Source organism: Streptomyces sp. NPDC004327 (assembly GCF_042873935.1).
In the GTDB taxonomy this organism is placed as follows: Bacteria; Actinomycetota; Actinomycetes; order Streptomycetales; family Streptomycetaceae; genus Streptomyces.
Map to the genome: position 1 here is coordinate 110,575 of NZ_JBIAME010000004.1, position 112,305 is coordinate 222,879.

104 protein-coding genes (2 of these 104 cut by a window edge) are annotated in these 112,305 nt (G+C 73.3%); 53 read left to right on the top strand and 51 right to left on the bottom strand.

Annotation, left to right across the window (positions count from 1 at the left end):
* The 3 genes from ureG to ACFYU9_RS14805 all read left to right on the top strand — a co-directional run.
* A protein-coding gene (ureG, locus tag ACFYU9_RS14795) for an urease accessory protein UreG (protein ID WP_389344858.1) crosses the window boundary here: on the top strand, positions 1–132 show its 3' end. 546 nt of this gene lie to the left of the window's left edge; 132 of the gene's 678 nt are visible here — the last part of the coding sequence; its start codon lies off the left edge, out of view; the stop codon is at positions 130–132.
* Between the two features lie 20 nt (positions 133–152).
* On the top strand, positions 153–896 hold the full coding sequence (locus ACFYU9_RS14800) for an urease accessory protein UreD (RefSeq protein ID WP_389345305.1): 744 nt from the start codon (positions 153–155) through the stop codon (positions 894–896).
* A 225-nt stretch (positions 897–1,121) separates the two neighbouring features.
* Complete coding sequence (locus tag ACFYU9_RS14805; RefSeq protein WP_389217737.1) at positions 1,122–2,645, top strand: alpha/beta hydrolase; 1,524 nt, start codon at positions 1,122–1,124, stop codon at positions 2,643–2,645.
* 61 nt (positions 2,646–2,706) lie between these two features.
* On the opposite strand, the gene ACFYU9_RS14810 is transcribed toward ACFYU9_RS14805, so the two are convergent.
* Both ACFYU9_RS14810 and ACFYU9_RS14815 read right to left on the bottom strand, forming a co-directional pair.
* A complete protein-coding gene (locus ACFYU9_RS14810; protein WP_389217314.1) occupies positions 2,707–3,744 on the bottom strand; it encodes an NAD-dependent epimerase/dehydratase family protein in 1,038 nt (345 codons plus the stop codon).
* 64 nt (positions 3,745–3,808) lie between these two features.
* The gene (locus ACFYU9_RS14815; protein ID WP_389344860.1) at positions 3,809–4,522 is read right to left on the bottom strand and encodes a lysophospholipid acyltransferase family protein; all 714 of its coding nucleotides are present in this window, start codon (positions 4,520–4,522) and stop codon (positions 3,809–3,811) included.
* Positions 4,523–4,610: 88 nt separating this feature from the next.
* Here ACFYU9_RS14815 and ACFYU9_RS14820 point away from each other — a divergent pair, with 88 nt between their 5' ends.
* The gene (locus ACFYU9_RS14820; RefSeq protein WP_389344862.1) at positions 4,611–5,609 is read left to right on the top strand and encodes a DUF3048 domain-containing protein; all 999 of its coding nucleotides are present in this window, start codon (positions 4,611–4,613) and stop codon (positions 5,607–5,609) included.
* A 12-nt stretch (positions 5,610–5,621) separates the two neighbouring features.
* On the opposite strand, the gene ACFYU9_RS14825 is transcribed toward ACFYU9_RS14820, so the two are convergent.
* The 5 genes from ACFYU9_RS14825 to ACFYU9_RS14845 all read right to left on the bottom strand — a co-directional run bounded on the left by ACFYU9_RS14825 (position 5,622) and on the right by ACFYU9_RS14845 (position 10,274).
* Positions 5,622–5,828, bottom strand: a complete 207-nt coding sequence (locus ACFYU9_RS14825; RefSeq protein ID WP_389217758.1) for a hypothetical protein — start codon at positions 5,826–5,828, stop codon at positions 5,622–5,624.
* Between the two features lie 128 nt (positions 5,829–5,956).
* Complete coding sequence (locus ACFYU9_RS14830; protein ID WP_389217320.1) at positions 5,957–6,919, bottom strand: cytochrome c oxidase assembly protein; 963 nt, start codon at positions 6,917–6,919, stop codon at positions 5,957–5,959.
* A 127-nt stretch (positions 6,920–7,046) separates the two neighbouring features.
* Entirely contained in the window at positions 7,047–8,075 is a 1,029-nt protein-coding gene (locus ACFYU9_RS14835) for a 6-phosphofructokinase (protein WP_389217322.1), read from the bottom strand.
* 189 nt (positions 8,076–8,264) lie between these two features.
* A complete protein-coding gene (locus ACFYU9_RS14840; RefSeq protein WP_389217325.1) occupies positions 8,265–8,993 on the bottom strand; it encodes a type 1 glutamine amidotransferase in 729 nt (242 codons plus the stop codon).
* 33 nt (positions 8,994–9,026) lie between these two features.
* Positions 9,027–10,274, bottom strand: a complete 1,248-nt coding sequence (locus tag ACFYU9_RS14845) for a MurT ligase domain-containing protein (protein WP_389217328.1) — start codon at positions 10,272–10,274, stop codon at positions 9,027–9,029.
* Positions 10,275–10,388: 114 nt separating this feature from the next.
* Here ACFYU9_RS14845 and def point away from each other — a divergent pair, with 114 nt between their 5' ends.
* Complete coding sequence (def, locus tag ACFYU9_RS14850; protein ID WP_389217331.1) at positions 10,389–10,949, top strand: peptide deformylase; 561 nt, start codon at positions 10,389–10,391, stop codon at positions 10,947–10,949.
* A gap of 57 nt (positions 10,950–11,006) precedes the next feature.
* Here def and ACFYU9_RS14855 read toward each other — a convergent pair whose 3' ends face one another.
* Complete coding sequence (locus tag ACFYU9_RS14855; protein ID WP_389217334.1) at positions 11,007–11,657, bottom strand: TetR family transcriptional regulator; 651 nt, start codon at positions 11,655–11,657, stop codon at positions 11,007–11,009.
* A 185-nt stretch (positions 11,658–11,842) separates the two neighbouring features.
* Here ACFYU9_RS14855 and ACFYU9_RS14860 point away from each other — a divergent pair, with 185 nt between their 5' ends.
* The 3 genes from ACFYU9_RS14860 (at position 11,843) to ACFYU9_RS14870 (ending at position 15,226) form a co-directional block, all read left to right on the top strand.
* Entirely contained in the window at positions 11,843–13,075 is a 1,233-nt protein-coding gene (locus tag ACFYU9_RS14860; RefSeq protein ID WP_389344864.1) for an acyl-CoA dehydrogenase family protein, read from the top strand.
* Between the two features lie 195 nt (positions 13,076–13,270).
* On the top strand, positions 13,271–13,693 hold the full coding sequence (locus ACFYU9_RS14865) for a hypothetical protein (protein ID WP_389217340.1): 423 nt from the start codon (positions 13,271–13,273) through the stop codon (positions 13,691–13,693).
* A 147-nt stretch (positions 13,694–13,840) separates the two neighbouring features.
* Positions 13,841–15,226: a cytochrome P450 gene (locus ACFYU9_RS14870; RefSeq protein WP_389217343.1), complete on the top strand. Its 1,386-nt coding sequence runs from the start codon at positions 13,841–13,843 to the stop codon at positions 15,224–15,226.
* Here the strand turns inward: ACFYU9_RS14870 and ACFYU9_RS14875 are convergent.
* Positions 15,223–15,981: a putative protein N(5)-glutamine methyltransferase gene (locus ACFYU9_RS14875; RefSeq protein ID WP_389344866.1), complete on the bottom strand. Its 759-nt coding sequence runs from the start codon at positions 15,979–15,981 to the stop codon at positions 15,223–15,225. The genes ACFYU9_RS14870 and ACFYU9_RS14875 overlap by 4 nt on opposite strands.
* A gap of 4 nt (positions 15,982–15,985) precedes the next feature.
* The gene (locus ACFYU9_RS14880; RefSeq protein WP_389217348.1) at positions 15,986–16,468 is read right to left on the bottom strand and encodes a glutathione peroxidase; all 483 of its coding nucleotides are present in this window, start codon (positions 16,466–16,468) and stop codon (positions 15,986–15,988) included.
* A 37-nt stretch (positions 16,469–16,505) separates the two neighbouring features.
* On the opposite strand from ACFYU9_RS14880, the gene ACFYU9_RS14885 reads away from it, so the two are divergent.
* The gene (locus ACFYU9_RS14885) at positions 16,506–16,721 is read left to right on the top strand and encodes a DUF6011 domain-containing protein (RefSeq protein ID WP_389217351.1); all 216 of its coding nucleotides are present in this window, start codon (positions 16,506–16,508) and stop codon (positions 16,719–16,721) included.
* Here the strand turns inward: ACFYU9_RS14885 and ACFYU9_RS14890 are convergent.
* Both ACFYU9_RS14890 and ACFYU9_RS14895 read right to left on the bottom strand, forming a co-directional pair.
* Positions 16,718–17,557: an SDR family NAD(P)-dependent oxidoreductase gene (locus ACFYU9_RS14890; protein WP_389344868.1), complete on the bottom strand. Its 840-nt coding sequence runs from the start codon at positions 17,555–17,557 to the stop codon at positions 16,718–16,720. The two genes, ACFYU9_RS14885 and ACFYU9_RS14890, sit on opposite strands and share 4 nt — an antisense overlap.
* 101 nt (positions 17,558–17,658) lie before the next feature.
* Complete coding sequence (locus tag ACFYU9_RS14895) at positions 17,659–18,195, bottom strand: YceI family protein (protein ID WP_389344870.1); 537 nt, start codon at positions 18,193–18,195, stop codon at positions 17,659–17,661.
* Positions 18,196–18,335: 140 nt separating this feature from the next.
* On the opposite strand from ACFYU9_RS14895, the gene sigJ reads away from it, so the two are divergent.
* Positions 18,336–19,274 carry an RNA polymerase sigma factor SigJ gene (sigJ, locus tag ACFYU9_RS14900; RefSeq protein ID WP_389217740.1) on the top strand — a complete coding sequence of 313 codons (939 nt, stop codon included), beginning with the start codon at positions 18,336–18,338 and terminating at the stop codon, positions 19,272–19,274.
* 117 nt (positions 19,275–19,391) lie between these two features.
* Here the strand turns inward: sigJ and ACFYU9_RS14905 are convergent, their stop codons facing one another.
* Positions 19,392–20,255 (bottom strand): acyl-CoA thioesterase, encoded by an 864-nt coding sequence (locus ACFYU9_RS14905; RefSeq protein ID WP_389217360.1) that lies wholly within the window; start codon positions 20,253–20,255, stop codon positions 19,392–19,394.
* Positions 20,256–20,319: 64 nt separating this feature from the next.
* The gene (locus tag ACFYU9_RS14910; RefSeq protein ID WP_389344871.1) at positions 20,320–22,893 is read right to left on the bottom strand and encodes a DEAD/DEAH box helicase; all 2,574 of its coding nucleotides are present in this window, start codon (positions 22,891–22,893) and stop codon (positions 20,320–20,322) included.
* A 127-nt stretch (positions 22,894–23,020) separates the two neighbouring features.
* Here ACFYU9_RS14910 and ACFYU9_RS14915 point away from each other — a divergent pair, with 127 nt between their 5' ends.
* Positions 23,021–23,812 (top strand): metal-dependent hydrolase, encoded by a 792-nt coding sequence (locus ACFYU9_RS14915; protein ID WP_389217365.1) that lies wholly within the window; start codon positions 23,021–23,023, stop codon positions 23,810–23,812.
* A gap of 146 nt (positions 23,813–23,958) precedes the next feature.
* On the opposite strand, the gene ACFYU9_RS14920 is transcribed toward ACFYU9_RS14915, so the two are convergent.
* On the bottom strand, positions 23,959–25,740 hold the full coding sequence (locus ACFYU9_RS14920) for an ABC transporter ATP-binding protein (RefSeq protein ID WP_389344873.1): 1,782 nt from the start codon (positions 25,738–25,740) through the stop codon (positions 23,959–23,961).
* Positions 25,737–27,539, bottom strand: a complete 1,803-nt coding sequence (locus tag ACFYU9_RS14925; RefSeq protein WP_389344875.1) for an ABC transporter transmembrane domain-containing protein — start codon at positions 27,537–27,539, stop codon at positions 25,737–25,739. Before ACFYU9_RS14925 ends, ACFYU9_RS14920 begins: the two co-directional genes overlap by 4 nt.
* Before the next feature lie 194 nt (positions 27,540–27,733).
* Here ACFYU9_RS14925 and ACFYU9_RS14930 point away from each other — a divergent pair, with 194 nt between their 5' ends.
* Positions 27,734–29,347, top strand: coding sequence for a peptide-N4-asparagine amidase (locus tag ACFYU9_RS14930; protein WP_389344877.1), 1,614 nt, complete (start codon positions 27,734–27,736; stop codon positions 29,345–29,347).
* A gap of 63 nt (positions 29,348–29,410) precedes the next feature.
* Here ACFYU9_RS14930 and ACFYU9_RS14935 read toward each other — a convergent pair whose 3' ends face one another.
* The gene (locus ACFYU9_RS14935; RefSeq protein ID WP_389344879.1) at positions 29,411–32,335 is read right to left on the bottom strand and encodes an FAD-binding and (Fe-S)-binding domain-containing protein; all 2,925 of its coding nucleotides are present in this window, start codon (positions 32,333–32,335) and stop codon (positions 29,411–29,413) included.
* Positions 32,336–32,423: 88 nt separating this feature from the next.
* Positions 32,424–32,885, bottom strand: coding sequence for a MarR family winged helix-turn-helix transcriptional regulator (locus ACFYU9_RS14940; RefSeq protein WP_389217377.1), 462 nt, complete (start codon positions 32,883–32,885; stop codon positions 32,424–32,426).
* Between the two features lie 165 nt (positions 32,886–33,050).
* On the opposite strand from ACFYU9_RS14940, the gene ACFYU9_RS14945 reads away from it, so the two are divergent.
* A complete protein-coding gene (locus ACFYU9_RS14945) occupies positions 33,051–34,886 on the top strand; it encodes an ABC transporter ATP-binding protein (protein ID WP_389344881.1) in 1,836 nt (611 codons plus the stop codon).
* A 429-nt stretch (positions 34,887–35,315) separates the two neighbouring features.
* A complete protein-coding gene (mltG, locus tag ACFYU9_RS14950) occupies positions 35,316–36,203 on the top strand; it encodes an endolytic transglycosylase MltG (RefSeq protein ID WP_389344883.1) in 888 nt (295 codons plus the stop codon).
* Here the strand turns inward: mltG and ACFYU9_RS14955 are convergent.
* Both ACFYU9_RS14955 and ACFYU9_RS14960 read right to left on the bottom strand, forming a co-directional pair.
* Complete coding sequence (locus tag ACFYU9_RS14955) at positions 36,151–37,269, bottom strand: NAD(P)-binding domain-containing protein (RefSeq protein WP_389344885.1); 1,119 nt, start codon at positions 37,267–37,269, stop codon at positions 36,151–36,153. The two genes, mltG and ACFYU9_RS14955, sit on opposite strands and share 53 nt — an antisense overlap.
* 7 nt (positions 37,270–37,276) lie before the next feature.
* Positions 37,277–38,440 carry an LLM class flavin-dependent oxidoreductase gene (locus tag ACFYU9_RS14960; RefSeq protein WP_389344887.1) on the bottom strand — a complete coding sequence of 388 codons (1,164 nt, stop codon included), beginning with the start codon at positions 38,438–38,440 and terminating at the stop codon, positions 37,277–37,279.
* Between the two features lie 269 nt (positions 38,441–38,709).
* Between ACFYU9_RS14960 and ACFYU9_RS14965 the strand changes: the two genes are divergently transcribed.
* Positions 38,710–39,126, top strand: coding sequence for a secondary thiamine-phosphate synthase enzyme YjbQ (locus tag ACFYU9_RS14965; protein ID WP_389217391.1), 417 nt, complete (start codon positions 38,710–38,712; stop codon positions 39,124–39,126).
* Between the two features lie 169 nt (positions 39,127–39,295).
* Here ACFYU9_RS14965 and ACFYU9_RS14970 read toward each other — a convergent pair whose 3' ends face one another.
* Entirely contained in the window at positions 39,296–39,694 is a 399-nt protein-coding gene (locus ACFYU9_RS14970) for a MarR family winged helix-turn-helix transcriptional regulator (RefSeq protein WP_389217743.1), read from the bottom strand.
* Between the two features lie 170 nt (positions 39,695–39,864).
* Between ACFYU9_RS14970 and ACFYU9_RS14975 the strand changes: the two genes are divergently transcribed.
* Positions 39,865–40,992, top strand: a complete 1,128-nt coding sequence (locus ACFYU9_RS14975) for an NADH:flavin oxidoreductase (RefSeq protein ID WP_389217394.1) — start codon at positions 39,865–39,867, stop codon at positions 40,990–40,992.
* Positions 40,993–41,462: 470 nt separating this feature from the next.
* On the opposite strand, the gene ACFYU9_RS14980 is transcribed toward ACFYU9_RS14975, so the two are convergent.
* Positions 41,463–42,068, bottom strand: coding sequence for a TetR/AcrR family transcriptional regulator (locus ACFYU9_RS14980; RefSeq protein WP_389344889.1), 606 nt, complete (start codon positions 42,066–42,068; stop codon positions 41,463–41,465).
* 100 nt (positions 42,069–42,168) lie between these two features.
* On the opposite strand from ACFYU9_RS14980, the gene ACFYU9_RS14985 reads away from it, so the two are divergent.
* The 3 genes from ACFYU9_RS14985 (at position 42,169) to ACFYU9_RS14995 (ending at position 44,234) form a co-directional block, all read left to right on the top strand.
* Positions 42,169–42,504: a hypothetical protein gene (locus ACFYU9_RS14985; RefSeq protein ID WP_389344891.1), complete on the top strand. Its 336-nt coding sequence runs from the start codon at positions 42,169–42,171 to the stop codon at positions 42,502–42,504.
* Positions 42,505–42,808: 304 nt separating this feature from the next.
* Positions 42,809–43,303: a DUF3237 domain-containing protein gene (locus tag ACFYU9_RS14990; protein ID WP_389344893.1), complete on the top strand. Its 495-nt coding sequence runs from the start codon at positions 42,809–42,811 to the stop codon at positions 43,301–43,303.
* Positions 43,304–43,388: 85 nt separating this feature from the next.
* Positions 43,389–44,234, top strand: a complete 846-nt coding sequence (locus ACFYU9_RS14995; RefSeq protein WP_389344895.1) for a hypothetical protein — start codon at positions 43,389–43,391, stop codon at positions 44,232–44,234.
* Positions 44,235–44,765: 531 nt separating this feature from the next.
* Here the strand turns inward: ACFYU9_RS14995 and ACFYU9_RS15000 are convergent.
* Positions 44,766–45,527 carry a maleylpyruvate isomerase family mycothiol-dependent enzyme gene (locus tag ACFYU9_RS15000; protein WP_389344897.1) on the bottom strand — a complete coding sequence of 254 codons (762 nt, stop codon included), beginning with the start codon at positions 45,525–45,527 and terminating at the stop codon, positions 44,766–44,768.
* Between the two features lie 396 nt (positions 45,528–45,923).
* On the opposite strand from ACFYU9_RS15000, the gene ACFYU9_RS15005 reads away from it, so the two are divergent.
* Positions 45,924–48,596 (top strand): glycosyl hydrolase, encoded by a 2,673-nt coding sequence (locus tag ACFYU9_RS15005; RefSeq protein WP_389344899.1) that lies wholly within the window; start codon positions 45,924–45,926, stop codon positions 48,594–48,596.
* 112 nt (positions 48,597–48,708) lie between these two features.
* On the opposite strand, the gene ACFYU9_RS15010 is transcribed toward ACFYU9_RS15005, so the two are convergent.
* The 8 genes from ACFYU9_RS15010 to ACFYU9_RS15045 form a co-directional block, all read right to left on the bottom strand.
* Positions 48,709–49,380 carry a response regulator gene (locus ACFYU9_RS15010; protein WP_389217414.1) on the bottom strand — a complete coding sequence of 224 codons (672 nt, stop codon included), beginning with the start codon at positions 49,378–49,380 and terminating at the stop codon, positions 48,709–48,711.
* Positions 49,377–50,513, bottom strand: coding sequence for a sensor histidine kinase (locus tag ACFYU9_RS15015; protein ID WP_389217417.1), 1,137 nt, complete (start codon positions 50,511–50,513; stop codon positions 49,377–49,379). Before ACFYU9_RS15015 ends, ACFYU9_RS15010 begins: the two co-directional genes overlap by 4 nt.
* Before the next feature lie 90 nt (positions 50,514–50,603).
* A complete protein-coding gene (locus tag ACFYU9_RS15020; RefSeq protein ID WP_389217420.1) occupies positions 50,604–51,278 on the bottom strand; it encodes a 4'-phosphopantetheinyl transferase family protein in 675 nt (224 codons plus the stop codon).
* Between the two features lie 80 nt (positions 51,279–51,358).
* Positions 51,359–52,939, bottom strand: coding sequence for an MFS transporter (locus ACFYU9_RS15025; RefSeq protein ID WP_389217422.1), 1,581 nt, complete (start codon positions 52,937–52,939; stop codon positions 51,359–51,361).
* A gap of 14 nt (positions 52,940–52,953) precedes the next feature.
* Complete coding sequence (locus ACFYU9_RS15030) at positions 52,954–54,585, bottom strand: FAD-dependent monooxygenase (RefSeq protein ID WP_389344901.1); 1,632 nt, start codon at positions 54,583–54,585, stop codon at positions 52,954–52,956.
* Positions 54,582–55,784 (bottom strand): beta-ketoacyl synthase N-terminal-like domain-containing protein, encoded by a 1,203-nt coding sequence (locus ACFYU9_RS15035; protein WP_389344903.1) that lies wholly within the window; start codon positions 55,782–55,784, stop codon positions 54,582–54,584. Before ACFYU9_RS15035 ends, ACFYU9_RS15030 begins: the two co-directional genes overlap by 4 nt.
* Positions 55,781–57,004, bottom strand: coding sequence for a beta-ketoacyl-[acyl-carrier-protein] synthase family protein (locus tag ACFYU9_RS15040; protein WP_389217429.1), 1,224 nt, complete (start codon positions 57,002–57,004; stop codon positions 55,781–55,783). Before ACFYU9_RS15040 ends, ACFYU9_RS15035 begins: the two co-directional genes overlap by 4 nt.
* Positions 56,997–57,281 carry an acyl carrier protein gene (locus ACFYU9_RS15045; protein WP_389217432.1) on the bottom strand — a complete coding sequence of 95 codons (285 nt, stop codon included), beginning with the start codon at positions 57,279–57,281 and terminating at the stop codon, positions 56,997–56,999. The genes ACFYU9_RS15040 and ACFYU9_RS15045 overlap by 8 nt, the downstream gene beginning before the upstream one ends.
* A gap of 305 nt (positions 57,282–57,586) precedes the next feature.
* On the opposite strand from ACFYU9_RS15045, the gene ACFYU9_RS15050 reads away from it, so the two are divergent.
* The 11 genes from ACFYU9_RS15050 (at position 57,587) to ACFYU9_RS15100 (ending at position 67,502) form a co-directional block, all read left to right on the top strand.
* Positions 57,587–58,591: a hypothetical protein gene (locus ACFYU9_RS15050; protein ID WP_389217435.1), complete on the top strand. Its 1,005-nt coding sequence runs from the start codon at positions 57,587–57,589 to the stop codon at positions 58,589–58,591.
* A gap of 85 nt (positions 58,592–58,676) precedes the next feature.
* A complete protein-coding gene (locus ACFYU9_RS15055; RefSeq protein ID WP_389217438.1) occupies positions 58,677–59,711 on the top strand; it encodes a ScbA/BarX family gamma-butyrolactone biosynthesis protein in 1,035 nt (344 codons plus the stop codon).
* Entirely contained in the window at positions 59,708–60,391 is a 684-nt protein-coding gene (locus tag ACFYU9_RS15060) for an HAD family hydrolase (protein ID WP_389217441.1), read from the top strand. The genes ACFYU9_RS15055 and ACFYU9_RS15060 overlap by 4 nt, the downstream gene beginning before the upstream one ends.
* Positions 60,388–61,092, top strand: coding sequence for a 3-oxoacyl-ACP reductase FabG (fabG, locus tag ACFYU9_RS15065; RefSeq protein ID WP_389344905.1), 705 nt, complete (start codon positions 60,388–60,390; stop codon positions 61,090–61,092). Before ACFYU9_RS15060 ends, fabG begins: the two co-directional genes overlap by 4 nt.
* Positions 61,093–61,110: 18 nt before the next feature.
* On the top strand, positions 61,111–61,521 hold the full coding sequence (locus ACFYU9_RS15070; RefSeq protein WP_389217446.1) for a hypothetical protein: 411 nt from the start codon (positions 61,111–61,113) through the stop codon (positions 61,519–61,521).
* 51 nt (positions 61,522–61,572) lie between these two features.
* Complete coding sequence (locus ACFYU9_RS15075) at positions 61,573–62,553, top strand: zinc-binding alcohol dehydrogenase family protein (RefSeq protein ID WP_389344907.1); 981 nt, start codon at positions 61,573–61,575, stop codon at positions 62,551–62,553.
* Positions 62,554–62,686: 133 nt separating this feature from the next.
* Positions 62,687–63,481: a thioesterase II family protein gene (locus tag ACFYU9_RS15080; protein ID WP_389217452.1), complete on the top strand. Its 795-nt coding sequence runs from the start codon at positions 62,687–62,689 to the stop codon at positions 63,479–63,481.
* 169 nt (positions 63,482–63,650) lie between these two features.
* On the top strand, positions 63,651–64,859 hold the full coding sequence (locus tag ACFYU9_RS15085) for a S8 family peptidase (protein ID WP_389344909.1): 1,209 nt from the start codon (positions 63,651–63,653) through the stop codon (positions 64,857–64,859).
* A 421-nt stretch (positions 64,860–65,280) separates the two neighbouring features.
* Positions 65,281–65,730, top strand: coding sequence for a DUF6325 family protein (locus ACFYU9_RS15090; protein WP_389217457.1), 450 nt, complete (start codon positions 65,281–65,283; stop codon positions 65,728–65,730).
* Positions 65,731–65,773: 43 nt separating this feature from the next.
* On the top strand, positions 65,774–66,064 hold the full coding sequence (locus ACFYU9_RS15095; protein WP_389217460.1) for an SHOCT domain-containing protein: 291 nt from the start codon (positions 65,774–65,776) through the stop codon (positions 66,062–66,064).
* A gap of 184 nt (positions 66,065–66,248) precedes the next feature.
* Positions 66,249–67,502, top strand: a complete 1,254-nt coding sequence (locus ACFYU9_RS15100) for a hypothetical protein (protein WP_389344911.1) — start codon at positions 66,249–66,251, stop codon at positions 67,500–67,502.
* A 64-nt stretch (positions 67,503–67,566) separates the two neighbouring features.
* Here the strand turns inward: ACFYU9_RS15100 and ACFYU9_RS15105 are convergent, their stop codons facing one another.
* Positions 67,567–68,220, bottom strand: coding sequence for a GAP family protein (locus ACFYU9_RS15105; RefSeq protein WP_389344913.1), 654 nt, complete (start codon positions 68,218–68,220; stop codon positions 67,567–67,569).
* Between the two features lie 230 nt (positions 68,221–68,450).
* On the opposite strand from ACFYU9_RS15105, the gene ACFYU9_RS15110 reads away from it, so the two are divergent.
* From ACFYU9_RS15110 to ACFYU9_RS15155, 10 genes are all read left to right on the top strand, one after another.
* Positions 68,451–69,434 carry a YhjD/YihY/BrkB family envelope integrity protein gene (locus tag ACFYU9_RS15110; RefSeq protein WP_389217468.1) on the top strand — a complete coding sequence of 328 codons (984 nt, stop codon included), beginning with the start codon at positions 68,451–68,453 and terminating at the stop codon, positions 69,432–69,434.
* A gap of 188 nt (positions 69,435–69,622) precedes the next feature.
* Complete coding sequence (locus ACFYU9_RS15115) at positions 69,623–71,146, top strand: methyltransferase (protein WP_389344915.1); 1,524 nt, start codon at positions 69,623–69,625, stop codon at positions 71,144–71,146.
* 299 nt (positions 71,147–71,445) lie between these two features.
* Positions 71,446–71,730, top strand: a complete 285-nt coding sequence (locus ACFYU9_RS15120; protein WP_389217474.1) for a hypothetical protein — start codon at positions 71,446–71,448, stop codon at positions 71,728–71,730.
* 2 nt (positions 71,731–71,732) lie between these two features.
* Positions 71,733–73,883 (top strand): B12-binding domain-containing radical SAM protein, encoded by a 2,151-nt coding sequence (locus tag ACFYU9_RS15125; RefSeq protein WP_389344917.1) that lies wholly within the window; start codon positions 71,733–71,735, stop codon positions 73,881–73,883.
* Positions 73,880–75,646, top strand: coding sequence for a B12-binding domain-containing radical SAM protein (locus ACFYU9_RS15130; protein ID WP_389344918.1), 1,767 nt, complete (start codon positions 73,880–73,882; stop codon positions 75,644–75,646). The genes ACFYU9_RS15125 and ACFYU9_RS15130 overlap by 4 nt, the downstream gene beginning before the upstream one ends.
* Positions 75,639–76,517, top strand: a complete 879-nt coding sequence (locus ACFYU9_RS15135; protein ID WP_389344920.1) for an arginase family protein — start codon at positions 75,639–75,641, stop codon at positions 76,515–76,517. Before ACFYU9_RS15130 ends, ACFYU9_RS15135 begins: the two co-directional genes overlap by 8 nt.
* Positions 76,514–77,074 (top strand): GNAT family N-acetyltransferase, encoded by a 561-nt coding sequence (locus tag ACFYU9_RS15140; RefSeq protein ID WP_389217484.1) that lies wholly within the window; start codon positions 76,514–76,516, stop codon positions 77,072–77,074. The genes ACFYU9_RS15135 and ACFYU9_RS15140 overlap by 4 nt, the downstream gene beginning before the upstream one ends.
* Entirely contained in the window at positions 77,071–77,946 is an 876-nt protein-coding gene (locus ACFYU9_RS15145; protein ID WP_389344922.1) for a DUF692 family multinuclear iron-containing protein, read from the top strand. The genes ACFYU9_RS15140 and ACFYU9_RS15145 overlap by 4 nt, the downstream gene beginning before the upstream one ends.
* Positions 77,943–78,584: a hypothetical protein gene (locus ACFYU9_RS15150; protein ID WP_389344924.1), complete on the top strand. Its 642-nt coding sequence runs from the start codon at positions 77,943–77,945 to the stop codon at positions 78,582–78,584. The genes ACFYU9_RS15145 and ACFYU9_RS15150 overlap by 4 nt, the downstream gene beginning before the upstream one ends.
* Positions 78,581–79,408, top strand: a complete 828-nt coding sequence (locus ACFYU9_RS15155) for a DUF692 family multinuclear iron-containing protein (protein WP_389344926.1) — start codon at positions 78,581–78,583, stop codon at positions 79,406–79,408. Before ACFYU9_RS15150 ends, ACFYU9_RS15155 begins: the two co-directional genes overlap by 4 nt.
* Positions 79,409–79,442: 34 nt before the next feature.
* On the opposite strand, the gene ACFYU9_RS15160 is transcribed toward ACFYU9_RS15155, so the two are convergent.
* Positions 79,443–81,194 carry a DEAD/DEAH box helicase gene (locus tag ACFYU9_RS15160; protein WP_389217496.1) on the bottom strand — a complete coding sequence of 584 codons (1,752 nt, stop codon included), beginning with the start codon at positions 81,192–81,194 and terminating at the stop codon, positions 79,443–79,445.
* Between the two features lie 87 nt (positions 81,195–81,281).
* Positions 81,282–81,485, bottom strand: a complete 204-nt coding sequence (locus ACFYU9_RS15165) for a cold-shock protein (RefSeq protein WP_389217499.1) — start codon at positions 81,483–81,485, stop codon at positions 81,282–81,284.
* Positions 81,486–81,654: 169 nt separating this feature from the next.
* Here ACFYU9_RS15165 and ACFYU9_RS15170 point away from each other — a divergent pair, with 169 nt between their 5' ends.
* Positions 81,655–82,224, top strand: coding sequence for a HutD family protein (locus ACFYU9_RS15170; protein ID WP_389344928.1), 570 nt, complete (start codon positions 81,655–81,657; stop codon positions 82,222–82,224).
* Between the two features lie 14 nt (positions 82,225–82,238).
* Here the strand turns inward: ACFYU9_RS15170 and ACFYU9_RS15175 are convergent, their stop codons facing one another.
* The 8 genes from ACFYU9_RS15175 to ACFYU9_RS15210 are packed head-to-tail and all read right to left on the bottom strand — an operon-like array spanning position 82,239 to position 89,923.
* Positions 82,239–83,360 carry an NADase-type glycan-binding domain-containing protein gene (locus ACFYU9_RS15175; RefSeq protein WP_389344930.1) on the bottom strand — a complete coding sequence of 374 codons (1,122 nt, stop codon included), beginning with the start codon at positions 83,358–83,360 and terminating at the stop codon, positions 82,239–82,241.
* Positions 83,353–83,949: a phage tail protein gene (locus ACFYU9_RS15180; protein ID WP_389344931.1), complete on the bottom strand. Its 597-nt coding sequence runs from the start codon at positions 83,947–83,949 to the stop codon at positions 83,353–83,355. The genes ACFYU9_RS15175 and ACFYU9_RS15180 overlap by 8 nt, the downstream gene beginning before the upstream one ends.
* On the bottom strand, positions 83,946–85,940 hold the full coding sequence (locus tag ACFYU9_RS15185; protein WP_389217512.1) for a putative baseplate assembly protein: 1,995 nt from the start codon (positions 85,938–85,940) through the stop codon (positions 83,946–83,948). The genes ACFYU9_RS15180 and ACFYU9_RS15185 overlap by 4 nt, the downstream gene beginning before the upstream one ends.
* A 10-nt stretch (positions 85,941–85,950) precedes the next feature.
* Positions 85,951–86,349: a GPW/gp25 family protein gene (locus ACFYU9_RS15190; RefSeq protein WP_389217515.1), complete on the bottom strand. Its 399-nt coding sequence runs from the start codon at positions 86,347–86,349 to the stop codon at positions 85,951–85,953.
* Between the two features lie 31 nt (positions 86,350–86,380).
* Complete coding sequence (locus ACFYU9_RS15195) at positions 86,381–88,195, bottom strand: VgrG-related protein (RefSeq protein ID WP_389217518.1); 1,815 nt, start codon at positions 88,193–88,195, stop codon at positions 86,381–86,383.
* Positions 88,192–88,947 (bottom strand): LysM peptidoglycan-binding domain-containing protein, encoded by a 756-nt coding sequence (locus ACFYU9_RS15200; RefSeq protein ID WP_389217521.1) that lies wholly within the window; start codon positions 88,945–88,947, stop codon positions 88,192–88,194. Before ACFYU9_RS15200 ends, ACFYU9_RS15195 begins: the two co-directional genes overlap by 4 nt.
* 1 nt (position 88,948) lies before the next feature.
* Positions 88,949–89,386, bottom strand: coding sequence for a phage tail protein (locus ACFYU9_RS15205; protein WP_389217524.1), 438 nt, complete (start codon positions 89,384–89,386; stop codon positions 88,949–88,951).
* 30 nt (positions 89,387–89,416) lie between these two features.
* On the bottom strand, positions 89,417–89,923 hold the full coding sequence (locus tag ACFYU9_RS15210) for an extensin (RefSeq protein ID WP_389344933.1): 507 nt from the start codon (positions 89,921–89,923) through the stop codon (positions 89,417–89,419).
* A gap of 610 nt (positions 89,924–90,533) precedes the next feature.
* On the opposite strand from ACFYU9_RS15210, the gene ACFYU9_RS15215 reads away from it, so the two are divergent.
* On the top strand, positions 90,534–91,412 hold the full coding sequence (locus ACFYU9_RS15215) for a hypothetical protein (protein ID WP_389344935.1): 879 nt from the start codon (positions 90,534–90,536) through the stop codon (positions 91,410–91,412).
* A gap of 952 nt (positions 91,413–92,364) precedes the next feature.
* Here the strand turns inward: ACFYU9_RS15215 and ACFYU9_RS15220 are convergent.
* The 4 genes from ACFYU9_RS15220 to ACFYU9_RS15235 all read right to left on the bottom strand — a co-directional run bounded on the left by ACFYU9_RS15220 (position 92,365) and on the right by ACFYU9_RS15235 (position 95,076).
* Positions 92,365–92,520, bottom strand: a complete 156-nt coding sequence (locus ACFYU9_RS15220; RefSeq protein ID WP_389344937.1) for a hypothetical protein — start codon at positions 92,518–92,520, stop codon at positions 92,365–92,367.
* On the bottom strand, positions 92,517–92,960 hold the full coding sequence (locus tag ACFYU9_RS15225; protein WP_389217532.1) for a hypothetical protein: 444 nt from the start codon (positions 92,958–92,960) through the stop codon (positions 92,517–92,519). The genes ACFYU9_RS15220 and ACFYU9_RS15225 overlap by 4 nt, the downstream gene beginning before the upstream one ends.
* Positions 92,960–93,403 carry a phage tail protein gene (locus ACFYU9_RS15230; RefSeq protein WP_389217535.1) on the bottom strand — a complete coding sequence of 148 codons (444 nt, stop codon included), beginning with the start codon at positions 93,401–93,403 and terminating at the stop codon, positions 92,960–92,962. Before ACFYU9_RS15230 ends, ACFYU9_RS15225 begins: the two co-directional genes overlap by 1 nt.
* Positions 93,404–93,474: 71 nt before the next feature.
* On the bottom strand, positions 93,475–95,076 hold the full coding sequence (locus ACFYU9_RS15235) for a phage tail sheath family protein (RefSeq protein WP_389217538.1): 1,602 nt from the start codon (positions 95,074–95,076) through the stop codon (positions 93,475–93,477).
* A gap of 332 nt (positions 95,077–95,408) precedes the next feature.
* On the opposite strand from ACFYU9_RS15235, the gene ACFYU9_RS15240 reads away from it, so the two are divergent.
* Positions 95,409–96,980 (top strand): hydrolase, encoded by a 1,572-nt coding sequence (locus ACFYU9_RS15240; protein WP_389344939.1) that lies wholly within the window; start codon positions 95,409–95,411, stop codon positions 96,978–96,980.
* 77 nt (positions 96,981–97,057) lie between these two features.
* Here the strand turns inward: ACFYU9_RS15240 and ACFYU9_RS15245 are convergent, their stop codons facing one another.
* The 5 genes from ACFYU9_RS15245 to ACFYU9_RS15265 all read right to left on the bottom strand — a co-directional run bounded on the left by ACFYU9_RS15245 (position 97,058) and on the right by ACFYU9_RS15265 (position 102,853).
* On the bottom strand, positions 97,058–99,064 hold the full coding sequence (locus ACFYU9_RS15245) for an AAA family ATPase (RefSeq protein ID WP_389217544.1): 2,007 nt from the start codon (positions 99,062–99,064) through the stop codon (positions 97,058–97,060).
* A complete protein-coding gene (locus tag ACFYU9_RS15250) occupies positions 99,061–99,708 on the bottom strand; it encodes a DUF4255 domain-containing protein (protein ID WP_389344941.1) in 648 nt (215 codons plus the stop codon). The genes ACFYU9_RS15245 and ACFYU9_RS15250 overlap by 4 nt, the downstream gene beginning before the upstream one ends.
* A complete protein-coding gene (locus tag ACFYU9_RS15255) occupies positions 99,708–100,358 on the bottom strand; it encodes a response regulator transcription factor (protein WP_389217746.1) in 651 nt (216 codons plus the stop codon). Before ACFYU9_RS15255 ends, ACFYU9_RS15250 begins: the two co-directional genes overlap by 1 nt.
* 171 nt (positions 100,359–100,529) lie before the next feature.
* Positions 100,530–101,576 carry a TolB-like translocation protein gene (locus ACFYU9_RS15260; protein WP_389217551.1) on the bottom strand — a complete coding sequence of 349 codons (1,047 nt, stop codon included), beginning with the start codon at positions 101,574–101,576 and terminating at the stop codon, positions 100,530–100,532.
* Positions 101,573–102,853, bottom strand: a complete 1,281-nt coding sequence (locus ACFYU9_RS15265) for an MFS transporter (RefSeq protein ID WP_389217554.1) — start codon at positions 102,851–102,853, stop codon at positions 101,573–101,575. The genes ACFYU9_RS15260 and ACFYU9_RS15265 overlap by 4 nt, the downstream gene beginning before the upstream one ends.
* A 523-nt stretch (positions 102,854–103,376) precedes the next feature.
* Between ACFYU9_RS15265 and ACFYU9_RS15270 the strand changes: the two genes are divergently transcribed.
* The 9 genes from ACFYU9_RS15270 to ACFYU9_RS15310 form a co-directional block, all read left to right on the top strand.
* The gene (locus ACFYU9_RS15270; RefSeq protein ID WP_389344943.1) at positions 103,377–104,552 is read left to right on the top strand and encodes a hypothetical protein; all 1,176 of its coding nucleotides are present in this window, start codon (positions 103,377–103,379) and stop codon (positions 104,550–104,552) included.
* Positions 104,549–105,328 carry a WecB/TagA/CpsF family glycosyltransferase gene (locus ACFYU9_RS15275; RefSeq protein WP_389344945.1) on the top strand — a complete coding sequence of 260 codons (780 nt, stop codon included), beginning with the start codon at positions 104,549–104,551 and terminating at the stop codon, positions 105,326–105,328. Before ACFYU9_RS15270 ends, ACFYU9_RS15275 begins: the two co-directional genes overlap by 4 nt.
* Positions 105,328–106,590: a nucleotide sugar dehydrogenase gene (locus tag ACFYU9_RS15280; RefSeq protein WP_389344946.1), complete on the top strand. Its 1,263-nt coding sequence runs from the start codon at positions 105,328–105,330 to the stop codon at positions 106,588–106,590. The genes ACFYU9_RS15275 and ACFYU9_RS15280 overlap by 1 nt, the downstream gene beginning before the upstream one ends.
* Before the next feature lie 5 nt (positions 106,591–106,595).
* A complete protein-coding gene (gene wecB, locus ACFYU9_RS15285) occupies positions 106,596–107,699 on the top strand; it encodes a non-hydrolyzing UDP-N-acetylglucosamine 2-epimerase (protein WP_389344948.1) in 1,104 nt (367 codons plus the stop codon).
* Positions 107,700–107,885: 186 nt separating this feature from the next.
* Positions 107,886–108,725, top strand: coding sequence for a chain length determinant protein (locus ACFYU9_RS15290; protein WP_389344950.1), 840 nt, complete (start codon positions 107,886–107,888; stop codon positions 108,723–108,725).
* A 15-nt stretch (positions 108,726–108,740) separates the two neighbouring features.
* Positions 108,741–110,258, top strand: a complete 1,518-nt coding sequence (locus ACFYU9_RS15295) for an oligosaccharide flippase family protein (protein ID WP_389344952.1) — start codon at positions 108,741–108,743, stop codon at positions 110,256–110,258.
* Position 110,259: 1 nt separating this feature from the next.
* Entirely contained in the window at positions 110,260–111,342 is a 1,083-nt protein-coding gene (locus ACFYU9_RS15300; protein WP_389344954.1) for a hypothetical protein, read from the top strand.
* 110 nt (positions 111,343–111,452) lie between these two features.
* Entirely contained in the window at positions 111,453–112,115 is a 663-nt protein-coding gene (locus tag ACFYU9_RS15305) for a class I SAM-dependent methyltransferase (RefSeq protein WP_389344956.1), read from the top strand.
* Positions 112,115–112,305, top strand: partial view of a glycosyltransferase family 2 protein gene (locus ACFYU9_RS15310; protein ID WP_389217580.1) — the beginning only. Its footprint extends 601 nt past the window's final position; 191 of the gene's 792 nt are visible here — the first part of the coding sequence; its start codon is at positions 112,115–112,117; its stop codon lies off the right edge, out of view. Before ACFYU9_RS15305 ends, ACFYU9_RS15310 begins: the two co-directional genes overlap by 1 nt.

The following is a 112,305-nucleotide window of genomic DNA, read 5'->3' on the forward strand; positions in this document are numbered from 1 at the left end:
GACCGGATGGCCCGCGACGCCAAGGAGCAGCGCGGCGAGCTGCCCGTCGCCTTCACCTCGCTCCGCTCCACGGAGGGCGTCACCCCCGTCGCCGCCTGGGTCCGGGAGCAGCTCGCCGCGTGGACCGCATGACCGACCGCACCACCGACCGCATGAGCCTCGCCGCCACGGCGCGCATCGTCGCCGCGGCCGACGGATCGCTGCCCGTCCTCCAGGGCGAAGGCCCGCTGGCGCTGCGCCGCACCCGCGCCCCGGGCCCGTACACCCGGGTCACCGTCGTCGGCGCGATGAGCGCCCCGCTCGGCGGCGACCGGCTCCGCCTGGAGGCCGAGGTGCGGGACGGGGCGCGGCTCCTGGTCGACTCGGCCGCCGCGACCGTCGCCCTGCCGGGCCGGAGCGGCGCGCCGGCCGCCTACGACATCGCGCTCACCGTCGGTGCCGGCGCCGAACTGCGCTGGCTGCCCGAACAGCTGGTCTCCGCGGCCGGGTCGGCGCTGCGGATGCGCACGATGGTGGAGCTGGCCGGCGGAGCGCGTCTCGTCCTTCGGGAAGAGCAGGTCCTCGGCCGGCACGCCGAGGGGCCCGGCACCCTCCTCAGCCGGCTCACCGTGCGCCACGCCGGCCGGCTCCTGCTCGACCAGGAGCTCGGCTACGGCCCGGGCGCCCCGGCGGGCTGGGACGGCCCCGCGGTGCTCGACGGCCGGCGCGCGACCGGTCAACTCCTCGTCGTCGATCCGGCGTTCACTGACAAACCGGCCGAAACCCGGCTCTTCGGTGAGCATGGCGTCCTCGCCCCGCTCGCCGGTCCCGCCGCCCTCGTCACCGCGGTCGCGCCCGACGCCCTCGCCCTGCGCCGGGTGCTGAATGAGGCTTTGGCCCTGCTCTCACCCCTTTGAGGACGGGAACAAAACGTTCACCGCTCAGCGGTACACCGGTCACCGGTTATTGGTTCGGCAAAGAAACACGTGTTCGCTCTTTTACCCGAGGCCCCATTGACGAAAGGATCCCCCGGACAGCCCACCACGGCGCTGCCACGGGGGCGGCGCCTTTCGAGGGGGAGGGACCACTTGAGAAAAGCAGCAGTGCTCGGCTCTGCCGGCACTCTGATAGCGGGCACGCTCATGGCGACCGCGCTCGCGGCACCGACGGCCGGCGCCGTCACCGGCCACGACCGTGACGACGAGGCGCGCGGCGCGACCATCGCCGCCGCCGAGGCCGCCAAGGCCGGCATCGACTGGCAGGACTGCCCCGCCGACTGGGGCTTCGCACAGCCCATCCAGTGCGGCTGGGTCACCGTCCCGGTCGACTACGCCAAGCCCCACGGCAAGAAGATCAAGATTGCCGTCGACCGCGCCAAGGCCACCGGCACCGCCGGTGAGTACCAGGGCGCGCTGCTCTACAACCCGGGCGGCCCCGGCGGTTCCGGCCTGCGCTTCCCGAAGCGGGTCACCACCAAGAACCCGCTCTGGGTGAACACCGCGAAGGCGTACGACTTCGTGGGCTTCGACCCGCGCGGTGTCGGCCACTCGGCGCCCATCTCCTGCGTCGACCCGACCGAGTTCGTCAAGGGCCCGAAGCTCGACCCGGTCCCGGACAGCGAGGCGGACAAGGCCGTCCAGCGCAAGCTGGCCGCCGACTACGCCAAGGGCTGCGCCGAGAAGAGCGGCGACATGCTGCCCTACATGACGACGCGCAACACCGCCCGTGACCTCGACGTCATCCGGGCCGCGCTCGGCCAGAAGAAGCTCAACTTCATCGGCGTCTCGTACGGCACCTACCTCGGGGCCGTCTACGGCACGCTGTACCCGAGCCACGTGCGCCGCATGATCGTCGACAGCGTCGTCAACCCGGCGAAGAGCAACATCTGGTACAAGGCCAACCTCGAGCAGGACATCGCCTTCGAGGGCCGCCTCAAGGACTGGATGACCTGGGTCGCCCAGCACGACGACAAGTTCCACCTCGGCAAGACCCTCGCCGACGTGCAGCAGCAGTGGGTGACCCTGCGCGCCGCCGCCAAGAAGAGCCCCCTCGGCGGCAAGGTCGGCCCGGCCGAGCTCATCGGCTTCTTCCAGAGCGCCCCGTACTACGACTCCTCGTGGGTGCCGGTCGCCCAGGCGTGGAGCGCGTACGCCGCGGGTGACCCGCAGCCGCTGATCGACGGCGCCTCGGCCGACCTCACGGACACCGCCGGCAACATCGCGTCGGAGAACGGCAACGCCGTCTACACCGCCGTCGAGTGCGCCGACGCCGCCTGGCCGACCAACTGGAACAAGTGGAACCGGGACAACTCGGCCCTCCACAAGCAGTACCCGTTCATGACCTGGTCGAACGCCTGGATGAACCTGCCGTGCGCCACCTGGTCCGCGCCGCAGCAGAAGCCGACCCAGGTCAAGACCGGCAAGGGCCTGCCGCCGGTGCTCATCGTCCAGTCCGAGCGTGACGCGGCGACGCCGTACGCCGGTGCGGTCGAGCTGCACAAGCGCTTCCAGGGCTCGCGTCTCATCACCGAGAAGAACGCGGGTTCGCACGGTGTCACCGGCCTGGTGAACTCCTGCATCAACCCGAAGGTCGAGACGTACCTGCTCACCGGCAAGGTGGACAGCCAGGACGTGACGTGCGAGCCGCACGCCACGCCCGCGCCGTAACACCTGAAACACAGTGAGGGGCGGTCGCCGTACGGCGGCCGCCCCTCCGCCGTGCGCGGACTCAGCCGCGCGAGGCCAGCCAGGCGTCCTCCGCCGCGTAGTCGAACCAGTCCTGCTGGTACTTGGCCAGGTTCGGGAAGGCGTCCAGCCAGTCCCGGCCCGCCAGCCGCCGCGACAGGTACTCCACCGTCCCCGGCAGCGACTCCACGTACGACACCACCGGCCGGTACCCCAACTCCCGTTCCGCCGCGCCCATGTCGAAGACGACCGGCCGGTCCACGCCCCACGGCGTCTCCCCGACCCCGTCCACCGGCGGCGGCCCGTCGACGATCACCGTCTCGCTCTCCACGCCGACCACGGCGTCGACCGCCGCGCCGATCTCGGCCACCGTCGGCGCCTCGGGGTCACCGCCGTTGAGCACCCGGCTGCCGGGCCGCGCCGCCGCGAGCCGCACCAGCTCGCCGAGGTTGTCCACGTGCACCGGGTGGAAGCGCGAGGAGCCGCCGTACGCGAGCACCCGCACCGGCCGCCCGTCGAGCGCCCGCTTGACGAACCACAGCTCGCGCGGCGCCTTGCAGTACGGGCCGTGCACCGCGCCCGCGCGCAGCAGCGTCGTCGGCAACCGCTCCCCGAGCGCCAGCAGCTCGCGCTCCAGGGCCACCTTGCGGGTGCCGTACGTGCCCTCGCCCGGCGCGACCGTCGGCTGCGACTCCGGGATCGGCAGCGGGTAGAGCGGGAAGCCGTCCGGCTCGTCCTGGGTGTCGAAGCTGCGGCCCTTGTCGTCCTCGTACACCGCGCCGCTGGAGATCACCACCGCCGAGCCGATCCGGTCCGCGAGCCCCGCCAGCTGCCGCCCGTGCCCCGCGTCGAAGGCGACCACGTCCACCAGGACGTCCGTGCCCGCGCCGAGCGCCCCGGCCAGCGCGCCGTCCTCGTCGCGGTCCACCACCACCGACCGGACCTCCGCCGGCCACCGCTCGTCCCGTCCCCCGCCCCGCGAGGCGGCGGTCACCTCCCAGCCGTCCGCGACGAGCGCCCGTACGGCCGCCCGCCCGATCTGTCCCGTCGCTCCCAGCACGAATGCGTTGCCCTTGGTCATGGCAGGGACGCTACGGGCCGGCGGCCGGGCGGCCCAGCGGCTTTCGCCGTGCGCGGATTCGCCCTCAGCGTCCCGACTCCGGGAACTTCTCGGGCCCCGACGGGTTCTCGGCCGCCTTCACCTTCGCCGCGTACTCGTCCACGTACTCCTGCCCGGACAGCTCCAGGATCCGGTACATGATCTCGTCGGTGACCGCCCGCACCACCGCCTTCTCGCCCGCCATCCCCGCGTACCGCGAGAAGTCCAGCGGCTCGCCGAAGCGGATCGTGACCCGCCGGATCCTCGGCACCACCCGGCCCGGCGGCTGGATCTCGAAGGTCCCGACCATCGCGCACGGCACCACCTTCACCCCGGCCGTCAGCGCCATCACCGCGACGCCCACCTTGCCCTTGTAGAGCCGCCCGTCGTGCGAGCGCGTCCCCTCCGGATAGATGCCGAGCAGCTCGCCCTTCGCGAGCACCCCGAGCCCCTCGCGGATCGCCGCCCGCCCGGCCTCCCTGCCGGAGCGGTCCACCGGGATCTGGCCCGCGCTGCGGAAGAACGCGGCGGTCAGCCGGCCGCGCAGCCCCGGACCCGTGAAGTACTCCTGCTTGGCCAGGAAGGTGATCCGGCGGCTCAGCACCACCGGCATCAGGAAGTGGTCGGAGAAGGACAGATGGTTGCCCGCGACGATCGCCGCGCCCTCCTCCGGCACATGCTCCAGGCCCTCCACCCGGGGCCGGAACAGCAGCTTCAGCAGCGGCCCCAGAAACACGTACTTCAAGACGTAATAGAACACCGACAACCCCCGTCCGACGTCCGGCAAGCGTCCCGCAAGCCCTTTGTAACCAAGGCCGCCCCCGTGGTCCACTGGTGGGGAGGGACCGATGACAGGCGCGCGCGGGCACAGGCGTCCCGGCGCAGCCGCCACCGTCGCCGTACTGGGCGCCGTGGCGGCCGCCGGTCTGTACGGCTGCTCCGGCCCGGGCCCGTCGGAGCCGATGCCGCACCCGACGCCCACGCCCGCGCCCGCCACCTCGTCCCCCGCCGGGCTCTCCCCGTTCACCGGACTGCCCGCCGCGCCCGGCCGGGTCCTCGCGGTCAAGATCGACAACGTGCCGCCGGCCCGTCCGCACACCGGACTCACCGCAGCCGACCTCGTCTACGTCGAGCAGGTCGAATCCGGCCAGACCCGGCTCATGGCCGTCTACTCCTCGCACCTGCCCGACCGCGTCGGCCCGGTCCGCAGCGCCCGCGAGTCCGACCTCGCGCTGCTGCGCCAGTTCGGCCGGCCCGTCCTCGCCTACTCCGGCGCCCAGTCGGCGCTCACCCCGCTGCTGCGCGCCGCCCCGCTGCACCTGGTCAGCGAGGGAAGCAACCCCGGCGCCTTCCTGCGCGACCCCGCCCGCAGCGCCCCGCACAACCTCTATCTGCGGCCCGCCCGGGCCCTCGCCACCGCCCCGGACGCGAGCAGGGCCAAGGACATCGGCTTCCGCTTCGGGCCGGCCACGGGCGGCGGCACCCCGGTCAACAGCCGCACCGTGCGCTTCCCCGCCGCCCGCTACACCTTCACCTGGGCACCCGCCGAGCACGCCTGGAACGTCGCCATGGACGGCCGCTCCGACGGACCGCTGAAGCCGGCCACCGTCGTGGTGCAGCACGTCACCGTGCGGTCCTCGCGCTTCCACGACTTCCTCGGCGCCGTCTCCCCGTACACCGTGACCACCGGCTCGGGTACGGCACAGGTGCTGCGCGACGGGCGGGTGTACGAGGCCCGCTGGAGCCGGCCGACCGCCGACGCGGGCACGTCGTTCACGACGCCGTCGGGCGCGCCGCTCGCCTTCGCGCCCGGTCAGGTGTGGGTCCTGTTCACCGGAACGCGGTAGGCGCCACGGCCGTCACGGCTGGGGCTTCGGGCGGCCGCGCCGGGGCGGCCGGACGTGCGTCTCGCCGCTGTCCGCCGCCGCCATGCCGATGGTGACCACGCCGAGCAGCACCCAGCCGAACCACAGCCAGCCGCTGCTGCCGAGCGCCACCGTGTACGTGGTGATCACGATCAGGGCGCCGAACGTGATCCCACCCATCGCCTTCGTCGCACCGGACATATGGCACCGCCCTCCTCCACCAAGGCCATCGTGACCCTGCGGAGGGAGGTGCGCCAGCCCTGGGACGCTCCGGCGTACGCCCCCGTGGCCGGAATCCGCCCTGCCGTACGCCCCTCTGTCGTACGTCCCTACTGCCCGCTGCGCGTCCGCAGCGAGGCGAGGTACGCGTTGTACGCCGCCAGCTCCTTGTCCCCGTCGCGGTCCGCGGCCCGGTCCTTGCGGACCGCCTGCCGCTGCTCGGAGTGGTACCACTGGTAGACCAGCGCGATCAGCACCAGCACCGACGGGATCTCGCTGAACGCCCAGGCGATGCCGCCCGCCGCGTTCTGGTCGGCCAGCGCGTCGATGCCGAGCGAGGCCGGCGGGTTCTCGTACGCCTTGACCATCGGCGACGTCGCCATCATCAGCGCGATGCCGAAGAAGGCGTGGAACGGCATGCCCGCGAACAGCTCCAGCATCCGCATCACGTAGCCCGGCCGGTGCGGGCCCGGGTCCACGCCCATGATCGGCCAGAAGAAGACCAGGCCCACCATCAGGAAGTGCACCATCATCCCGATGTGGCCCACCTGGGAGCGCATCAGGAAGTCGAACAGCGGCGAGAAGTACAGCGCGTACAGGCTCGCGATGAACATCGGGATCGTGAACGCCGGGTGCGTGATGATCCGCATGTACCGGCTGTGCAGCAGCTTCAGGAGCAGCTCGCGCGGGCCGGTCGAGCCCCGGCCCGCCACCGGCAGCGCCCGCAGCGCGAGCGTCACCGGCGCGCCGAGCAGCAGCAGGATCGGCGACAGCATGGAGATCACCATGTGCTGCACCATGTGCACGCTGAACATGACCATGCCGTAGTCGTTGAGCTTGGTGCACATCACGAACGCGATGGTCAGCACGCCGACGGCGAAGAAGACCGTCCGGCTCACCGGCCACGTGTCGCCGCGCCCGCGCAGCCGCGCCACGCCCCAGCCGTAGAGCGCCAGCCCCACGGCACAGCCGATGAGGAAGAAAAGGTCGGGGGAGAACTCCACGGCCCGCCCCAGCGTGAACGGCGGCAGATCCATCGGCATGCCGTGTCCGCCGTGCCCGCTGTGATCCATGTGTCTACTCCTGGAGCCCGATTCGCGCTTGTTGTCCGCACCAGAGTAGAACCGCCCCCGGTCGCGATCACGACCGGGGGCGGCTGTCAGGACGGGTGTCCCGCGGGGCGGTGCGCGCGGGAACGGCTCAGAGCACGCACTCCGCCTCGGCGTAGCGGTCCGCCGGGACCGTCTTCAGCGTCTCCACGGCCTTGGCCAGCGGCACCAGCTCGATCTCCGTGCCGCGCAGCGCCGTCAGCATGCCGAACTCGCCGCGGTGCGCCGCCTCCACCGCGTGCCAGCCGAAGCGGGTGGCGAGGACGCGGTCGTACGCGGTCGGGGTGCCGCCGCGCTGGACGTGACCGAGGATCACCGGGCGGGCCTCCTTGCCGAGGCGCCGCTCCAGCTCGACGGAGAGCTGGTTGGCCACGCCGGTGAAGCGCTCGTGGCCGTAGATGTCGGTGCCGGCCGTGCGGAACTCCATCGAGCCGTCCTCGCGCGGCTTCGCGCCCTCGGCGACCACGACGATCGCGAAGCGCTTGCCGTCCTCGAAGCGGGCGCCGACCCGGGCGGTCAGCTCGTCGATGTCGAAGGGCCGCTCGGGCACGACGATGGCGTGGGCGCCGGCCGCCATGCCGGAGTGCAGCGCGATCCAGCCGGTGTGCCGGCCCATGACCTCGACGATCAGCACGCGCTGGTGGGACTCGGCGGTGGTCTTCAGCCGGTCAAGGGCCTCGGTGGCCACGGTGACGGCGGTGTCGAAGCCGAAGGTGACGTCGGTCGACGCGATGTCGTTGTCGATGGTCTTCGGGACGCCGACGATCGGCAGCCCGGCCTCGGAGAGGAGGTTCGCCGCCTTCAGGGTGCCCTCGCCGCCGATCGGGATGATCGCGTCGAGGCCGAGCTCGGCGACATGGCCGCGGGCCCGCTCGACGCCGTCGACGAGATGGGCGGGCTGGACCCGGGAGGAGCCGAGGATGGTGCCGCCGCGGGCCAGGATGCCGTTCACGGCGTCGAGGTCCAGCTTGCGGTAGTCGCACTCCAGGAGGCCCTTCCAGCCGTCGTGGAAGCCGATGACCTCGTCGCCGTGGTCGACGACGGCGCGGTGCACGACGGACCGGATGACGGCGTTCAGACCGGGGCAGTCTCCGCCGGAGGTGAGCACACCAATGCGCATAGCCCAAAAACCTTTGCAACGTGGGCCGACTCCCGGACCACGTCGTCCGGCTGGATCCCCGCCACCCTATCGGTGGAGAGTGGCGGGGCCGAACCGGATGTCCGCAGATTGGACACCGTATTTACTTACGAATCCAATGTGCGTAGGGGCGCTCAGACGTGCAGTCCCCGGAAGGGGACTGCCGGTCCGTCAGGACGTCTGCGAGGCCGACGCGATGCGCTCGGAACGCAGCGCGTCGTACCAGCGGTCGTCCGTCGGCGGCAGCGCGTTCACGTCCAGGGCCAGCTTCAGGAGCAGGTCCGCGATCTGCGGGTTGCGCGCCATGACGGGGCCGTGCATGTACGTGCCGAACACGGTGTCGTTGTACGCGCCCTCGGTGCCGTCGCCGGTGCCGTTGCCGTTGCCGAACACGGTCCGGGCGAACGGGCGGGCGGTCGGGCCCAGGTGGGTGACGCCCTGGTGGTTCTCGAACCCGGTGAGCTGGGGCAGGCCCAGGTGCGGGTCGATGTCGGCGAGCACGTCACCGACGCAGCGCTCGCCCTCACCGCGGACCGTCGTCACGTCGAGCAGGCCGAGGCCCGGCTCGCGCTCGCCGAGGTCGTTGATGAACTCGTGGCCCAGGATCTGGTAGCCGGCGCACACCGAGAAGATGATCGCGCCGTTGGCGGCGGCCCGGTTCAGGCCGCCGTCGCGGCGCAGCCGCTCGGCCGCGAGCCGCTGCGGCCGGTCCTCGCCGCCACCGATCAGATAGATGTCGCCGGAGGTCGGGATCGGCTGGTCGCTGCGCACGTCGACGCGCTCGACGCTGAGTCCGCGCTGCTGGGCGCGGCGCTCCACGACCAGGACGTTGCCCTGGTCGCCGTAGGTGCTGAGCAGGTCGGGGTAGACCCAGACCAGACGCAGGCTGCTGTCACTCATGCTGCAAGTCCTTTAGCGAGGTCGGTGCCGGGGTCAGTTGCCGACGCGGCGGCGGACGTCCTGGAAGGCGGTGTAGTTGGCGATCAGCTCGATCTGGCCGGGCGGGGCCACCGTGACGGCCTCGTCGAGCGTGTCGCACACGCGGAAGTCCACGCCCGCGACCTCCAGGCGGACCGCGAGGTCCAGCTTGCGGTCGCCGATCACCATGATCGGGTGGCCGGCCAGCCGGCCGTAGTCCACGTCCCACAGCCACGAGGTGTCGGTGCCGTCGGCGCCGCGGGCGTTGACGGACAGGATCACCGGGGCCGGCGGCTGGTCGATCAGGGAAAACGTTTCGAGCCAGCCGGCCGGGTTCTTCGCGAGCAGCAGCCGGATGTCCCGGCCCTGGAAGTTGATCACGTCGTAGCGGCCGGCGACGGCCTGCACCTGGTACATCCGCTCCAGGGCGACCTGCGGCGGCACCCCGAAGACCGCGGCGACCGCGGCGGAGGTGGCGGCGTTGGCCTTGTTGGCGCGGCCGGGCAGCTGGAGGTGGATCGGCCAGGCCGAGCCGTGCGGGTCGAGCACGTGGTCGCCGTTGAGCGCCCAGCTCGGCGCGGGACGGCGGAAGCCGCACTCGCCGCAGAACCAGTCCTCGCCCGGGCGCTGGAGCACACCGCCGCAGGAGGGGCACGACCAGGCGTCGTCCTTCCACTCCTGGCCGACGGCCACCCACACCACGTTCGGGGAGGAGGAGGCGGCCCACACGATCAGCGGGTCGTCGGCGTTGGCGATGACCACGGCCTTGGTGCCGTTGAGGCCCTCGCGCCACTTCTCGGCGAGCATCCGGGTCTCGGCGGCGCGGTCGAGCTGGTCGCGCGAGAGGTTGAGCAGCGCGATCGCCTTGGGCGTGGTGTCGCGGGCGACGCCGGCCAGGTACTTCTCGTCGACCTCGATCACGCCGTACTTGGCGTCGCCGCCGCCGGCCAGGGCGGAGGTGATGCCCGCGGGCATGTTCGCGCCGAGCGCGTTCGAGACGACCGGGCCGCTGGCCCGCAGGGCCTCGGCGATCAGTCGCGTCGTCGTCGTCTTGCCGTTGGTCGCCGACACGAGGACGACGTCCAGGTGCTGCGCGAGCGCTCCCAGCAGATCGGGGTCGAGCTTGAGCGCGACCCGCCCGCCGATCACCGATCCGCTGCCGCGTCCCGCCGCGCGCGACACGGCGGCGGCCGCCTTGCCGGCCGTCACGGCCAGCTTGGAGCGCGCCGACAGCGGCTCCGGATTACCGGCGTGTCCTGACATCGTCCCTGTTCCTCCTTGCGTCGGTCCGGGCTCAGCCTATCGAGATCCGGCCAGGAGCCCGAACCGCGGCACCGCCGGGCGGGGCCGAGGCCCCCTGAACGTACGCTTGCGTCCATGCGAAACCGGTTGATCCCCGGCAGTTCCGGCCGCGTCCGAGCGATGACCCTGCTCGGCGCTCCCGTGCTGCACACCCCCTGCGAGCCCGTCACCGACTTCGGCCCCGAACTGGCCCGGCTGGTGGAGGACATGTTCGCGACGATGTACGCGGCGAACGGCGTCGGCCTGGCCGCGAACCAGGTGGGCGTCGGGCTGCGGGTCTTCGTGTACGACTGCCCGGACGACGAGGACGTGCGGCACCTGGGCCATGTGGTGAACCCGCGGCTCGTCGAGGCCGACGGCGACGTGTTCCGCGGCCCCGAGGGCTGTCTCTCCCTCCCGGGCCTGGAGGCCCCCACCCCGCGCTTCGACCGCGCGGTCGTCGAGGGCGTCCGCCTGGACGGCACCCCGGTCCGCGTCGAGGGCACCGGCTTCTTCGCGCGCTGCCTCCAGCACGAGGCGGACCACCTGGACGGCGGGGTGTACGCGGACCACGTGACGGGGTGGGGCAGGCGGAAGCTGCTGAAGTCGATCAGGAAGGAGCCGTGGGGGAGCGGCGTGGCGGTACTGGAGGACTGAGCCTCCCTTTTTCGGCGCCCCGGCTCGCTCGGGGGGACGGCGCCGGAGGGCCGGTTCCTAGAACCCGGGGCCGTCCGCGCGGTCGCCCGCCGCCGCGAGCCGGCCCCACAGCAGGTCCGCCAGGCTGCGTACCAACTCCGCGCGCGAGCACGGGCGTTCGCCCAGCCACCAGTCGCCCGCCGCGTGCATCATGCCGACGATGCCGTGGCCCCAGATGCGGGCCTGGGCCTCGCTGTCCGGGCCGAGGTCGACGCGCTCGGCGATGACCTGGCCGAGTTCCTCGCCCATGCGGCGCAGCAGCGGGGCGGAGTGACGGCCGACGTCGAAGCCCTGCTCGGCCTGGTGGGACTCCTCGGCCGGGTGCATGAGGAAGCGGTAGACCTGCGGCATGGCCTCGATGGACGCGAGGTACGTGTCGAGGGTGGACTCGACGCGCTGTCGCCGGTCGGCGGGCGCGTCGAGCGCGGCGCGCAGGGCGGAGAGCAGGGCGTCGGTGTGGCGGGTGGCGAGCGCCCGGTAGAGGCCGCCCTTGTCGCCGAAGTGCCGGTAGAGGATCGGCTTGGTGATCCCGGCCTCGGCGGCGATCGCGTTCATCGACGCCTTCGGCCCGTCGCGGAGCACCACGCGGTCCGCCGCCTCCAGCAGTTCCCGCCGTCGCTGCTCGGCCGGCTTCTGCTGGTCGGTGGTGGTCCGGTGTGTGGTGTCCATAAGCGTCTCTCCCCGCCCGTGCGAATTCCTGAGGCTGTCCGCAACGTAACACTCCGGCGGCACCCGGTGCCGTCCGGCCGTCGCCGGGCCGTCGTCCGCAGGAACCGCGTCGCTGCTGGTTGACAGGGGCTACCCGTCGGTAACACACTGCTGTTACCGCAAGTAACACGCTGCCGGGAGGGATCATGGCCGAGTTCACGCTCGAACTCAACGACGACCAGAAGCAGGTGCGCGACTGGCTCCACGGCTTCGCCGCCGATGTGATGCGCCCCGCGGCCGCCGAGTGGGACGAGCGCGAGGAGACTCCCTGGCCGATCATCCAGGAAGCCGCCAAGCTCGGAATCTACTCCCTCGACTTCTACGCGCAGCAGTTCTTCGACCCGACCGGCCTCGGCATCCCGATGGCCATGGAGGAACTGTTCTGGGGCGACGCCGGCATCGCGCTGTCCATCGTCGGCACCGGCCTCGCCGCCGTCGGCGTGCTCGCCAACGGCACCGAGGAGCAGATCGGCACCTGGGTCCCGCAGATGTACGGCGACGCCTCCGACGTCAAGGTCGCCGCCTTCTGCTCCTCCGAGCCCGACGCCGGCTCCGACGTGACCTCCATGCGCACCCGCGCCGTCTACGACGAGGCCAAGGACGAGTGGGTGCTCAACGGCACCAAGACCTGGGCGACCAACGGCGGAATCGCCAACGTCCACGTGGTCGTCGCCGTCGTCGACCCCGGGCTCGGCTCCAAGGGCCACGCCTCCTTCATCGTGCCGCCGAACACCCCCGGCCTCTCCCAGGGCCAGAAGTTCCAGAAGCACGGCATCCGCGCCTCGCACACCGCCGAGGTCGTCCTGGAGAACGTCCGCGTCCCCGGCCACTGCCTCCTCGGCGGCAAGGAGAAGCTCGACGAGCGCCTCGCCCGGGCCCGTGAGCGGGCCAGGCAGGCCGGCAACGGCGAGCGGGTCAAGAACGCCGCCATGGCCACCTTCGAGGCGTCGCGCCCGGCCGTCGGCGCCATGGCCGTCGGCACGGCCCGCGCCGCGTACGAGGTCGCCCTCGACTACGCGAAGACCCGCGAGCAGTTCGGCCGCCCGATCATCGACAACCAGGGCGTCGCCTTCCAGCTCGCCGACATGCGCACCCAGATCGACGCGGCCCGCCTCCTCGTCTGGCGCGCCTCCTGGATGGCCACCGCCGGCAAGCCCTTCACCTCCGCCGAGGGCTCCATGTCCAAGCTGTACGCGAGCGAGGTCGCCAAGAAGGTCACCGCGCAGGCCATTCAGATCCTCGGCGGCAACGGCTACACCCGGGAGTACCCGGTCGAGCGCATGCACCGCGACGCCGCGATCTACACGATCTTCGAGGGCACGAGCGAGATCCAGCGCCTCGTCATCGCCCGCACCCTCTCCGGCATGCCGATCCGCTGACCCGGGGTCCGGGCCGGCCCGGCTGCGGACCGGGGCCCGGGGCGGCGCCGGGGACCCCGGTCACCCGGACGGCCCGGCCCGGTCGCCGCGCCGGCGGCCCGGCGCGACGGTGAGACCGTGGCGGGATCGCCACCGGTCTCCGCTGCCGCTCCGCGCGACCCGCGGTGACCGCACCCCGGACGAGAGGTGGCGGCCATGGCGGCCATGCCCAGTGGCGCACGACAGGACGCGGGCGGCTACGGAGGAGGCGCGGTACAGCCGAGCAAGCCGGCGGTGTTCGCCGGTGTGGCGCTGTTCATCAGCGGGGTGCTGAGTTTCCTCCTCGGCGTCGCCGGCATCGCCCAGGACAGGCTCTTCGTCGTGTCGGGGAACTACGCGTACCGCTTCGACATCACCGCCTGGGGCTGGATCCACCTGGTGATCGGGGTCGTGCTGATGGTCGTGGGCGTCGCGGTGCTGGCCGCCAAGGGCTGGGCCCGCGGGGCGGGCATCGCTCTCGCCGCGATCAGCCTCGTCACCCAGTTCATGTTCATCCCGTACTACCCGGCGTGGGCGATCTCCGTGATGGTCCTGGACCTCGTCATCATCTGGTCGCTGGCCCGGCTTCTCGGCGAGTGAGCGGCGGGGCGCAGAGGCCGGGTGCGTTCAACTCGGGTATGTCCATGGGGACAACGGAGTGCAGCACTCGCGAGGGCCGCCTGCCAGGGGGCACCGCCGTGCGGCAGAATCGAAGACGGCAGCGACGCTCACGAGGGGGACGGCACGATGGCGATCACCGGCCAGGAGACGCAGAACACACCGGAGATTCCCGAACTCGCGGGAATCCCGCTGCTCGGCTCCATGCTCGACCTGAAGAACGACTCGCTCGGCACCTTCCTCAAGGCCCGCCGCGACCACGGCGACGTCGTCCGCATCACCGCCGGACCCCCCGGAATGCGGGCCACCATCCACCTCGTGCTCTCCGCCGAGGGCGCCCAGCAGGTCCTGGCCACCGAGGCCGCCAACTTCCGCAAGGAGAACAACTTCTACGAGGAGCTCCGGGTCTCCTTCGGCAACGGACTGCTCACCAGCCAGGACGAGGACTACCTGCGCCAACGACGGCTCGTCCAGCCCCTGTTCACGCGCCGCAGCGTCGACACCTACGCCTTCGCCGTCGCCGAGGAGGTCGACCGGCTCACCGGCACCTGGCGCGACGCCGGGCACGAGAGCGTCGACGTCATGCACGAGATGACCACGCTCGCGCTGCGCGCCGTCGCCCGCATCCTCTTCGGCACCGACGTCGACGCCGCAGTCGACATCGTCGAGCGCTGCTTCCCGGCGGTCGGCGCCTACGTCTCCCGCCGCGGCTACTCGCCCCGCAACATCCCGCGCCAGTGGCCCACCCCGGGCAACCGCAAGGCCGCCGCCGTGCACGAGGAGCTGTACGCCGTCTGTGACCGCATCATCGCCGAACGGCGCGCGGCCGGCACCAGCCACGAGGGACGGGACCTGCTGACCCTGCTGATGGCCGCCGAGAGCGACGAGGACGGCGGCTTCGACGCCACCGAACTGCGCGAGCAGGTCCTGGTGTTCCTGCTCGCCGGGCACGAGACCACCGCCACCTCGCTCGCCTTCGCGCTGCACCTGCTCGCCAAGCACCCCGAGGAGCAGAAGCGGGCCCACGAGGAGGTCGACCGGGTCCTGGCCGGCCGCACGCCCGGCGCCGCCGACCTCGACGCGCTGCCGTACGTCACCCGGGTGCTCAAGGAGGCCATGCGCCTCTTCCCGGCCGCCGCGGCCATCGGCCGCCGGGCCGTCGCCGCCACCGAGATCGGCGGGTACACCATCCCGGCCGGCGCCGACGTCATCATCGCGCCCTGGGTCACCCACCGGCACCCCCGCTACTGGGACGAGCCGGAGCGCTTCGACCCCGACCGCTTCACCCCCGAGGCCGAGGCCGCCCGCCCCCGCTACGCCTGGTTCCCCTTCGGCGGCGGCCCGCGCGCCTGCATCGGCCAGCACTTCTCCATGCTGGAGTCGGTGATCGCGCTCTCGATGATCCTCCAGTCCTACGAGCTGGAGGCCATCGACACCGAGATCCCGCTGTCCGCCGCGATCACCCTCCAGGCCATGGGCCCGGCCCGCTGCCGCCTGAAGCCGCGTACGGCCTAGGGAGCAGCGGTACGGGTCGCCACGACGATCGTGGCGTAGAGGTCCTCGTCCTCCAGGACCCGGGCCGCAAGGCCGTGCGCGGCGACCGCCGCCACGGCCGCGTCCGTCTGGCGCTCGCTGGTCTCGAACAGCAGATGCCCGCCCGGCGCCAGCCACTCCGCCGCGCCCCGCGCGACCCGGCGCAGCACGTCCAGGCCGTCCGCGCCGCCGTCGAGCGCCACCAGGGGCTCGTGGTCACGGGCCTCGGGCGGCAGCAGCGGGACGTCGCCGCTCGGCACGTACGGGACGTTGGCGACGAGCACCTCGATCCGGCCCCGCAGTTCGGCCGGCAGCGGGTCGAAGAGGTCGCCCTCGTACACCCGCCCGCCGCGCGGCTCCACGTTGCGGCGGGCGCAGCGCACGGCGGCCGGCTCGATGTCGGCCGCGTGCACCTCGGCGCCCTCGACCGAGGCGAGCAGCACCGCGGCCGCCGCGCCCGTGCCGCAGCACAGATCGACGCAGAGCGCGCCCGGCCGGGCGAGCGCCACCGCCCGGCCGGCCAGGAACTCGGTGCGCCGGCGCGGCACGAACACCCCGCCGTCCACCTCGATCCGCAGCCCGGCGAACGCCGCCCAGCCCACGACGTGCTCCAGCGGCAGGCCCGCGGCCCGCCGCTCCACCATCGCGTCCAGCTCGGCCGGCCCGGCCGCGGCCGAGCGCAGCAGGTCCGCCTCCTCCTCGGCGAACACGCAGCCCGCGGCCCGCAGCCGCGTCACGACGTCAGGCAAGCTGGGCCTCGATCGCGGCGAGCAGCTCCGGGGCCTCCGGCTCGGTGCGCGGCCGGAAGCGGGTCACGGCGCCGTCCCGGCCGACGAGGAACTTCTCGAAGTTCCACTGCACGTCACCGGCCTCGCCCGCGGCGTCGGCGACCTTCGTCAGCTCCGCGTACAGCGGGTGCCGGCCGGCCCCGTTGACCTCGGCCTTCGCGAGCAGCGGGAAGGTCACGCCGTACGTCGTCGAGCAGAACGTGCCGATCTCGTCCGCGCTGCCCGGCTCCTGGCCCGCGAACTGGTTGCACGGCACGCCGAGCACGGTGAAGCCGCGCTCGCCGTACTCCTTCTGCAGCCGCTCCAGACCGGCGTACTGCGGGGTGAGACCGCACTGGGACGCCACGTTCACGACCAGGACGGCCCGGTCGCGGTAGTCGGCGAGGGAGAGCGGGTCGCCGGCGAGGGTCGTCAGCGGAATCTCGTACAAGCTCATGGGACTGCTCCTCGTCACAATGGGGTTTGATCTGACCATGGAAGACGAATCGCTGGCAATCGACATCGGTGCCACGCCCGGCGCCGACGCCGCCGGCCGGGTGTGGTGCCGGCTGTGCGGGCGCGCGCTGACCGGCGCCGCGTCCCGCCGCAGCGGCCTCGGCCCGGCCTGCGACGCCAAGCTGCACCCGCCGGGCCCGGACATCCGGACCCGGCGGCACGACGTCGAGCAGGACGCGCTGCCCGGTCTCTAGCGCCCGTCCGGGCCGCCCGGCACGTGCCCGTGGGCCTCCACCGCGAGGTCCTGCCAGGCCTCCCAGGTGCGCAGCCGGTCCGCGTAGACCTGCGTGAGCAACTCGTGGCCCTGCCCGCCGAAGAAGACCCGCAGCGGCGGGTTCTCCGCGTCGACGATCTTCAACAGCGCCCGGCCCGCGGCGGCCGGATCGCCCGCGTCGAGGTCCTTCGCGAACGCGGCGAACTGCTCGCGCAGCCCCTGGTAGAGCGGATCGGCCCCGGCGTGGACGACGCTCGTCATCGCATCCGTCGCGAAGGAACCGGGCTCGACCAGGGTCACCCTGATCCCGAACGGGGCGACCTCCTGGGCGAGGGACTCGCTCAGGGCCTCCAGCGCCCACTTGGAGGCGTGGTAGCCGCCGCCCAGCGCCATCGCCGTGACGCCGCCGACCGAGGAGATCTGCACGATGTGCCCGCCGCCCTGCGCCCGCAGCCGCGGCAGCGCGGCCTGTACGACCCACAGCGGGCCGTACAGATTGGTCTCCAGCTGGTCACGCAGCTCCCGCTCGCCGAGTTCCTCGACGGCGCCGAAGAGCCCGTAGCCCGCGTTGTTCACGACCACGTCGAGCCGGCCGAAGTGCTCCGCGGCCCGCCGCACGGCCTCGTGCACGGCGGCCCGGTCGGTGACGTCCAGCGCGAGCGGCAACACCACCCCGCCGTGCGCGGCGACCAGGCCGTCGAGGCGCGAGGTGTCCCGGGCGGTCGCGGCCACCCGGTCGCCCCGCGACAGCGCGGCCTCGACGAAGGCGCGGCCGAGGCCGCGGGAGGAACCGGTGACGAACCAGACCTTGCTCATGAGGGATGTCCGTTTCTGTTGTCGCTGAGGAGCGCGATGACGCTCGTCGCGCATGAGACGCCGCACCGGGCCGTCCTGTGACACCCCGGCCGGCACACGCGTCAGCCCAGCCGCAGCACCGCCACCTCCAGTTCGAGGCGCACCTTCGGGCTCACCATGAAGCGGGTCGCCGCGTTCTGGTTCACCCCCCACGCGAAGCGGTCGATCACGGCGCCGCCGCGCAGCGCGACCCGGTGGCCGTCGCCGCCGCCGGTCAGCTCCAGATCGAGGGTGACCGGCCGGGTCACCGACCGAAGGGTGAGGTCGCCGGTCACCGCGAACCGGGTGTCGCCGGTGCGCCGCACCTCGGTCGAGGCGAACTCCACGGCCGGGAACCCGGCCGTGCCCAGGAAGGCGGCGCACAGGTGCTCGTCGCGCCGCGCGTTGCCGGTGCGGATGCTGTCCGCGCGGAGGGTGAGCCGCACGTGGGACCGGGCCGGGACGGCGCCGTCCAGGTGCGCCCGGCCCTCGAAGTCGTCGAAGTGGCCCCGTACCCGGGTGGACAGGGCGTGGCGGGCCACGAAGCCGATGCGGGTGCGGCCCGTGTCGAGAACGTAGTCGCCGGTCAGTGCGGCGAGAGCGGTGGTCGTGGTGGACATGGTGGTCGCTCCTCGTACGTGGTGGGGTTCGCCCGTACGACGAGACGGCGCCCCGGAATGTCAGGCCGGCCGTCTCACATTTCGCGGGGCTGTCTCGTCGTAGGGGTGTGAGTACGCGCGAGGAGAAGGCCGGTGGCACCATGAACAGCCCGTCCGAACCCGACCAGGAGCTCGGGGCGGTCATGAGCGAGCGGCGGCAGCTGATCGGGGTCGCCTACCGGCTGCTCGGTTCGCTGGCCGACGCCGAGGACGTCGTCCAGGACACGTACGCCCGCTGGTACGCGATGGCGCCGGAGCAGCGCGCGGACATCGCCAACCCGGCGGCCTGGCTGACCCGGGTCGCCAGTCGCATCTGTCTCGACGTGCTCGGCTCGGCGCGGGTCCGGCGCGAGAGCTACGTGGGCGAGTGGATCCCCGAGCCGGTGCCCGGGCGCCCGGAGTGGATCGGCGAGCGGCCCGGCGACGCCACGGCCGACCCGGCCGACCGGGTCACGCTGGACGAGTCGGTCAACATGGCCTTCCTCGTCGTCCTCGACGCGATGACGCCGGCCGAGCGCGTCGCCTTCGTGCTGCACGACGTCTTCGGTTACGCCTTCCCCGAGGTCGCCGAGATCGTCGGCCGCACCCCGGCCGCCTGCCGTCAGCTCGCCTCCTCGGCCCGCCGCCGCGTCCACACGGCCCGCCCGGCCGCCGGGGCTGCCGCGGCCGCGCCCGACGCCCGGCGCGCCGGACTGGTCCGGGACTTCAAGCGGGCCTGGGAGGCCAAGGACATCAAGGCCCTGGTCGGCCTGCTCGCCCCGGACGCCACGGTCGTCGCCGACGGCGGCGGTCTCGTCGCCGCCGCGCTGCACCCGGTCGAGGGCCACGAGCGGATCGCCCACTACCTGGTCGACCTGATCGCCCTCGCCCCCGGAATGACCTTCCAGGAGCGCACGGTCAACGCCCAGCCGGGACTGACGGTCCATCACGAGGGCGCCGTCGTCGCCGTGTTCGCCTTCGACATCGCCGACGACCGGATCGCCGGCATCTGGGCCGTACGCAACCCGGAGAAGCTCCGCCCCTGGACGACGCAGGAGTAGACGCGCTCCCGAGCCGTGGACCGGAGGGGGTGGGCCACGGCTCGTGGATCAGAGCGGGTGGGCCACGGCTCGTGGACCGGAGCGGGGGGCCTCGGCTCGTGGATCAGATCTCGGGGGCTAGAGCTTGCGGAAGAGGCCCTCCTGGACCACCGATACGAGCAGCCTGCCCTCGCGGTCGTAGATCCGGCCGCGGGCCAGGCCGCGCCCGCCGGTCGCGATCGGCGACTCCTGGTCGTACAGGAACCACTCGTCGGCCCGGAACGGCCGGTGGAACCACATCGCGTGGTCCAGCGACGCCATGTCGAAGCCGCGCGGACCCCACAGCGGCTCGATGGGGATCCGCACCGCGTCGAGCAGCGTCATGTCGGAGGCGTAGGTGAGCGCGCAGGTGTGCACCAGCGGGTCGTCGCCCAGCGGCCCGACCGCCCGCATCCACACCGCGCTGCGCGGATCCGCGCCGTGCACCTCTTCCTTCGACCAGCGCAGCCGGTCCACGTAGCGGATGTCGAAGGGCTGCCGGCGGGCCATCCGCTCCAGGGCCTCCGGCAGCGTGCCCAGGTGGTCGCGGATCTCGTCCGCGAGGTTCGGCAGGCTGTCCGGGTCGGTGAGGTGCCGCGGCGGCAGCTGGTGCTCGAAGGCGCCCTCCTCCGGGAGGTGGAAGGAGGCCGTCAGATTGAAGATCGTCCGGCCCTCCTGGACCGCCGTGACCCGCCGGGTGGTGAAGGAGCGCCCGTCGCGCACCCGCTCCACCTGGTAGACGATCGGCACGCCCGGCCGGCCCGGCCGCAGGAAGTAGGCGTGCAGCGAGTGCACCGGGCGCTCGTCGTCCACCGTGCGCCCGGCCGCCACCAGGGCCTGGCCGGCGACCTGCCCGCCGAAGACGCGCTGCAACGACTCCTGCGGGCTGCGGCCGCGGAAGATGTTCACCTCGATCCGCTCCAGATCGAGCAGATCCACGAGTCTCTCGGCGGGGTTCGTCACCTCGTGCTCCTCTTCCAGTCTTCCGGGAGTGCCTGTATGCGTGAGTGCCGGTACGGGGGAGTGCCTACAGCTGTCCGACCGACGTCACGCGGACGATCGCCCGGCCCTCCTCGTCCGAGGCCGCCAGGTCCACCTCCGCGCTGATGCCCCAGTCATGGTCGCCGTTCGGGTCGGCGAAGGTCTGCCGGACGCGCCAGACGCCGTGCGCCGGGTCCTCCTCGATCGCCAGCAGCTTCGGGCCGCGCGCGTCCGGACCCGTACCGAGGTCGTCGTACTCGTCCCAGTACGCGTCCATCGCCTCGCCCCAGGCGTCCGCGTCCCAGCCGGACTCCGCGTCCATCTCGCCGAGCTCGTCGACGTGGTCGAGGGCCGCCAGCTCCACCCGGCGGAACATCGCGTTGCGCACCAGGACCCGGAACGCGCGGGCGTTCGCCGTGACCGGCTTGACCTGGTCGGCCTTCTCCTGGGCCTCCTCCGCGGACTCCACCTCCGGGTTGGCCAGCTGCTCCCACTCGTCGAGCAGCGAGGAGTCGACCTGCCGCACCATCTCGCCCAGCCAGGCGATCAGGTCCTCCAGGTCCTCCGTCTTCAGGTCGTCCGGGATGGTGTGGTCGAGCGCCTTGTACGCGCTCGCGAGATAGCGGAGCACGATGCCCTCGGTGCGCGCCAGCTCGTAGAAGGAGGTGAACTCCGTGAAGGTCATCGCCCGTTCGTACATGTCACGGATGACCGACTTCGGCGACACCGGGTGGTCGCCGACCCACGGGTGCGACTTGCGGTAGACGTTGTACGCGTGCCACAGCAGCTCTTCGAGCGGCTTCGGGTACGAGATGTCCTGGAGCCGCTCCATCCGCTCCTCGTACTCGACGCCGTCGGCCTTCATCTGCCCGACCGCCTCGCCGCGCGCCTTGTTCTGCATGGCGTGCAGGATCTGGCGCGGGTCGTCGAGCGTCGACTCGACGACCGACACCATGTCGAGCGCGTACGACGGCGACTGCGGGTCCAGCAGGTCGAAGGCGGCGAGCGCGAACGTCGACAGCGGCTGGTTGAGCGCGAAGTCCTGCTGGAGGTCGACGGTCAGCCGGATCGTGCGGCCCTCGGCGTCCGGCGTGTCCAGCTGCTCCACGACACCGCCGTCGAGCAGCGAACGGTAGATCGCGATGGCCCGGCGGATGTGCTTCAGCTGGTTGCGGCGCGGCTCGTGGTTGTCCTCCAGGAGCTTGCGCATCGCCTCGAACGCGTTGCCGGGGCGGGCGATCACCGAGAGCAGCATGGTGTGGGTGACCCGGAAGCGGGAGGTCAGCGGCTCCGGCTCGGCCGCGATCAGCTTCTCGAAGCTGGACTCGGTCCAGCCGACGAAGCCCTCCGGGGCCTTCTTGCGGACCACCTTGCGGCGCTTCTTCGGGTCGTCGCCGGCCTTCGCCAGCGCCTTCTCGTTCTCGATGACGTGCTCGGGCGCCTGCGCCACGACGAAACCGGCGGTGTCGAAGCCGGCCCGGCCGGCCCGGCCCGCGATCTGGTGGAACTCACGCGCGCGCAGCGTGCGCACCCGGTTGCCGTCGTACTTCGTCAGGGCCGTGAACAGCACGGTGCGGATCGGCACGTTGACGCCGACGCCGAGGGTGTCCGTACCGCAGATGACCTTCAGCAGACCCGCCTGCGCCAGCTTCTCCACCAGGCGCCGGTACTTCGGCAGCATGCCCGCGTGGTGCACGCCGATGCCGTGCCGTACGTAGCGGGAGAGGTTCTGGCCGAACTTGGTGGTGAACCGGAAGTTGCCGATCATCTCGGCGATCCGGTCCTTCTCCTCGCGCGAGCACATGTTGATGCTCATCAGCGACTGCGCCCGCTCCACCGCCTGCGCCTGGGTGAAGTGCACGATGTACACCGGCGCCTGCTTGGTCTCCAGGAGCTCGGTGAGCGTGTCCGTGATCGGCGTCAGCCGGTACTCGTACGACAGGGGCACCGGCCGGGTCGCCGAGCGCACCACCGAGGTCGGCCGCCCGGTGCGCCGGGTCAGGTCCTTCTCGAACATCGACACGTCGCCGAGCGTCGCCGACATGAGGACGAACTGCGCCTGGGGGAGTTCGAGCAGCGGGATCTGCCAGGCCCAGCCGCGGTCCTGCTCCGCGTAGAAGTGGAACTCGTCCATCACGACCTGGCCGATGTCCGCGTCCTTGCCGTCGCGCAGCGCGATCGACGCGAGCACCTCGGCGGTGCAGCAGATCACCGGCGCGTCCGCGTTCACGGAGGCGTCGCCGGTCAGCATGCCGACGTTCTCCGTGCCGAAGATCTTGCACAGGTCGAAGAACTTCTCCGACACCAGCGCCTTGATCGGCGCCGTGTAGAAGGTGACCTGGTCGTTGGCCAGCGCCGTGAAGTGCGCACCCGCCGCGACCAGCGACTTTCCCGAGCCGGTGGGCGTGGAGAGGATCACGTTGGCCCCGGAGACCACCTCGATCAGCGCCTCCTCCTGGGCCGGGTAGAGCGTGATGCCCCGGTCCTCCGCCCAGGTGGAGAACGCCTCGAAGAGGGCGTCGGGGTCGGCGGTCGGCGGCAGCTGATCGATAAGGGTCACGCCCCCATCTTGCCTGGATTCCGTTCGGATGAGGGAACCGGCCATCGGATCGAAGATCACGGACGATAGGCTGACCCGTCGGCCGGCCGCGCGGCCGGCCTGCCGACCGGCCGTCAACTGCGCGCCGGGGCACGAGGAAACGGCGACGCACGCCGTGCGGCGGCGGAGAGACGGGGCGGGAACGATCATGATGGGACCGGCGCACTCGCTGTCCGGAGCGGCGGCCTGGCTGGGCGTCGGAGCGGCGGCCGCGGCCTTCGACCACCCGATGCCCTGGCCGGTTCTCGTCGTCGGCGCGCTCATCTGCGCGGGCGCCGCCCTCGCCCCCGACCTCGACCACAAGTCGGCGACCATCTCGCGCGCCTTCGGCCCGGTCAGCCGCGGCCTGTGCGAGGTCGTCGACAAGCTGTCCTACGCCGTCTACAAGGCCACCCGCTCCTCCCACGACCCGCGCCGCTCCGGCGGCCACCGCACCCTCACCCACACCTGGCTGTGGGCGGTCCTGGTCGGCGGCGGCTGCTCGGTCGCGGCGGTCACCGGCGGCCGCTGGGCGGTCCTCGCGATCCTCTTCGTGCACCTCGTGCTCGCGGTCGAAGGCCTGCTGTGGCGGGCCGCGCGGATGTCCAGCGACGTCCTGGTGTGGCTGCTCGGCGCCACCAGCGCCTGGATCCTCGCCGGCGTCCTCGACCAGCCGGGCAACGGCGCCGACTGGCTCTTCACCGAGCCCGGCCAGCAGTACCTGTGGCTGGGCCTGCCGATCGTCCTCGGTGCCCTCGTCCACGACATCGGCGACGCCCTGACCGTCTCCGGCTGCCCGATCCTGTGGCCCATCCCGATCGGCCGCAAGCGCTGGTACCCGCTCGGCCCGCCGAAGGGCATGCGCTTCCGCGCGGGCAGCTGGGTCGAGCTGAAGGTCCTGATGCCGGTGTTCATGGTGCTGGGCGGAGTGGGCGGGGCGTCGGCGCTCGGCTATCTGTAGCGCTCGCCGTCTGTGGGAGGGCCGCACCGGAGGGATCCGGGGCGGCCCTTTTCGTATCCGGGATGACGGATGCGGGATGCGGGATGCGGGATGGCGGATCCCGGATCCCGGATCCCATATCCGGGATCCCGGATGACGGATCCGGTCTAGCCGTGCCAGGACCGCCACAGCGCCGCATACGCCCCGTCCGCCGCCACCAGCTCCTCGTGACTTCCCAGCTCGCTGATCCGGCCCTCCTCGACGACCGCGATCAGATCGGCGTCGTGCGCGGTGTGCAGCCGGTGCGCGATGGCAACGACCGTGCGGCCGTCCAGGACCTTGGCGAGGGAGCGCTCCAGGTGGCGGGCCGCGCGCGGGTCCAGCAGCGACGTGGCCTCGTCCAGGACCAGGGTGTGCGGGTCGGCCAGGACGAGCCGGGCCAGCGCCACCTGCTGGGCCTGGGCCGGGGTGAGGGCCAGGCCGCCCGAGCCGACCTCGGTGCCCAGGCCGCCGTCGAGGGCACCGGCCCAGCCGTCGGCGGCCACCGCCGCGAGCGCCGCCCACAGCTCCTCGTCCGCGGCGCCCGCCCGGGCGAGCAGCAGGTTGTCGCGGAGCGAGCCGACGAAGACGTGGTGCTCCTGGTTGACCAGGGCCACGTGCTCGCGCACCCGCTCGGCCGGCATCCGGGCCAGCTCGGCCGCGCCGAGCGTGACCGATCCCGTCCGCGGGGCGTAGATGCCCGCGAGCAGCCGGCCCAGGGTGGACTTCCCGGCGCCCGACGGGCCGACCAGGGCGAGCCGGGTGCCCGGGGCGACGTCCAGCGACACCCGGTGCAGCACGTCCACGCCGTCGCGGTAGCCGAAGCGCACCTCGTCGGCCCGGACGGCCCGCCCCTCGGGCCGTACCCGCTGGTCGCCGGAGGCGGGCTCGATCTCCCGGACGCCCACCAGGCGGGCGAGCGACACCTGGGCGACCTGGAGCTCGTCGTACCAGCGCAGCACGATCCCGATCGGGTCGACCAGCATCTGCGCGAGCAGCGCGCCCGTGGTCAGCTGGCCGACGTCGAGCCGGCCCTGGAAGACGAGGACGCCGCCGACGAGCAGCACGGAGGTGATGACGAGGGTGTGGGTGAGGTCGACGACCGGGAACAGCACCGTGCGGAGCCAGAGCGTGTACCGCTCCCATCGGGTCCACTCGGAGATCCGCCGGTCCGACAGCGCGATCCGGCGCGCGCCGAGGCGGTGCGCCTCGACCGTACGGCCCGCGTCCACGGTCTCCGCGAGGGCGGCGGCCACCGCCGCGTAACCGGCCGCCTCCGAGCGGTACGCGGCCGGCGCCCGCCGGAAGTACCAGCGGCAGCCCACGATCAGCAGCGGCGCGGCGACCAGCAGCGCGAGGGCGAGCGGCGGCGCCGTGACCGCGATGCCGCCGACGAGCAGCGCCGCCCACACCACGCCGACGACCAGCTGCGGCACGGCCTCGCGCATCGCGTTGGCCAGCCGGTCGATGTCGGTGGTGATCCGCGACAGCAGATCGCCCGTGCCGGCCCGCTCCAGGACACCCGGCGGCAGCGCGACCGAGCGCACCAGGAAGTCCTCGCGCAGATCGGCCAGCATCCGCTCGCCGAGCATCGCCCCGCGCAGCCGGACCAGCCGTGTGAACACGGTCTGGACCAGCAGGGCGACCGCGAACAGGGCGGCCGTGCGCCCCGGATGGAGCTCCCGGATCCCGGCGGACAGGTCCTCGACGACCGTGCCGAGGAGCCAGGGCCCCGCCATCGAGGCGATGACCGCGACCACATTGACCGTGACCAGGGCGGCGAACGCGCCCCGGTGACGGCGCAGCAGATCCCGTACGTACGCCCGGACCGTCGCCGCCGAGCCCACGGGCAGGGTGGTCGCGGACCGGGGAGCCGCCGGGTCGTATTCCGGCGGCGCGACGCCGATCATGCCGTTTCTCCTTCCAGCTCGCCGAGGCGGCCCAGTTCCTTGTCGAGGGTCAGCTCGTCGTCGGTCTCGCGGGTGACGACGGCCCGGTAACGGGGCTCGGCCGCGAGGAGTCCGCGGTGGGTGCCCATGGCGACCGCCGTGCCTCCGTCGACCAGGACGACCCGGTCGGCGACGTCGAGCAGCAGCGGCGACGAGGCGAGCACCACCGTCGTCCGCCCGGCCCGCAGCCGGCGGATCCCGGCCGCGACCCGGGCCTCGGTGTGCGAGTCGACCGCCGAGGTCGGTTCGTCGAGGACGAGCACCTCGGGGTCGGTGACCAGGGACCGGGCCAGGGCGAGCCGCTGGCGCTGGCCGCCGGAGAGCGACCGGCCGCGCTCGGTGATCCGGGTCCGCATCGGGTCGCCGTCCGTGTCCACGGACGCCTGTGCGAGGGCGTCGAGGACGTCCCCGCACTGCGCCGCCGCCAGCGCCCCGGCCACCGCGACCCGGCCCGACGCCGGCACGTCGAACAGCTCGCGCAGCGTGCCCGACAGCAGCACCGGGTCCTTGTCCTGGACGAGGACGGCGGCACGGGCGGCGGCGAGCGAGAGCCCGTCCAGGGCCGTGCCGCCGAGCAGCACCGAGGAGTGGTCCTCGGCCGGCTCCGCGGGATGGCCGCCGAGCCGGTCCGCGAGCCGCCCGGCCTCGTCCGGGTCGCCGCACACCACGGCCGTGAACAGCCCGGCCGGCGCGCGCACCCCCGTCACCGGGTCGTACAGCTCGCCGCCCGGGCGGAGCTCGCCGGCGCCGCCCGTCGCGGTGGTCGTCCGGCTCAGGGCCAGCACCCGGGCCGCGCGCTTCGCGGACGGCCGTGAGAAGGAGTACGCCATGGCGATCTCCTCGAAGTTGCGCAGCGGGTGGTGGGTGAGCGCCACCGCGCCGTACACGGTGACCAGTTCGCCGACCGTGATCCGCCCGTCGAGCGCGAGCCGCGCCCCGTACACGACGACGGCCGCGAGCAGCAGACCCGGCAGCAGCACCTGGATCGCCGCGATCAGCGCCCACATCCGGGCGCTGCGCACGGCGGCCCGGCGCACTTCCTGGGAGGCGGTCCGGTAGCGGCCGAGGAACAGCTCCTCGCCGCCGATGCCGCGCAGCACCCGCAGTCCGGCGACGGTGTCGGAGGCCAGTTCGGTGGCCCGGCCCGCCTTCTCGCGCTGTTCGTCGGCCCGGCGGGTGGCGCTCGGGAGCAGCGGCAGCGCGGCGAGCGCGAGCACGGGCACGCCGAGGGCGACGACCAGTCCCAGGTCCGGCTGGTAGAGCAGCAGCCCGGCGCAGACCAGGACCAGGGTGAGGGCGGCGGAAGCGAAGCGGGACACCGCCTCGACGAACCAGCCGATCTTCTCGACGTCGGCGGTGGACACCGCCACGACCTCGCCCGCCGCGACCCGCCGGGTCAGGACCGCGCCGAGTTCGGCCGTCTTGCGGGAGAGCAGCTGCTGGACGCGGGCGGCGGCGGTGATCCAGTTGGTCACGCTCACCCGGTGGACCATGGCGTCGCCGGTCGCGATGGCCACGCCGAGCACGACGAGCAGCCCGGTGCCGAGCGCGAGCCGGCCGCCGTCACGGTCCACGACCGCCTGCACGGCGAGGCCGACGCCCAGTGGCAGCCCGGCGATGCCGAGCTGCAGGAGCATCCCCCACAGCAGGCACTTCAACTGCCCGCCGAGCTGGCTGCGTCCGAGCCAGAGCAGGAACCGCGGTCCCGAGCGGACGTCCGGCACTCCTGGGTCGGCGTAGGGAAGGTCTTTGATCTGCATGACGCCCCAAGCGTTTCGACGGGGGCCTCGAGGGCCTGTCCGGCGGATCAGGCCCAAGCACCCCGGACCCTGCAAGGTTTCCTCCGCGAGCCACCCTCCGGCAATCGATTTTCTGGCAACTGCGAACAGATCAGGCCAAGCCGGGCCCACGCCCTCTGGACCGCGTCACCCGGCCCGCGCTTCACTCACGACCCATGAGACAACGGAAGATCATGAGCATGATCGGCGGCCTCACCCTGGCCGCCGGACTGCTGCTCGCCGCCCCCGCCACCGCCGGTGCGGACGAGGCCCCCGCGACCCCGCCGGCCGAGTTCACCACCGACTGGCACGACCCGGTCACCGCGGCGCCGCCGATCGACACCCCGGGCACCCGCAGCTGCGAAGTGACGCTGGCCGAGAACCAGTTCCGCGACTTCACGCCGTACAAGGGGAGTTACACCCCGCCCAAGGAGTGCGGCACGCGCTGGAACAAGGTCGTGCTCCGGCTCGACGGGAAGGTGAAGGGCCGGCAGTACGACCGGCTCGGCTACCTCACCGTCGGCGGCGTCGAGATCCTCCGTACCTCCACCCCCGAGCCCTCGCCCGAGGGCATCGCCTGGTCGGTGGAGAAGGACGTCACCCGCTACCGCGACACCCTCAGCCGTCCGCAGTCCGTCGAGATGCTCATCGGCAACGTCGTCAACGACACCTACACCGGCGTCCTGGACGTCCGGGTCACCCTCACCTTCTACACCGCCCAGGGCAAGGTGAAGCCGGCCGCCACCCCCGACCGGGTGCTGCCGCTCACCGGCGACGGCCTCACCACCCCGCGCAACACCGAGCGGATCCTCGCCGAGGTGTACGCCACCGGCTCCGGCGGCGGCTGCGAGGAGTTCTGGTACCTCACCGTGCCCGACGCCGCCCCGTACTCCTGCAAGGCGAGCGACGGCCCGTACCGCGAGGTGCAGATCAGCGTCGACGGACAGCTCGCCGGCATCGCCGCCCCGTTCCCGCACGTGTGGACCGGCGGCTGGTCCAACCCCTTCCTCTGGTACGTGACCCCCGCGCCGCGCGCCTTCGACGTCCAGCCCGTCGTCTACGACCTCACGCCCTTCGCCGCCGTCCTCAACGACGGCCGCGCGCACCGCGTCGAGGTCTCCGTGGCCGGCGTCCCGGCCGGACAGAGCGGCTGGAGCGTCCCCGCCAACGTGCTGCTGTGGCAGGACAAGGGCAGTGCGGTCGTCACCGGCGGCCTGGACCGCCACGAGGCCGGCACCCTGCGCAACGCGCCCGTGTACACGGCCGGTTCGGCCGGCACGCCCGACGTCCTGCAGACCACGGGAGGGCACACGCTCACCGTCGCCGGCCATCTGAACACCTCGCACGGCCGCGTCGACACCACCGTCACCCGCACCGTCGACCACCGCTCCACCCACCGCTGGGGCGCCGACGAGAACCCGGACGCGCTCGCCGCCCGCTGGAGCGACGACGAGACCGTGACCGTCGGCCGGACCGCGACCCGCACCCACCGCACGTTCACCATGGACGGCGAGATCAGCGTGGACGCCGCCAACCGGCTGCGGACCGTCCTCACCGTCGGCGACCGCGCCGACGTCGCCGTCGTGCGCGGCGGCAAGCGGCTGTCCTGGTCGCGGCTCGACGACACCTACACCGGCGACGCCGCCTTCAACCTCGGCGTCCCGCGCGAGCAGCGCCACGCCGTCGGCACCAGCGAGGAGCGCTACCGCCTGTACGGCTCAGAGGGCTGCTACGACCGGACCCTGAAGACCGCCCAGGGCACCCTGATCGAGGACGCGCGCCGCTGCTGAGCACCGGTGTCCGGGCCCGGGAGCGCCCCGGGCCCGGACACCGCGCCCCTGCCGGCCGGCGGCTCACGGGCGGGTGGCGCGCTCCAGTTCCTGGAGCACCGAGTGGTACGTACGGCCGGTGGCCCGTTCCATGCCGATCTCGCACATCCGGTTGGCCGACAGATGCGCGTCGAAGGGCCGGGCCGTGACCTCGGCCGCCTCGCGCGCGGTGGCCGAGGCCGTCAGCTCCGGATGCAGCATGCCCCGGTCGCCCGCGAAGGCGCAGCAGCCGGCGTCGACCGGCACCACGACCTCCTGGGCGCACGCCTCGGCGAGCCGGCGCAGCTGCTCCTCGTCGCCCAGGTGCCGCATGGAGCAGGTGGGATGGAGCACGGCGGAGCGGACCCGTTGGCGCACGTCGAGCCGCGGCAGCAGTTCGTCCGCCGCCCACACCAGCGAGTCGACGACCGTCAGCTCGGCGTGCAGCTCCCGGTTGTCGTCGCTGAGATACGGCACCACCTCGCGCGCGAGGCCGAGCGCGCACGAGGACGCGTCGACGACCAGCGGCAGCCGGCCCCCGGCCGTCCAGCCCCAGGCGGCCTCCACGACCCGGTTCGCCATCACCTCGTCGCCGCGCTCGTAGCCCTTGGAGTGCCAGATCGTCGCGCAGCAGGTGCCGGCCACGTCGTCCGGGATCCACACCGGCCGCCCGGCGCGGGCCGACAGCGCCACCACCGCCTCCGGCAGCGACGGGCCCACGTGTCCCTCCGGATCGCCGAAGATCCGGTTGACGCAGGCCGGGTAGTAGACGGCGACGGCGGCCGGCCGATGGGTGCGGGGGAGCCGGCGGGCGGCCGGGCCGGGGAGCTCGGGCAGCCATTCCGGTACGAGATCGGGCCGCACGGCCTTGCGCGCGAGGCCCGTCGCCGACTCCGGGAACCGGTCGCCGGCCTTCTTCCCGGCCGCCACCGCGAGCCGCGCGGCGGCCTCCACGGCCCGGAAGTGCCGGGCGGCGAGCGCGGCGGTCCGCTCCTCGCGCGGCGAGTGCCGCTCGTGCCGGAACCGCCTCATCAGCGCACCGGTGTCGATGCCGACCGGGCAGGCCAGCCGGCACGTGGAGTCTCCGGCGCAGGTGTCGACGGCGTCGTAGCCGTACGCCTCCAACAGGCTGGTCTCGACCGGCGATCCGTCGGCCTGCCGCATCATCTCCCGGCGCAGCACGATCCGCTGGCGCGGGGTCGTCGTCAGATCGCCGCTGGGGCAGGTGGGTTCGCAGAAGCCGCACTCGATGCACGGATCGGCGACCGGCTCCACGGTGGGGATGGTCTTCAGGCCGCGCAGATGCGCCTGCGGGTCGCGGTCGAGCACGACCCGGGGCGCGAGCACGCCGTCCGGGTCGATGACCTCCTTCGTCCGCCACATCAGCTCGGTCGCCTTGGGCCCCCACTCCAGCTCCAGGAACGGCGCGATGTTGCGGCCGGTGGCGTGCTCGGCCTTCAGGGAGCCGTCGAAGCGCTCCACCGTCAGCTTGCAGAACTCGTCCATGAAGGCCGCGTACCGCTCCACGTCCGCCGGGTCACCGGCGTCGAAGGCGAGCAGGAAGTGCAGGTTGCCGTGGGCGGCGTGACCGGCGACGGCGGCGTCGAAACCGTGCCGGGCCTGGAGTCCGAGCAGCTCCGCGCAGGCCTCGGCGAGCCGGGCCGGCGGCACCGCGAAGTCCTCGGTGATCAGCGTCGTACCGCTCGGGCGGGAGCCGCCGACGGCCGTCACGAACGCCCTGCGGGCCGTCCAGTACCCGGCGATCGTGCCCGCGTCGCGCGTGAAGGCGTTGGCGACGGAGGCGACCGGCGCCACCAGCTGCAGGTCCGCCATGACCCGCGCGGCGGCCTCCTCGTACGCCGCGAGCGCGGTCTCGTCCGGCGCCCGGAACTCCACGAGCAGCGCCGCCGTCTCCTTCGGCAGCTCCGCCCAGTCGGCGGGCACCCCGGGCACCCGCACCGAGGCCCGCAGGGTGTTGCCGTCCATCAGCTCGACGGCGAGCGCGCCCGCGTCGTTGAAGCGGGGCACGGCGGCCGCCGCGGCGGGCAGCGACGGGAAGAAGAGCAGCGCCGTGGCGGCCTTCCGGTCCAGCGGGAGGGTGTCGAAGACGAGCTCGGAGAGGAAGCCGAAGGTGCCCTGCGAGCCCACCATCAGACCGCGCAGGATCTCGACGGGGGTGGCGCCGTCGAGGAAGGCGTCGAGCCGGTAGCCGTTGGTGTTCTTGATGGCGTACTTGGCGCGGATCCGGGCCGTGAGCTCCGGGTCCGCCTCGATCTCCGCCTTGATGCCCAGGAGCCCCGCGCACAGCCGGGGATCCGCCCGCGCCAGCTCCTCGTCGGCGGCCGGGTCGGCGGTGTCGACGACCGTCCCGCTCGGCAGCACGAAGGTGAGCGAGGCGAGGGTCCGGTAGGAGTTGCGGGTGGTCCCGGCCGTCATGCCCGAGGCGTTGTTGGCGACCACGCCGCCGAGCGTGCAGGCGATGGCGCTCGCCGGGTCGGGGCCGAGCACCCGGCCGTGCGGGGCGAGCGCCGCGTTCGCCCGGACCACGGTCGTACCGGGCCGGATCCGGGCCCGCGCGCCGCCGTCCAGGACCTCCACGCCCGCCCAGTGGCGCCGCACGTCGACCAGGATGTCCTCGCCCTGCGCCTGCCCGTTGAGGCTCGTCCCGGCGGCCCGGAACACGACCTCGCGGCCCTTGCCGTGCGCGTACGAGAGGACCGCCGACACGTCGTCGACGTCCTCGGCGACCACCACCACCTGCGGCACGAAGCGGTACGGGCTGGCGTCCGAGGCGTACCGGACCAGGTCGGAGATCCGCCCCAGCACCTTCTTGGGACCGAGGAGCGCCACCAGCTCCTCCCGCAGGTGCTTCGGCGTGCCCCGGGCCTGCAGATCGGGCACCCGGTCGGGCGCCGCCCGCCGCTTCGTACCGGCACGCAGGGACTGCGGGTTCGGTTCCAGTACGGGCATGGCCACGGCTCCCCTCCGGCGCGAGCCGCGCCCGGGAGCCTGCCCGCCGGTCCCGCGCGCCCGGCGGTCCCGCGCACCCGGCCGGGTCTCAGCAGGCGCGCTCCGGGCCCTGGTCGACCAGGGTGGACAGCAGACCTCCGAGCACCTCGCGCTGTTCGACGGTCAGTGGGGCCAGGATGTCCTCTGCGGCGGCGCGGCGCGCGCTGCGCAGCTCCCTCAGCGTGTCGCGGCCGGCGTCGGTGAGCTCGATCCGCACCACCCGGCGGTTCACCGGATCGGGCACCCGCCGCACCCGGCCGCTCGCCTCCAGGGCGTCGACCAGGCTGGTCACCGCGCGCGGGACCACCTCCAGCCGGGCCGCGAGATCGGCCATCCGGGGCGGCTCCTCGTAGTGCACGACCGCCCGCAGCAGCCGGAACTGCGCGGGCGTGATGCCGGCCGGCTCCAGATACCGCTTGTGGAAGCGGTGCAGCCGACGGGTCAGGCGGAGCAGCTGCTCGGCGAGGACACCGTCGGGGTCGGGGGAGTCGGGGCGGGCCGGGGTGCTCATACGGGAACAATATCAGGACCTCGTGCATTGTGAGCATAGGTAACAATGAACTATGCTCCGTAAGCCTCGAAATACTGAGGACGCCTCTCCGCCGTCGCCCTGACGGCGGCGGCGCGGCCACCCCACCCCACCCCACCCCACCCGACCGCACCCACGTAGGAGCCCATGCGCCCGCACGACGAGTCCACCTGGACACCTCCCGACCGTGACCCCACCCGCCCCGAGGAGCCCGCCCAGCTGCGGCGCATCCTGCGGCTGTTCCGTCCCTACCGGGGCCGGCTCGCCGTCGTCGGCCTGCTCGTGGCCGCCTCGTCGCTGGTCTCGATCGCCTCCCCGTTCCTGCTCCGCGAGATCCTGGACACCGCGATCCCGCAGGGCCGCACGGGGCTGCTCAGCCTGCTCGCGCTCGGCATGATCGTCACCGCCGTGGTCTCCGGCGTCTTCGGCGTGCTCCAGACCCTCATCTCCACCACCGTCGGCCAGCGCGTCATGCACGACCTGCGCACCGGGGTCTACGCCCAGCTCCAGCGGATGCCGCTGGCCTTCTTCACGCGCACCCGCACGGGCGAGGTCCAGTCCCGGATCGCCAACGACATCGGCGGCATGCAGGCGACGGTCACCTCGACCGCCACCTCCCTGGTCTCCAACCTCACCTCCGTCGTCGCCACCGTCGTCGCCATGCTCGCCCTCGACTGGCGGCTCACCCTCGTCTCGCTGCTCCTGCTGCCGGTCTTCGCGTGGATCAGCCGCCGGGTCGGCCGCGAGCGCAAGCGGATCACCACCCGGCGGCAGAAGCAGATGGCCGCCATGGCGGCGACCGTCACCGAGTCCCTGTCCGTCAGCGGCATCCTGCTCGGCCGCACCATGGGCCGTGCCGACTCCCTGACGGCCTCCTTCGCCGAGGAGTCCGAGCGCCTCGTCGACCTCGAAGTGCGCTCCTCCATGGCCGGGCGCTGGCGGATGTCCGTGATCGGCATCGTCATGGCCGCCATGCCCGCGCTGCTCTACTGGGCGGCCGGCCTCTCCCACGCCATCGGCGGCCCCGCGATCTCGCTCGGCACGCTCGTCGCCTTCGTCTCGCTCCAGCAGGGCCTCTTCCGGCCCACCGTCAGCCTGCTGTCGACCGGCGTGCAGATCCAGAGCTCGCTCGCCCTCTTCCAGCGCATCTTCGAATACCTCGACCTGCCCGTCGACATCACCGAGCCCGCCGAGCCGGTGCGCCTGCCGAAGGTCGCCGGCGAGGTCGCCTTCGAGAAGGTCGGCTTCCGGTACGACCCCGAGAAGGCGGGCCGCCCCACCCTCGACGGCATCGACCTCACGGTCCCGGCCGGCGGCAGCCTCGCCGTCGTCGGCCCCACCGGCTCCGGCAAGTCCACCCTCAGCTATCTGGTGCCCCGGCTCTACGACGTCACCGAGGGCCGCGTCACCGTCGACGGGGTCGACGTGCGCGACCTGGACTTCGACAGCCTCGCCCGCGCCGTCGGCGTGGTCTCCCAGGAGACCTATCTCTTCCACGCCTCCGTCGCCGACAACCTGCGCTTCGCCAAGCCCGACGCCAGCGACGCCGAGATCGAGGCGGCCGCCCGGGCCGCACAGATCCACGACCACATCGCCTCGCTGCCCGACGGCTACGACACCCTCGTCGGCGAGCGCGGCTACCGCTTCTCGGGCGGCGAGAAGCAGCGCCTGGCGATAGCGCGGACCATCCTGCGCGACCCGCCCGTGCTGATCCTCGACGAGGCGACCAGCGCGCTCGACACCCGTACCGAACACGCCGTGCAGCAGGCCATCGACGCGCTCTCCGCCGGCCGCACCACCATCACCATCGCCCACCGGCTCTCCACCGTCCGCGACGCCGACCAGATCGTCGTCCTGGAGGCCGGCCGCATCGCCGAGCGCGGCACGCACGAGGAACTGCTCGCGCTCGACGGCCGGTACGCCGCCCTGGTACGCCGTGACGAACACACGAACGTGGGAGCGGTTGTTCCCCAGAACGTGTGATCGTCCCGGATTTCGTTGCCCGACTCCCGTGTGGCGGCTGATGATTACGGTGCGCAAGCGACGGGCTGCAGACCGCGACTGCGCAGTCCCACAGAAAGCTCTGCACGAGGAGAAGCACCACCATGAACGTCATCACCAACCTGCTCGCCGGCGTCTTCCACTTCCTGGGCTGGCTGATCTGACGCCTGCCTGACGCCTGCCGGACGCCTTCGTCACAGCAGGAGAGCGACGCCGTCGGCCCCCCCGTCCCCGGGGGCCGGCGGCGTCGCCGCAAGTGCGGGATCCCGCGAGCGATCCCAGCCCGCGATCCCGGCGTGGAATCGAGGCGTCGAATCCAGGCTCCAGGCGTGCGATCCCGGCGTGCGATCCCGGCCCGTGCTCCGTGCGGGCTCCCCGGAATCGGTCCGCGGCCGGGTTAGCGTGCAAACCATGACGTACCGGACCTGGCAGCCCGCACCCCGCCGCCGCCGTTCCCGGCTCACCCGGCGCGGCAGGCTCGTCCTCCTCGTGGGGGCCGTCCTCGGTCTCGCCGCCGCGGTCACCGTGCCCCTGCTGCTGCTGCTCGGCGGCCCGTCGGACCGGCCCGCGCCCGAGCAGCAGCGCACGCTGCTGATTCCCGAGGGCTGGCGGGGCGGCGAGGTGTACGCGGCCGTCGACCGCGGCCTCGGGCTGCCGGCCGGCACCGCCCGCAAGGCCGCCCAGGCACCGGCCACCGGACTCGCGCTTCCGGCCGCCGCGGCCGGCAACCCCGAGGGCTATCTCTTCCCCGCCACCTATCCGGTCGGCAAGGCCACCACCGCCGAGGGCCTGCTGCGCTACATGGTCGAGACGGCGGGGAAACGCTTCGGCACCGCCCGCATCGCGGAAGGCGCCCGGCAGCACGGGATCAGCGTCCACGAGGCGGTGATCGTGGCCAGCATCGTCCAGGCCGAGGCCGACACCGCCGAGGACATGGGCAAGGTGGCGCGCGTCGTCTACAACCGGCTCGCCCAGGGCATGCCGCTGCAGATGGACTCCACCATCAACTACGCCCTCGGCCGCGACACCGTCGACACGAGCCACCAGGACACCCGCGTCGACAGCCCGTACAACACCTACGAACGCCGGGGCCTGCCGCCGTCACCCATCGGGAACCCGGGCGACCAGGCCATGGCGGCGGCGGTCGCCCCGGCGAAGGGCGACTGGCTCTACTTCGTGACGGTCCGGCCCGGCGACACCCGCTTCACCGCGAGCTACGCCGAACACCAGGCGAACGTGGCCGAGTTCAACGAGCAGCGGCGGGCTGCGGGTGCGGCGCGGTCGGCGGGGAGCTCCTGAGCAGGTCCCGGATCTCGGCGACCGCAGCGCGCCCGGCCCGGTTGGCGCCGATGGTCGAGGCGGACGGCCCGTAGCCGACGAGGTGGACACGAGGGTCCCGTGCCGCCCTGGTCCCCTCCACCCGGATCCCGCCGCCCGGCTCGCGCAGCCGCAGCGGCGCCAGATGGCCGATCGCCGCCCGGAAGCCGGTCGCCCAAAGGATCACGTCCGCGTCCACGGTCCGCCCGTCGTCCCAGGCCACCCCGGTCGGCGTGATCCGGTCGAACATCGGCTGCCGGTCGAGGATGCCGCGCTCCCGGGCGGCGCGGATCGCGTCGTTGAGCGGCAGCCCGGTGACCGACACCACGCTCTGCGGCGCCAGCCCCCGCCGTACCCGCTCCTCCACCAGCGCCACCGCGGCCCGCCCCTGGACCTCGCCGAACGGGCCCTCGCGCCACACCGGCTCGCGCCGGGTGACCCAGGTCGTCGCGGCGGCGTGGTCCGCGATCTCCATCAGGTGCTGCGTCCCGGACGCCCCGCCGCCGACCACGATCACCCGCTGCCCGGCGAAGGCCTCGGGCCCGGGGTACTGCGCGGTGTGCAGCTGCCGGCCGCGGAAGGTCTCCTGCCCGGGGTAGCGCGGCCAGAACGGCCGGTCCCAGGTGCCGGTCGCGTTGACCAGCGCCCGGGTGGCGTACGTCCCCTCCGACGTCTCGACGAGCAGTCGCCCGGCCTCGCCCTCCCGCACGGCCGTGACGTCCACCGGCCGGTGCACCCGCAGGCCGAAGGTCTCCTCGTAGTCGGCGAAGTAGTCGCCGATCACCTCGGACGACGGCCGCACGGGGTCGGCGCCGGTCAGTTCCTTGCCGGGCAGCGCGTGCATCCCGTGCACCTTGCCGTAGGTGAGCGAGGGCCAGCGGAACTGCCACGCGCCGCCGGGCCGGGGCGCGTGGTCGAGCACCACGAAGTCGCGGTCGGGCTCCAGCCCGGTGCGCCGCAGGTGGTAGGCGGCGGAGAGACCGGCCTGGCCGGCGCCGATGACGACGACGTCGATGTCCCGTGCGTCCTGTACCCCGAAATCGTTCACGGTTCCACTAACTGTGGAGGGGGCGGAGATCTTCCCGGGCCGGGCCCACGGAGGGCACGGGCAGCAGCCCGCGGGCGGCGAGCTCCGGCCGTACGCCCTCCCCGAACCAGTACGCCTCCTCCAGATGCGGATAGCCGGAGAGCACGAAGTGCTCGACGCCCAGGTCGTGGTACTCCTCGATGCGGTCGGCGACATCCCGGTGGCTGCCCACCAGCGCGGTGCCGGCCCCGCCCCGTACCAGACCCACCCCCGCCCACAGGTTCGGCGCGATCTCCAGCCGGTCCCGGTCCAGCGTGCCGCCGCCGTGCAGCGCCAGCATCCGCTGCTGACCCACGGACTCGGTGCGGCCGAGCGCGGCCTGCGCCGCCGCCACCGCCTCCGGTTCCAGCGCGTCGAGCAGCCGCTCCGCCGTCGCCCACGCCTCGCGCGCCGAGTCCCGCGAGATGGTGTGCAGCCGGATGCCGAAGCGGACGGTGCGGCCCCGCTCCGCCGCGAGCCGCCGGATCCAGTCGATCTTCTCCTTCACCTGCCACGGCGGCTCGCCCCAGGTCAGATACACGTCCGCGTGCGCGGCCGCGACCGGCCCGGCCGCCGCCGACGACCCGCCGAAGAAGATCTGCGGCACCGGATCGGGCGGCAGCGCCGTCAGCCCGCCCGCCACGCGCACGTACTCGCCCTCGAAGTCGTACGGCCGCCCGCCCCACACCCCGCGCACCACCCGCAGGAACTCGTCGGTCCGCGCGTACCGCCGGTCGTGGTCCAGGAAGTCCCCGTACCGCCGCTGCTCGGCCGCGTCCCCGCCCGTCACCACGTTCAGCAGCAGCCGGCCACCGGTGATCCGCTGGTACGTCGCCGCCATCTGCGCCGCGAGCACGGGCGAGACCACCCCCGGCCGGAACGCCACCAGGAACTTCAGCCGCTCGGTGTGCTGCGCGAGCGCCACCGTCGTCAGCCACGCGTCCTCGCACCACGTCCCGGTCGGGGTGAGCACCGCCTCGAACCCCAACTGCTCGGCCGCCTTGGCGATCTGGGTCAGATATCCGATGTCGGGGGCGCGCACGCCGCGGGCGGCGGACGACCGGCCGATGCCGCCGTCGCCGTAGACATGGCGGTCGACGAGGGTACGGCCGTCGCCGCCGGTGGGCAGGAACCAGTGCAGGTGGACGGTCATGCGGAACCGGCCTTTCCGGCGCGCGGCGTCAGCACGCCGTGGAAGAAAGGAAACGAGGAAGTCGCAAAGAAAGAGGGGAGGAAGTCCCAGGGCGTCAGCGGCCGCGACGACACGCGGCGGAGGCCACCCGCAGCAGGTCGATGTGACCGCGCGTGGTGAGCAGGGCTGGACGCAGCATGCCGCGAACGTAGCCAGCCGCCCCGGACCCGGTCAATGACGTCTCGGAGCGTGGACGCGCGGTCCCGCTCCGCGAACGGCAGGATGACCCCATGGCCTTCGACACCACGATCCTCGCCCTCACCACCGGCTCCACCGAGACCGTCACCGACCTCACCGCGCACTGCGAGGACTTCCTCACCCGCACCGCCCGGGGCCGCGACGGCCTCCTCAACCTCTTCGTCCCCCACGCCACCGCCGGCCTCGCCATCCTCGAAACCGGCGCCGGCAGCGACGACGACCTCCTCGCCGCCCTCCACCTCCTCCTCCCCGCCGACGACCGCTGGCAACACCGCCACGGCTCCCCGGGCCACGGCCGCGACCACGTCCTCCCGGCCCTGGTCCCGCCCCACGCGACGGTGCCGGTGATCGGCGGCCGGCTGGAACTCGGGACGTGGCAGTCGATCTGCCTGGTGGACACGAACAAGGACAACCCGCAGCGCCAGGTGCGGCTGTCGTTCCTCGGCTAGCAGCGGTTACTGCGGCACTGTCGCCGCGCTTTCCGCTCACACCGGAGAGGTAGTCGCCGGATGTGTGAAGCGGCCGCCTGCGTGATGGGCAGCCAGGTGCCTTCCCTTGAGGAGCGGCCATGGCAGCGCTCGGCGTGACGGGTCACTGACCGCCCGCGGGTCACGCCGGTCAGGCGGCGGGCCGGGAGACGAAGACCCGTTCCAGCAGGGCGTACAGGGAGTCCCGGTCCTCGTCGCTGAGCCTGTCCAAGCCGTCCTGCGTGGTGCGCATCTTCGCGCGGATCGCGTCGGTCACACGCTCGCCCTCGGCGGTGAGGATGACGTTCTTGACGCGCCGGTCGGATGCGCCGGCTTCGCGGCGGACGAGGCCGCGCTTCTCCAGCCGGTCGATGATCCCGGTCATGTTGGAGGCGTCGCAGGTCATGGTCTCGGCCAGGGCGCGCATCGCGGCGGGTCCCCGGCGCAGCACAGTCAATGCCTTGCCCTGGCTCGCCGTGAGGTTCTCGCTCGCCGCCGCGACCGTGAAGTCGCCGTAGTAGACGCCGAGCGACACCGAGAGCAGCTCCATGAGCTGGGCCGTGTCGACGCGGGGCGCTTCTGCGTGAGGAGCTTCTGTCATGGGAGCCACCCTATCCCGAGAAGCTTGACTACCTTAAATATCTACCTCTACCTTCTTTTCTGTTGCATGAAGTTCTCAAGCATCAAGGTTGTCAAGTAGTAGCTGTGAGGAGCATCTCTGTGACCGTCACCGCGTCCCCCGCCTCCCGCGTGGCCGAGATCCTGTCCCGGCCCGTCGCGCTGAACGGCCTGACCGTCCCGAACCGCATCGTGATGGCACCGATGACGCGCATGTTCTCGCCCGGCGGCGTTCCGGGTGAGGACGTGCTGTCGTACTACGCCCGCCGCGCCGCTGCCGGCGTGGGTCTGATCGTCACCGAGGGTACGTACGTCGGCCACGAGTCGGCAGGGCAGAGTGACCGAGTGCCGCGGTTCCACGGTGAGGAGCAGCTGGCGGGGTGGGCGAAGGTCGCCGAGGCCGTGCACGCGGCGGGCGGCACGATCGTGCCGCAGCTGTGGCACATCGGCATGGTGCGCGAGCAGGGTCAGGCGCCTTACGCCGACGCCCCCGCCATGGGCCCCTCCGGTATCCGCGTCGACGGCACCGAGGGCACCGGCAAGGCGATGACCCAGAGTGACCTGGACGACGTCATCGGCGCCTTTGCCGAGGCCGCCGCGGCCGCCGAGCGCATCGGCTTCGACGGCGTCGAACTGCACGGTGCCCACGGCTATCTCGTCGACCAGTTCCTGTGGGAGCGGACGAACCGCCGTACCGATGCCTACGGCGGCGACGCCGTCGCCCGTACGAAGTTCGCGGCCGAGATCGTGGCCGCGGTGCGCGCGGCCGTCTCGCCCGACTTCCCGGTGATCTTCCGCTACTCGCAGTGGAAGCAGGAGGCCTACGACGCGCGGCTCGCCGAGTCCCCTCAGGAGCTGGAGGCGATCCTGACCCCGCTCGCCGCGGCAGGCGTCGACGCCTTCCACGCCTCCACCCGCCGCTACTGGCTGCCGGAATTCGACGACTCCGACCTGAACCTGGCCGGCTGGACCAAGAAGCTCACGGGCAGGCCCACCATCACCGTCGGCTCGGTCGGCCTCGACGGCGACTTCATCCGCGCCTTCGCCGGCGAGGGCGCCGAACTCGGCAACCTCGACAACCTCCTCGACCGCCTCGAGCGCGACGAGTTCGACCTTGTCGCCGTCGGCCGCGCCCTGCTCCAGGACCCCGAGTGGGCGTCGAAGGTCCTCGCGGGGAGGACTGACGAACTGAAGCCGTACGACGCTGCCGCGCTGAAGACGCTGAGCTAGCTGGGGCGCAGAACAGCCCCACCCGATGGACGCCCCGGAGACGCCCCGGTCAGCGGGTTCGCGGCGGCCTGCTGGAACTGAAGAAGCGGATGGTTCGGGCGGCGGCCTTGGGCCCGGCGGGGCCGACGACGGTGATCCGGTCCCGGGTGGATGGTCGTGAACGGTCGGGGATCCGGAAGGCCGCCGCCGCCCCCGACCCGGCGCCGCTCACCGTCTGCGCTGCCGCAGCGCGTACCGGGGTGACGACCTGGCCCACGCGCGGGACCAGCGCCGTTGCTCCGGCGGGATGGTGGGCAACACCTGGCCACGATCGACTGCGCCCGCCGGCCCCCGCGCGCCGCACGGGCGCTGTGCGTTCCTGGGGCTTCGCGGTCGGCGGCTCCGCTCCTGCCTTCCGCGCCGCGGGCGAGCGCATCCCCCTCGTCCGGCCGGAGGCCACTGGCCGCTGACGTGTCTCCTGGCGCGATCGCCTACGAAACGGCCTGCTCCGCCCGAATGGACGCCCAGATGCGGTCCGACAGAATCCGGGCCGCCTGGTTGAGGTCGATGTCCTCCGGGGTGGCGAGCCAGCGGTGGGCGGCCACCGCGACCGGGCCGACGACCAGGACCTCCAAGAGCGGACCGGGGAGGGGCGCGATCTCGCCCGAGTCGACCCAGTGCCGCAGGTGGTCGACGACCCGGGGGAAGTGGTCCGGTTCGACACCGCGGGCCCGGTCGGCGTCGACGGCCAGATAGCTGGAGTACGCCGAGCCGTGCAGGTAGCGGGCCACGGCCGGGTTCTCCTGGATGAAGCGCAGGTACGTCGTCACGAACGCCCGGATGCCGGTACGGGCGGTCCGGGACCGGTCGACGGAGGCGAGCGCCGCCGTGTACGTCTGCCCCAGACAGTGCCCGTACAGCGCCGCCGCCAGGCCGTCGAAGCTGCCGAAGTGGTGGTACAGGCTGCCCAGGCTGACCCCGCTCGCCTTCGTCACCGCGTTGACGGTGAACCCGGCCTGCCCCGACGCGGCGAACACCTCCAGTGCCGCGGTCAGGAGGCGTTCGACGGTGGCCTCGCCACGGGACTGCTTTGCCATGGAGTGAGTATAGGCACATGAGAAACCAGAATCTTTTTCTAGAAATAATCTCCACAATGATGGATCGCCGGACCATACTGCGACCATGGATGATCTGTTGATGAAGCTTGTCTCCGCCGCCCTCGCCGGTGGGCTGATCGCCCTGGCCGGATACGCCGGCGCCGCGCGCCGCCGCCGCCAGGCCGCTCGCGCGGAAGCTACCCCGGCCTCCTCCGAGGACCCCATTCAGGCGCTGCTGCGGCACGCCGAGGACGCCGACCGCGCCCGGGACGAACTGGCCGCCCAGGGCCGGCTTGCCGAAGCGCTCGACCACGCCCGGCAGTCCGTCGACCACTGGACCGCCCTCACCCAGGCCCGAGTCGGCCGGTTCCAGGCTGAGCGGCAGACCGCGCTGCGCCGTCTCGAGGAGCTGCGCAGCCGCGCCGGTTCGGCCTGAGCGCGGAGGGACTCCCCGCGGCCGTCGCCCACCGGGCCGGCCGCAGCCGGGACCCGGCGGGTCGTGGACCTGTGCCGCGGGGAGGCCGCCGGCATGCCCGCCGTGCACGCGGCGCGTTCCGGTGCGGAGAGTGCGGAGTGCCGGCCCGAGGCGGAAAAGTCTGAGGCTTCTGCCTGTGCGGTCGATGGTCGCTGAGACGCAACGTTGAAGAGCCGTGCTATGTCAACACCGTTGACCAGGTTGGGCATGGCTTGCCTACGATCTGCCATACCGCCACGCCAGCCCCGCAGCCCTACGGAGTGCCGTGATCGCCCCAGAGTCGCAGACCGTCGTCGGGCCGGGTTTCACCCCCGCCCTCGACTTCGCCTTCGAGGTCCGTGCCTTCCTCGCACCCTCTCTGCGCATCGGGCACGGCGCCGGCGAAGTCACCGAGTACGTCCCCATCACCGGCGGCACTGTCGATGGCCCCCGCCTGTGCGGCACCGTCCTGGCCGGCGGCGGTGACTGGTGCGACAGGCGCGGCGGGGTCTACCAGCTCGACGCGCGATACCTCCTCCAAGCCGATGACGGCACGGTCATCGACATCACCAACCGCGGTTACTACCACGAGGACGACCCCACGGCTCCCGCCCAGTACGACGGCGCCCTGCAGGTGTCCGAGGCAGGTGTGTACTACAGAACCTCCCCCGTCTTCCGCACCGCCGCCCCCGCCCATCTCTGGCTCGCCCGCACCGTCTTCATCGGCCTCGCCCGCGGCGACGACTCCGAAGTCGCCATCCGCTTCTACTCCGTGACCTGACCGATCGTCTCAACATCTGGCTCTTGCATGACGTTCCGTGGCGGGGCCGACGCATGAGAACTCGACGAACGGGGATGACAGCTGGGTGACGAGCAGGGGGTACGGCAACGCTTGGTACCGCGGGCGGCTGCCCCGCTGGTTACGGGGGCTGCTCGTCCTCGCGGCCGGGTGGGGAGTCCTGCTCTGCGGTCAGCAGGTCGCTGAAGGCTACGGAGCGACCATGGAGTACCGCGACGCACCGGTCTGCCAGGGCGAGGGCCGGAGCGGAGGCGGGGATGAGGGGGATGAGGGGGAACTGTGCGTGCGGCGCGAGGCGGGCACGGTGCTCGACCGGCGGACGGGTGAGCGCTGCACGTCCAACGGCACGAGCGGCGGCACCACGGGAGGCATCACCACCGGAGGCATCACGGCCGGAGGCGGCATGAACACCGCCGGTGGCGCCATCGGCGGCGGTGTGACGGCTGGCGGGGTGACCACCGCCGGCGGCGGAGGCGGCGGTACGACCTGTACGACGTACTACGACCTGAAGGTCCAACGGCTGGGCAGGACCAGCTGGTTGGGCGTGGCGCCGGAGACGTACGACGACGCCAGGAAGGGTGATCACGCCGAAGTCCGGCTGTGGCGGGGGGACGTCGTGGAGCTGAGGGTCCGCGGCCACATCGACTCCTACCCGCCCTCCTCGCAGCAGGCGGTTCTCCCGTGGCTCGCGTTCGGTTGCCTGATCCTGGCGGGCGGTGCATGGGCATTGGTGAGCGGGCGGCTCTCCGGCCTCTTCGCCTTCCCCAACTTCGGCTTGCTGTTCGTGGCCGTTGGGGTCGGCTGGCTCGGCTCCATGGCACTGTTCGGCGGCCACCCCGTGGTCTGGGTGTTCGCCATCGTGTGGACGGGCTTCGCGGTCTTCTGGACCGTGGGTGCCTGGCGGGACGGGTAGCAGCCCGTTCGAGCTTCCGGCGACTGGACCGCCGAAGGGGAGGTAGACCCCTCAGCCGAAACCGCTGCGGTCCTGTCCCATTGATCCCTTCAAGCCACGTCGGACCCGGTCAGCCGCGATGCCGCCATCGCTGCACCCGGCGGCGCAGCCCCATGCTTCCTCTGCGGGGTCCAGATGCAGAAAGTCCACGGCTCCGCCCACTCGGCCTCGCTTCGTGCCGGCTGTTCGGCCCGTAGCCGTCAGGCGACAACACCGGGGCCTGGCGCTCGGCCTGAGCCTTGATCTCCCAGTGGGACTCGTGAGCAGTCACACGCCAGGCTTCCTCCCACGAGGCCAACGCCGCGCCGACTGCCGCGCCCGCTGTGCCCCGGCGCCGAACGTGGCGCGCCAGCCACACGAGGGCAGCGAGCACTGTGGCCAAACCGCCAAAGATCGCCAGCAGCGGAAGGACGTCACCCATGGCGTCGAGGGTATGCGCACCCCGGCCGCGTCACTCAGGGAGTCGATGGCATGCGCTCGACCTTCAGCGGGCTAGAACGCCGAGTGCGTGAACCAGTGCGCGAGCAGGTCCTCGTCGCCGCGCAGCTGGACCCCGTCGCTCTCGCGGCTCAGGCGGCCGTACACCAGCAGGAGCAGGTCCGAGGCCGTCGCCTCGACCGTGGCGTCGGCGGTGGTGGGGTCGGTGGGGGTGGGCAGGAGGCCGAAGCCGTCGGGGCGGAGGGCGATCAGCCAGGCGGCGTCGCTGTCGGTGCAGCGGAAGCTGATAGTCCGGTCGGGGGCGCGGAGCTGGGCGGTGAGCGGGGCGAAGGGGGACGCGAACGGGAGGTTGGTGAGGAACTCGTCGATGCCGTCGACGGCCAGGGCGGGGTCGATGCGCGGGGTGAGGCCGAGCGCGAGTTCGGCGTCCGCGCGGTGGACCAGGGTCTCGAAGAGCATGCGGCGGACCCAGAACCGGGCGTGCTGGTCGACTCCCCAGGCCCACATGGGCGCGTCCAGGTCGGTGGCGGCGAATACCTCGGCGGCCTTCGTGGCGCTCTCGGCGAGCCAGTCCGGGTAGCCGTCGGGGTCCTCCGGCAGGTGCAGCTCCACGTCACGGCTGGTCGGGGGCTGCTGGATGCGCCGGCGGAGGAGCTCGGTGAACCAGCGGTGCACGCTGCCCGTGTGCCGGGTGAGGTCGGCCAGGGTCCAGCCCGGGCAGGTGGGCACGGGGAGGGTGAGGTCGGCCGGCTTGACCGTGGCGACGAGCCGGGCGGTCTCGGTCGAGACGGCCGCGACGTGCTGGGCGGAGTTCATGTGGATGTCCTTCTGTTGCCGAACGGGATCATCCAGCGTCCGCCGGCCGGCGCGGCTGCCGCCGCGTGCCGCGGAAGTCGTGACCTGTCCAGAAGGATGTTTCAGCAGTTGGATGATTCATGTCCTGAAGTAATGCAGGGAAGGTAAGCCTCCGCGGTCGCGGATGTCAACCGGCGCCGCTCGCCCTGGTGGGCGACCGGCCGCCGCGCCTGGGCGGTGCTCCCGTTCATGGCATCAACTCGCCGTGAAGAGCGGGGAGTTCGGGTTCGGCTGGGGGCGCCGGGTAAACAGCCCTCCATTTCCTTGTCATGAACTCTTCTGTTCTCAGGTTGCCGCGCCAAGATCCCTTCTGCGCCGGGGACACACCCATGCGTCCCGGCGCAGGGAGGAGAGGGCATGCTGTCCCCAAGGCACCAGCGACGGATCATGACCTGCACCGTCGTGGCCGCCGCGTTCGGACTGGTGAGCACCCAGGCGTTCGCGGGGTCGAGCGGCACCGGACCCCGGCCCTGGCAGGCGAGCCACCAGGCCGCCGTCGGCCGCCAGCACATCAAGGCGGTGCACGCCGGCGACGCCGCGTCCGCCTTCGCCGCGGAGGGCGACGAGGACGGTGCCGACGAGGCCGAGAACTCGGCCGAGGCCACCGCCCAGTTCACCGAGGCCCGCACCGCACCCGGAGTCGTCGCGCCCGGCGCGTACGGCGCGGCCTGGCAGCAGCTCCAGTCGATGCGGCACACGTCCGGCGACTGGGACCACGTCACGAGGAAGGCGTACGACTCGGACGACCCCCGCTACCGGGACGTCAACTCCAACTCCAGCGGCGGATCGGGGCAGGTGACCGGACGCATCACCGGGATCGCCGCCGACGACCAGGGCTACGTGTACGCGGGCGGCGCCAACGGCGGCGTCTTCCGGTCCACGACCGGCGGTGGGCACTGGAAGCCGATCTCCGACCGGCTGCCCTCCCTCTCGACGGGCACCCTCGCCCTGGACGGCGGCAACCGGCTCTGGTACGCCACCGGCGAGTCCAACACCGGGGCGACGTCCTTCGTCGGCACCGGCGTCTACGTCCTGAAGGACCCGCGCCACGGTCAGTTCCGGCCCGGCGACCGCGTGGGCGGCGCCGAGCTGGAGTCCACCGTCATCCACGCCCTGCGCTTCGCCGGCACCAAGGTGTGGGCGGCGACCGGCACCGGCGTGTGGTCGCACTCCACGACCACCCTGTCCGGTCCGTGGAAGCACGAGTTCGCGCCCAACCCCGACTATCTGCCGGGCGGTGCGAAGGCGGACGACCCGAGCGCCCCGTACCGGAACATCGCCAACGACATCGCCGTCGACCCGAAGGACCCGGACAAGGTCCTCCTCGCGCTCGGCTGGCGCGGCGGAGACGCGTACAACGGGCTGTACGCCCGGCAGGACGACGGCAGCTGGAAGCCGGCGAGCGGCCTCGGCGACCTGCCCACCGGCAGTGACGACGTCGGCAACATGACGTTCGCGGCCGCGGCCGACGGCTCGCGCCTGTACGCCGTCGACCAGTCCCCGGCACAGATGGCCACCAACCCGGACAGCGGGCTGAAGGGCGTCTACGTGTCGAGGAACGGCTCGCCCTTCGGCCCGTGGACGCTCGTCGCGGACTACACCAAGCTGAAGGCGTCCGGATCCGCCCTCCAGGACGCGGGCTACCAGCCCGGCATCCAGTCCTGGTACAACCAGTTCCTCCAGGTCGACCCGACCGACGCCGACCACGTCTACCTCGGTCTGGAAGAGGTCTTCGAGACCAGGAACGGCGGCGCGACCTGGACGACCCCCGGCCCGTACTGGAACTTCCCCTTCCCCTGCTGGAGCATCGACCCGGCCAAGCGGACCGGCGACTGCTCCCCGACCACCCACTCCGACCAGCACGCGGTCGCGATCGGCAGCTACCGGGGCAGGAGCTGGGCGTACGTCGGCAACGACGGCGGCATCTACCGCCGCCCGCTCCGGGGCGCCGTCGACTCCGGCGGCCACGCCAAGGACTGGCAGTCCCTCAACGACGGGACCATCGACACCCTCCAGTACTACTCCGTCGGCGTCGGCAAGGACCTGACCTACGGCGGCGTCTCGGTCAGCGGCGGCCTGCAGGACAACGGCCAGTCGATCCTGCGCGGCCGCGACAAGGTGATGGGCTCGGACTTCGGCGGTGACGGCGGCGACACCATCACCGACCCCGCGAACGGCTGCAACACCGCGGAGGAGTACGTCTACCTCGCCATCTGGGTCACCCAGAACTGCGGGGTGAACGACGGCTCCTGGACCACGGACCCGGCCAAGGCCACCGAGTACGAGGTCGCCCCGCCGGACAGCGACCTGGGCGGCGCGGGTGCCCGCTTCATCGCGCCGATCGCGGCCGACGCCAAGAACCCGGCCACCTGGGTGGCCGGCGGCCGGCACGTGTGGGTGAACACCAAGGGCTACGCGATCCGCTCCGGCGAGGAGTGGACCAACGCGTACGACCTCGGTGAGGGCCACGTGGCCACCGCCGTGGCGTCGTCCGGCGGCACGGTGTACGCCGGCTGGTGCGGCCCCTGCAACAACCAGGGCTTCACCCGCGGCATCGCGGTCGGCAACGCCGACGGCACCGGCTGGCACCAGCTGAACCTGCCGGTCGACGGCACCGTCCCCAACCGCTACATCTCCGGCTTCGACGTCGACCCGGCCGACGCCCAGCACGTGTTCGTGGCGGTCAACGGCTTCTCGCGCAAGTGGACCGAGGGCCCCGGCGCCGGCGTGGGCCACGTCTTCGAGTCGCGCAACGGCGGTGCCGACTGGACCGACGTCTCGGCCAACCTGCCCGACGTCCCCGCCGATACGGTGAAGTTCCTCCCGGGCGGCGGCCTCGCCCTCGGCACCGACCTGGCGACCTTCTACCGGCCGGCCGGGGCCACCCAGTGGCAGGTGCTCGGCCACGGCCTGCCGAGCACGGCCGTGATGCAGCTCCGCACCGGCCCCGACGGCCGGCTGTACGCGGCCACGCACGGACGCGGCATCTGGTCCTTCGACGTCCGGCGCCTCACGGGCCGCAAGGGCTGACCAGGCCGTAAAAGGGCCGGCAGGGCCGACCAGGCGGGAGCGGAACGCCGGCGTGAGGGCGGCGGGTGGACATGAGCCACCCGCCGCCCTCACGAGGTCCGGCCGGCGTCCGTCAGAGCGGCGAGGGCTTCGGCGGTGCCGAGGCCGGCGGCGTGATCAGGCCCGCCGCCACCGCCTTGTTCGCGGCGTCGACCCGCGAGGTGGCGCCCAGCTTGGCGAAGATGTTGCGCATGTGGCGCTTGACCGTGCCCTCGGTGAGGCCGAGGACGGTGGCCGTGCGGCGGTTGCTGTGGCCGGCGGCGACCAGGGTGATCACCTCGACCTCGCGCGGGCTGAGGCTCTCCTGCGGCTGCTGCGGCGCGGGGGCGCGGCTCGCGCGGGAGCGCGGCGGCAGGGAGACGGTCAGGCCGTCCTGGGTGCACGCGTCGCGCAGGGCGGCGGTCAGCGACCGGTGGGTGGCGGTCTTGTGCAGGAAGCCGCGGATGCCGAGCGGCAGCAGTGCCTGGAGCAGCCGGGGGTCGTCGTGCATGGTCAGCACCATCACCCTGGTCTCGGGCGAGGCGGCCTGCAGGGCCTGGACCGTGCGGCCCGGGTCCTCGTTGCCGGGCATCTCGATGTCCATGAGGACCACGGCGGGACGGTGTTCGGCCACGGCCGCCACCATGCCCGGCGCGTCACCGGCGGTGGCGACGACCTCGAAGTCGCCCATGGCGGCGATGAGTTCGGCGAGGGCGTCGCGGAGCAGGGTGTGGTCGTCGGCGATGACGATGCGGTGGGCGGTCACGGAGTGCGTCGCCCTCCGGTCTGTTCCGGACCGGGCGGCAGGGGCACGGACATCCGCATGCCGGTGCCCACACCGGGGGTGCTGGTGAGATGGAATGATCCGCCCATCGCCTGCGTCCGCTCCCGCATCGACAGCAGGCCGGTGCCGAGGCCGCGCGGGCGCTCGGTGTCGAAGCCGTCGCCGTCGTCATGCGCGAAGCAGTCCACACGGTGGGGCGCCACGTCTACCTTGAGCGCCACGGTTCTCGGTCTCGCGTGGGCGAGAGAGTTCCGCAGGAATTCACGCAGGACGAGAAACAACTCCTCGGCGTGTTCCGGCGGCAGCCAGGACTCGTCTCCGTTGACCTCGATGTGGAGGCCCGTGCCGGACGGCTGGTGCTGTTCCGCGTATTCCCTCAGAGAATCGGCCAGTTGGCGCGTTCCGCTCGTTATCCGCAGATCGGAGATGAGCTGACGGGTGAAATCGGACGCCTCGTCGAGGGCGTCTCGCACCCGGCCCAGGAATGGGGTTCCTTCCTCTCCGGGCCGGGACTGACCGGTGGTCTGCTCGTGCAGATCGAGGTAGCGGTGCGCCAGCGCCAGGGTGTTGCCGAGATGGTCGTGCAGATCCCGGCCGAGCTGCCTGCGGTGGCCGCCGGCCCGCTCCTCCACCTTGTTCAGCAGATACGCGTCATAGCCCGCGGCCGACACCTGCAGGCAGGTGGACAGGCTCTCGTTGAGCGCCGACACCGCACGCCCCAGGCACTGCGAGGCCTGCTCCGGCGGCAGGTCGGCGACCGCCCTGACCAGGTACTGGAGGGTGATCTGGAACAGCAGCCCCGACGAGCGGAGCGTGTCGGCCGGGTGCACCGTCTGCAGGATGCCCCGGGTGCTCAGGCCGACCGAGAGGCTGAGGGCGACGTTGCCCTCCCTGCGGTCGTTGTCCGCGCGCAGCGCGGCGCAGCACTCCTCCAGGACGAGCCGCGCGTGCTCCCGCGCCTCCGCCCAGAGTTCGTCCGTGGTCACCAAAGGACTGGAGATGCCGAGCAGGGCGTTGCGGAAGGAACAGACGATCTCGTCTCTTCCGGCGAGCAGCCAGCTCTCCAGCCGTCGTGCCGCAGCCCTCGAGTCCTCGACCGGTTCGGTCTTCATCATGATCAGCTCCCCCTTGCGTTGCACTGAGGAGTGTAACGAGACATCCTTTCGACAGAAGACCGGAATTCAACTTGTAACGCGTTCTTACCATCACCCGACCTGCAGTGATGCGCGATCTTCCGTCAGGCGCCCCATGGTGTCCACATGGTGGCGCAGTCTTATTTCGACCGGATGGTGCCGCCGTTCCGTGGCCACGGCGGCGGCGTAGTCGCCGAACGGATGAGGCAGCGTCAGGGTGGTGGCGGGCCACGGCGACAGGTCCCGGCCCGCCGCGGCGGACAGGCCCAGGCCGGACGCCTTCACCGCCGCCTCCAGCCGGGTCCAGGCCCGGAAGCCCTGCACCGTGCCGACCTCGCGGGGGCGGCCCAGGACGCGCGGCCAGTCGATGCCGGCCCGGATGCGCTCCACGTCGACGCCGATGGTCGCGCCGGGCGGCCGCACCCCGAGCAGCGCCAGGCCGTCGGAGCGCGACAGGTTCACGGCCGGCCCCGGGCACCAGCCGAGGTTGTATCCAGGTTTGCCGTGCGGGCCGTTGCGCACATGGGTCAGCTCGGCCGGATGGCAGCCGAGGTAGCCGGCGACGATCTCACGTACCGCCAGATGGGCGGCGAGGTAGCGGTGCCGGGCGCGCGGACTGCGCTCGCCGAGCCGCCACAGCCGGTGCCGCTCGTACGGGCTGAGCTCGTCCACCCGGTCGTCGTGGCCCCCGGGCGCCACCGCGTCGAGTGAGATCAGCCACACGTCGACGATATCGGGGTGCAGCATGGCCGCGTCCTTTCAGGAGAGAAGAGGGTGCCCGGCGTGCGGGGGAGTCACGCCGGGCACCCTCTGAGGAAGGGAGTCCGTCAGTCCTCGACGAGCGCCCGCTCACGGGGCGCGGCGGACTCGTCGCCGGCCGCCGGCGCGGCGGACCGCTCGGCGAGCATCAGGTGCACGACCACCGCGGTCACCGCGCACAGCGCGGCGGAGGCCCACAGGATCACCCGCAGCGCGTCCGTGTGCCCCTGCGACAGGAAGTCCAGGAACGAGTCCCGCAGCCGCGCCGGGGCGTCGGCCACCACGCTCGCGGTGTCACCGCTGGCGACCTGGTCGGAGGCGCGGCCGGCCGAGGCGCCGGCGCCGAGGTACGTGCCGAGCCCGTCGGTGATCCGCGAGCGCACCAGCGAGGCCAGGGCGGCGACCATCACCACGGCGGCGATGGCCTCGCTGGCCAGCCGGATGGTGTTGAACATGCCGGCGGCCATGCCGGCCCGCTCCGGCGGCACGGTGCTGACCGCGGCGCCGTCGAGCACGCCCATGATCAGACCGACGCCGACACCGCAGACGAGCAGCGGCGCCGCCAGGCCCGCCACCGTGATGTCGGGGTGGACGATCGTCAGCAGCGCACAGCCCGCGGCGATCAGGAGCAGGCCGAGGCCGAGCACCGTACGCATCTGCATGCCGCCCGCGACCAGCTTGCCGGCGATGAGCGGACAGAACAGCACCGGACCGGTGAGCAGCAGCATGATGAGGCCGGCACCCTGGGCGCTCTCGCCGTTGGCCCCGATGAGGTAGGCCGGCAGCACGAGGAGCAGGCCGATGAAGCCGAACGAGAAGGCGATGTTGAGCAGGTTCACGCCGAGGAAGCGGCGCTCCTTGAACAGCGACAGGTCGAACATCGGTGCCTGCTGGCGCCGTTCCACCGCCGCGAACACCACGACCAGCACGATCGAGCCGGCGAAGAGGCCGAGCACCGTCGCGCTGCCCCAGCCGCTCTGCGGGCCCTGGATGATGCCCAGGGTGAACAGCACGAGCGCCAGGCTGAAGGTGATGGTGCCGGGCCAGTCGATGCGCCCCGCGCCGGGGTTGCGCGACTCCGGCAGGAACGGCAGGCCGAGCATGGAGAGCACCACGAGGCCGAGGTGCGCGTAGAAGACCGACTCCCAGCCGAACGCGCCGGCCAGCAGACCACTGGTCGTCGGGCCGAGCGCCAGGCCCGCGCCGAGCGTCATGCCGGCCACGGCGAACGCCTTGGCGCGCTCGGCGCCGTCGAAGCTGGTGGCGACGATGGCGGTCGCCGAGGTCATCAGGGCGGCCGCGGCGACACCGGCGAGACCGCGGGCGATGTCGACGACGAGCACGCTGGGGGCGAGGACGGTGGCGACCAGCGAGAGCGCGTACAGGACGGAGCCGAACGCGAACATCTTCTTGCGGCCGATCAGGTCGGCGAGCGACCCGGCCACCATCATCAGACTGGCGGCCATCACGTTGTAGGCGTTGACCACCCACTGCAGAGAGGCCAGATCGCCGCCGAGCTCGCGGCCGATGTCCGGGAGCGCGACGGGGGTGCCGCTGACGCCGAGCGGCACGATCAGTACGCCGAGACACACCACGAGCAGGGTGAGCCCCGGGCGGGTCCCGGCGGGCCGGGTGTCGGGGGTGGTCATAGGGGACGGGCTCCTTATGTGAGCGTTTCCGGTACGGGGTGCGGGTGCGGGGCCGCGGGCAGTTCCACGAGGTCGCGGACCAGGCGCAGATCGCCGGGCCGGCCGAGCGTGGAGACCACCGCGTCGGGACGCACCAGGCACACGGCGGGGCCGCGCAGGCCCAGTGCCGCGTGCAGGGCTCCGGCGGGATCGGCGAGCACGGGCACGCCGTTCCTCTCCCGGGGGGACGGGGCGCCGGAGACGACGAGGGTGCGGTGACCGGGGCGGTCGATCGCGGCGGCGGCCGAGAAGGCCTCGGCGGTACGGGCCGGATGGCGCCGGTCGGCGGCGAAGACGAGCAGCAGCGGGCGGCCGCCGTCGAGCAGGTCGTGCAGCCGTTCCACGCGGTCGCCGCCCGCGTGGAGAGCGGGGGAGAGCGCCACGTCGGGCAGCCGCGCGCCCTCGCGCAGCCGGCCGAAGGAGCGGCGCGCTCCGGGGTGGACCAGGGACAGCTGGGTCTGCCGGGGGATGACGAACCGGTCGAGCAGACCGGTGCGTTCGCCGACCCGCAGGGCCGTGTCGCGCACGTTGCGCCGCCAGCCCTTCATCATCCACAGCCGGGTCTGCAGGTCGGTGTCGTCGAGCACGCCCTGCGCGACGGCGCGGCGCTCCGCCTCCCAGCGGTCCAGGAAGGACTCCGGCGAACCGCCCGCGAGGACCGAACCGAGCCGCCAGGCCAGCGTGGCGCCGTCCTCGATGCCCGTGTTGAGCCCCTGGCCGCCGGCCGGGCTGTGGATGTGCGCCGCGTCGCCGACGAGCAGCACCCGCCGGTCGCGGAAGCGGTCGGCGATCCGGCGGTGGACCCGGAACACCCCGGTGCGGTGCTCGCCGGTCAGCCGGATCGGGACCGGGCAGCGCTCGGAGGCCGCGCGCTGCACCTCGGCGCGCACGTCCTCGGCGATCTCGGCGTCCGGCGCGAGGCTGGTGAAGACCCGGAAGTTGCCGCCCGGCAGGCCGACCACGACGAGCACGCCCTTGGCGGTCATGAAGTAGTGGGCCTCGTCCTCGGCGAGCGGGGTGTCGCAGGGGCCGTCCGACAGCAGGAACTGCTGCGGATACGTCTCCCCCTCGTAACCCGTGCCGAGCGCGGAGCGCACCGTGCTGTGGGCGCCGTCGGCGCCGACCAGCCAGTCCACCCGCACCTCGGAGGCCCGGTCCTCGCCGTCGGTCAGCACGGCCGTCACACCGTCGCCGTCCTGCTCGAACGAGGTCAGCCGGACGCCGAACTCCGTCTTTCCGCCCAGCGCCTCGAAGCGGTGGCGCAGCGCCTCCTCGGTCTCCTGCTGCGGCAGGGACACCGCGAACGGGAAGCGGGTGTCGCGCACCTTGTCGAAGGTGAGCCGGGCGACCCGGCGGCCGCCCGAGTGGTAGTTCTGCGCGTGCAGGGCGAGCCCGCGGTCCAGGATCTCCGCGGCGGCGCCCAGCCGGTCGAGGGCCTCCAGGGCCCGCGGCCACAAAGTGATCGCCTTGGCGTGCGGGTTCGGCCGCTCGGCCTGGTCGATCAGCCGGACGTCGATCCCCTGCTGCAGGAGACCGGTGGCCACGGCCAGACCGACCGGGCCGGCGCCGACGACGAGGACGCCGGCGCCGCTGCGCTGCGTACTCATCCGGCGGCTCCGTCCCGGACGACCAGGCAGGCGACGTTGCCGTCGTGGCCGACCGAGGTGACCAGGGCGATCCGGCCCGAAGGGGCCTGCTCGTCCTGCCAGCGCGCGAGGACGGCCGCCAGCTGCAGCGCGCCGTCGGCGCTGTACGCCTCGCCGGTGACGTCCTTGACCCGCACGGCCGGCACGTCGCGGTCGCCCAGCGCCTTGCGCACGGCGCGCTGCTCGACCTCCTCCAGGGCGGTGAGGCCGGTGGCGCCGAGCGAGACGAGCGTGACGTCGTCGGCGGCCACGCCGCTGCGCTCCAGGGCCCGGCCGATGCAGTCGGCGAGCGCGCCCGCCGGCCCGGGCCGGGTGCCCTCGGGCACGAACGCCGTCTCGCAGGCGAGGAGTTCGGCGAGCACCGGGGCGCCCGCCGCGCGGGCCGCCTCGGCGTCCCGGACGGCGAACACCGCGCAGCCCTCGCCGACCGGGGTGCCCGCGGTCAGGCCGCCGGTCGCGTGCCAGCCCCAGGCCGTCTGCGGGCACAGCTCCTCGACACCGCCGACCACCAGCCGCTCGGCGTGGCCGCGGGCGAGGGCGTTGCGGGCGTAGCGGAAGGCGTTCAGCGACGCGGTGGTGCCGCCGGACAGCGTGGCGTTGATCCCGCGCAGACCGTGCCAGATGGCCATCTGACCGGTGACCGAGTTCATCACCGTGTTCGGGAACGCGGCCGCGTTGACCAGGTACGGACGCTCCTGGACGTGGGTGTCGCGGGCGAACTCGCTGCTGCTGCGCACACTGCCCGAGGTGCTGCCGACGACCACACCGGTCGTCGTCCACTCCGGGTCGTTCGCGGCGGCGTCCACCGGGACCGTGTCCACCGGGTCGGCCGAACCGGCGCGGAGCACCGCCACCGCGGCCAGGCCGAGCGCCGTCGTCCGGTCCAGGTGGCGGGTGCCCTTGCGGCCCACGTGGTCCGCGATACGGAAGTCCGGCACGACCCGCACCTCGCCCGGCAGGCCGTCGTCCTGAGCCTCGCCGAGCGGCAGCTGTGCGGCGTCGGCGCAGGCCGCGCGGTCACCGCGCAGCGCCTCGGCGAGGGCGTCGAGCCCGAGACCCGCCGGCGAGACGACACCGTGGGCGGTGACGGCCAGGGGACGGACCCGGGGCAGCGCGCCCGACGGGGCGGCGCCGGGGGTGGAAGCGAGCGTTGTCGTCATGACACTTTCCCGAGGATCGTGATGGCGTTGTTGCCGCCGAAGGCGAAGCCGTGGTTCTGCGCGATGCGGACCTCGGCCGGCCGGGCCCTGTTCGGCACCGGGTCCAGGCCCGGGCCGAGCGCCGGGTCCGTCTCGCGGAGGTTCGCGGTGGGCGGCAGGAAGCCCTGCTCGATCGCCTTGCAGCAGATCAGGGCGCCGAAGCCGCTGGCCGCGCCCATGGTGTGGCCGAGCATGGACTTCACCGAGCTGACCGGCGGCAGGCTGGTGCCGAACGCCTCGCGGATCGCGGTCACTTCGGTGATGTCGTTGGTCGGCGTGCCGGTGCCGTGGGCGCTGATGTAGTCGACCTGGTCCGGCGTGATGCCCGCGTTGCGGTGGGCCCGCCGGATGCACTCGGCGATGGACCCGGAGTCCGGGTGCACCATGTGCTTGGCGTCGCAGCTGAGCCCGTAGCCGAGCACCTCCGCGTAGATCCGCGCACCGCGGGCCACCGCCCGGTCGAGCGGTTCGAGCAGCAGCGCCACGCCGCCCTCGGCGGTCAGGATGCCCGCCCGGTCCTTGTCGAAGGGCCGGCAGACGTCCTCGGAGAGGGCGCCCAGACGCAGGAAGCCCGCGTGGGTGTAGCGGTTCACCGAGTCGGCGCCGCCGGCGATCATGTAGTCGGCCTCGCCGGTGCCGACGAGGTCGGCCGCGTAACCGATCGCGTAGTTGCTCGCCGAGCACGCCGTGGGCAGCGTCTGCGCCTCACCCGTCAGCCCCAGCTCGGTGTTGACGGCGGCCGCGATGCGGCCCGCCGGCACCTGCGCCACCAGGTGCGGGGAGAGGCTCTTCAGACCACCGGCCACCCACTCCTGGGTGAGCCGGTCGACGGCGGGCGCCTCTCCACTGGTCGTGCCCATCGCCGAACCCGAGCGGGCCGCGGCCAGTTCGGCACGGCTCAGGCCGGCGTCCTCGACGGCCTGGACGGCGGCGGCCGCGGCGAGGAGGCTGGAGCGCCCCCACCGGTCGGTGTCGAGCCGGCGCAGCGCGTCACGCGGCTCGAAGTCGTGCACCTCGCCGGCCATCACGCTCGGGAAGCCGGCGGTGTCGAAGGAGCGGATCGGCGAGATGCCGCTCCGGCCCTCCCGGACCGAGGCGGCGAGCGCGTCGGCACTCATGCCGAGGCTGCTCACCGCGCCCAGTCCGGTCACCACGACACGGCGTGCGGTGGACTCAGGCACGCTCGGCCCCCGAAGCGAGCGAGACGACGTGGCCGGACAGGGTCGCCAGGTCGGTCAGCTTCTCGGCGTGGTCGACCGGGACGGCTATGCCCAGCTCCTTCTCGATGCGGGCCAGGATCTGGATGAGCGCCAGCGAGTCCGCGTCGAGGTCCTCGACGAACTGTGCCGTGGCGTCCAGCTCGGCCGGCTCGCCCTCCAGTTCCAGCTCCTCGGCGACGATGATCCGGATGCGGTTCTCGATCTCGGCCGACGACAGCGCCACAGAGTTGTTCGACACGGAAATTCTCCCCTCTCGGCCGACGACCTCCGCCGACCGGTGGACAGGAATCTGCCAGGCCGGAGAGGGCCGAAGAAGGGATCTGCCACCAAGGCGCGCACCACGTCGCCGCAAGTGGCAGCCCTCGTGTGTCGACCAGGGGTACCCCTTTGACCAGGGGTGATGTCTCTCGATGTCACTTTCGAGGCAGTGCCCCTGTCCCTTGGAGGCAGCGGCGTTGAGACAGCCCCTGACGGCACCCATGCTCGGTTCTCGACGACGCCCCGAACGGCGTGGCGTGGAAGTGGCGTGGAAAGGGAGATCCGATGCCCTCAGTGATCAGTGCGAGCCGGGAAGGCGACACGGCGACGGCCCCGGCGGCCCCCGCGACCGCGGGCCCGGCGCTCCACCGGCCACTGGCCGTCTTCTCCGCCGCCATGGCCGTCGTCACGCTCGGCACCCTGGTGGGCCTGGCCGTCGACGACCGGGTCCTGAACGGAGCGCCGATCTGGCTGAAGCCGCTGCACTTCGCCTTCTCGCTGGCCGTCTACGGGCTGACGCTCGCCTGGCTCCTGCCGCGCGTCACCCGCTTCCCGCGGACCGCCTGGTGGGCCGGGACGCTCATCGCCCTGAGCTCGCTCGCCGAGATGGCGATCATCGGCATCCAGGCCGGGCGCGGGACGTTCAGCCACTTCAACAAGACCACGGACGTCAACACCGCCTTCATGAACGGCATGACCGTCGCGGTGATCGTGCTGTGGTCGTCCAACTTCCTCGCCGGCGTCCTCGTGCTCAGGGACCGGTCGATGCCCGTCACGCTGCGCTGGGGCGTCCGGCTCGGTCTGTGGCTCGCCGTCATCGGCATGGCCCTCGGCATGCTGATGAACCCGCCGACTCCCGAGCAGCAGCAGGCGCTCGACGCCGGCCTGCCGACCCTCGTCGGCGCCCACAACGTGGGCGTGGCCGACGGCGGCCCCGGCATGCCGCTGACCAACTGGAGCACCGTCGGCGGCGATCTGCGCATCCCGCACTTCGTCGGCATCCACGCCCTCCAGGTCCTGCCGCTCGTCGCCCTCGCCCTGATGCGGGCCGGCCGCCGGCGGCGCGGCTCCCTGCTCGCCGACGAGAAGGTCGCCACCGGCCTCGTCGTGGTCCTCGGCGCCTTCTGGGCCGGGCTCGTCGCCCTCGTCACCTGGCAGGCGCTGCGCGGCCAGTCGCTGGTCCACCCGGACACCGCCACGCTCGGCGCGAGCGGCGCGCTGCTCGCGGCCGCGGCCGTCGCGGCCGTGGCCGTCCTGGGCGCCGGCCGCAGCCGCGCCGCCCGTGGCTGAAGCACCGCCGACCGCCGCCGGACAGTGCCCTCCCGGCGCCCCGACGTCCCGGCCTCCCTCACACGAAGCACGGAGTAGAACCCACATGTCCGAGACCGCGGTGGCCACGACCGCCGAGCCCGCCCTGCAGATACGTTTCGCCCACACCGTCGACCGGCACCTCGTCCACCGTGCCGCGGTCGCCGAGGTGTTCGTCACCGACGCCCGCCAGGTCGGCGACTCCGTCTACCTCGCCGGCGCCCAGACCCCGCTGTCGCACAGCTACTACAACGACCACGTGCAGGACCCGGCCGTCACCGACGTCCTGCTCGTCCTGGAGGCGTCCCGGCAGGCCGCCGTCTGCGCCGCCCACACCTTCCTCGACATTCCCATGGACACCTCCTTCCTCGTCAACGAGGTGTCCGTCCAGCTGCGGGACACCGACGCGCTGCGCACCGGCAGGGACCCCGGCGAGCTCCAGCTGCTCACCGAGTACCCCACCGTACGGATGAAGGGCGACCGGGCCCGCAAGGTCGGCGTCACCCAGGAGCTCACCTTCAACGGCCGCCCCGTCGGCACCGCCACGATGCAGGTCAGCGCCCTCACCAAGACCGAGTACCGGGCCCTGCGCGAGTTCCAGCGCGGCGGCGTGGCCCCCTCCACCCGCGAGGTCCCGCCGCCCGACCGCTCCGCCGTCCTCGCCCCCGAGCAGGTCGGCCGCAACGTCCGCGGCAACGTCGTCCTCGCCTCGCCCGCCTTCGACGACGGCCGGCTGACCGCCCGGCTCACCCCGGACTTCGCCAACCGCAGCCTCTTCGACCACGAGTACGACCACTACCCGGCCATGACCCTCCTGGAGGGCGCCCGCCAGCTGAGCCTGCTGGCCGCCTTCTGGCGCGGCCGCCGGCTCACCCGTACCCACGTCCTCGGCATGGACGCCGCGTTCCTCCGCTTCGCCGAGCTCGACGCCCCGGTCACGCTCTCCGCCGCCATGCCGGAACGCGACCGCGACACCCTCGAGGTCGTCTTCGAGCAGTCGGGCCGCACCATCGCCACCGTCGCCGTGCGACTCGCCGAGGAGGCCGAGGCCGCCACGTCGGCCGGCAGCGGGGCCGGGGCCGTGACGGGCGCGGCCGCGTGACCGCCCCCGTACGCGCCGTCTGGACGGACTTCCGCGGCGTGCTCACCCCGCCGCTCTCCTTCGCCGTCGAGTCCTTCTGCGACCGGGCCGGCCTTCAGCCGCGCACGCTGCACGCGGCGATGCGCGTGGTCGGCGAGTCCTACGGCGCCGGCTCCATGGAGGTCCTCGACACCCCGCTGGCCACCGAGGAGGAGTGGGGCCGGCAGGTCGAACGCGTGCTGCGCGACGACTTCGGCGTCACCGCCGACATGTCCCGCTTCGCCGAACGCTGGTTCGCCGACCGCCGGGTCAACGAGCCCTGGATCGCGGAGCTGCGCCGGCTGCGCGCCGCGGGCGTCTTCGTGGGCCTGCTCTCCAACATGCCGCCGGGCTGGGACCCGTACTGGCGCCTGATGGTGCCGCCCGAGGACTTCGACGCCCTGGTGATGTCCTTCGAGGTGGGCTGCCGCAAGCCCGACCGCGACATCTTCGACCTGGCGGCACGCCGTTCGGGCCTGCCCGCCGAGCAGAACCTGCTCGCCGACGACCTCGCGGAGAACTGCGAGGGCGCGGTCCGCGCCGGCTGGCACGGACTGCACTTCACCGACACCGACCGGGCCGTGGAGGCCCTCCGGTCCGCCTGCGGTCTGCCGCAGGACGGAACCGGCCGCACGCCCGACCCCGAAAGGATCCCGTCATGAGCCGTACCGTCCTGATCAGTGGAGGAAACCGGGGCATCGGTCTCGCCGTCGCCCGCGCGTTCAGCGACGCGGGCGACAAGGTGGCGGTGACCTACCGCAGCGGCGAGGCGCCGGCCGGTCTCTTCGGCGTGCGCTGTGACGTGACCAACGAGACCTCCGTCAAGCGGGCGGTCGCCGAGGTCGAGGCCCAGTTCGGCACGGTCGACGTGCTGGTGGCCAACGCGGGCATCACCCGCGACGGCCTCATGCCGATGATGAGCGAGGCCGACTTCCACGACGTCCTGGACACCAACGTCACGGGAGCGTTCCGGCTGGCCAAGCACGCCACCGGCGGCATGCTGCGCAAGCGCTGGGGCCGGCTGGTCTTCATGTCCTCCGTGATGGGCACCCTCGGCTCGCCCGGCCAGACCAACTACGCCGCCTCCAAGAGCGGCCTCGTCGGCCTCGCCCGCTCGCTGGCCTGGGAACTCGGCTCGCGCAACGTCACCGCCAACGTGGTCGCGCCCGGCCTGATCGAGACCGACATGATCCAGCACGTCACCGACAAGCGGCGCGCCGAACTCATCGCCAACACCCCGCTCAAGCGCACCGGCACGCCCGACGAGGTCGCCGCCGTGGTCCGCTTCCTGGCCTCCGACGCCGCCGCCTTCGTCACCGGTGCCGTGGTCCCGGTGAGCGGTGGCATCGGCATGGGCGACTGACGGATCACGCATGTCGGCATGGAAGAGACCGACGTGCACCAGGCCCGGGAGGACGGCCTCCTCCTGGACTGCACCCCAGCCCGCGGGTTCTCCCGCGACGACATGGACGTCCTCGACCGGTGGACGCCCCTGAACCCGGCCGACCGCACCACCGACTGCGGCGGGGCGCGCTGCGAGGGCGCCCGCCGGCTCGCCGGCGACCGCACCGCGGCCGCCAAGTCCGTACGGCTGCACCAGATCGCGCTGTCGCTGCACCAGTGGTGGCTCCAGCCGCAGGCCGTGGACCTGCAGGACGACGGCCCGCGGCTGGTCTTCCGGCACGAGGCGGCCGGCGACGCCGAGCTCGTGCTGTGCCCGCTGCACACCCTCCACACCGACGTGTGGGACTGGTGCGTGCGCCTGCGGGCCCGCACCGCCCCGGACTCCTGATCCACCGGACCGGCCCGGGGCCGCCGCCCCGAGATCCCGAAAGGAAAGCACGTGCGCATCGTGCGCTACCACGCCCACGGTTCCCCCGACGTCCTGGTGACCGAGGAGACCGACCTGCCCGCGTACGGGCCGCAGGACGTCCTCGTACGGGCCACGGCCATCGGCGTCGACCACGCCGACGTCCAGCGCCGCCGCGGCACCTTCCCGCTCGGCGCGCCCGCCCTCCCGCACTGCCCCTCCACCGACGTCACGGGCGTGGTCGAGGCCGTCGGCCGCGACGTGCAGGGGCTCGCCCCCGGCACCCGCGTCCTGGTGTGGAAGGCGCCGGCCGCCTACGCCGACTACGTCGCGGCGCCCGCCTCCCGGGTGCTGCCGCTGCCCGACGGCATCGACGACGCCGAGGCGACCCTGCTCGGCTCCACCGGCCGGGTCGCGCTCAACCTGCTGCGCACCGCCGCGGTGTCGGCCGGCGAGAGCGTGCTCGTGCACGCCGGCGCGGGCGCCGTCGGACACATCGCCGTGCAGGCCGCCCGGCAGCTCGGCGCGGCCCGGGTGATCGCCACCGCGGGCTCCGAGGAGAAGCGGGAGTTCGTGCGCTCCCTCGGCGCCGACCACGTCGTCGACTACACGGCCGCCGACTGGCCCGAGCAGGTGACCGAGGCCGCCGGCGGCGGCGTCGACGCCGTCCTCGACGGCGTCGGCGGCAAGCAGCTCCTCACGGACGTCCGGCTGCTCGCCCCCTACGGCCGCCTCGTCGTCTACGGCGGCTCCGGCGGCGACACCGTCCAGCCCGACCTTCCGGTGCTCGACCTCCTCGGCATGCGGACCGTGACCGGCTTCAGCATGCCCGCCGTCCTCGAACACCGCCCGCGCCAGGCCCAGCAGGCGGTGCGCGACCTCGTCCGGATGGTCACGGACGGCTCCGTGCGCCCGGTGATCCACGCGCGCGTGCCGCTGACCGAGGCGGCCCGCGCCCATGAACTCCTGGAGGAGCGGCGGACGATGGGGCGGGTCGTGCTCGTGACGACGTGAGCGTCCGTCCGGCGGGCGGTGCCGCGTCCGGCGCGGGGCCTCGGGTACGACGGGGGCGGCCGGGGGAGTGGCTGCGCCGCCCCGGTCCGCTTCCGTACTCCGCACCCCGCACCACGAAAGGGATGTCAGCACCATGACCGCGACACGGACCGCCGGCCAGGACTGGCTCCGGACCTTCCATCCCGCGCCGGACGCGCCCGTCCGGCTGGCGTGCTTTCCGCACGCCGGCGGCGCGGCCGGGCTGTTCCGGGGCCTCGCCCGGGATCTGGCGCGCAGCGCCGACGCCGAGCTCGTCGCCGTGCAGTACCCGGGCCGGCAGGACCGCCGGGCCGAACCCGTCGCCACGGACCTGGGCGTCCTCGCGGACCACGCGGCCGACGGGCTCGCCGCCGCCGACCCGCGGCCGCTGGTGCTGTTCGGGCACAGCATGGGCGCGCTCGTCGCGTTCGAGACCGCGGAGCGGCTGCACGCGCGCGGCGTGCCGCTCGCCGGGCTCATCGTCTCGGGCCGCCGCGCGCCGCACCTGAACCGGCCCGGCCGCGTCCACACCCGCTCGGACGAGGGCCTGGTGGCCTCGCTGCGCGAGCTCGGCGGCACCCACGACGGGCTGCTCGCGGACGAACGGTTCCTGCGCCTGATCCTGCCCGCCGTCCGCGGCGACTACCAAGCGGTCGAGACCTACCGGCGCGCGCTGTCCCCGGCCCGGCTGACCTGCCCCGTACTGGCCGTCGTGGGAGACGACGACCCGCTGGTGACGGCCGAGGAGGCCGGCCAGTGGGCGCTGCACACCCGCGGCGCCTTCGAGCAACGGACGGTGCCCGGCGGCCACTTCACCCTGGTGCAGGACCGCGCGGGCCTCGGCGCGCTGCTGCGGGAGGGAATCGGGGCGGTGCTGCGGGAAGGGCTCGGGGCGCTGCGCGTGCCGTAGGCCGATTGGCGGGCGGAGTGGGATCTTTCCGTCGAGACGCGGGCGTGTTCCGGCGGGCAGGAACGTTTCTGGGCGGTGGGCGCGTGGTGCTCTGATCCGGAAATCCTCCCGGTCCCGCCACGCGCGTGGCGCGAGGCCCGGGCTTCCCCACTGATCGGAGCACATCCGCATGCGTCCTTCCCTGCTCGGCGCCTCCGCCGCGCTCGTCCTCGCCCTGCCCGCGCTGTCCGCGCCGGCCGCGTCCGGCGCGCCGTCGGACGGCGCCGCCACCCCGGCCCCGCTGCGGAAGTCGGCGAAGGCGATCGAGGGGCAGTACATCGTCATGCTGTCGGCGGGGTACGACGCCGAGGCGTCGGCCACGAAGGTGCCGGGCGTGACGCCGCTGTTCACGTACAAGGGCGTCTTCCCGGGCTTCGCCGCCCGGCTGACCCCCGCCCAGCTGCAGGCCGTCCGCACGATGCCGGGCGTGGCGGCGGTGGAGGAGGACGCGGAGGTCACCGCGGCCCCGGTCACCGCGTCCCCGGCCGCCGCCGGGAGAACCAGGGCGGCGGGGCTGCCCTCGGCCAGCTGGGGCCTGGACCGCATCGACCAGCCGTACCTGCCGCTGGACAACCAGTTCACCGCGAACGGCACCGGCAAGGGCGTGACGGCCTACATCGTCGACACCGGCATCGACTTCGGCCACGCGGAGTTCGGCGGCCGCGCCACGGCCGGCTTCGACGCGATCGGCGACGGCTACAACGGCCAGGACTGCAACGGCCACGGCACCCATGTGGCCGGCACCGTCGGCGGCTCCGTGCACGGCGTGGCCCGCGAGGTCGACCTGGTCAGCGTCCGCGTCCTCAACTGCCAGGGCAAGGGATCCTGGTCCGGCATCATCGCCGGCTTCGACTGGGTCGCCCAGAACGCCAAGCAGCCCGCGGTCCTCAACGGCTCGCTCGGCGGCCCTAAGAACGTCGCGGTGAACGTGGCCGCCACCGCCGTGTCGGACAAGAACGTCCTGCCGGTGCTCGCCGCCGGCAACAGCGCCCAGGACGCCTGCGGCGTCTCGCCGGCCAGCGCCGACCGGGTCCTCACCGTCGGCGCCAGCGACTACCGCGACGAGGAGACGGACTTCTCCAACTTCGGGCCGTGCCTCGACGTCTACGCCCCCGGCAGGGCGATCGTCTCCGCCAAGCTCGGCGGCGGCAGCGTCGCCCTCGACGGCACCTCGATGGCCTCCCCGCACGTCGCGGGCGTCGCCGCCCTCTACAAGGCGGCGAACCCCACGGCCACCTCCCTGACCGTCGGCGGCTGGCTGCTCGACCAGTCCGTCAAGGACGTCCTGAAGGTCTCCAAGGGCTCCCCGAACCGCCTGCTGCAGACCGGCGGCCTGTAACCCGACCGGAACGGCCCGGCGCCGGCCACGACCCCCGGCGCCGGACGGCGGGTCCACTCGCCGCACGCCTGCCGCGATGCGGTGCGATGCCGTGCGGCGGGGGCGGGGAGCCGGTCCGGACGTTACCCGCGCCGGCTCCCTGGCCACCCTCCTGCGGCTGCGTCCCGCCCACCGCCGCGACCACGGGATCGGGCTGAAGGAATTCACTCTCCTGGGCCTGCTCGCGATGCCCGCCAGCGGTCCGTGACCGGGCGGCATAGGGCCCTCGGGCGCCCGCCGGGGACGGCGGACAGCAGGGCCCCGGTGCCGCCGGAGGCCCGTCGTCCCTCCGCGGCCGAGCCCGCGTGAACGTGCGGGGCGCTGCGCCCGATGCTGCAATGGGGTGAGGGCGGGGGGCCTCCCAACTGTGCGTGGAGTGGTGATGAGCGACGATTTCGAGGACATGGGACCGGTCGACTACCTGGTCATCGAGTTCCCCGGCAACCGCATGACGGGCGAGGCGTTTCCGATGCTCCTCGACCTGGTCGACAGAGGCATCGTGCGCATTCTCGACCTCCTGTTCGTCCGCAAGGACGAGGACGGCAGCGTCGTGGCGCTGGAACTGAGGGACCTGGACGCCGACGGCGACTTCGACCTGTCCGTCTTCGAGGGATCCTCGTCCGGGCTCCTCGGCCAGGACGACCTCGACGAGGCCGGCGCGGCTCTCCAGCCGGGCAACGCGGCAGGGATCCTGGTCTACGAGAACCTCTGGGCCGCTCCCATCGCGCGGGCCCTGCGGCGCTCGGGCGCGCAGCTCGTGGCCGGCGGGCGCATCCCCGTACAGGCCCTCCTCGCCTCGCTCGACGCCGTGGAGGCGGGAGAGGGCGGCTGAACCACCGCCCGCAGGATCCGACAGCGGTCAAGGAGGACGTGACATGCCAGGACTTCTTCGAGGAGTGGCGCGCACCGCGGTGGTGGCCGGCACGGCGACCGCCGTGTCCAACCGGGTCTCGCGGCGCCAGGCGGGCCGCTGGGCCGCCCAGCAGCAGGAAGCCGCGCCCGCGCAGCAGTACGAGCCGCCACCGGCCGCCGCGCCGCCGCAGGCGGCGGAAGACGACATGAGCAGCAAGATCGCCCAGCTCAAGGAGCTCGGCCAGCTGAAGGAGCAAGGCGTGCTGACCGAGGAGGAGTTCGCGACCCAGAAGAGCAGGATCCTCGGTTCCTGAACCCCCTTCCGGGCCCGTCTCCCCCAACGCCCCTCCCGAGCCCCCTGCGACCGTTCGCAGGGGGCTCGGCGCGTCGCCCCGTGCCCCCGAACGGCCCACCCCGGGATGCCGGACGTCCGCCCGTCGACGGGAATGGACACGGGCACCTGTCCGCCCCGGACGGTGACGGGACCATGGAGGACGGATGACAAGAGCGCTGCGGAGCGTTTCGTCGGCGGTACTGATCGTCCTCGCCTGCATCCTGGTCCCGGTCAGCGTCCTCACGGTGTGGGTGCACGACATCGTGCTGAACACCGACCGCTACGTCGCGACGATGAAGCCGCTCGCCTCCGACCCGGCGATCGAGGCCGCCGCGCACAACCGGATCGTCCACGCCGTGGACGTGCGCGTCGACGGCAAGGAGGTCACCGCCGAGATCGCGGCCTGGCTCCAGTCCCAGGGCCTGCCGCCGCGCGCGGCCAAGGCGGTCAAGGGCCTCGCCCCGCAGCTGGACGCCGCCGTGAACTCGGCCGCCGACAAGGTGGCCACCCGCTTCGTCCAGAGCGACCGGTTCGAGAAGGTGTGGGTCACCGCCAACCGGGCCGCGCACACCGCCGTCGTCCACGCCCTGACCGGCAAGGGCCGCGGCGCGGTCGGCGTCTCTAACGGCACCGTCACCCTCGACGTCGGCGAGGCCGTGGACAAGGTCAAGCAGGACCTGGTGGACGCGGGCCTGTCACCTGCGGAGAAGATCCCCGACGTCAACAAGACGATGGTGCTCTTCCAGTCCGACAAGCTCGACAAGATCCAGAGCGCCGCGCACGCCCTCGACGTCCTCGGCAACTGGCTGCCCGTCCTCACCGTCGTGATCGCGGCCGGCGGCGTGTTCCTGGCCCACCGGCGCCGCCGCGCCCTCGCCAAGACGGCCCTGGGCGCGGCCTTCGCCTGCCTGGTCGTGGCCATCGGCCTCGTCATCGCCCGCCACTACTACCTGGACCACCTGCCACCCCAGGTGCAGTCCGAGGCGGCCGCGGCGGCCATCTTCGACCACCTCCTGCACTTCCTGCGGGTCGCCCTGCGCACCGCCATCGTGCTCGGCGTCGTCATCGCGCTCGGTGCCTACTTCATCGGCCCCGGCCGGCTCGCCGGCGCGACCCGCTCGGCCGCCGAGCGCGGTGCCGACGAGGCGGCCGGGTGGTGGAACGGCCACGGCGTCAACACCGGACCCGTCGGCACCTGGACCGAGGCCCACCGCAAGTGGCTCACCGTCGGCGCCCTGCTGCTGGTCGCCCTGCTGTTCGCCCTCTGGAACCACCCCACGGTCCTCACCGTGCTGCTCCTCGTCCTCATCCTGCTCGCGGTGCTCGCGGTGATCGCCCTGCTGGCCGCCGACGGCCGGCAGCGGCAGAAGCCGGCCCCGGCCGGACCGCCCCCGGCCGGGCCGACCGCGGCCGCCTGACCGCGGCTGCCCGACCGCGGGCGGCTGACGGCGGGCGGGGCGGCGGCGCCCGGCCGGGACGGGCTCAGGACGTCAGCTGGAGGATGCTCCGGCCCACCAGGAACAGCCCCACCACCAGGGACACGGCCACCAGCGCCTGGTTCTGGTGCGTCTGGAACCACGTACGCAGCCTCCCGAGCCGCTCGCGCGCCGAGTCGGGCGCGAACACCGCGTAGAGCTCCATCGCGAGCAGACTGCTGGTGGCGAGGACGCAGTAGCCGACGAGCGCCACGTAGGAGGAGGTACGGGACAGGTCGGCGCCCACCACGGTCGCCGCGCCCGCCGCCACGAGTCCCCACGGCTGGAGGAGCGGCCCGAGTCCCGCGGCGGTCCATCCGGAGATCCGCTCGAGCCGCGCCGCCGTCCTGCCAGAGGTCTCCTTCGGCCGCTCGGCGTGCCGGTGCGCGTGCCGGTACCAGCCGTAGCCGACGAGGCCCACGCCGATGGCCAGCTTGACGGCGGACGTGGCGGTGGACGGAGGGGACTTGGGCGGAGGGGGCTGGCCGCCCGTGGCGACCAGCACGGCGACGAGGACGGCCACGAAGCAGGCGAGCCAGGAGAGGATGAAGGCCAGGCCCTTCCAGGTCCCGCGCTTCGCCGAGAGCACCAGGACGAACGCCGTCACCGACAACGGGAACACGGCGATCCCCAGCCCGATGAGCACCAGATCAGGCAGCATCGCGACCCCCGCACGGCCACGCGGACCCGGTCGCCGGGCCGCAATCGCTCATGGCTTCCTCTTCATCGTCCCACCGGAACCCCACAAATCCCCCATGATGGGCCCGGTCCGGGCCTGCGGGCGCGGGGGCCGCGCGCCGTGCCGCCTTGCGCGTGCATGGTTCACCCGTTCGGGCCCGGGTCGTGCCGCCGCTGCGAGCCGGGCGGCCCTGCGGGCGGCACGCTGGCAGCATGCAGCGAGCGACAGGGCCCGGAGGGCGCGGCGCCGGCCGCGGGTCACGCCGGGAGCGGCGCCGCGAGCGGAGGCGGAGGTCCGGTGACTCGCTGCGGACCCGGGCGGCGCGGCTGAAGACCCGGGCGACAGGGCTGCGGGCCCGGGCCGAGGAGCGGTTCCCGCTGATCACGCACCTCATGTCGCACCTGATCTCGGTGAACGTGCTCGACTCGGCGACCCGGCTCGCCGCCCAGACGTTCCTCACGGCGGTCCCGCTGCTGTTCCTGGTCGCCTCGATCGCCCCGCAGGGGGTGCGCGACCAGTTCGTCGACTCCGTGCAGGCCGTCTTCGGCCTGACCGGGAACTCGGCGAGCGAGCTGGACAAGGCCCTGCAGAACACCGCACACCCCTCCGACGAGCTGCGCCAGACCTTCGGGGTCGTCAGCGGGCTGATGGTGCTGATCTCGGCCACCGCGTGCAGCCGGGCCATGCAGCGCCTGTGCGAGCGCGCCTGGAGCCTGCGCGGGGCGAGCGCGCGGGTCGCCGCCTGGCGCTGGATCGCCTGGCTCGCGGCCTGGATGCTGATGATCGGGGTGCAGGGGAGCCTGCACGACGGTTTCGGCGTGGGCCTGTGGCTGGGCGTGCCGCTGCTGCTCCTCGCTGAGGTCGGCATGTGGTGGTGGACGCAGCACCTGCTGCTGTCCGCGCGCGTGCCGTGGCTGCCGCTGCTCCCGGGCGCGCTGCTGACCGGAATCGCCCTCGGCGTCGCCACCTCGACCGCGTCGCTGTACATGCCCCGGGCCCTGGAGCGGAGCCTGGCCAAGTACGGCTCGCTGGGCGCGGTCTTCACGCTGCTGTCCTGGCTGATCGCGCTCTGCGCGATCGTGGCCCTGTGCGTCACCGCCGGCGCCGTCATCGCCCGCGAACCCTGGGCGGCCCGCCGCCTGGGCACGCCCGACCCGCCCGACCCGCCCGGGCGGCCCGCTCCGTCCGAGGACTGACCCAGGGGAGGTACGAGGCGGGGGACCATCACCGGCCGCCGCCCGGCCACGGAGCTCCGTGGCCGGGCGGCGGCCGGTTGACCTGGCACGGGGGAAAGACGACCATGAGCGGCGCCGCCGACCGGGCCAGCCGGGTCATCGGTCACGAACGCCGTGCGGCAGCCCACGAGTTGAGGTGAACCGGAACCGTGACACTCGACAGTTTCAGCGACCGCCACCACGGCCGAGCCGTCTTCGCGACGATGACCCCCGAACACCGGGCGGCGATCGGCGCCGTGCGCGACGACCTCCGTGCCGCGGGGTACGACGAGGGCGGGGTGCGGGCGGCCCTCGGCATGCCGGTGCTCGACCTCCAGCCCGCCGCGTTCCACCACCTCGACCGGCACGTCCTCGGCACGGACCCGCTCGCGACCGCGATCCGGCTGTTCCTGCTCGACCGGGTCGTGGCCGAGAAGGACGTCCGGGCGCTGCTCGGCGAACCCGCCCTGGACGTGCTGTTCTCGCTCGACGTGCTGGGCGAGGCCGACGGCGGCCTGCGCTCCCAGGTCCACCTCACCTGCGCGCACGACCTGCTCCTCGCGACCGACACCGGCCGCTACTCCGACTGGTGGACCGGCGCCGACGACCTCGGCGACCGGGTCATGTACATCGGCTACGACAGCGCCGGCCTCGCCAGCGTCGCACCCCGGGACAGGTCGCGGCGCACGCTCGACCTCTGCTCCGGCAGCGGCATCCAGTCCCTGGTCGCGAGCCGGTACAGCGACGAGGTCGTGGGCGTCGACATCAACCCCCGGGCCATCCGCTTCGCCCGTTTCAACGCCGCCCTCAACGGCATCGAGAACGTCACGTTCGTCCTCGGCGACCTGCTCGAACCCGTCGCGGGCCGCGCCTTCGACCGCGTCGTCTCCAACCCCCCGTTCGTGCCGGAGGTCCCCGAGGGCGCCCGGCTGCTCTACCGGGACGGCGGCCCGGACGGGGAGCGGCTGCTCGCCGAGATCGTGGCCGGGGCCGGGCGGATCCTGGAGCCCGGCGGGCTGATGTCGATCACGACCGACCTGTTCAACCTCGACGACCTGCCCCGCAGGATCGGCGAGTGGCTCGGGGTGCGGGACGGCTTCGACGTCCTGGTCCTCGTCGAGCGCCGGTTCCCGGTCTGGGCCTACGCGGACACCCACGCGTCGCACGCCCCGACGGCCCGGGAGCGGGCCGCGTACGCGGCGCGGATGGTGGACGCCCTCGAAGAGGTCGGGATCCGCACCGTCCACACCGGGTACATCGTGGTCCGCAGGCGGCCCGGCGGCACGGGCCGGGGGGCCGCCCGGCCCGTCACCGTCGAGACCGTCAGCGCCGCCGGCCCGGTGCGGCGGCCCGCGGGCACCCACGTGACCGACCACTTCCGCTTCCTCGACCGCGAGCGGGAGGGCGGGCCCGACGACGACGGCGTGCTGCTGCCGAACCCCGCCGTCCGCCTCGTGACCTCGGCGCCGCCCGGCGGCGCCGAGACCCACCGGCTCGTCGCGCCCGAGGACGACTACGTGGCCGACATGGACATCAGCGACCTGACGAGGAAGCTGTGGCAGGCGACGGCCGTCAGCGACGTGCGCTGGTCCGTCATCCGGGGCAGCGCGCTCGAACCCGTCGCCCGGGAGCTCGTCCGGCAGGGCGCCCTCACCCTGCGCGACCTTCCCGCAGCCGGTGGCTCCGACGGGTGACCGGACCCGCCCGCGGCGGTTTTTGGACAGGGAGCCGGTTCCCACCGGCGCGCGGGGCGCGGAGAAGTGCGCCCGGCGTGCCCGGTCCGCCGCTTCCGCGTGTCCGATCTTCGCCAAACCTCCTCGAAACCGCCCCGGAAGGAGCGGGGCTTGGGGCTCCGTTTACCCAAATCCCCTGACCAGAAGGCGACTTGACGATCAATCGTGCTCTTGAGGCCTCCTCCGGCGCGCTGCTATACAAGCTCCCCGTGTCGCTCAACAGAACGACACGGAAGACGACATGAAGGGAAGCGCGCACCATGAGTGACGAGCAGAAGTCGTCCCCTGAGAAGGGCAAGAACAAGATCCTCCGGGCGGCCGCCGCGGCTGCGGCGACCGCCGCTGTCGCCGCAGCCGTGACGGCGACGGGTGCCTCGGCCGCGGCCGCGAGCACCGAGGCGAAGGACGGCCGGTCCGCCTTCACCGTCCAGCAGCTCGACGAGATGCTGGCGTCCGCGGACCTCGAGAACGCGGACAACGTCCGTGTCGTGAAGGCCCTCGAGATCGCGCCCGGCTCCATCTCCGCAGTGCAGTACGACCGCTGATCATGACTGTCCGGATCGAGGACCTCCTGCCTCGCGCCGTCCGGGAAGTCCTCGTCCGGCAGGACAGGGACTGGACAGCACGTTCGGCGCACGCCTCCGGCGTCGAGTCGGTCATCTACCTCGCGAGCTGCGGGACGACCGACATCACGCAGCCCTACCACAGCCTCTCCTACCTCGCCGGCGCGCTCGACGACTCGGGCCACGCCTACGTGGTGCGCGACCTCGCCATCGAGTTCTGGCACTACATCATGGCGCCGCCGGTCGTCGAAGAGCTCCGCGCCGCCTGCGTCCGGCGGCTCGAAGCGGGACCCCGGGCGGAATCCGGGGCCGGGTCCGAGTCCGGGTCCGAGTCCGGGGCCGAGGAGGACGCGCTCCTGCCGTTCTTCATCGACACGCTCGCGGACAGCGGGCGCTTCCAGCGGGCGTTCGCGACCCTCCGCGACGAGAAGGCCTTCTACGAACTCCCGGCCTATCTCGACGCCGTACGCGAACTCAGCCTGCTGCCCCGGCTCCTGACGCTGCTCTCCCGCTCCGCGGTCTACCGCACCTTCAGCAGCGCCTCGCCTCCGGGCATGGAGCACGACCGCATCAACCTCGTGACCCTGCGCCGCGAGATCGAGGCAGGCTTCGGCATCGACGTCGTGGACGCCTTCTACGACCACCACGCCGACCGGATCGCGGCGATGCGCCCCGGCCTGGTGGGTCTGACGATCCCGTTCATCTCCCAGCTTGAACACTCCATGGCCCTCGCGGCCCGCCTGAAGCGGCGCGGTGTCACGGTGGCCGTCGGCGGACCGATCGCCGCGAAGTTCTACAAGTACCTCGACGACGTGGACGCGCTGAAGGCGCTCGACTTCGCCGTCGACTACCTCGTCACCGGCGAGGGCGAGACGCTCATCAAGCGGCTCGCGGACCACTGCCAGCGCGGCGCCGAACTCGGCGACGTCGACAACCTCGTCGACGTCCGCGACCCGCGCCCGCTGAAGCGCTTCTTCTTCGAGAACGTCAGCGCCCTGCCGTCCCCGAACTACGGCGTGTGGGACTACGGCCTGTACGCCTCGCCGAAGCCCGGCGCGCTCTACTCGCCGACCCGTGGCTGCTACTGGAACAAGTGCTCGTTCTGCGACTACGGGCTCGCGATGAACACGCCCACCTCGCCGTGGCGCACCCGTACCCCGGACCGTGTCATCGAGGACCTGCAGCTCGCCTCCAAGCACTCGCAGCACTTCTTCTTCGCCGTCGACGTGCTGTCGCCCGCCTACGCCCTGAAGATCTCCGAGGCGCTCATCGAGAGCGGCCTGGACATCAAGTGGATGGCCGACTTCCGGCTGGAGAAGAGCTACCGGACGGAGAACACCGAGGTGTTCGCCCGCGCCGGGTGCCTCGGCGCGGCCTTCGGGATGGAGAGCACCGACCAGGACGTCCTGAACATCATCAACAAGGGCACGGAGGTCCAGCGCCTGGAGACGCTGGTCGGCTCGTTCGCCGACGCCGGCATCCCGGTACAGCTGATGGGCTTCACCGGGCATCCCGGGGAGACCCGCCAGCAGGCCCAGGTGACCCTGGACACCGCCGAGGCGCTGCTCGAATCGGCCGCGACCGTCGCCCTCGGGAAGTTCGGCCTGACCCCGGGCGCGGACATCGCGCTGCGGCCCGACCACTACGGGATCGACGTCCACTACGACCCCTCCGGCGACCCGGCCGTCCCATGGGAGCTGGACTGGAGCCACCGCGAACCCGTCGACGCCTATCCCGAGGACGACTTCGACCACGCGCTGCGCCTGGTCCGGGGCTTCCCGTACCCCTTCCTCGGGGCCACCTGCACGCTGCACAGCCTGCTGTACTTCGAGCGGCAGCCCAAGGCGCCCTTCCCGATCCCGCAGTGGGGATACGCGCGGACCTGGGAGTCGTTCGACGTCATCCCCTTCTACCACGCGCAGACCGATGACCAGGGAACCACGCTCTTGAGCGGACTCACCGGGCGCGCCGTCGTCCTCGACGGCGCTCGGGCGAAGCTCTTCGCCACGCTGTTCGACGGCGGCCGGTGGCTGCGGATCGACGCGCGGGAGGGGCTCTCCCGGCAGGTGGAGATCCTGCTCGACTTCCTGATCAAGAACGCGTTGGCGATGTTCCTGCCGGCGGAGACCACATGACCATGCCCACGCTCCTCGTCGTCGTCCCGCCGCAGGCGGTCAGCATGCTCAACGGGCCGCCGCTCGCGCCGGTCCTGCTCGACTACGCGCTCTCGCCGCACGGCGTGGACGTCGAGTTCCTCGACGCCAACCTGAGCTTCTTCGAACGGCTGCGGAGCGACGAGGTGCGCACGGCCGTCACCGCCAAGCTCAAGGCGCTCACCGCCGAGGAGCTGTCGCACGACGCGCTCGAACCGGGCGACCTCACCCGGATCGGCCGGTACCTGTCGTTCCTGGAGAGCGACTACTGCCGTGGCGGGGAGATCAGCGGCGCCAGGGCGGGGATCGAGTGGAACGCCGTCCACGAACTCCTCGTCAACCCCCGGTCCGAGGTGCCCGACCCGGCGTTCCGCGATCTGTGGCTCGGCCGGGCCATGGACGAGCTGTGCCAGGAGATCCTGCGGCGCGAACCGGACCACATCGCGTTCTCCACCCTCTTCCACACGCAGACCGAGGCGGCGGCCGAGCTGTGCGGGCGACTGCGCGGCGCCGGGTTCGCCGGGCGGATCGTGCTCGGGGGAGCGGCGATCAAGCTGACGGACGACCTGGCGCTGGAACGGCTCATGACCGTCTGCGGTGCCGACCTCGCGTACAAGTTCAGCGTGTACGGGGAGTTCCCGACGCTCGCGGCGTTCCTGCGCGGCGAGTGCGAGGCCGACGGGGTGGCGAACGCGACCTACCTCGACGAGACGGGCGCACTGCGCCACGCGAAGGCGAAGGGCGGCACCGTCCGCTCGATGGTCCGCGCGCTCTCGTACGGCCTGGTCGAGGGCGCCGAGTACCTCGACGAGCGGATCTATCCCGTGCTGCTCTCGGAGGGCTGCTACTGGGGGAAGTGCGACTTCTGCGACTACCCGTTCCTCGCCTCGCAGGACCCGTTCAAGGTCACCGCCTTCTTCCGGCGGGCCGGCGACGTGGTGCACGACATCGGCGAACTCGTCCAGAAGCACGGGGTGTCGCGGATCGACCTGATCTCGGACGCCGTGCCGATGGGCTACTTCCGGCTGCTCGCCGACGCCGGCGCGGACCGGCTGCGGGAGCTCGGCGCCCGGCTCGAATGCTCGATCCGCGCCGAACCGAAGGCGAAGGCCCACCACTTCGAGGCCATGGCCGCGGCCGGCGTCGACCTGGTCACGATCGGCGTCGAGTCGCTCGCGGACGAGGTCCTCGACGGCATGCAGAAGGGCAACACCTACACCGACATCCTGCGGTCGATGCGGCTCGCCCGCGAGCAGGGCATCAAGGTGAAGGCCAACCTCATCTTCGACCACCCGAGGATGCAGCTGCGGCACGTCGACGAGACCCTGGAGAAGCTCCCCGAGATCCTCCAGTACGTCGAGTCGCTCGGCGTGCACTCCTTCGGGCTCACCCCGCACGCCCCGCTCGCGTTCACCCCGCAGAGCGCCAACCTCGTCATCCTCAACGGCCAGCGGACCACCAACGACCACGGCGAGCACCACCTCCGGTTCGTGCGGACCGACATGACGGCCGAGCTGGAGACCCGCCTCGCGGATCTGCGGACGGCCGTCGAGACGGCCGCCTACCAGCTGGAGACCGCGCGCGCCGGCGGCCGCCGGGAACCGGACCGGCGCAAGGTCCTGCGGCTTCCCTACCGCTGGGACGGCGGCCGGGCGGTCAGGGACGCCGCCCCGGACCTGAGCCTCAGCATCCCGGGCGAGGCCGCGCCCTTCTCGTACTTCGTGAAGGGCGGAGCGGATGGGTGAGGCGCCCGACGATCCGGACGGCGCCGTACGGATCGGGTTCGGCGGCGCGCCGGTCGTCCCCCTGGACGGGCTGGCGAGCGGCGGGTCCGGCGCGGCCTGCTTCCTCGGCGTCGATCCGGACCTGTCGCGCAGGTTCGGCGGGAAGTCCGACGGGGCCGCCGCCTTCGTCCGGCACTCCTCCGCCCGGATGCGGCCCTGGACCCGCAGGTACCGGCCCTCGGCCGTCGACGTGGGCGTCCTCACCGGCGACGCCGGTGACGCGGGCGACGTGGTCCGCGGCATCTCCGAGGTCTGCTCGGCCGCCTTCGCGGCCGGGTACGTGCCCGTCGTCGTCGGCGGCGACCACACGGTCAGCTATCCGGTGGCCGTCACCGCGGCCGCGCGGCACTCGGACCTGACCTACGTCTACCTGGACGCCCATCTGGACCTGGGCTTCCACCTCGACGCGTCCGGCGACGTGCACAACGGCAACTTCGTGGCCGCGCTCGCCGCCGGCGGCGCCTTCCGCGAGGTGGTCAACATCGGCGCGCGGGCCTGGACGACGTACGACGAGGCCTACGATCCCGGCGGCCCCGTCACGATCGTCCGCGACGTCGACCCCGGGGGCCTGTCCTTCCTGAGCGGCCGGAAGGTGCACGTCAGCCTGGACGTCGACGTACTCGATCCGGTGTACGTGCCGAACACGGGGAGCAGGGAACCGTTCGGCGCCACCCCGGAGCAGGTCGGACGCGTGATGGCCTGGATCGCGGACCATTGCACCGTCGTGAGCGCCGACGTGTCGGAAATCGTGCCCGATCCCGCGCACAAGGCGACCGCCGAGATCGCGATGCGCTGTATCCACGAACTGGTCAAGGAGCGGAAGACGCGATGAACGACAGGCCGGCGGACCGGACGACCGAGGCCGCCGTCGAGTTGCGGCCCCATACGCCGGCGAGCCTCGAACCGCTGCTGCGGTGGAAGAACGACGCCGAGATCCAGCGGCTCAGCGACGACGGAATCCGCACCTACACCCGCGAGCAGGTCACCGCGACGCTGGAGCGCTGGATGAGCCCCAGTGACGACATCGTCCACCTGGCGATCGGGCTCGCGGGCCGCGCGGAGCCCATCGGCTTCCTCCACCTGGCGCTCATCGAGTGGGCCCACCGGCGGTGCCGTCTGGGCATCGTCATCGGCGAGAAGGAGCTGTGGGGGCGCGGCTACGGGCAGCTGGCGGTCGCCGCGGCGGTCGACCACGCCTTCGACGTGCTCGACCTCGAACGGATCACGGTGGAGGTCTTCGCCGACAACCCGCGTTCCGCCCGGATGTTCGAGCGGGTGGGTTTCGTGCGCGAGGGCGTCATGCGGGAGAGCATCCGGCGCGACGGGAAGCCGGTCGACGAGCTGATCTTCGGGCTGCTGCGGCACGAGTGGAACGGGGGGAAGAAGTGACGGAAGCGACGGACGAAGTGACGGCAGAGGCGGCGGCTGAGGCGAGGGCGGAGGCGACGGCGGAAGGGCCGAGGATCGGGATCAGCGTCTCCGACCACGTGCCCGCGCTGGGCCACCTGGACGACGCCGTGTACCGGCGGGTCGACTACGTCGAGTACGGCGGCCACCATCCGCCGGCGAACGACCCCGGCATCCGGCACCTCTTCGACGAGGGCATCGTCGGCACCCTGACCCGGCACCTCGTGTCGGTCGAACTGCCCGACGCCCTCGACCTGGACGACGAGGCCGGGCTGATCGCGGAGAACCACGCGGGCACCGAACCGCGCTACATGGTCACCGACTTCGGCTTCTGGCGCCTGGGCGGCAGGGGCGAGCGCAACCTGTGGTTCCGCCCCGCGCTGCTCGACCACGAGGTCGCCGACCGGGTCGCCCGCAACGTCCGGGGCCTGTCGGCTCGGCTCGGCGCCCCGGTCCACGCCGAGAACCCGTTCAGCCTCACCCACGCCGGCGAGCTGAGCCCCCGCGCGTTCATGCAGGAGCTCGCCGAGCGCGGAGCGACGCTCTGCTTCGACATCGGGCACTTCTACGCCTGGTGCGTCAACGAGGGCCTCGACGTCGGGCGGGAGCTGGACCAGGTGCCGTTCGAGGCCGTCCGGGTGGCGCACATCGCCGGACTGAGCGAGGTCCGGTACGGCGGCCGCCGGCTGCTGCTCGACAACCACAACGTCCCGCCGCTGCGGGGCTGCCTCGATGTGCTCCGGACCGTCAAGGAGCGCTCCCCGTCGCTCGGCTGGGTGACGTACGAGGCCGAACTGGCCCCGGCGCAGGTACAGCATCGCGGTCTCGACGCGATAGAGAGGGCAATGGCATGACGATGTCGGAGGATGCGGCTCACGACGTGCCGGAGGCCGACTGCTTCCGCAGGCTGGTCCGCCGGCCCCCGCACGACGAGACGACGACCGAGTACCTGGCCTGGGCCCGCCTCATGGCCCAGGTCGTCGACGACCTCTCCCGGTGGGCGCCCAACTTCGCGGTGGCCGTGGCGTCGGAGTTCCGTTCCCTCGAAGGACTGCGGCCCTACTGCGAGTCCGGCGCGTACGAGAACGCGTACACCGGACCGCTCGCCCACGCCGTGAACTTCGTGCGCCACTTCGTCACCCAGGACCACCCCGGGTGGCTGAAGGACCTGGCCCGCTGCGAGATGTGGTCCAGCCCCCTGGCGCGGCAGCTCGACGACGTCGAGCGCAAGGCCGTGAAGGAGGCGCTCGACATCCGGGAGCGCGGCGGCAAGGAGTTCGTGATCGTGGAGCACGACGTCCTGGAGACCCTCCAGCACGTCACGGGATACCGCGACATGACCTTCGTGCGGACCGCGCCGCTGATGTGGCTGCTGCGGGTGCCGCCGCTCGACGTGACGCCCGCGCCCGAGCCGCGTCCGGGCCTCGTGGTCTTCCACCCGCACGACGACGGAGTCTCCCTGTCCTACGTTCCCGCCGGCGGCGGACGGTGATCGGCGGCGTCGGCATCGGCGTCGCCGTCGAGGCCGCGTGCGACCAGTACGCCCGCGTCGGGACCGCCGGCGGCTGGGTCACCGACTTCGTCGAGTACGGCGTTCACACGGCCGTCGGGATCCCGGACTGGGTGGTCGAGACCCGCAGCGCGCTGGGCTGCGGGCTCACCCTCCACCCCCTGGACATGAACATGGCGGGGCCGGAGCAGGGCACCGGGGAGTGGGTGGAGTCGCTGGCGGCCCTGGTGCGCGCACACGAGGTCTCGGCGCTCGTCAGCGACGCGGGCTTCTGGTACCACGGCTCGCGCCGGGGCACCTGGTTCCGCCCGCCGGACATGAACCGGGCGGCGGCCCGCTGCCGCGAGAGCGCCGCCGCGATCGCGGCCGCGTGCGGGGTCCCGTTCCGGGTCGAGAACCCGCCGCTGGAATGGCTGCCGGACGCCCCGTCCCTGTGGTCCTTCCTCGACGAGGCGTCGGACCACGAGGGCGTGCAGATCTGCCTCGACCTGTCGCACGTGCTCCAGTTCGAGCGCAACGTGCACGGCCGGGCCCCGGTCCTGCCCCGCTCCTTCCCGTGGGAGCGCGTCGCGGAGATCCATCTCGCCGGATACGTCCGGGCCGAGTACGCCGGCCGGACCGTCTACCTCGACCAGCACCTCGCGGACATCCCGGCCGAGGAGTACCGCCTCCTCGCCCAGGTCGTCGACCTGCGCGGCACGGACCTCCCGCTGGGCATCTGCCTGGAGATGGAGCCGCGCGAGCCGGGGGCCTTCGTGGCCGCCGTGGACAACATCCACGCGGCGCTCGGCGTCGCGGCCGCCTGACCCCGGGACCCGGGGCCGGGCGGCCCGCTCCGCGCTAGGAAGCGGACGTGCGGCGCTCGCCGCGTCCGGAGCCGCGCTCCGCGCCCGAGCCGCTGCCGCCGGCCGGCGTCCGCCGGCCGGATCCGCGCCCGGCCTTGGCGGAGGTGCCGCGGGCCGCCCCGTCCCCTCCCCGGCGCTCGGCGCCGCGGCCGCCCGAGCCGCCGGCGCCGCCCGCGGCCTTGCCGGCCCCGGAACCGGCGCCGGCCCCGGTGCGACGGGCCGAGCCGCGTCCGGCGCCCGCCGAAGGCCGCTCGGTGCCCGCCGCCCCGGCGGACGTCCGGCGGCCCGTGCCGCGGCCGCCGCCCGTGCCGGTGGTGGGAGCGTCCGTCGTCGTCGCCGCGCCGCCGCTCCTGCGACGACGGCCGGAGCGCGAGCCGCCGGACCGGGTGCCCGGCTCGCCGCCGGTCTTCCGCTCGCGGCGGGGCGCCGCCGGCGCCGCCGCCGGCTGGGGGACCTCGATGGTGACGGGGACGCCGGAGGGCTCCCGGGCGCCGGTGAGGGTGGCCAGTTCGGCGTCGCCGGACGTGATCCGGGCCGTACGGGGGCGGATGCCCGCGTCGGACATCAGCCGGGTGACGTCCCGCTTCTGGTCGGGCAGGACCAGGGTGACCACGCTGCCGGTGCCGCCGGCGCGGGCCGTCCGGCCGCCCCGGTGCAGGTAGTCCTTGTGGTCCGTGGGCGGGTCGACGTTCACGACGAGGTCGAGGTCGTCGACGTGGATGCCGCGGGCCGCGACGTTCGTCGCCACCAGCGCGGTGACGTGACCGCTCTTGAACTGCTCCAGGGTGCGGGTGCGCTGCGGCTGGCTGCGGCCGCCGTGCAGGGCGGCGGCCCGGACGCCGACGGCCAGGAGCCGCTTGGCGAGCCGGTCGGCGGACCGCTTGGTGTCGAGGAAGAGGATGACCCGGCCGTCACGGGCCGCGATGCGCGTGGTGACGGCCTTCTTGTCGGTCTCGTCCAGCAGGTGGAGCACATGGTGCTCCATCGTGGTCACCGCGCCCGCGGACGGGTCCACGGAGTGCACGACCGGGTCGGTCAGGAAGCGCTGCACCAGCCGGTCGATGTTGGCGTCCAGGGTGGCCGAGAAGAGCATCCGCTGCCCGTCGGGCCGCACCTGCTGGATCAGCTTGGTGACCTGCGGCAGGAAGCCCATGTCGGTCATCTGGTCGGCTTCGTCGAGCACGGTTATGCGGACGTCGTCGAGCACGCAGTCGCCGCGCTCCACGAGGTCGTTGAGCCGGCCCGGGCTCGCCACCAGCACCTCGGCGCCGCGCCGCAGGGCGGCGGCCTGCCGGGTGATGGACAGTCCGCCGACCACGGTGGTCATGCGGAGGTTCACCGCGGTGGCGTACGGCGTGAGCGCGTCGGTCACCTGCTGGGCGAGTTCACGCGTGGGGACGAGCACGAGCGCGAGCGGCGCCTTGGGCTCGGCCCGCAGTCCTGCCGTACGGGCGAGGAGCGCGAGCCCGAACGCGAGGGTCTTCCCGGAGCCGGTGCGGCCACGGCCGAGCAGGTCGCGGCCCGCCAGCGAGTTGGGCAGCGTCGCGGCCTGGATGGGGAAGGGGGTGGTGACGCCCTGTGCGGCGAGGGTCTTCAGCAGCCCTGCGGGCAGGTCCATACCGGCGAAGTCCTCGACGGCGGGAAGCGCGGGGGTCGTGCTTTCCGGCAGCCGGAACTCCTTCGGCTGCGACGGCGCCGGGGACGGCGACGAGGGGCGCCGGTTCGACTTCTGGGACCTACGGGACATGCAGTTGTCTGCCTTCCTGGAAACAGCGCAAACCGGGGTCCGCACCATGACGGTGCGGACCCCGGCAAGCGGATACGCGTGCGGCGATCAGGCGGGAACGATGTTCTCCGCCTGCGGGCCCTTCTGGCCCTGCGTCACGTCGAAGCTGACCCGCTGGCCCTCGCGGAGCTCACGGTAGCCCTGGGTGGCGATGTTCGAGTAGTGGGCGAAGACGTCCGGGCCGCCGCCGTCCTGCTCGATGAAGCCGAAACCCTTTTCGGCGTTGAACCACTTCACGGTTCCCTGTGCCATGATCTTCTCCTTCTGTAGGCAGAGGCCCCATCCGGAGATGCCGGAAAACAAAATTTGCGCCTGATGGAGAAGCAATCCCGTCAGGCGCGCATAGGTTCATGGGTACCACAACTGCAACCCCGTAATTGTAGCACGGTGTGGAGACCGCACCGAAGGAGCTGACGACGACATGACCGCAGGACGCCTGCTCAGGGCACTCGACCGGCCGGCGACGCCCTGGCGCAACGGCGGCGGCGTGACCCGCGAGGTCGCCGCCGGCCCGGCCGATTCGGGCCTCGACGACTTCGTCTGGCGGGTGAGCCTCGCCGACGTCGCGGCCGGCGGCCCCTTCTCCGCCTTTCCCGGCGTCGACCGGATCATCACGGTCGTCGACGGCCCCGGCATGGAGCTGACCGTCGACGGGACCCCGCACACCGTCGCCGAGCCGTACCGGCCCTTCGCCTTCTCCGGCGACGCGGCCACCGACTGCCGGCTCCTCGGCGGCCCGCTCGTCGACTTCAACGTGATGACCCGCCGCACCGCCGCGACGGCGGACGTGCGCGTCACGCGCGAAGGGTTCTCCGCCGCCCCGGCGGACGGGACGGTGACCCTGGTGATCGCGCTGGCGGGCACGGCGGCCGTCACCGCGGGCACCACGCTCGGCCGCTTCGACGCCGTCCTGCTCTCCGGCGGCGAGAGCGCCGCCTTCGACGTCGACGGCGTGACGGCCGTCGTCACCGTCACGCCCGTACGGGTCTGAGGCCCCGGAGCGGGTCAGGAGACCGACCGGCCGAAGAACTCCAGCTCCGCCACGGCCACCTGCTTGCGCGGGTCGGCCCGCCACGCCGAGCGCAGCACCAGCCGCACCGACATCGCGTCGCGGACCCGGACGTCGAGACGCTGGACGCCGCCGTCGTTGATGGTGTGGTGGGAGACGTGCGCGGTGTCGGAGGAGTCGGTGACGACGAGGTCGAAGGTGCGCGGCGTGGCCTGGCCGTCGGACTGGGTGGTGGTCTTCGAACTGCCCGGAGTGATCAGGACGTTGAGCAGGTCGGTCGGCTCGCCGAAGCGCGCCTCCAGGTACTGGCCGGCCGAGTCGCCCGCGTAGCCGGTGCCCCACCAGGTGTTGGAGTAGCCGTCGCCGGCCAGCACGGGCGCCTGCTTCGGGGCCGAGTGGGAGGCGGTCCAGGCGACGGGGAGGACCGCGACGCGGGTGGCGAAGTGGTCCTGGACCGCGCGGGCGGCCGGCGGCCCGCCGACGACTCCGCCCACCACCACGGTGACGACACCGGCGGCGACCAGCGCGCGGGCGATCCAGCGGCGCCGGTCGCGGGGCAGGCCGGGGCGCTGGCCGGCGTACGGGCCGTCGGCCGCGGCCGGGTGCTCCGGGTCCATCGGGGTCGCGCAGAAGCGGCAGAAGCGGCGGCCCGGGGCGTTGGGGCGGGCGCAGGCCGGGCACGGCGGTCCGCCGGGGGCCGGGGCGGCCGCCTCAGGGGTGCGGACGGTGGGCGCGGCGGCCTCCGGGCGGGCGGGGAGCACGGGCGCGGCGACGGCCGGGGGCTCGTCCTCCTCGTGCTCCGGGACCGGGACCAGCAGGGAGCGCACGACGGTGTCCTCGGGACCGGTGGCCCGCTCCCGCGACGGCGCGGGCTCCTCGCCCCGTTCCTCACGCTGCTCCTCCCGCCGCTCCTGGCGCGGCTCCGCACCCGGTTCCACGCGCGGTTCCACGCGCGCTTCCGTGCGCGCCGCCGCGCGCGATTCGGCGCCCGGCTCCTCGTCCGACCGTCCGCTCCAGCGCAGGAACGCCCCGCAGCTGTCGCAGAACGACTGGTCGGTCGTGCGCACCGGGCTCGCGCAGTCCGGGCAGGGGCGGGTCGACGCGGGCGCGTCACTCATGGGATCGGTCTCCTTCGGAGCTTCGGGACGTGGCCGCCACGGCGACCGTGAACGGCAGGTGCGCGGGCCGGGCCGCGGCCACCACCGCGCGCAGGCGGTACGGGTCCACGGCGGCGGGGTCGGCGACCCGGAGGGTGACGTGCACCCCGGGCTCGGGGGCGCCCGGGAAAGGGCCGAGCGGACGGACCGACCAGCTCGCGCCGCCGCTCTCGGTGATCTCCGGCATGACGCCGAAGGCGAGCCGGACCGCGAAGGCGAGCCCCTGGCGGGTGCCGCGCACCCGGTGCAGGGCGACGGCCGAGGCGACCGCCTGCCGGCGCAGCGCGAGCGGCTCGGCGCCCGTCAGCTCCGCGCCGACCCAGCCGGCCAGGTAGTCGACGAAGTCGGCGGGCGCGAGAGCGGGCGAGAAGTACGCCTCCAGGGAGTCGAGGACGTGGAAGAGCGGGGCGAGGACCACGTCCAGGCCGGCCACGAACCGCTGCCCGAACTCGTCCTCCGCGTACACCGCCGGCAGCGCCGCGCCCAGCGGGTGCGCGGTCGCGAGCCCCGGCACCGTACCCCGCGCGGAGCCGCCCACCGGGCCCGTCACCGCGCCTCGATCACGCGGACGTGGTGGTCGAACGGGAAGAGCAGCGCGGACGGCGCCAGTTCGATCCGGTCCGTCGCGTCGCCGCGCCGCCCGGTCAGCGGATCGGCCGGATGCAGCAGGACCTCGTCCACCAGCTCCACGCCCGGCACCCGCTGCAGCGCGGCGAAGATCTCGCCGGCCCGCAGCGGCCGTCCGAACGGCCAGCCCTCGCCGTGCGCGCCGCCGGTCAGCGGGTCCAGGTACGCGTACAGCGAGTCGAGCGCCTCGGCACGCACCCGCTCCGCCCCGGCCGCCCGGAAGCAGTGCAGCGTCGCGACCACCGTCACGCCCTGGTAGTACGGGGGCCCCACGGCGAGCCGGGTGCCCAGCGGGCGGCGCTCGTCGAGGAAGCCGCTCACCCGGGACAGCAACTCCTCGCCCGGCACCAGCTGTTCGAAGCGCAGCCGGCCGCCCCGGTCGTGCACCGCCTGCGGCACGACCAGGACCCGGACGGCGTTCTCGCCCGCCTCGGCCGCGTCCGCCGCCAGGCAGGAGATCCGCGCGGCCTCCGGCGCCGCCCGCCGGGCCAGCTCCTCGTAGTCGCGGGCGGTCACGGCCCGCTCCTGGGCCCGCAGGGTGATGGGCGCCCGGGCCTTGGCCTCCTCGACGGTCTCGCCGTCCACCCCGCCGCGCGCCGCCTCGCGGTTCTCGACCCGCGCGATGTAGGGGATGGAGCTGCGCAGCACGCTGATCGTCGACCGGGCCACGTTGCCCGCCCGGCCGCCGCCGGTGCCGTACCGCACCGCGCGGATCGCCGCGCCCTTCGGCGGGACGGCGCCGAACTGCCGCACGGTGCCGTCCGGCTGGCGTACGGCGGGGCCGAAGGCGATCTCGCCGGTGGCCGCGTCCAGCGTGAAGTGCCGGTCGCCGGGCCGGGACGAGGCGAAGTCGGGGACGGCCGTCCAGTCCTCCCAGACCGCGTCCGGGTCCCCGTCGTCCGCGCCGCCGTCCCCCGGGGCGCGCTCGGCGACCTGGAGCAGCAGCGGCGGCCGGTCCACGACGGGCGCGTGCGCGAGCCGGATGCGCTGCGCGGGCACCCCCTCGGACTCGCCCAGCTGCTCGTCCCGGACCGTCTCCGCGTGCGCCGCGCGCACCGTGCCGCCGATGGTGAAGGCGCCCGCGGCCCGTACCGTCGGCGACTCGCTGTACGACGGCAGACCGGCGACCGGCTCGACCACGCGGCAGCGCACCCAGCCCGCCTCGTGACCGCCGAGGCGCGACAGCGCGTGCCCGGACGGCATGTGCAGGACCACCTCGCCCGGCCGGTTGAGCCCGCCGGTGGAGTCCTCGTCGATCTCGCACACGGTCCACCCGCCGGCGGTCGTCCACGCCTCCCACACCAGCGGGGGCCGGCGCGGGTCCACGCCGACGCCGTCCACCCGGCTGTCCAGGTCGAGCACCAGGACGCAGTCCGGCACCGCCGCCGACAGGCCGAGCAGCAGCGCGTCGCCGACGCGCGGTGACGCCGTGAAGACGGACACGTCCGTGCCGCCGAGGACGTCCTGCGTGCGGTCCTCGGGCGCGCCGCCCGCCTCCTGGCGCAGCAGCCGCGTCAACGCGCACGGCACGACGGTCAGATCGGCGACCGTCGCGAAGACGACCGCCTCCTCCGTCTCCGTCCGCCCGGTCGCGACCTCCGTGCCGGCGGGCAGCAGCACCGGCTCGGGCTGCGGCGCGGACAGCCGGAAGGTGACCTCGGCGTGCGCGGCGGCGGGCGGGAACAGCGTCACGCCCAGCAGGTCCAGGAAGGCCAGATGGTTCTTCTCCGGGACCCGGTTGAGCCGGTAGACGAGCTGGTCGGCCATGTGGGCGACGGCCTCGATCAGGGTCACGCCGGGGTCGGAGACGTTGTGGTCCGTCCACTCGGGACACGCCTGCTGGACATAGCGCTTGGCGTCGTCGACGAACTGCTGGAAGCGCCGGTCGTCGAGATGGGGTGCGGGCAGGGCCATGGCGGGGCTTTCAGTCCTCGGAGGGGATGACGTAGAAGGGGAAGACGAGATTGCGCGGGTTGTTGGCGCCGCGCACCCGGTAGCGGACGTCGATGTGCAGGGTCGTCGGCTCGCCGGGCGCCGGAGCGACGGTGACCTCCTCCACCTCGATGCGCGGCTCCCAGCGGTCGAGCGAGGACATCACCTCGTAGCGGATCCGGCCCATCGTCGCGTCGTTGACCGGCGCGAACACCAACTCGTGGACGGCGCAGCCGAATTCGGGCCGCATCGGCCGCTCGCCCGGCGCGGTGGCGAGCACGAGCCGCATCGACTCCTCGATCTCGCGGTCGCGCCGCACCAGGGCGATCGCCCCGCTCGGGCCGGTGCGCAGCGGAAACGCCCAGCCCGCGCCGACGAAGCGCTCACTCATGACAGGTCCCCCTTCGGATGGGCAGCCGGGCTCAGAACGGCAGGTTCGCCGCGACCGGATTGGGCATCGGGACGGTCGAGGTGACGATCGCGGGCGCGTTGAGGACGGCCTGGGTCAGCGCCGACACCTTGAACTTCGTCCCCGCCTTGATGTCCACGCCGAGCTTCGCGTCCAGGCTGATCCGCCCCTGCGCCGACAGCGTCAGATCCGCCCCCGACTCGACGGTGACCCCCCGGGCGCCCGAGATGGTGACCGTGCCGTCGCTGTCGATGGTCAGGGTCGTGCGGGCCTCGTTCAGCTCGATGCTCAGCTTCCCCTGACCGGTGCGCAGCCGCACGCCGTGCGAGGCCCGGGTCCGGCCGCCCGCCTCGCGCAGCTCGACGGTGTGGCCGCTGCGCGAGGTCAGCGCCCGCCACTGCACCCGCCCGCTCGTCGGATCGACCGGCGGCACCCCGTCGGTGGCCGGGGTGTGCCGGTCCACGCCGTTGTAGAGCCCCGCAAGCACGTACGGGTGCTCCAGGGAACCCCGGTCGAAGGCGCACAGCACCTCGTCGCCGACCTCCGGGAGCACCAGCCCGCCGCCCCCGGTGCCGCCGAGCTGCGCCACCCGGCACCAGGAGCTCTCGTACGTCGCCGACAGCCACGGGAAGCGCAGTCTGACCCGGCCGAGCGACAGCGGGTCCTTGGTGTTGGTCACCAGTGCCACCGCGACGCCCGGCATCGCCGGCGCCGGCTCGGTGCCGCCCGACGCCGTCCCGTACAGCGAACGGAACTGCCGGCCGGACACCGTCAGCCAGGTGGTGAACTGCCGCCCCGACGCGAAGACATGACGCACCCCGGTCGCCGTGTAGCGGCCCTCGAACGGGAAGCCCGCACCGCGCACGGCCACCGGCTGCCCCGGCTTCAGCGCGGGGTTGCCGGTGACCGCCACCTCCAGCTCCGCGTACGAGCCGGCGACGTCGTCCGCGAGCGCGGCGGCGGCCTGCGTCACCTCTGACTGGGTCGTGAACGGCGTTGCCGTCGAGGCCAGTTCGGCCGGACCGAAGGGCTCGGAGAGCTGCACCGGGGTGATGTCGGACTCGATGTCGCCGCTGCCGACGGCGGGCGTCGGGGAGGACAGCGCCTGCTTGGTCCGGGGATCCCAGCCGCGCACGTCGACCGTGCGGACCTGGCCGGCGGCGGTGACGGACACCCTGCTGTGCAGGGTGTTGTGCCCGAAGTCCAGGACGTACGGGCTCTGCGCCGCCGGAGTGGTGTCGGCGGGCGCGGTCGCGGCCGGCGGCAGCGCGGCGAACACCAGCCGGCCGGCCGGGTCGAGGGAGAGCCGCACGTCGTTCTCCCGGGCCAGCCGGGAGAGGAAGTCCCAGTCGGTGATGTTGGGCTGGGTGGCCAGCTCGTACACCGTCGGCGTCGCGTCGATCCGGCCCACCGGGATGCCGCAGCGGGCGGCCAGCCGGCGGGCGATGTCGGACGCCGTCATGTTCGGGTAGCCCTCGATCCGCCGGTTGCGCAGCAGCCGGTGCCCCGGGTCGTACCCGCGCAGGATCAGATAGCGCCCGTGCCCCGGCGCCGCGTCCACCTCGACGGCCGTCACCTCGCCGGTGAGCATCGGCTCGCCGCGCCTGCCGTCCGTGAACGGCGAGAGCACCGCCATCGCGCCCACCTTCAGGAACGGGAACTTCTCGGTGAGGGTGCCGTCCTTGTCGCTGAACGTCAGCTGGAACGCCGACGGGACGTTGACGCTCGCGTCCACCCAGCCCTCGGTGAGCCGCACCGCCAGTGGATCGGGCAGCAGCGTGCCGTCGAGCTGCACGTGCAGGACGGTGGTGAAGGTCTTCTCGCTCATCGGGTGCCCTTGCTCTGAGGTGTGTGGGTCTCCTGCGCGTCGGTGGCCGACGGCAGCAGCAGCTCCGTGCCCGGGCGCAGCCGCATCGGGTCGTCGATCCCGTTGGCCTCGGCGATCAGCCGCCAGCGCGTCGCGTCGCCGTACTCCCGCCAGGCCAGCGACGCGAGCGAGTCCCCGGACACCGTCCGGTGCGTCCGCCGCGCCGACAGCGCGCCCGAGGTCGGGTTCTGCCGCTTGGTCGCCGTCGCGATCTCGGTGAGGGACAGCTGACAGGTGGCGCGCAGGGGCACGCCGCTCGGGCTGAACAGGGTGTACGTCGCGGCCACGGACGTCACGTACGCGACGAACCGCACCGTCGAGAACGAACCCCAGGAGAACTCCACCCACGGCGGCGACGGCGCCTTCGACTCCACGCTCTGCTGCGTCACCTCGCAACAGGACAGCAGCAGTTCGACCTGCTGCTGCACCACCGTCGACGACGGCGTCCCCGACGCGTCGAGGAACACCTCCACGTCCATCGAGGCCGGCCGGCTGCCGGTGAACTTCGGCGGCGCGCCGCGCGTGTACGCGACGGCCGGCTCCGTGTGCCAGTCCGCCGCCCGGCTCAGCCGCAGCTGGTCCGGATTGAACTGGAACCGAACCTCGCCCAGCCGCCCGCCGAGCGGCCCGTCCAGATCCGTCGGCGGCTGGTGGATGGACAGCGCCGCCCGCGACAGCCCGCGCGCCGCCGTCCCGCCGATCGGCGCGGCCATCTCAGGCCCCTCCGGCGTCGGTGAACCCGTGGTGCGCGATCTCCAGCGTCTCCGTCGCCACGGCCGGACTGGCCGGGTCGAGCGTCGGCCCCGTCCAGCGGACCGGCAGCACCTCGACGAGCCCCCACTGCGCCACGACCGAGCGGTCCGCGCGCAGCGCCGCGATCTGCGCCGTCGGACGCGTGATCCCGGTCGCCAGCGAGGAGATCCACGCCGCCACCTTCGCCGTGTCCGGGGTGAGCGGGCGCGTCAGACGGATCGTGGAGAAGGTCACCCGCGTCGGCAGCTGCCAGACGAAGCCGTTGTTCCCGCCCTCCTGGCGCTGCTCGACCTCCACTTCGGAGGACAGGCCGTCACAGCCGTTGAACAGGCCGAGGTCCTGGCCGTCGATGGTCAGCTTGAAGAAGACGGTGGAGGCGGGGTCCTGCGGGGTGGGCATGGTGGCGGGTCTCTCGGATAGGCGGAGGGGTCAGCTGGAGTGGTCGCGGAGGCGGCCGACGCGCTCACGGTCGGCGCGGAGCTCGGCGCGCAGGAGACGGGAGAGGGGAGTGACGAGGCGACGGGCCAGCTCGTCGAGGTGGGTGGGTGATACGGCGGAGGCGTCGGCCGGCGGGGCGGAGGCGGTGACCGGAGCCGGTGCCGGGGCCGGGGCCGGGGCGGCGGTGCGCTGGACGGGGGCCGGGACGGACGTGGTGCGGGTGACGGGTGGTGCGGGCTGCGCCGCTCGGGGAGCCGGCGGCGCGGGCGTCGGGGTGACAGCGGGGCCGCTGCTCGGGGCGCTCCGGCGCTGGACCGCGGCCGGGGGCGGCGCCACCGGGACCACGGGCCGGGCGGGGCCCGGCGGAACGGGGCGCGTGACCGGTGCGGGCGCGGGGGGCGCCTGACGGGGCGCGAGCGGACGGGACGTGGTGAGCGGGCGGGTGGCCCGCCGCTGCACGGCCGGCGCGGTGGCCCGGGGAACGTCGGTGACCGTCACGAGGGGGAGCGGAACCGGGCGTTCGGGTGCGCGCCGGGCCGGAGGCTCGGGCGCGGGAGGCGGGGGCGGGGGCGTCGCCGGTGCCGGAGCCGGTGCCACGGCGGTTGCGGGGGCGGGGCCCGGGGCCGGCGGCGCCGGGGTGATCGGCGCGCCGACCGGTGACCGCCGGGGCACGGTGTTCGCTCGCGGCGCGGACGGCTCGGCCGCCGCACGCTGCACGGGCGCGCCGAGCCCCGGCCGGACCGGCGGGACCTGCGGCGCGGACGCCGTCGCGGTCCAGCCGGCACCCGGCGCGCGCCGCGAACGGCGCACGGCGGGACGCTGCCGGAGGGGAGGGACCTCGGTCCCGGCGGGGGACACCGGGACCGAGGAGCTCGGGGACCGGCCGGAGGCGGAGGACTCCGGCGCGGTGACGGGGGGTACGGAGGAGGGCGCCGCGGGAGCCGCAGACGCGGGCGTGCGCTGGACGGGCGCGGCGCCGGGTGCGGCCGCGGCCGTGCCGTGCGGCGGGACGGCCGCCGTGCGCCGGGCCGCGTCGGCTCGGCCGGCCGGACCCTTCGCGGGTGCGTGCGTGTGCGGGGCGGCGCGTGGGACGGGCGCGGTGGCGGCCGTGGCCGCCGTGCGCGCCTGGCCGGCGTCGGCGGTGCGGGTGGTGTCGGCCGTGGGCGCGGGCCCGGGCGTCGTCGCGCGCTGGAGCGGCGCCGGGCCGCCGGGCCCGGTGGTGCCGGTCATCGGCGTCGGGCCCGGGTGCGCCGGTGCGGCGGGCCGGGTGGTCGTGGAGCTCGCGGGCGCCGTCGAGCGCTGGACGGGTGCCGCGCCCGGCGCGGACGTACGACCGGGCAGGACGGTGCCGACCGGGGTGGTCGCGCCCGGGTTCGCCGGCCCACCGGGGCGGACGGCGCCGACGGGGGCGTCCGTGCGGGCGGCCGGGGAGGCCGCTGCCCGCTGCACGGCCGTCATGGCCGGGCCGGCATCGGCCGGGACGACCGCGTCCGCCGGCGGGACCGGTGCCGTCCGCGTCGTCGGCGTGGCCGCCGCCGGAGCCGCTGCCCGCTGGACCGGAGCCGTTCCCGGCGCCGCCGGCCCGGCGGACCGGGCCACGCTCGCCGGAGCGAGCCGGCGCGGCGGCTGCGCGGGGCGGGCCGTGAGCAGCGGTGAGCGTCGTACGGGCGCGGGCTGGACGGGCACCGGGCGCGCCGTGCCGGACGCCTGCGGAGCCGTACGCGTGGCGGGCGCCGTGCCCTCCGCCGCGGCCGCTCGTGCGACGGACTGCGTCGCGCTCGCCTCCGCGGGCCGGACCGCGGGCGCGGCAGCACCGTCCCGTACCGGCCGAGACGCCGACGCACCCTGTCCGTCGGGCTTTCCCGTCGCGCGCTGGGCCACGACGGCAGGCGCCTGCGGAGCCGTACGAGAGATGTCCGCGCCCGGGTTCGGCGTGGACGCCGAGGCAGACCGGACCGCGCCGCCAGGGCGAGCGGCGGCGCGCTGAACGGGCTGTGCGGGTGCCGTGTCCGGCGTGGGCGTGGTGGCCGGTCGGGCCGCGCTGGCCTTGCGAGCGGCGGCGCGCTGAACGGGCTGTGCGGGTGCCGCGTCCCGCGTGGGTGCGGCGGCCGGTCGGACGGTGCTGTCCGGGCGACCGGTGGTGCGCTGTACGGACGGCGCGGATGCCGCGTCGCGCGTGGGTGCGGCGGCCGGTCGGGCCGCGCTGTCCTTGCGGGCTGTGGTGCGCTGAACGGGCTGTGCGGGTGTCGCGGCCGGTCGGACAGTGCTGTCCGTGCGACCGGCGGTGCGCTGAACGGACGGGGCGGGTGCCGCGCCGCGCGTGGGTGTCGCGGCCGGTCGGGCCGCGCCGTCCTCGCGAGCGGCGGCGCGCTGAACCGCCCGCGCCGGCGCCGCGCCGTCGCTCCGGAGCGTGGGCACGTCGGTCGCGGAGCGCATCGCGTCCGCTCCCGTGTCCCCGCTCCGCGTCGACGCCGAGGCCGGTCGGGCCGCGCCCTTCGCGTGAGCGGCGGCACGCTGAACAGCCCGCGCCGCGCCCTCGCCCGCAGCCGCGGCGGGCTCGACGGCCGGCAGCCGCAGGCCCGGGAGCTCCGCGCCCGTCGGCCGCTCCGCCGGAGCCACCGCGCGCACCGCGTCCAGCAGCACGCCGCCCGGCGCGTCCGGGACCGCGCCGTGGCCGAGGTCGCTGTGGAAGGAGGGGTTCCAGTGGGTCGCGAGGTAGCCGGCGAAGGCCGGCTCGGCGACGGGACGCGGAGAGTCCAGCACGCGCTGGACGGGCGGCAGTGCCCGCCACGCGCTGCCGGACGCCGTCGGCCCGGTCACACCGGCGTCCACCGTGCTCACCGCGTCCGCCGCGTCATTCGCGGCGTCGCGCTGCCTCCGGCGCCGCCCCCACCTCTCGAACATTCCCACCTTCTCCGACCTCCTTTCCCGTAGTGCTGTTACGTCTGCGCCGCCCGCTCGACCAGCGCCGCCGCCCGGGCCACGAATCCGCGCCGGTCGGCGTGCTCCAGATCGAGGATGTCGTCCACGCCCCAGTGGAAGTGGAAGGCGAGGTACGCGGTCTCCTCCTCGATCCGGTCGGCCGCGTACGTCACGATTCCCCCAGGCGGCTCCCGGCGAGTTCGACCTCGAAGGACTCCTCGCAGTGCGGGCAGGCGACCGCGGCCCGGGTGTGGCCCTCGGCGTTGATCTGCCGGTAGAAGTCCTGGAGGAAGGCCAGGTCGGAGGCGAACATGTTCTCCACGGTCCCGTCGTGGACCGACGGGAGCGTGCCCAGGCGGGTGATGACCCGGCCGAGCAGGACCACGGAGAGGTACGCGGGGTTCTCCCGGACCCGGAGGTCCCGCAGCGGCACCAGCTCGTCCCGGGCGGTGGCCAGGCGCATCGCGCCCGTGCGGTGCACGGTGCCCGACTCGTCCACGAAGCCGCGGGGCAGCTCGAACTCGAACTCCGTCCGCAGCGGTTCCTGCCGGCGTTCGGTGCCCACGGCCGGCCCCGGCCCCGGCGCCACCGCCGTCGATCCCTCGCGCCGCATCAGCCGAGCGTGAGTTCTTCGAAGGTGATGGTGACCTGCTCGGTGAGGGCGGAGGCGTCACCGGCCTTGGTCGCGCTGAGCTCGACCTTCGTGCACCAGGCGTTGCGCAGGTTGTACCGCTTCACCTCCTGCTGCTGGTAGTCCATGAAGATGATCGAGGCGTCCTTGCGGGCCGAGCCCATGTCGCCGGCGATGGAGGCCGAGATCCACTCGGTGAAGGCGGGAGACTGGGTGGCGCCGCGCGTCACCGTGCACTCGCCGGCCTTCTTCACGCCGGGCAGCTTCTTGATGATCGGCTTGCCGTCGGCCGTGACCTGCTGGAACTCGATGACGTCCTGCTCCATCGAGAGGCTGCTGACCTCCTGCAGGGTCTCGACCATGACCCCGTCGATCTGGAGGCCGAAATTGTGACTGGTGAGGGCGTCACCGGTGTCGAGGGACATGCTGGGTCACACTCCTGTTGCGTGGGTCCGGGATGCGGGAGAGGTCTGAATGGCGAGGGGAGCGGGGCGGGTCACTCCTCCAGCTCCCCGCCGCCGCCCTGGAACTGCGCGAGCCGGAACACGACGAACTCGGCCGGCTTCACCGGCGCGATGCCGATCTCGCAGACCACACGGCCGAGGTCCACGGACTCCGGCGGGTTGGTCTCCTCGTCGCACTTCACGTAGAACGCGTCCTCGGCCCGCTGGCCGAACAGCGCGCCCTGGCGCCACTCGTTGACCAGGAAGGACGAGACGTTGCGGCGGATACGGGCCCACAGCGAGGCGTCGTTGGGCTCGAAGACGACCCACTGGGTGCCGACGAGGATGGACTCCTCGAGGTAGTTGAAGTAGCGGCGGACGTTCAGGTAGCGCCAGGCCGGGTCGGAGGCGAGCGTACGGGCGCCCCACACGCGGATGCCCCGGCCGGGGAAGGCGCGGATGCAGTTCACGCCGATCGGGTTGAGCAGGTCCTGCTCGCCGCGGGTGATCTGGAGTTCGAGGTCGACGGCCCCGCGCACGATCTCGTTGGCGGGGGCCTTGTGCACGCCGCGCTCGGCGTCGTTGCGGGCCCAGACGCCGGCCATGTGGCCGGACGGCGGAACGGTGCGGGTCTGGCCGGTGGACGGGTCGAACGACTTGATCCACGGGTAGTAGACGGCGGCGTACCGCGAGTCGTAACCGGCCGACTCCTGGCGCCACTTGCGCACGTCGCGCGCGTTGAGCGCGGGCGGCGGGTCGAGGATGGCCATGCGGTCGCCCATGAGCTCGCAGTGGGCGATGAGGCCCAGCTGGACGGCCTTGACCTGTTCCGCGTCGATCAGGCCCTGCTGGTAGGCGGCCATCAGGTCGGGCACGGCGACCATGCTGATCTCGTCGTACGCCTCCAGGCCGCCGAAGCCGGTGCGGTCGGCCGAATCGCCGATGAACTGCGCCGACTCCAGGGCCGCTTCGGCCGCACCCGGCGCCACCGCGGCCGGCGCGGAAGCGGGCGCGGGCGCGGGCGGGGCCAGCGTCACGGACTGCGCCTCGGGCCGGGCGAGCTGGCCGCCGGCCGCCGCCTCCTCCAGGACGATCACCGCGGAACGCTGCCTGACCTGCGTGACCACGTAGTTGCGGGCGCTCTTCTTGGCGGAGGCGTCGTAGCTCTCGACGACCTTCTCGCCGTCCTTGACGACGAGCTTGAAGCGCTCCGGCTCGCCCTCCACGTCCTGCACCTCGACGGTCAGCGCCCCGCCGGCCTCGGTGCCCGCGGCGATGGCGGCGACCCGGAAGGTGCCGAGAGCGACGGCGTCCCCGGGCACGAGCTGCGGCTGCGCCTGCGCCTGGCCCGCGGTCACCGCGGCGACGGCCCGCGTGGCCCCCTGCGCGTCCCCGCCGCCGACCCGGACGACGTAGGCGGCGGTGCCGCCGTTGTCGAAGAAGCCGTAGACGGAGTGGGCGAGGTAGTACCCGTCCGTGAAGTCGCCGAACGAGGCCACGTACTGGGACCAGTTGGTCACGAGCACCGGCTCGTTCAGCGGTCCGGTGGGCGCGAGTCCGACGAAGGCGGCGACAGATGTGCCGACGCCCTCGATGGGGCGGGAGCCGCGGGCGACTTCCTCGATGTAGACGCCGGGGGACAGGTAGGTGGGCATGGGGCGTGGCTCTCCTGGATCACTCGATCACGGGATCGGACGGTGGCGGCGGGCGCCTGCGCGGGCCGTGCGGCATCCGCGGTCGTCGTCGGCGTCCTGACGCCACCGACTCTCGCCCGGGCCGCGGGTGCGCGGCGAGGAGGACAAGGGCAACGCGCGGGCAACGACGCGTGGCCGCGCGGGCACGACCGGGCGCCGTGCACCCGCCCGCACCGCCATCCCGCGGGAAGCCGAAAGCGGCCCTCCGGCGACCCGCGCGGTCACGGCATCCTGCCCCTGACCAGGGACGCAAGGGCAACCGCTGGCCCCGGGCGGCGACCTAGCCTCCGCCCATGACCATGTGGACCTCTCTGGACCCGGCCGATACGACCGTCGAGCCGGGCGCCCGGACCTCCGCCCGGCTGCGGGTGCGCAACACCGGGGACACCGTCGAGGAGTACCGCCTCTCGCTGGTCGGCAAACCCTCGGGCTGGTCCCGGGTGGAGCCGGAGGTCCTCCGCCTCTACCCGGGCAGCGAGGCGACCGCCGAGATCTCCTTCGCCCCGCCCCGTTCGCCGGACGTGGCCGCCGGGCCGATCCCGTACGGCGTCCGCGTCGAACCGCGCGAGAACCCGGCCGCCCGCGACGTCGTGGAAGGGCAGCTGACCGTCACGCCGTTCACCGAGGCGCGCGCCGAACTGCTGCCGCCGGCGCTCTTCGGCCGGTTCCGCGGCCGGGCCCGGATCGCCGTGGACAACGTCGGCAACACCCCGCTGACCGCGTCGCTCGTGGCGCGGGACGACGCCAACCGGCTCGTCTTCGACGTGCGGCCGAACGCCGTGCGGGTCGAGCCGGGCCGGGCCGCCTTCGCCGAACTCGCGGTGCGGCCGCAGGCGGTGCGGTGGACCGGCGGCGAGGAGTCGCACCGCTTCACCGTGGCCGTCCGGCGGTCCGGCGACGACACCTCGCTCGACCTCGACGCCACCTTCGACCAGCGCCCCGTCGTCGGCGCCTGGCTGATGGTCGTCGGCGGACTCCTGATGAGCGCCGCGATCGCCTTCGCCGTGCTCTGGTTCGGCTTCTCCCCGAAGATCGTCAGCGCCGCCAAGGACCTGCGGGCCTCGGGCGCGCCCGTGCCGGCGCCGCAGGGCGACGGCGACGAGCTGCCCACGGCGCCGCCGCCCCCGCCCGGTGCCACCGCGCCCGTGCCCGGCGACCCCGGCGGCGGCCCGACCCCGCCGTCCGGCGGCGGAGCGCGGCCGCCCGCCGACGGAGGCGGTGGCGACGGCGGGTCGGGCGGCGGGAACCCGCCGGGCGACAACACCGGCGGGCAGCCGGCGGCGCCGCCCGCCGCGAAGCCCGTCCCGCCGTGGCGCTACGGCAACCAGCCCGACGTGGTCGTCGAGTTCGCGCAGGAGCGGCTCGCCTCCATGGCCCAGGACAACCCGTGCCGGCTCACGCAGCGCTGGACCCGCGGCGTGATCGACGCGCCGACCCGCGCCTCGCTCATCTGCTACCAGCGCGCGGTCGTCCAGTCCGGCGTCGAGCAGGGCAAGAACTCGGCCGCGATCTTCGACACGGACGAGGAGGGCACCCTGGGACGCGCCACGCTCACCTCGCTCTGGGTGCAGGGCGTGCGGCCCGACCAGGTGCAGAAGGGCGGGCGCAGCATGCAGACGACGCAGGTGATGGCCGCGTTCTGGTGGGCGTACAACCGCGACTTCAGCGACGCCGACCTCAAGCGGATGCGCTCGTACGCCACCCGGGGCGTCGACTACTTCCGCAACGGCAACGAGACCCCGAGCACCTACGACAGCAACGTCTCCGACCACATCAGCACCTACCAGTCGGCCGTCGGACTGCCCGCGAACGGCACCGTCGACTGGCCGGTGCTGCGCAAGATGCTCGGCGGCTCCGTGCGCTAGCCGGGAAGCGGACGACCGTACGAAGGAGGGGGTCACCCGGGTGGGTGGCCCCCTCCTTCCGTGTCCGCGGCCGGGCGTCACGGCGCCCAGGGCACTCCCGCGTCCGGTGCGAGCCGGCCCGCCTTGCGGTACTCGCGCCGCGCCCCGGCCCGTACGTCCTCGGCGGTGACCCCCGAGCCCCGGGCCGCCGCCAGATAGCCGGCCGTCGTCGCGGCCGACCGGATCGCACCGCCCGCCAGCTCGAACTCCTTGGCGCAGCGCACGATCTCCTCGTCGACCCCCGGCTCCCGCGGCGTGCCGGCCAGGCAGGCGTGCCAGAGCACGACCCGCTGCCCGGGGTCCGGGAACGGGAACTCCACGACCAGGTCGAGCCGCCGGGTGAACGCCTCGTCGATGTTCGCCCGGAGGTTGGTGGTGAGGACGGCGATCCCGTCGAACGCCTCCAGGCGCTGGAGCAGGTACGCGCTCTCCAGGTTGGCGTAGCGGTCGTGCGAGCTCTTCACCTCCGACCGCTTGCCGAAGACGGCGTCGGCCTCGTCGAAGAGCAGCACACAGTCGGTGCGGTCCACCTCGACGAAGATCCGCTCCAGGTTCTTCTCGGTCTCGCCGACGTACTTGTCGACGACCGAGGACAGGTCCACCACATAGAGGTCCAGGCCCAGTTCGCCCGCGACGACCTCGGCGCCGAGCGTCTTGCCCGTGCCCGACTCCCCGGCGAACAGCGCGACGACGCCGCGGCCGCGGCCGCCACCCGTGCGCAGCCGCCACTCGCCGAGCACCCGGTCCCGGTCGCGGGCCCGGCCCGTCAGCTCGTGCAGCAATCCGAGGGGCTCCTCGGGAAGGACGATGTCGGCGAAGCCGACGGCCGGCCGGACCCGGCGTGCGCGGCTGTCGAGCAGCGGCGCCGAGACCAGCCGGGCCCCGCGCTGCACCTGCGCGCGGGTCAGCGCGGTGCCCTCGAACGCGGCGAGCGCCCGCGCCGTACGGGCCGCCCGGCGGATCTGCTCGCCGCTCAGCCGGTACGGGGCGGTGGCCTCGTCCAGGTCGAAGTCGCCTTCGGTGAAGCCGAGTTCGCGGTGCCACAGCGCACCGGCGGCGGCCACGGTGTCGCCCGGGGCCTCCAGGGCCACCAGGTCCCCGTCCGGCAGCCAGCCCGGGTCGGGCGCGTCGGTGCCGGCGAGGACCACCGTCACCCCGTGCCCGGCCAGCGCCCGCACCAGCGGACCCGGCTCCGCCGGCAGCGGCTCGACGACCACGGCCGCCCCGCGCAGCCGCGCCTCCCTGAGCAGCGTGCGGGCCGCCTCCGCCGAGTCCGGAGCGGCCGCCGACGCCGGGCGGCAGCGCAGCACGGGCCGCCCGGCCGCGCGCAGCGCGGCCACCACGGCGTCGGCGGCGGCGCCGGGCACCCGCTCGCGCAGATGTACGGTGACGGGACCGGCGGCCGCGACCCGCGCGGCGAGCGCGGACGGGGCCGCCTCGGCGGACTCCGCCGGCGGCAGCAACGCGACGCCCGCGCCGAGCAGATGGGCGTCCAGCCGGCCGTCGTCACCGAGCAGGTGCGCGATCACCCGTTCCGGTACGCGCAACGCCCGCCCGGGCAGCGGCCGTTCCTCGTCCTCGACGTCGAGCAGGGCCCCGGCGCGCAGCGGCGCCGCCGGATGGAAGCGGTCGCGGGCGGCCGCGTCGAAGGCGCCCGTGCCGGCGAGCTCCAGCGCCAGCTGCACCGTGGCGCGGCGCCGTCCGACGTCGTCGTTGAGATACCCGTACAGCGCCTCGAAGCCCCGGTCCACGTCCGGCGCGAGGGCCGTGACGAGGATGTGCGCGTCGAGCGCGGACAGACCGAAGGACCGGGTCAGCGCGGCGAGCCGCTCCGCCGGCGGCCCGCCGCCGTCACCCGGCAGCGGCTCACCGCTACCGGGCGCGGACGCGCGGACCGGCTCGGCCGCGAGCCGGCGCGCGGTCTCCTCGGTGACGTACAGACCGCGCAGCGGATCCGCCGCGGTCGGGTCGCCCGCGCTGCGGGCCTCCACGACGGCGGCGACCCGCTCCCGCAGCGCATCGATCACTTCGAGCAGGTCGCTCACGTCTCGCTCCCGTCCTGAAGTCTCCCGTCCCGCGTGCCGGCGCGGCGGCGCAGCGTGCGGGGCCGGGAGTCCGCGCCCGCCGCTCCGCCCGTCCCGCGGACGGTGATCTCCGCGTCGGTGACCGGCGGCGCCACGTCGTACACCGGAGTGACCGGGAACGGCGTGCTGATGACGACGTCGAGCGACGGCTTGAGCTCGCCGCCGAGCGCCGACCAGATCTCCGCCAGCGACCGCGACTCGGCGGGCGGCGCCGCGACCGTCAGCGGCAGCGTCGGGGCGAGCGAGCGCACGGACGCCGGCACCGCCTCCCCGGACAGCACCTCGTGCGGCAGCAGCGCCGCCAGCGCGCCGGCGAGCAGCAGGTGCTCGTCCTTCGGCTGCGCCGTCCAGGCGGTCACCAGGTACGACAGCCGGAACCAGCGCGGTGGCTGGATCCGGCGCGTCACGACCCCGTGCGCGTCCCGCTCGGCGAGCGCTCCGCGCTCCCGGCGTGTTACGTCCTCGCGGATGTCGTAGAGGTACGCGTTGAGCGTCGGCGCGCTGCGCCGGGCCGCCCAGTCGCGGGTCGGCGCGTCGAACGCCACCTCGCCCGCGACCGCCGTGCCGAGCAGCCGGCCCAGGGCCTCGTCTATCTCGTGGAACATCAGATGTAACCCTCGCGGAGCGCGTACGCGACGGCATGCGCCCTGTTGGTGAGCTGGAGCCGGGTCATGAGCGCGTGCAGGATGTTCTTGACGGTGCGCTCGGAGTACGCGAGCTGCTCGCTGATCTGGCGGGTCTCGAAGCCCTCGGCGAGCAGCCGCAGCACCTGCACCTCGCGCGGCGCCATCCCGAACAGCGGCACCGCTCCGTTCACGGCCGCGCCCGCCGTCGTGGCCCGCTGCAGCCGCCCGACCTGGTCGAGGAGCCGGCGCACCAGGTCCGGCGGCAGCTCCCCGTCCCCCTTGGCCGCGCTGTGGATCGCGCTCAGCAGCCGCTGCTCGGTGGCCTGGTGGCGCCAGATGATCGCGCGCACCCCGTACTCGACGACCGTCAGCAGGTCGGGCTCGCGCAGCTCGCGGGCGACGAGCACGACCCGCTGGTCCATGTCCCGTCCCAGACGCCGCAGTTCGGCCGTGGTCGGCTCGTCGATCCGGTCCGCGATCAGCACGGCGATGTGCGGCGCGTCCGCGGGCTGCTCCTCCGGCCCGGAGCGGACGTCGATGGCCGGCTGATGCCTCAAGTGGCTGATCAGTCCCGCCTTGCTGAGCGGATCGGACGAGTGGACCGTCACCGACACCCGCATGGTGAGCACGTCAGCCACCTGCACTTTCCCCCTTGTGCGGCCGTCCGCGTCCCACCGGGCACCTGGTCGGGGTACCGGGCCGGACGGCCGCAGCCCTTCCGTCGTCGGTCCGCGGCGAAGAGTCGGCCACGGTGTGTACGACAGACTTCCGCCTCGCACTAACGTTCCGCTGCCGCGGTGCTAATGCGTGGCCGCTGCAACGGTCCGCGGCGGGGCCGAGCCGTCCTCGTACAGGACCTTCGGAGTGCCCGTGCCGTCGGCCGGTACGGTCCACGTGTCGTCGGTGTCGGCCCGGTCCTCGGCGGGCATCGCGTAGCCGATCGTCGCGTCGTCGAGCCAGACCGCCTGGTCGTCGACGCTGCGCTTCTCGGCGAGCGGCGTGGACTTCAACGTCCTGAGGTCGAGGACGTGTTCGCGCCACAGGGCACTCTTGCCGAGCACCCGCTTCTTGTACGCGACCCGGGTGCCGTCCGGCGACAGCGACGGGCACTCCACGTTCCGGGCGACCGTGGTGACCGTACGGGCGGAGAGCGAGCCGCGCACGAGGTAGGTCTGCTCCTGGGTGCTCAGCGTGGCGTAGAAGGTGTCGTCGTCGGTGGCGAAGGTGACGCCCCAGAAGTTGACGTCGGCGTTCCGGTACGGCCGGCCGTCCAGGACGATCCGGAACTCCTCCAGGTTCGCCGCGAACGTCCCGTCGCGGGTGTCGAGGATCGCGGTGCGGGTGGAGAAGAACGCCGAGCCGTACGACTCGCCCTTCACGAACACCGTCCAGGCGGCCAGGTGCCCGCTCGGCGAGACCCGGGCGCGGCTCGGGATGCCGGCCAGCGGATACGACCTCACGGTGCGCAGTCGCGCGTCGAGGATCTGCGCGCGGTAGGCGGGTCGGCCGAGCACGGTGGTGGACTGGAGGCAGACACCGGTGCCGGCGGCCGAGTGGAAGCGCAGGCAGCTGACGTCCGAGGCGGTGCGGACCGCGCCGGCGGGCGAGGCCACCGGGACGGAGACCAGCCGGTCGCGCCGCGGGCCCGCGGCCGTGTTGCGGAAGACCATCCGGCCCGGCGCGTCCAGGGTCACCTTCCCGTCCGCGAACGCGGGGCCGCCCGGGCGCGGCTTGTTCTCCTCCGCCGCCCGGTCGGCCGCCGAGAGCACCGACCAGGCCCCGACGCCCGCGAGCAGCAGCACCCCGGCGGCGAGGACGAGCAGACGGCGCAGCGGCGTGAGGGTCATCGCGGATCTCCCGAGGGGCGCAGGGCCACGCCGGCGGCCGCCGCGCAGCAGGCGAGGCCGGCGGCCGCCGCGGCGAGCGCGGGGCCGTCACCCCACGTGGACCACACGGCGCCGAAGGCCAGGGAACAGCAGAAGCGGGCCAGTGCCTGACCGGTGCCGACCAGGGCGATGCCGCTGGCCCGCAGCCGCTCCGGCACCACGGCGGCCACGGCCGCCGGCAGCACGCCGTCGGTCGCCGCGTAGAAGGCGCCGTGCAGGGCGAGCACCAGATACGGCAGGGCGGGCGTGGCCGGCGCCCACAGCAGCAGCCCGTACGCCACGAGCAGCCCGGCGTGCCCCGCGAGGAACACGCTCCGGCGCCCCACCCGGTCCGCGAGCCGCCCGACGGGCAGCGCGAGCAGCAGGAACACGGTCGCGGTGCCGAGCGGAAGCAGCGGGAACAACTGCTCGTCGAGCCCGGTACGGCGTTGCATCAGCAAGTAGAGGAACGCGTCGCTGACCGTGGTCAGCCCCAGCAGCACCGCGCAGCCGAACAGCACCCGCAGGCGGCGGGTCCGCAGCAGGCCGAAGGCCGCCCGCAGATCCACCTTCGGCTGCCCGGACGGATCCGGCTTCGCCGGCCGCCTGCCGCCCGGCACGAACAGCAGGAGCACCAGCACGCCGAGCGCCGCCACGCACCCGCTGACCGCGAACACCGCGTCGTAACCCCCGGTGGCCACGCCCAGGATGAGGAACGCGGCCATCGGGCCGAGCAGCGCGCCCGTGGTGTCCATCGCCCGGTGCAGGCCGAACGCCCGGCCCTGCCGCTCCGGCGGCGCCGACAGCGAGATCAGCGCGTCGCGCGGGGCGGTGCGCAGGCCCTTGCCCGTACGGTCCAGGGCCAGGGCGGCGCCCAGCGCGCCCAGGTGGTGGACCAGGAGCAGCGGCTTCACCAGCGCCGACAGGCCGTACCCGATCGCGGCCACCAGCTTGTGGTCGCGCACCCGGTCGGCGAGGTGGCCGCCGGTGAGCTGGACCAGGGCGGACACCCCGTTCTGCAGCCCGTCGAGCATGCCGAAGCCCAGCGGGCTCAGCCCGAGGCCCATCACCAGGTACAGCGGCAGCACGGCGCTGACCATCTCGCTGGACACATCGGTGATCAGACTGACGGTGCCGAGGGCCAGCACGGTCGGCGGGACCGCGCGGAGCGCGGCGCGCGGTCCGCGGCCCGGCGCCGTCGTGGTCGTGCCGGACGGGTCCGATGGGCCCCGGGGCGCGGAACGGTCGGCCAGATACACGGGTGAGGGACTCCAGCCTCGTCGAGCGGGTGAGCGCGGGGCCACTGTAACCGGCGGACCGTGCCGGAAGGGCGCGATCGGTGCGGCTTCGAGACTGCTTGCCACCAATTCCGCGAAAGGCGTCATCGTCACCGTGTTGTGCGCCTATCTTCCCGTTGTACGCTGCGAGTTGAGCACAACGTTCGCGCTGTGCGCAGGGGGTGTTCGTGGGGGTTTCACCGGCAGGCGGCCGAAGCGTCGACGCTTCGACGCCGACTGCCCGTCTCGTCATGTCCAGCAGTCCCAGCTGCCACAGCTGTCACTGCTGTCTCATCGGTTCTCTCATCAGTTCTCTCATCACCAGCTAGGCGCGCCGGGATCCGCGCGGCCCGGCACCTGGGGTGCCGTGCCGCGATGCCGCCTTGCGCGCATATCTGACCAGCCAGCCGATCCGGACCAGCCGCTCTGGTCCGGGACCGACCCGAGGGGGGTGGGTGTGTCCGTTCGTCCTGCCAACACACCCGACATGCCACGCAGTTCACGGATGACCGAATTGGCGGCGGCCGACCGGCCGCTGCACGACCTCGCCGTCCGGCTGCTCGCCGTGGCCGAGCGCGGCCTGCCGCGGATGCTGACGCCGGAGGGGACCGGCTTCGTCTTCACCCGCGCCGCACGGCCCGGCACCACCACACTGGAGCAGCGCGGCACCAGCCTCCGCTACGCCGCCATCACCGCGCTCGGCGTGCGCTTCCTGCCCGAGGACCGGCAGCGCGCCGTGCTCGGCGGCCGCACCGCCGAGGAGTTCACCGGACTGCTCGTCGAGCGGCTGCCCGGGGTGGGCAACCTCGGCGACGCCGCCCTCATCGCCTGGGCCGCCGCCGAGACCGGCCACCCCAAGCTCGCGGACGCGCTCGACCGGGTCGCCGCCCTGGACCCGCCCGGCCGGCCCCAGTACACGGTGGAGGCCGCCTGGGTGCTCTCCGCCTACACCGCCGCCCGCGCCACCGCCGACGTCGAGGACCGGCTGACCGCGGCCCGCGACCGCCTGCTGCGCGCCCGCATCGGCGACAGCCCGCTCTTCCCGCACGCCACCGGACCCGGCCCGAACCCCTGGTACCGCGAGCACATCGGCTGCTTCGCCGACCAGACCTACCCCCTCCAGGCCCTCGCCCGCGCCCACGCGAGCGGCGACGACCCGGAGGCGCTCGCCGCCGCCGACGCCTGCGCCACCCGCATCTGCGCGCTCCAGGGCGCCGGCGGCCAGTGGTGGTGGCACTACGACGCCCGCCGCGGCACCGTCGTCGAGGGCTACCCCGTCTACAGCGTCCACCAGCACGCCATGGCGCCCACCGCGCTGCTCGACCTCGCCGAGGCCGGCGGCACCGACTTCGGCGAGCCCGTCCGGCGCGGCCTGCGCTGGATGAGCGAGGTCCCCGAACTCGCCGCCTCGGGGAGCCGCGAGCCGATGATCCTCGACGACTTCGGCGTCACCTGGCGCAAGGTGTACCGCGGCGACCCGAAGAAGGCCGTGCGCGCCGCCCGCGGCGTCGCCACCCGACTGGTGCCGGGCCTGCGGCTCGGCGCGCTGGACGCCGTCTTCCGGCCCACCGCCGTGGACCGCGAGTGCCGCCCGTACGAGTTCGGCTGGATGATGCACGCCTGGCTCGGCTCCCTCGCCGCCACCGGAGCCTCCAACGACACGGAGGCCGGGGCGAGATGAGCACGCGTCAGAACCTGTTCGGCGTCACGCTCGACGCCCTCACCATGGACGGGACCGTCGAGCGCTGCCTCGCCGCCGTCCGCGCCGGCGAGCGCCTGGAGATCGGCGTCGTCAACGCCGCCAAGCTGGTCAACATGCGCCGCGACCCGGCCCTCGCCCGGGCCGTCTCCGGCTGCGACCTGGTCCTCGCCGACGGCCAGGCCGTCGTGTGGGCCGCCCGGCTGCTCCGCCGCCCGCTGCCCGAACGCGTCGCCGGCATCGACCTGTTCATGCGGCTGCTCGCCGAGGCCGAGGCCGCCGGGCACTCCGTCTACCTCCTCGGCGCCAAGCAGGACGTCCTGGAACAGATGCTCCGGCGGATCGCGGTCCGCTTCCCCGGCCTGCGCGTCGCCGGCAGCCGCAACGGCTACTTCGACGACAGCGAGCAGCCCGTCATCGCCGACGCCATCGCGGCCAGCGGCGCCGACATGCTGTTCCTCGGGATGACCTCGCCCAAGAAGGAGATCTTCACCGCCGGTTACGGCGAGCGCAGCAAGGTGTCGCTCGTGCACGGCGTCGGCGGCTCCTTCGACATCCTCGCCGGGGTCACCCGCCGCGCCCCCGAGCGCTGGCAGCGGCTCGGCCTCGAATGGCTGTACCGGACCCTGCAGGAACCGCGCCGGCTCGGCCGCCGCTACCTCACCACCAACGTCTCCTTCGCCCTCATGACGGGGCGGGAGCTGCTCCGCCGTACCGCCTCACCGTCGATCAGCACCGCAAGCAGGGGGGAATCGTGATGCGCGTCGTCGTCGTGGGACAGGGGTACGTCGGACTGCCGCTGGCCATCCGGGCGGCCGAGACCGGCCACGAGGTCGTCGGCTACGACGTGGACACCGAGCGGGTCAAGAGCCTCGCCGCGGGCGAGTCGTACGTCGAGGACGTGTCCGCCGAGCGGATCCGCGCCGCCCTGGACGCCGGCACCTACCGGGCCACCGACTCCGTGCGGGACTGCGGCGGCTTCGACGTCGCCGTCGTCACCGTGCCCACCCCGCTGCACGAGGGCACCCCGGACCTGACCTACATCGAGGAGTCGGCCCGCTCCCTGGCCCGCTACCTGCGGCCCGGCGCGACCGTGATCCTGGAGTCGACCACCTATCCCGGCACCACCCAGGAGCTCTTCGGCCCGCTCCTCGAAGAGGGCTCCGGGCTCGTCGCCGGATCCGACTTCCACCTCGGCTACAGCCCCGAGCGGATCGACCCCGGCAACCCGGTCTGGGGCTTCGAGCAGACCCCGAAGATCGTCTCCGGCGTGGACGCGGCCTCCCTCAAGGCCGTCCAGGACTTCTACGACGGCCTCGTCGACACCACCGTGCCCGTCGGCTCGCCCAAGGAGGCCGAGCTGGCGAAGCTCCTGGAGAACACCTTCCGGCACGTCAACATCGCCCTCGTCAACGAGATAGCGATGTTCGCCCGCCACCTCGACATCGACGTGTGGCAGGCCATCGACGCCGCCTCCAGCAAGCCCTTCGGCTTCATGCGCTTCACGCCCGGACCCGGCGTCGGCGGCCACTGCCTGCCCATCGACCCGTCCTACCTGTCCTGGCGGGTGCAGCGCGAACTCGGCCAGTCCTTCCGCTTCGTCGAGCTCGCCAACGACATCAACAACCACATGCCCGACTACGTCACCCGGCGCCTGGTCAACGCCTTCAACACACGCAAGCGCGCCGTCAACGGCTCGCGCATCCTCCTCCTCGGCCTCGCCTACAAGAAGAACACCGGCGACGCCCGCGAGTCGCCCGCGCTGCCCATCTCCCAGCTCCTGCTCGACATGGGCGCCGAGGTCCGGGCCGCCGACCCGCACGTCGTCGAGGGCCACAACGTCAACACCGACACCCGGCTCGTACGCGTCGAGCTCACCGAGGAGGAACTGACCGCCGCCGACGCGGTGGTGCTCGTCACCGACCACGACGCCTTCGACTACGCGCTCGTCGAGGCCCACGCCGACTACGTACTCGACTGCCGGCGCCGGCTGAGCGGTCCCAGGATCGAGGTGCTCTAAACCGTATGCGCATCATCTGCGTCGCGGGCGCACGGCCCAACTACATGAAGATCAAACCGGTGATGGACGCCCTGGAGAACCAGGGCGCCGAGGTGTTCCTCGTCCACACCGGGCAGCACTACGACCCGGCGATGAACGACGTCTTCTTCCAGGACCTCGGTCTGCGCCCGCCCGACCGCTTCCTCGGCGTCGGCTCCGGCAGCCACGCGGCCCAGACCGGGCGGGTGATGACCGCCTTCGAGCCGCTCGTCGACGAACTGGCCCCGGACGCCGTCGTGGTGGTCGGCGACGTCAACTCCACCCTCGCCTGCGCCCTGGTCACCGCCAAGGCCGACCCGCTGCTCGCGCACGTCGAGGCGGGCCTGCGCAGCCGCGACTGGTCCATGCCCGAGGAGGTCAACCGCGTCGCCACCGACCGGGTCAGCGACTACCTGCTCGCCCCGTCCCACGACGCCGCCGACAACCTGCGCGCCGAGGGCTACCACGACGACCAGATCCACGTCGTGGGCAACGTCATGATCGACACCCTCTTCGCCAACCTGGAGCGGGCCGAGCGGTCGGACGTCCTCGGCCGGCTCGGGTACGAGACCGGCGCGTACGGCCTCGTCACCCTCCACCGGCCCGCCAACGTCGACGACCCGGAGGTCCTCGCCGGGCTGCTGAAGGGCCTCGGCGAGGTCGCCGCGCACTGCCCGCTCGTGCTGCCCGTGCACCCCCGGGCCGCCGAGAAGCTGAACGCGCTCGGCGTGCCCGACGGCATCCGGCTCGTACCGCCCGCCGGCTACCTCGACTTCATCGCCCTCCAGGCCGGCGCGCGGATCGTGCTCACCGACTCCGGCGGCGTCCAGGAGGAGACCACCGCCCTCGGCGTGCCGTGCGTGACGCTGCGGGACAACACCGAGCGCCCGATCACCGTCGACCAGGGCACCAACGTCCTGGCCGGCCGCGACCCCGCCCGGATCGTCGCCACCGCCCTGCGGATCCTGGCCGACCCGCCGCCGCCCCGCCGCCCCGAACTCTGGGACGGCCGGGCCGGCGAGCGGATCGCCCGGGTGCTCCTGGACGGCGGCACGGCGGCGAAACGCCCCCGTCCCACCGATCACCGCTGACGTCACCGGCGACGGCCGGCCCGCGCCGGCCGTCGCCGACCCGGCGTCACCCGTTTCACCGACACCGCAGACCGCCGACGTGGTGATCGCGAAGGACTCACGTCCGCTCGCGATCCCACTTATCCTCATCTGCGGCAAGGCAGTTGAGCAGCAGCCGCTCCGCACGGGGGCGCGCAAGGGGGAGCCATGGACCTCGCAGAGATCTTCCGGGTCATGCGCCGGCGCTGGTACGTGCTGGTGCCCGGGCTGCTGCTCACGGCCGGCCTGACCGCGGGGGCCTGGTTCCTGGTGCCGGTCTCGTACCAGTCGCAGAGCACCGTCGCCATGCTCAACTCCCGCAAGGGCGCGGCCGCCGACGGCAATCCCTTCCTCAGCATGGAGCCCTCGCTCACCGGCATGGCCGACAGCCTCGCCCGCAACGTCAACTCCGATGCGGCGAAGGCGGATCTGAAGGCCGAGGGGCTGACCCTGAAGTACGAGGCCAAGATCGCCGACAACGCGCAGGGGCCGCTGCTCTGGCTCACCGTGACCGGTGAGGACCGCGACGCCGTCCTGAAGGGCAACAAGACGCTGATGGCGTTCACCGCCCAGCGCCTCAAGGAGCTCCAGGCGGACCAGAAGGTCAACCCGGAGTCCATGATCCGGATCACCACGATCGTCCCGCCGCAGACCCCCGAGCCCCAGCTCAAGAACAAGATCCAGTACCTGGTGATGGCCGCCGGCCTCGGCGTCGTCCTCAGCCTCGTGGCGACCTTCTTCGCGGAGGCCCGCCGGCGCGGCGCGAAGCCCAAGCACCGCCAGGAGCCGGACGGCCGCCAGGAGCCGGAGAACCGACAGGCCCCCGGGCCCCGGGAGGCCGCCGGGCCCGAATCGGCCGACACGCCCCGGCCCACCGCCGCCGACCTCGTCGAGGAGTCGTTCGGCGCCGAGCCCGAACCGCCCCGCGACCAGCCCACCGTCCAGCTGCCCGTGCTGCCCGTCGCCGAGCGGCGCCAGGCCAAACGCCCCCCGTCCTGGGTGAAGTGACGAGGAGTCCCCCACGTGGAATCCGGCGCCCCCGACCAGGCGTCCCTGGGAACCAAGGTCCGCTCCGCCACCCGCTGGAGCCTGATCAACACCATGGTGATGCGGCTCGGCAACTTCGCCACCGGCATCGTCCTGGTCCGCTACGTGCTCGACCCGGCCGCCTGGGGCGTCTACGGCGTCGCCCAGACCGTCCTGATGGTGCTGCTCTCCGCCAACGAACTCGGCGTCACGCTCGCCGTGGTCCGCTGGGAGGGCGACGTACGGCGCTTCGCGCCCACCGTCCTCAGCCTCAGCGCCCTCTCCAGCGGCCTGCTCTACCTCGCCCTGTTCGCCGCCGCACCGGGCGTCGCTGCGCTCCTGGGCGCGCCCGAGGCCACCGCCGTGCTGCGCGTGATGTGCCTGTGCCTGGTCCTCGACGGGCTCTCCCAGGTCCCGGCCGGCGTGCTCACCCGTGAGTTCCGGCAGGGCCGCCGGATGGTCGTCGACGCGCTCAACTTCGGCGTCAGCACCTCCGTGACGCTGGTCCTCGCCCTCCAGGGCTGGGGCGCCATGAGCTTCGCCTGCGGCGCCGTCGCCGGCAACGTGGTGGCCCTCGCCGGCTGCGCGATCGCCGCGCCCGGCATGCTCCGCTTCGGCTGGGACCCGGCCCAGGCGAGGGCACTGCTCCGCTTCGGCCTGCCGCTCGCCGGGGCCAGCCTGCTCGCCCTCGCCGTGGTCAACGCCGACGCCATGATCGTCGGCGCGGTCCTCGGCCATGTCGCCCTCGGCTACTACATGCTCGCCTTCAACATGGCCGGCTGGCCCGTCCGGGTCATCTCCGAGACCGCCCGCCGGGTCTCCTTCGCCGGCTTCTCCCGGCTCGCCGGCGACCCGAAGGCCCTCTCCGACGGATTCGCCCGCGCGCTCGGCGCCCTGATGACCGCCACCGTCCCGGCCTGCGTGCTGCTCGGCGCGCTCGCCGGGCCGCTGGTCGAGCTGGTGTACGGGGCGAAGTGGCGGCCGGCCGCCGAGGCGCTGCCCTGGCTGATGGCCCTCGGCCTGGCCCGGATCGCCGCCGAGCTCACGTACGACTGCCTGGTCGCCGTCGGCCGCCGCCGCTCGCTGCTGCTCATCCAGGGCCTGTGGCTGGTCACCCTGGTGCCGGTGCTGATCCTCGCCGCCCGGGGCGGCGGCATCGCGACCGTCGCCGCCGGACACGTCCTGGTCGCCGTGGCCGTCGTCGCGCCCGCCTTCCTGGTCGCCCTGCGGCGCGGCGGCATCGCGGCCCGCGCGCTCGCCCGGGTGTGCGTACGGCCGGTGCTCGGCGGCCTGGTGATGGCAGCGCTCCTGGTGCTGCTGCGCCAGCGCCTGGGGGAGGGGCTCGTCGCGCTGTGCGCCACGAGCCTCGCCGGACTCGTGGGTTACGGGCTCTGCGCGCTGCCCGCCCGCACACTGGTGGCCCTGACCCGGCGCCGCCGCGGCCGGGGACCCGAGGCGCCGGTCTCCGTACCGGCACCAAGACAGCCGGCCGCCCCGGCGGCGCACGAGCGATGAGGTGAGTCCCCTGGACCCGCTGGACCGAAGCGGTACGCGTCCCGGTGCCCGCACCGGCCGCCGCCGCAAGCTGTACGGAGCGGCGCTGCTCGCCGCCGTCCTGCTGTTCTCCCTGTTCACCTTCACCGGGATCGGCCAGAAGGCCCTCTGCCTCGGCGGCGCCGCCCTGTGCGACTCGCGCGCCATCACCGCCCCCGGCACCGGCAGCACGCCCGCCGGCCCCGGCGGCGGCACGACGGACGGCAAGCCGCGCACCCGGAAGGGCTGCGCGAGCCCGGGCGCCTGCGGCTATCCCGACGCCTCCACCACCGGCCCGCGGATCGCCACCCTCACCCCGCAGTCCACCGGCAACGCGGCCATCCGCACCGACGGCACCGTGATCAAGGGCTGGGACATCACCGGCTCCCTCGACATCTACGCCAACGACGTCACCGTGATCGACAGCCGGATCACCTCCACCAACTGGTGGGGCATCAACCTGCGCCCCGGCTTCTCCGGCCTGCGCGTCCTGCACTCCACCATCACCGCCGTCCCCGGCAAGGGCCCCGACAACGGCGGCTCCGACTACGCCGTCTCCAACATGAGCACCAGCTCGGTCGAGGTCGCCTTCTGCGACGTCTCCCGGTTCGGCGACGCCCTGTCCATGGGCCAGGGCAACCTGCACGACAACTACGTCCACGACATCGCCGCGTACCACAACCTGGACGGCCAGTGGCAGCACACCAACGCCGTCATCAGCAACGGCGGCGGCAAGGGCAAGCTGATCATCCGGCACAACACGCTGCTCAACCCGGTCCCGGTCGAGCAGGGCGCCTCCGCCGCCGTCGGCCTCTTCGCCGACAGCGCGCCCGTCACCCATACGGTCGTCGACGACAACTGGCTGGCGGGCGGGGCCTACAGCCTCTACGCCGGCGGCAAGGACTCCACCGGCGTCGAGGTGACCGACAACGTCTTCTCGCCCCAGTACTACCCGACGGCCGGCCGGTACGGGCCCGTCGCCTACTGGAACGCCGCGGGCAAGGGAAACGTGTGGCGCGGCAACCGGATGGCGGACGGGACGCCCGTCGTGGCCACGGCTCAGTGAGCCGTCCGCATCCATAGATCACGAGGTCGTGAGATCACCTGATAAATCCCCCTGAGACGACTACGGTTGGCCGTGACCCCACCCGCCTTCCCGACCACAGGTGGTATGCGATGTCCGGCCTCCGTGCCCTCCGCAATCGATTCGTCGACGCTCCCGACTCGCTCGGCGAACGATTCCGCGCGGCCCGCTGGGAGCGGTTCCGCTCCTGCTTCCCCGGCATCGAGGGCATGCGGGTGGTGGACCTCGGCGGCACGGCCTCCAACTGGGAGCGCTCGCCGCTGCGGCCGAAGCACGTGCACCTGGTGAACCTGGAGGAGCACCCGCCCGGCCTGCCCGAGTGGATCACCGCCGAGATCGCCGACGTGACCGACCCCGGGATCCCCGCCAAGCTCGGCGAGTTCGACCTGGTCGTCTCCAACTCCACCATCGAGCACGTCGGCGGGCCCAGCCAGCGCCGACGCTTCGTCAGCGCCATCGAGCAACTGGCCCCGCTGCACTGGGTGCAGACCCCCTACCGCTACTTCCCGGTCGAGCCGCACTTCCTCGCCCCCGGCTTCCAGTTCCTGCCGCTCGCCGCCCAGGCCAAGCTCGTCCGGCACTGGCCGCTCACCCACAGCAAGCCCGCCACGCCCGAGGCGGGCATGGACGCGGTCATCAACATCGAGCTGCTGACCCGCGCCGAGATGAGCTACCTCTTCCCCCGGTCCGTGATCCTCAGCGAGCGGGTCGCCGGGCTCACCAAGTCCCTGACGGCCGTCCGCAACCGCGCCTGATGCGCAGGCTCCTGCGGGCTCCCTGGGAACTGCTCAAGCTGCGCTTCGGCTGGCTCGTCCTGTACGAGCTGCGCAACAAGGCCCTGCTCGCGCCGACGGCCTGGCGGCTGCGCCGCTTCGAGGACGCCGAGACCGCCCGGCTCGCCAGGGTCCTCGGCCGCCCGCCCGCGGCGCGGGTCGCCACCGTCAT

Excerpts from the sequence above, each read along its gene's own strand:
- ACFYU9_RS15275 (WP_389344945.1), top strand. The coding sequence starts at position 104,549 with ATGAGCACGCGTCAGAACCTGTTCGGCGTCACGCTCGACGCCCTCACC.
- ACFYU9_RS14880 (WP_389217348.1), bottom strand. The coding sequence starts at position 16,468 with ATGAGCTTGTACGAGATTCCGCTGACGACCCTCGCCGGCGACCCGCTC.
- ACFYU9_RS14870 (WP_389217343.1), top strand. The coding sequence starts at position 13,841 with ATGGCGATCACCGGCCAGGAGACGCAGAACACACCGGAGATTCCCGAA.
- ACFYU9_RS15110 (WP_389217468.1), top strand. The coding sequence starts at position 68,451 with ATGCAGCGAGCGACAGGGCCCGGAGGGCGCGGCGCCGGCCGCGGGTCA.
- ACFYU9_RS14825 (WP_389217758.1), bottom strand. The coding sequence starts at position 5,828 with ATGTCCGGTGCGACGAAGGCGATGGGTGGGATCACGTTCGGCGCCCTG.
- ACFYU9_RS15100 (WP_389344911.1), top strand. The coding sequence starts at position 66,249 with ATGACAAGAGCGCTGCGGAGCGTTTCGTCGGCGGTACTGATCGTCCTC.
- wecB (WP_389344948.1), top strand. The coding sequence starts at position 106,596 with ATGCGCATCATCTGCGTCGCGGGCGCACGGCCCAACTACATGAAGATC.
- ACFYU9_RS14965 (WP_389217391.1), top strand. The coding sequence starts at position 38,710 with ATGGCCTTCGACACCACGATCCTCGCCCTCACCACCGGCTCCACCGAG.
- ACFYU9_RS14895 (WP_389344870.1), bottom strand. The coding sequence starts at position 18,195 with ATGTCCACCACGACCACCGCTCTCGCCGCACTGACCGGCGACTACGTT.
- ACFYU9_RS15025 (WP_389217422.1), bottom strand. The coding sequence starts at position 52,939 with ATGACCACCCCCGACACCCGGCCCGCCGGGACCCGCCCGGGGCTCACC.
- ACFYU9_RS15240 (WP_389344939.1), top strand. The coding sequence starts at position 95,409 with ATGACCATGTGGACCTCTCTGGACCCGGCCGATACGACCGTCGAGCCG.
- ACFYU9_RS15160 (WP_389217496.1), bottom strand. The coding sequence starts at position 81,194 with ATGTCCCGTAGGTCCCAGAAGTCGAACCGGCGCCCCTCGTCGCCGTCC.
- ACFYU9_RS14985 (WP_389344891.1), top strand. The coding sequence starts at position 42,169 with ATGAAGCTTGTCTCCGCCGCCCTCGCCGGTGGGCTGATCGCCCTGGCC.
- ACFYU9_RS14930 (WP_389344877.1), top strand. The coding sequence starts at position 27,734 with ATGAGACAACGGAAGATCATGAGCATGATCGGCGGCCTCACCCTGGCC.
- ACFYU9_RS14820 (WP_389344862.1), top strand. The coding sequence starts at position 4,611 with ATGACAGGCGCGCGCGGGCACAGGCGTCCCGGCGCAGCCGCCACCGTC.
- ACFYU9_RS15140 (WP_389217484.1), top strand. The coding sequence starts at position 76,514 with ATGAACGACAGGCCGGCGGACCGGACGACCGAGGCCGCCGTCGAGTTG.
- ACFYU9_RS15095 (WP_389217460.1), top strand. The coding sequence starts at position 65,774 with ATGCCAGGACTTCTTCGAGGAGTGGCGCGCACCGCGGTGGTGGCCGGC.
- ACFYU9_RS15230 (WP_389217535.1), bottom strand. The coding sequence starts at position 93,403 with ATGTCCCTCGACACCGGTGACGCCCTCACCAGTCACAATTTCGGCCTC.
- ACFYU9_RS15250 (WP_389344941.1), bottom strand. The coding sequence starts at position 99,708 with ATGTTCCACGAGATAGACGAGGCCCTGGGCCGGCTGCTCGGCACGGCG.
- ACFYU9_RS14830 (WP_389217320.1), bottom strand. The coding sequence starts at position 6,919 with ATGGATCACAGCGGGCACGGCGGACACGGCATGCCGATGGATCTGCCG.
- ACFYU9_RS14865 (WP_389217340.1), top strand. The coding sequence starts at position 13,271 with ATGGCGGCCATGCCCAGTGGCGCACGACAGGACGCGGGCGGCTACGGA.
- ACFYU9_RS14845 (WP_389217328.1), bottom strand. The coding sequence starts at position 10,274 with ATGTCAGGACACGCCGGTAATCCGGAGCCGCTGTCGGCGCGCTCCAAG.
- ACFYU9_RS15305 (WP_389344956.1), top strand. The coding sequence starts at position 111,453 with ATGTCCGGCCTCCGTGCCCTCCGCAATCGATTCGTCGACGCTCCCGAC.
- ACFYU9_RS15290 (WP_389344950.1), top strand. The coding sequence starts at position 107,886 with ATGGACCTCGCAGAGATCTTCCGGGTCATGCGCCGGCGCTGGTACGTG.
- ACFYU9_RS15150 (WP_389344924.1), top strand. The coding sequence starts at position 77,943 with ATGACGATGTCGGAGGATGCGGCTCACGACGTGCCGGAGGCCGACTGC.
- ACFYU9_RS15130 (WP_389344918.1), top strand. The coding sequence starts at position 73,880 with ATGACCATGCCCACGCTCCTCGTCGTCGTCCCGCCGCAGGCGGTCAGC.
- ACFYU9_RS15270 (WP_389344943.1), top strand. The coding sequence starts at position 103,377 with ATGACCGAATTGGCGGCGGCCGACCGGCCGCTGCACGACCTCGCCGTC.
- mltG (WP_389344883.1), top strand. The coding sequence starts at position 35,316 with ATGACGTACCGGACCTGGCAGCCCGCACCCCGCCGCCGCCGTTCCCGG.
- ACFYU9_RS15035 (WP_389344903.1), bottom strand. The coding sequence starts at position 55,784 with ATGACGACAACGCTCGCTTCCACCCCCGGCGCCGCCCCGTCGGGCGCG.
- ACFYU9_RS14805 (WP_389217737.1), top strand. The coding sequence starts at position 1,122 with ATGGCGACCGCGCTCGCGGCACCGACGGCCGGCGCCGTCACCGGCCAC.
- ACFYU9_RS14800 (WP_389345305.1), top strand. The coding sequence starts at position 153 with ATGAGCCTCGCCGCCACGGCGCGCATCGTCGCCGCGGCCGACGGATCG.
- ACFYU9_RS15195 (WP_389217518.1), bottom strand. The coding sequence starts at position 88,195 with ATGAGCGAGAAGACCTTCACCACCGTCCTGCACGTGCAGCTCGACGGC.
- ACFYU9_RS14810 (WP_389217314.1), bottom strand. The coding sequence starts at position 3,744 with ATGACCAAGGGCAACGCATTCGTGCTGGGAGCGACGGGACAGATCGGG.
- ACFYU9_RS14925 (WP_389344875.1), bottom strand. The coding sequence starts at position 27,539 with ATGCAGATCAAAGACCTTCCCTACGCCGACCCAGGAGTGCCGGACGTC.
- ACFYU9_RS15015 (WP_389217417.1), bottom strand. The coding sequence starts at position 50,513 with ATGATGAAGACCGAACCGGTCGAGGACTCGAGGGCTGCGGCACGACGG.
- ACFYU9_RS14960 (WP_389344887.1), bottom strand. The coding sequence starts at position 38,440 with ATGACCGTCCACCTGCACTGGTTCCTGCCCACCGGCGGCGACGGCCGT.
- ACFYU9_RS14945 (WP_389344881.1), top strand. The coding sequence starts at position 33,051 with ATGCGCCCGCACGACGAGTCCACCTGGACACCTCCCGACCGTGACCCC.
- ACFYU9_RS15080 (WP_389217452.1), top strand. The coding sequence starts at position 62,687 with ATGACCGCGACACGGACCGCCGGCCAGGACTGGCTCCGGACCTTCCAT.
- ACFYU9_RS15050 (WP_389217435.1), top strand. The coding sequence starts at position 57,587 with ATGCCCTCAGTGATCAGTGCGAGCCGGGAAGGCGACACGGCGACGGCC.
- ACFYU9_RS15120 (WP_389217474.1), top strand. The coding sequence starts at position 71,446 with ATGAGTGACGAGCAGAAGTCGTCCCCTGAGAAGGGCAAGAACAAGATC.
- ACFYU9_RS14970 (WP_389217743.1), bottom strand. The coding sequence starts at position 39,694 with ATGGAGCTGCTCTCGGTGTCGCTCGGCGTCTACTACGGCGACTTCACG.
- ACFYU9_RS14885 (WP_389217351.1), top strand. The coding sequence starts at position 16,506 with ATGGAAGACGAATCGCTGGCAATCGACATCGGTGCCACGCCCGGCGCC.
- ACFYU9_RS14915 (WP_389217365.1), top strand. The coding sequence starts at position 23,021 with ATGATGGGACCGGCGCACTCGCTGTCCGGAGCGGCGGCCTGGCTGGGC.
- ACFYU9_RS15235 (WP_389217538.1), bottom strand. The coding sequence starts at position 95,076 with ATGCCCACCTACCTGTCCCCCGGCGTCTACATCGAGGAAGTCGCCCGC.
- ACFYU9_RS14920 (WP_389344873.1), bottom strand. The coding sequence starts at position 25,740 with ATGATCGGCGTCGCGCCGCCGGAATACGACCCGGCGGCTCCCCGGTCC.
- ACFYU9_RS15185 (WP_389217512.1), bottom strand. The coding sequence starts at position 85,940 with ATGGCCCTGCCCGCACCCCATCTCGACGACCGGCGCTTCCAGCAGTTC.
- ACFYU9_RS15280 (WP_389344946.1), top strand. The coding sequence starts at position 105,328 with ATGCGCGTCGTCGTCGTGGGACAGGGGTACGTCGGACTGCCGCTGGCC.
- ACFYU9_RS15090 (WP_389217457.1), top strand. The coding sequence starts at position 65,281 with ATGAGCGACGATTTCGAGGACATGGGACCGGTCGACTACCTGGTCATC.
- ACFYU9_RS15000 (WP_389344897.1), bottom strand. The coding sequence starts at position 45,527 with ATGAACTCCGCCCAGCACGTCGCGGCCGTCTCGACCGAGACCGCCCGG.
- ACFYU9_RS15190 (WP_389217515.1), bottom strand. The coding sequence starts at position 86,349 with ATGAGTGAGCGCTTCGTCGGCGCGGGCTGGGCGTTTCCGCTGCGCACC.
- ACFYU9_RS15165 (WP_389217499.1), bottom strand. The coding sequence starts at position 81,485 with ATGGCACAGGGAACCGTGAAGTGGTTCAACGCCGAAAAGGGTTTCGGC.
- ACFYU9_RS15020 (WP_389217420.1), bottom strand. The coding sequence starts at position 51,278 with ATGCTGCACCCCGATATCGTCGACGTGTGGCTGATCTCACTCGACGCG.
- ACFYU9_RS14980 (WP_389344889.1), bottom strand. The coding sequence starts at position 42,068 with ATGGCAAAGCAGTCCCGTGGCGAGGCCACCGTCGAACGCCTCCTGACC.
- def (WP_389217331.1), top strand. The coding sequence starts at position 10,389 with ATGCGAAACCGGTTGATCCCCGGCAGTTCCGGCCGCGTCCGAGCGATG.
- fabG (WP_389344905.1), top strand. The coding sequence starts at position 60,388 with ATGAGCCGTACCGTCCTGATCAGTGGAGGAAACCGGGGCATCGGTCTC.
- ACFYU9_RS15175 (WP_389344930.1), bottom strand. The coding sequence starts at position 83,360 with ATGAGTGACGCGCCCGCGTCGACCCGCCCCTGCCCGGACTGCGCGAGC.
- ACFYU9_RS15125 (WP_389344917.1), top strand. The coding sequence starts at position 71,733 with ATGACTGTCCGGATCGAGGACCTCCTGCCTCGCGCCGTCCGGGAAGTC.
- ACFYU9_RS15225 (WP_389217532.1), bottom strand. The coding sequence starts at position 92,960 with ATGCGGCGCGAGGGATCGACGGCGGTGGCGCCGGGGCCGGGGCCGGCC.
- ACFYU9_RS14840 (WP_389217325.1), bottom strand. The coding sequence starts at position 8,993 with ATGAGTGACAGCAGCCTGCGTCTGGTCTGGGTCTACCCCGACCTGCTC.
- sigJ (WP_389217740.1), top strand. The coding sequence starts at position 18,336 with ATGAACAGCCCGTCCGAACCCGACCAGGAGCTCGGGGCGGTCATGAGC.
- ACFYU9_RS14940 (WP_389217377.1), bottom strand. The coding sequence starts at position 32,885 with ATGAGCACCCCGGCCCGCCCCGACTCCCCCGACCCCGACGGTGTCCTC.
- ACFYU9_RS15055 (WP_389217438.1), top strand. The coding sequence starts at position 58,677 with ATGTCCGAGACCGCGGTGGCCACGACCGCCGAGCCCGCCCTGCAGATA.
- ACFYU9_RS15030 (WP_389344901.1), bottom strand. The coding sequence starts at position 54,585 with ATGAGTACGCAGCGCAGCGGCGCCGGCGTCCTCGTCGTCGGCGCCGGC.
- ACFYU9_RS14890 (WP_389344868.1), bottom strand. The coding sequence starts at position 17,557 with ATGAGCAAGGTCTGGTTCGTCACCGGTTCCTCCCGCGGCCTCGGCCGC.
- ACFYU9_RS15105 (WP_389344913.1), bottom strand. The coding sequence starts at position 68,220 with ATGCTGCCTGATCTGGTGCTCATCGGGCTGGGGATCGCCGTGTTCCCG.
- ACFYU9_RS15070 (WP_389217446.1), top strand. The coding sequence starts at position 61,111 with ATGGAAGAGACCGACGTGCACCAGGCCCGGGAGGACGGCCTCCTCCTG.
- ACFYU9_RS14835 (WP_389217322.1), bottom strand. The coding sequence starts at position 8,075 with ATGCGCATTGGTGTGCTCACCTCCGGCGGAGACTGCCCCGGTCTGAAC.
- ACFYU9_RS14860 (WP_389344864.1), top strand. The coding sequence starts at position 11,843 with ATGGCCGAGTTCACGCTCGAACTCAACGACGACCAGAAGCAGGTGCGC.
- ACFYU9_RS15260 (WP_389217551.1), bottom strand. The coding sequence starts at position 101,576 with ATGACCCTCACGCCGCTGCGCCGTCTGCTCGTCCTCGCCGCCGGGGTG.
- ACFYU9_RS15005 (WP_389344899.1), top strand. The coding sequence starts at position 45,924 with ATGCTGTCCCCAAGGCACCAGCGACGGATCATGACCTGCACCGTCGTG.
- ACFYU9_RS15135 (WP_389344920.1), top strand. The coding sequence starts at position 75,639 with ATGGGTGAGGCGCCCGACGATCCGGACGGCGCCGTACGGATCGGGTTC.
- ACFYU9_RS15085 (WP_389344909.1), top strand. The coding sequence starts at position 63,651 with ATGCGTCCTTCCCTGCTCGGCGCCTCCGCCGCGCTCGTCCTCGCCCTG.
- ACFYU9_RS15205 (WP_389217524.1), bottom strand. The coding sequence starts at position 89,386 with ATGCCCACCCCGCAGGACCCCGCCTCCACCGTCTTCTTCAAGCTGACC.
- ACFYU9_RS14855 (WP_389217334.1), bottom strand. The coding sequence starts at position 11,657 with ATGGACACCACACACCGGACCACCACCGACCAGCAGAAGCCGGCCGAG.
- ACFYU9_RS15200 (WP_389217521.1), bottom strand. The coding sequence starts at position 88,947 with ATGGCCGCGCCGATCGGCGGGACGGCGGCGCGCGGGCTGTCGCGGGCG.
- ACFYU9_RS14935 (WP_389344879.1), bottom strand. The coding sequence starts at position 32,335 with ATGCCCGTACTGGAACCGAACCCGCAGTCCCTGCGTGCCGGTACGAAG.
- ACFYU9_RS15170 (WP_389344928.1), top strand. The coding sequence starts at position 81,655 with ATGACCGCAGGACGCCTGCTCAGGGCACTCGACCGGCCGGCGACGCCC.